Annotated in this window: 103 protein-coding genes, 1 tRNA gene and 2 pseudogenes (2 of these 106 only partly in view); 67 read left to right on the top strand and 39 right to left on the bottom strand. The window is 72.2% G+C overall.

All coding sequences use genetic code 11. The annotated features are described in order from the left end of the window. Both ACIRG6_RS17390 and ACIRG6_RS17385 read right to left on the bottom strand, forming a co-directional pair. Positions 1-893, bottom strand: partial view of an FG-GAP repeat domain-containing protein gene (locus tag ACIRG6_RS17390; RefSeq protein WP_403323393.1) — the 5' portion only. Its footprint begins 427 nt before the window's first position; the window shows 893 of its 1320 coding nt (coding positions 1-893); the start codon lies at positions 891-893; its stop codon lies off the left edge, out of view. A 145-nt stretch (positions 894-1038) separates the two neighbouring features. Beyond that, a complete protein-coding gene (locus tag ACIRG6_RS17385; RefSeq protein ID WP_318213690.1) occupies positions 1039-3321 on the bottom strand; it encodes a (Fe-S)-binding protein in 2283 nt (760 codons plus the stop codon). A 244-nt stretch (positions 3322-3565) separates the two neighbouring features. On the opposite strand from ACIRG6_RS17385, the gene ACIRG6_RS17380 reads away from it, so the two are divergent. The 7 genes from ACIRG6_RS17380 (at position 3566) to ACIRG6_RS17350 (ending at position 11537) form a co-directional block, all read left to right on the top strand. Continuing rightward, positions 3566-4723 (top strand): MraY family glycosyltransferase, encoded by a 1158-nt coding sequence (locus ACIRG6_RS17380; protein WP_403323660.1) that lies wholly within the window; start codon positions 3566-3568, stop codon positions 4721-4723. A gap of 94 nt (positions 4724-4817) precedes the next feature. Beyond that, the gene (gene dnaK / locus ACIRG6_RS17375; protein ID WP_239765116.1) at positions 4818-6674 is read left to right on the top strand and encodes a molecular chaperone DnaK; all 1857 of its coding nucleotides are present in this window, start codon (positions 4818-4820) and stop codon (positions 6672-6674) included. After that, positions 6671-7318 carry a nucleotide exchange factor GrpE gene (gene grpE / locus ACIRG6_RS17370; protein ID WP_189230038.1) on the top strand — a complete coding sequence of 216 codons (648 nt, stop codon included), beginning with the start codon at positions 6671-6673 and terminating at the stop codon, positions 7316-7318. Before dnaK ends, grpE begins: the two co-directional genes overlap by 4 nt. 42 nt (positions 7319-7360) lie before the next feature. Continuing rightward, a complete protein-coding gene (gene dnaJ, locus ACIRG6_RS17365) occupies positions 7361-8551 on the top strand; it encodes a molecular chaperone DnaJ (protein ID WP_239765117.1) in 1191 nt (396 codons plus the stop codon). A 5-nt stretch (positions 8552-8556) separates the two neighbouring features. Continuing rightward, on the top strand, positions 8557-9012 hold the full coding sequence (locus ACIRG6_RS17360; protein WP_239765118.1) for a heat shock protein transcriptional repressor HspR: 456 nt from the start codon (positions 8557-8559) through the stop codon (positions 9010-9012). A gap of 247 nt (positions 9013-9259) precedes the next feature. Continuing rightward, complete coding sequence (locus ACIRG6_RS17355; protein WP_364683310.1) at positions 9260-10375, top strand: sugar ABC transporter substrate-binding protein; 1116 nt, start codon at positions 9260-9262, stop codon at positions 10373-10375. A gap of 139 nt (positions 10376-10514) precedes the next feature. Continuing rightward, on the top strand, positions 10515-11537 hold the full coding sequence (locus ACIRG6_RS17350) for a helix-turn-helix transcriptional regulator (protein WP_364683308.1): 1023 nt from the start codon (positions 10515-10517) through the stop codon (positions 11535-11537). Here the strand turns inward: ACIRG6_RS17350 and ACIRG6_RS17345 are convergent. Next, positions 11500-11739 (bottom strand): annotated as a pseudogene (locus ACIRG6_RS17345) (helix-turn-helix domain-containing protein); the annotation flags it as partial. The gene ACIRG6_RS17350 and the pseudogene ACIRG6_RS17345 overlap by 38 nt on opposite strands. Before the next feature lie 113 nt (positions 11740-11852). Then, the gene (locus ACIRG6_RS17340) at positions 11853-12869 is read right to left on the bottom strand and encodes a helix-turn-helix transcriptional regulator (protein WP_364683306.1); all 1017 of its coding nucleotides are present in this window, start codon (positions 12867-12869) and stop codon (positions 11853-11855) included. 326 nt (positions 12870-13195) lie between these two features. Here ACIRG6_RS17340 and ACIRG6_RS17335 point away from each other — a divergent pair, with 326 nt between their 5' ends. The 3 genes from ACIRG6_RS17335 to ACIRG6_RS17325 all read left to right on the top strand — a co-directional run bounded on the left by ACIRG6_RS17335 (position 13196) and on the right by ACIRG6_RS17325 (position 17219). Then, positions 13196-13531, top strand: a complete 336-nt coding sequence (locus tag ACIRG6_RS17335; RefSeq protein ID WP_364683304.1) for a hypothetical protein — start codon at positions 13196-13198, stop codon at positions 13529-13531. A 238-nt stretch (positions 13532-13769) separates the two neighbouring features. After that, the gene (gene clpB, locus ACIRG6_RS17330; RefSeq protein WP_350721613.1) at positions 13770-16367 is read left to right on the top strand and encodes an ATP-dependent chaperone ClpB; all 2598 of its coding nucleotides are present in this window, start codon (positions 13770-13772) and stop codon (positions 16365-16367) included. 318 nt (positions 16368-16685) lie between these two features. Continuing rightward, complete coding sequence (locus tag ACIRG6_RS17325; RefSeq protein WP_189230029.1) at positions 16686-17219, top strand: YbjN domain-containing protein; 534 nt, start codon at positions 16686-16688, stop codon at positions 17217-17219. A 79-nt stretch (positions 17220-17298) separates the two neighbouring features. Here the strand turns inward: ACIRG6_RS17325 and ACIRG6_RS17320 are convergent, their stop codons facing one another. After that, positions 17299-18489, bottom strand: a complete 1191-nt coding sequence (locus ACIRG6_RS17320) for a pyridoxal phosphate-dependent aminotransferase (protein ID WP_403323384.1) — start codon at positions 18487-18489, stop codon at positions 17299-17301. A 166-nt stretch (positions 18490-18655) separates the two neighbouring features. On the opposite strand from ACIRG6_RS17320, the gene ACIRG6_RS17315 reads away from it, so the two are divergent. The 20 genes from ACIRG6_RS17315 to ACIRG6_RS17220 all read left to right on the top strand — a co-directional run bounded on the left by ACIRG6_RS17315 (position 18656) and on the right by ACIRG6_RS17220 (position 38898). Continuing rightward, on the top strand, positions 18656-18955 hold the full coding sequence (locus ACIRG6_RS17315; protein WP_403323381.1) for a hypothetical protein: 300 nt from the start codon (positions 18656-18658) through the stop codon (positions 18953-18955). Between the two features lie 398 nt (positions 18956-19353). Continuing rightward, positions 19354-19899: a DUF2617 family protein gene (locus ACIRG6_RS17310; protein ID WP_318213698.1), complete on the top strand. Its 546-nt coding sequence runs from the start codon at positions 19354-19356 to the stop codon at positions 19897-19899. A gap of 79 nt (positions 19900-19978) precedes the next feature. Further along, positions 19979-21778 carry a polyamine aminopropyltransferase gene (locus ACIRG6_RS17305; protein ID WP_403323378.1) on the top strand — a complete coding sequence of 600 codons (1800 nt, stop codon included), beginning with the start codon at positions 19979-19981 and terminating at the stop codon, positions 21776-21778. Positions 21779-22068: 290 nt separating this feature from the next. Next, the gene (locus ACIRG6_RS17300) at positions 22069-23241 is read left to right on the top strand and encodes a sensor histidine kinase (protein WP_364683298.1); all 1173 of its coding nucleotides are present in this window, start codon (positions 22069-22071) and stop codon (positions 23239-23241) included. Beyond that, entirely contained in the window at positions 23238-23996 is a 759-nt protein-coding gene (locus ACIRG6_RS17295) for a response regulator (RefSeq protein WP_403323374.1), read from the top strand. Before ACIRG6_RS17300 ends, ACIRG6_RS17295 begins: the two co-directional genes overlap by 4 nt. A gap of 52 nt (positions 23997-24048) precedes the next feature. Continuing rightward, entirely contained in the window at positions 24049-24798 is a 750-nt protein-coding gene (locus ACIRG6_RS17290; protein WP_403323371.1) for an SRPBCC domain-containing protein, read from the top strand. A 77-nt stretch (positions 24799-24875) separates the two neighbouring features. Then, on the top strand, positions 24876-25664 hold the full coding sequence (locus ACIRG6_RS17285; RefSeq protein WP_364683292.1) for an aldose epimerase family protein: 789 nt from the start codon (positions 24876-24878) through the stop codon (positions 25662-25664). Positions 25665-25674: 10 nt separating this feature from the next. Next, positions 25675-26223, top strand: a complete 549-nt coding sequence (gene pyrE, locus ACIRG6_RS17280; protein WP_403323368.1) for an orotate phosphoribosyltransferase — start codon at positions 25675-25677, stop codon at positions 26221-26223. Between the two features lie 120 nt (positions 26224-26343). Beyond that, on the top strand, positions 26344-27375 hold the full coding sequence (gene fbaA / locus ACIRG6_RS17275) for a class II fructose-bisphosphate aldolase (RefSeq protein ID WP_364683288.1): 1032 nt from the start codon (positions 26344-26346) through the stop codon (positions 27373-27375). 85 nt (positions 27376-27460) lie between these two features. Continuing rightward, positions 27461-27874, top strand: coding sequence for a DUF3151 domain-containing protein (locus ACIRG6_RS17270; RefSeq protein WP_225638212.1), 414 nt, complete (start codon positions 27461-27463; stop codon positions 27872-27874). Positions 27875-28013: 139 nt separating this feature from the next. After that, on the top strand, positions 28014-28829 hold the full coding sequence (locus tag ACIRG6_RS17265) for a tryptophan 2,3-dioxygenase (RefSeq protein WP_225638211.1): 816 nt from the start codon (positions 28014-28016) through the stop codon (positions 28827-28829). Continuing rightward, entirely contained in the window at positions 28822-30063 is a 1242-nt protein-coding gene (gene kynU, locus ACIRG6_RS17260) for a kynureninase (RefSeq protein ID WP_364683284.1), read from the top strand. The genes ACIRG6_RS17265 and kynU overlap by 8 nt, the downstream gene beginning before the upstream one ends. 176 nt (positions 30064-30239) lie before the next feature. Beyond that, positions 30240-31127 carry an alpha/beta hydrolase gene (locus ACIRG6_RS17255; RefSeq protein ID WP_364683282.1) on the top strand — a complete coding sequence of 296 codons (888 nt, stop codon included), beginning with the start codon at positions 30240-30242 and terminating at the stop codon, positions 31125-31127. A 164-nt stretch (positions 31128-31291) separates the two neighbouring features. Then, complete coding sequence (locus tag ACIRG6_RS17250) at positions 31292-32281, top strand: alpha/beta hydrolase (protein WP_364683280.1); 990 nt, start codon at positions 31292-31294, stop codon at positions 32279-32281. Next, a complete protein-coding gene (locus tag ACIRG6_RS17245; RefSeq protein ID WP_403323363.1) occupies positions 32274-33488 on the top strand; it encodes an acyltransferase family protein in 1215 nt (404 codons plus the stop codon). The genes ACIRG6_RS17250 and ACIRG6_RS17245 overlap by 8 nt, the downstream gene beginning before the upstream one ends. After that, positions 33481-34857, top strand: coding sequence for a sensor histidine kinase (locus ACIRG6_RS17240; RefSeq protein WP_403323360.1), 1377 nt, complete (start codon positions 33481-33483; stop codon positions 34855-34857). Before ACIRG6_RS17245 ends, ACIRG6_RS17240 begins: the two co-directional genes overlap by 8 nt. Beyond that, the gene (locus ACIRG6_RS17235) at positions 34854-35540 is read left to right on the top strand and encodes a response regulator (RefSeq protein WP_403323357.1); all 687 of its coding nucleotides are present in this window, start codon (positions 34854-34856) and stop codon (positions 35538-35540) included. Before ACIRG6_RS17240 ends, ACIRG6_RS17235 begins: the two co-directional genes overlap by 4 nt. Before the next feature lie 53 nt (positions 35541-35593). Continuing rightward, entirely contained in the window at positions 35594-36976 is a 1383-nt protein-coding gene (locus ACIRG6_RS17230; protein ID WP_403323354.1) for a sensor histidine kinase, read from the top strand. Then, a complete protein-coding gene (locus ACIRG6_RS17225; protein WP_365023201.1) occupies positions 36973-37647 on the top strand; it encodes a response regulator transcription factor in 675 nt (224 codons plus the stop codon). The genes ACIRG6_RS17230 and ACIRG6_RS17225 overlap by 4 nt, the downstream gene beginning before the upstream one ends. A 45-nt stretch (positions 37648-37692) precedes the next feature. Further along, positions 37693-38898 (top strand): cytochrome P450, encoded by a 1206-nt coding sequence (locus ACIRG6_RS17220; RefSeq protein ID WP_364822988.1) that lies wholly within the window; start codon positions 37693-37695, stop codon positions 38896-38898. A 349-nt stretch (positions 38899-39247) separates the two neighbouring features. Here the strand turns inward: ACIRG6_RS17220 and ACIRG6_RS17215 are convergent, their stop codons facing one another. Both ACIRG6_RS17215 and ACIRG6_RS17210 read right to left on the bottom strand, forming a co-directional pair. Next, a complete protein-coding gene (locus ACIRG6_RS17215) occupies positions 39248-40864 on the bottom strand; it encodes an ABC transporter permease (RefSeq protein WP_403323350.1) in 1617 nt (538 codons plus the stop codon). Continuing rightward, a complete protein-coding gene (locus ACIRG6_RS17210; RefSeq protein ID WP_403323347.1) occupies positions 40861-41769 on the bottom strand; it encodes an ABC transporter ATP-binding protein in 909 nt (302 codons plus the stop codon). Before ACIRG6_RS17210 ends, ACIRG6_RS17215 begins: the two co-directional genes overlap by 4 nt. Before the next feature lie 74 nt (positions 41770-41843). On the opposite strand from ACIRG6_RS17210, the gene ACIRG6_RS17205 reads away from it, so the two are divergent. Beyond that, positions 41844-42347, top strand: coding sequence for a GbsR/MarR family transcriptional regulator (locus tag ACIRG6_RS17205; protein ID WP_318213713.1), 504 nt, complete (start codon positions 41844-41846; stop codon positions 42345-42347). Between the two features lie 42 nt (positions 42348-42389). Here ACIRG6_RS17205 and ACIRG6_RS17200 read toward each other — a convergent pair whose 3' ends face one another. Further along, positions 42390-43274: a diacylglycerol kinase family protein gene (locus ACIRG6_RS17200; RefSeq protein ID WP_364683265.1), complete on the bottom strand. Its 885-nt coding sequence runs from the start codon at positions 43272-43274 to the stop codon at positions 42390-42392. A 185-nt stretch (positions 43275-43459) separates the two neighbouring features. Here ACIRG6_RS17200 and ACIRG6_RS17195 point away from each other — a divergent pair, with 185 nt between their 5' ends. Continuing rightward, a complete protein-coding gene (locus tag ACIRG6_RS17195; protein ID WP_161165297.1) occupies positions 43460-44743 on the top strand; it encodes an adenylosuccinate synthase in 1284 nt (427 codons plus the stop codon). A 77-nt stretch (positions 44744-44820) separates the two neighbouring features. Beyond that, a complete protein-coding gene (locus ACIRG6_RS17190) occupies positions 44821-45021 on the top strand; it encodes a hypothetical protein (RefSeq protein WP_239765145.1) in 201 nt (66 codons plus the stop codon). A 148-nt stretch (positions 45022-45169) separates the two neighbouring features. On the opposite strand, the gene ACIRG6_RS17185 is transcribed toward ACIRG6_RS17190, so the two are convergent. The 3 genes from ACIRG6_RS17185 to ACIRG6_RS17175 all read right to left on the bottom strand — a co-directional run bounded on the left by ACIRG6_RS17185 (position 45170) and on the right by ACIRG6_RS17175 (position 48129). Next, entirely contained in the window at positions 45170-45820 is a 651-nt protein-coding gene (locus ACIRG6_RS17185; protein ID WP_403323342.1) for a hypothetical protein, read from the bottom strand. A gap of 142 nt (positions 45821-45962) precedes the next feature. Beyond that, positions 45963-46658: a GntR family transcriptional regulator gene (locus tag ACIRG6_RS17180; protein WP_318216308.1), complete on the bottom strand. Its 696-nt coding sequence runs from the start codon at positions 46656-46658 to the stop codon at positions 45963-45965. A gap of 115 nt (positions 46659-46773) precedes the next feature. Continuing rightward, positions 46774-48129, bottom strand: a complete 1356-nt coding sequence (locus tag ACIRG6_RS17175; RefSeq protein WP_403323339.1) for an aspartate aminotransferase family protein — start codon at positions 48127-48129, stop codon at positions 46774-46776. A 166-nt stretch (positions 48130-48295) separates the two neighbouring features. Between ACIRG6_RS17175 and ACIRG6_RS17170 the strand changes: the two genes are divergently transcribed. The 3 genes from ACIRG6_RS17170 to ACIRG6_RS17160 all read left to right on the top strand — a co-directional run bounded on the left by ACIRG6_RS17170 (position 48296) and on the right by ACIRG6_RS17160 (position 51539). Further along, complete coding sequence (locus ACIRG6_RS17170) at positions 48296-48907, top strand: DJ-1/PfpI family protein (RefSeq protein WP_403323336.1); 612 nt, start codon at positions 48296-48298, stop codon at positions 48905-48907. Further along, positions 48904-49368, top strand: coding sequence for a MarR family winged helix-turn-helix transcriptional regulator (locus ACIRG6_RS17165; RefSeq protein WP_364683256.1), 465 nt, complete (start codon positions 48904-48906; stop codon positions 49366-49368). Before ACIRG6_RS17170 ends, ACIRG6_RS17165 begins: the two co-directional genes overlap by 4 nt. A 77-nt stretch (positions 49369-49445) precedes the next feature. Next, positions 49446-51539, top strand: coding sequence for a serine/threonine-protein kinase (locus tag ACIRG6_RS17160; RefSeq protein WP_403323333.1), 2094 nt, complete (start codon positions 49446-49448; stop codon positions 51537-51539). Between the two features lie 350 nt (positions 51540-51889). Here the strand turns inward: ACIRG6_RS17160 and ACIRG6_RS17155 are convergent, their stop codons facing one another. Further along, the gene (locus ACIRG6_RS17155) at positions 51890-52642 is read right to left on the bottom strand and encodes an SLATT domain-containing protein (RefSeq protein WP_364683252.1); all 753 of its coding nucleotides are present in this window, start codon (positions 52640-52642) and stop codon (positions 51890-51892) included. Positions 52643-52917: 275 nt separating this feature from the next. On the opposite strand from ACIRG6_RS17155, the gene ACIRG6_RS17150 reads away from it, so the two are divergent. The 7 genes from ACIRG6_RS17150 to ACIRG6_RS17120 all read left to right on the top strand — a co-directional run bounded on the left by ACIRG6_RS17150 (position 52918) and on the right by ACIRG6_RS17120 (position 59320). Continuing rightward, positions 52918-53259 carry a YbaB/EbfC family nucleoid-associated protein gene (locus ACIRG6_RS17150; RefSeq protein ID WP_189229995.1) on the top strand — a complete coding sequence of 114 codons (342 nt, stop codon included), beginning with the start codon at positions 52918-52920 and terminating at the stop codon, positions 53257-53259. Between the two features lie 59 nt (positions 53260-53318). Further along, positions 53319-53918: a recombination mediator RecR gene (gene recR / locus ACIRG6_RS17145; RefSeq protein WP_350721591.1), complete on the top strand. Its 600-nt coding sequence runs from the start codon at positions 53319-53321 to the stop codon at positions 53916-53918. Beyond that, on the top strand, positions 53911-54570 hold the full coding sequence (locus ACIRG6_RS17140) for a DUF5063 domain-containing protein (RefSeq protein WP_350721590.1): 660 nt from the start codon (positions 53911-53913) through the stop codon (positions 54568-54570). The genes recR and ACIRG6_RS17140 overlap by 8 nt, the downstream gene beginning before the upstream one ends. Positions 54571-54763: 193 nt before the next feature. Beyond that, the gene (locus ACIRG6_RS17135) at positions 54764-56041 is read left to right on the top strand and encodes an aspartate kinase (RefSeq protein WP_318213724.1); all 1278 of its coding nucleotides are present in this window, start codon (positions 54764-54766) and stop codon (positions 56039-56041) included. Next, the gene (locus ACIRG6_RS17130; protein WP_364822998.1) at positions 56041-57117 is read left to right on the top strand and encodes an aspartate-semialdehyde dehydrogenase; all 1077 of its coding nucleotides are present in this window, start codon (positions 56041-56043) and stop codon (positions 57115-57117) included. The genes ACIRG6_RS17135 and ACIRG6_RS17130 overlap by 1 nt, the downstream gene beginning before the upstream one ends. A gap of 473 nt (positions 57118-57590) precedes the next feature. Beyond that, positions 57591-58166, top strand: coding sequence for a SigE family RNA polymerase sigma factor (locus ACIRG6_RS17125; protein ID WP_318216309.1), 576 nt, complete (start codon positions 57591-57593; stop codon positions 58164-58166). Positions 58167-58264: 98 nt separating this feature from the next. After that, entirely contained in the window at positions 58265-59320 is a 1056-nt protein-coding gene (locus ACIRG6_RS17120; RefSeq protein WP_364683247.1) for a hypothetical protein, read from the top strand. A 52-nt stretch (positions 59321-59372) separates the two neighbouring features. Here ACIRG6_RS17120 and ACIRG6_RS17115 read toward each other — a convergent pair whose 3' ends face one another. Beyond that, positions 59373-60203, bottom strand: coding sequence for an SURF1 family protein (locus ACIRG6_RS17115; RefSeq protein ID WP_403323326.1), 831 nt, complete (start codon positions 60201-60203; stop codon positions 59373-59375). Between the two features lie 120 nt (positions 60204-60323). Between ACIRG6_RS17115 and ACIRG6_RS17110 the strand changes: the two genes are divergently transcribed. Further along, the gene (locus ACIRG6_RS17110) at positions 60324-62183 is read left to right on the top strand and encodes a S9 family peptidase (protein WP_364683243.1); all 1860 of its coding nucleotides are present in this window, start codon (positions 60324-60326) and stop codon (positions 62181-62183) included. Between the two features lie 332 nt (positions 62184-62515). Here ACIRG6_RS17110 and ACIRG6_RS17105 read toward each other — a convergent pair whose 3' ends face one another. The 8 genes from ACIRG6_RS17105 to ACIRG6_RS17070 all read right to left on the bottom strand — a co-directional run bounded on the left by ACIRG6_RS17105 (position 62516) and on the right by ACIRG6_RS17070 (position 70281). Next, on the bottom strand, positions 62516-64420 hold the full coding sequence (locus ACIRG6_RS17105; RefSeq protein ID WP_403323657.1) for an NAD-binding protein: 1905 nt from the start codon (positions 64418-64420) through the stop codon (positions 62516-62518). A 300-nt stretch (positions 64421-64720) separates the two neighbouring features. Then, positions 64721-65782 carry a PucR family transcriptional regulator gene (locus ACIRG6_RS17100; protein WP_364823003.1) on the bottom strand — a complete coding sequence of 354 codons (1062 nt, stop codon included), beginning with the start codon at positions 65780-65782 and terminating at the stop codon, positions 64721-64723. 93 nt (positions 65783-65875) lie between these two features. Then, positions 65876-66166, bottom strand: a complete 291-nt coding sequence (locus ACIRG6_RS17095) for a zinc-ribbon domain-containing protein (protein ID WP_189229986.1) — start codon at positions 66164-66166, stop codon at positions 65876-65878. Between the two features lie 110 nt (positions 66167-66276). Then, on the bottom strand, positions 66277-66543 hold the full coding sequence (locus ACIRG6_RS17090; protein WP_403323322.1) for a helix-turn-helix domain-containing protein: 267 nt from the start codon (positions 66541-66543) through the stop codon (positions 66277-66279). Beyond that, positions 66543-67040: a DUF2975 domain-containing protein gene (locus ACIRG6_RS17085; RefSeq protein WP_403323320.1), complete on the bottom strand. Its 498-nt coding sequence runs from the start codon at positions 67038-67040 to the stop codon at positions 66543-66545. Before ACIRG6_RS17085 ends, ACIRG6_RS17090 begins: the two co-directional genes overlap by 1 nt. 138 nt (positions 67041-67178) lie before the next feature. Beyond that, on the bottom strand, positions 67179-68624 hold the full coding sequence (gene argG, locus ACIRG6_RS17080) for an argininosuccinate synthase (protein ID WP_318213731.1): 1446 nt from the start codon (positions 68622-68624) through the stop codon (positions 67179-67181). 401 nt (positions 68625-69025) lie between these two features. After that, positions 69026-69379: a VOC family protein gene (locus tag ACIRG6_RS17075; RefSeq protein WP_239765162.1), complete on the bottom strand. Its 354-nt coding sequence runs from the start codon at positions 69377-69379 to the stop codon at positions 69026-69028. A 68-nt stretch (positions 69380-69447) separates the two neighbouring features. Continuing rightward, the gene (locus ACIRG6_RS17070; protein ID WP_350721579.1) at positions 69448-70281 is read right to left on the bottom strand and encodes a PIG-L family deacetylase; all 834 of its coding nucleotides are present in this window, start codon (positions 70279-70281) and stop codon (positions 69448-69450) included. A gap of 232 nt (positions 70282-70513) precedes the next feature. Between ACIRG6_RS17070 and ACIRG6_RS17065 the strand changes: the two genes are divergently transcribed. Continuing rightward, positions 70514-71536, top strand: coding sequence for an alcohol dehydrogenase (locus tag ACIRG6_RS17065; RefSeq protein WP_403323656.1), 1023 nt, complete (start codon positions 70514-70516; stop codon positions 71534-71536). Positions 71537-71547: 11 nt separating this feature from the next. On the opposite strand, the gene ACIRG6_RS17060 is transcribed toward ACIRG6_RS17065, so the two are convergent. Beyond that, positions 71548-72354, bottom strand: coding sequence for a hypothetical protein (locus ACIRG6_RS17060; RefSeq protein WP_365023547.1), 807 nt, complete (start codon positions 72352-72354; stop codon positions 71548-71550). 696 nt (positions 72355-73050) lie between these two features. Continuing rightward, positions 73051-73845, bottom strand: a complete 795-nt coding sequence (locus ACIRG6_RS17055) for an SDR family NAD(P)-dependent oxidoreductase (protein ID WP_403323314.1) — start codon at positions 73843-73845, stop codon at positions 73051-73053. Between the two features lie 82 nt (positions 73846-73927). Here ACIRG6_RS17055 and ACIRG6_RS37755 point away from each other — a divergent pair. After that, positions 73928-74342, top strand: a pseudogene (locus ACIRG6_RS37755) (site-specific integrase); the annotation flags it as partial. 65 nt (positions 74343-74407) lie between these two features. Here ACIRG6_RS37755 and ACIRG6_RS17045 read toward each other — a convergent pair. From ACIRG6_RS17045 to ACIRG6_RS17035, 3 genes are all read right to left on the bottom strand, one after another. Then, positions 74408-74481, bottom strand: a tRNA-Pro gene (locus ACIRG6_RS17045). A gap of 67 nt (positions 74482-74548) precedes the next feature. Beyond that, positions 74549-75298: a Pr6Pr family membrane protein gene (locus ACIRG6_RS17040; RefSeq protein ID WP_364680052.1), complete on the bottom strand. Its 750-nt coding sequence runs from the start codon at positions 75296-75298 to the stop codon at positions 74549-74551. A 54-nt stretch (positions 75299-75352) separates the two neighbouring features. Beyond that, on the bottom strand, positions 75353-76288 hold the full coding sequence (locus ACIRG6_RS17035) for a metallophosphoesterase (protein WP_239765165.1): 936 nt from the start codon (positions 76286-76288) through the stop codon (positions 75353-75355). Positions 76289-76397: 109 nt separating this feature from the next. Here ACIRG6_RS17035 and ACIRG6_RS17030 point away from each other — a divergent pair, with 109 nt between their 5' ends. Further along, a complete protein-coding gene (locus ACIRG6_RS17030) occupies positions 76398-76862 on the top strand; it encodes a GatB/YqeY domain-containing protein (protein ID WP_024885779.1) in 465 nt (154 codons plus the stop codon). Between the two features lie 74 nt (positions 76863-76936). On the opposite strand, the gene ACIRG6_RS17025 is transcribed toward ACIRG6_RS17030, so the two are convergent. Next, positions 76937-79168 (bottom strand): transglycosylase domain-containing protein, encoded by a 2232-nt coding sequence (locus tag ACIRG6_RS17025; protein ID WP_403323308.1) that lies wholly within the window; start codon positions 79166-79168, stop codon positions 76937-76939. A 459-nt stretch (positions 79169-79627) separates the two neighbouring features. On the opposite strand from ACIRG6_RS17025, the gene wblA reads away from it, so the two are divergent. Further along, positions 79628-79966, top strand: a complete 339-nt coding sequence (gene wblA / locus ACIRG6_RS17020) for a transcriptional regulator WblA (protein ID WP_188185285.1) — start codon at positions 79628-79630, stop codon at positions 79964-79966. A gap of 88 nt (positions 79967-80054) precedes the next feature. Here the strand turns inward: wblA and ACIRG6_RS17015 are convergent, their stop codons facing one another. Further along, entirely contained in the window at positions 80055-81434 is a 1380-nt protein-coding gene (locus tag ACIRG6_RS17015) for an ArsA family ATPase (protein WP_364820830.1), read from the bottom strand. Beyond that, the gene (locus ACIRG6_RS17010) at positions 81431-82408 is read right to left on the bottom strand and encodes an ArsA family ATPase (protein WP_239765168.1); all 978 of its coding nucleotides are present in this window, start codon (positions 82406-82408) and stop codon (positions 81431-81433) included. Before ACIRG6_RS17010 ends, ACIRG6_RS17015 begins: the two co-directional genes overlap by 4 nt. 106 nt (positions 82409-82514) lie before the next feature. Between ACIRG6_RS17010 and ACIRG6_RS17005 the strand changes: the two genes are divergently transcribed. The 4 genes from ACIRG6_RS17005 to ACIRG6_RS16990 all read left to right on the top strand — a co-directional run bounded on the left by ACIRG6_RS17005 (position 82515) and on the right by ACIRG6_RS16990 (position 85467). Beyond that, entirely contained in the window at positions 82515-82676 is a 162-nt protein-coding gene (locus ACIRG6_RS17005) for a DUF4177 domain-containing protein (RefSeq protein ID WP_003975360.1), read from the top strand. After that, positions 82673-83140 carry a RidA family protein gene (locus ACIRG6_RS17000; protein WP_350725774.1) on the top strand — a complete coding sequence of 156 codons (468 nt, stop codon included), beginning with the start codon at positions 82673-82675 and terminating at the stop codon, positions 83138-83140. Before ACIRG6_RS17005 ends, ACIRG6_RS17000 begins: the two co-directional genes overlap by 4 nt. A 582-nt stretch (positions 83141-83722) precedes the next feature. Continuing rightward, the gene (locus ACIRG6_RS16995) at positions 83723-84628 is read left to right on the top strand and encodes an NUDIX hydrolase (RefSeq protein ID WP_403323304.1); all 906 of its coding nucleotides are present in this window, start codon (positions 83723-83725) and stop codon (positions 84626-84628) included. Then, positions 84625-85467, top strand: coding sequence for an MBL fold metallo-hydrolase (locus ACIRG6_RS16990; protein ID WP_351132598.1), 843 nt, complete (start codon positions 84625-84627; stop codon positions 85465-85467). Before ACIRG6_RS16995 ends, ACIRG6_RS16990 begins: the two co-directional genes overlap by 4 nt. A gap of 6 nt (positions 85468-85473) precedes the next feature. Here ACIRG6_RS16990 and ACIRG6_RS16985 read toward each other — a convergent pair whose 3' ends face one another. Then, entirely contained in the window at positions 85474-86148 is a 675-nt protein-coding gene (locus ACIRG6_RS16985) for a Crp/Fnr family transcriptional regulator (RefSeq protein WP_019329813.1), read from the bottom strand. A 369-nt stretch (positions 86149-86517) separates the two neighbouring features. Between ACIRG6_RS16985 and nth the strand changes: the two genes are divergently transcribed. Genes nth through ACIRG6_RS16970 form a run of 3 tightly spaced genes read left to right on the top strand, consistent with a single transcriptional unit; the run spans position 86518 to position 89619 of the window. Further along, positions 86518-87612 carry an endonuclease III gene (nth, locus tag ACIRG6_RS16980; protein WP_403323300.1) on the top strand — a complete coding sequence of 365 codons (1095 nt, stop codon included), beginning with the start codon at positions 86518-86520 and terminating at the stop codon, positions 87610-87612. Between the two features lie 52 nt (positions 87613-87664). Then, positions 87665-88372 (top strand): NUDIX hydrolase, encoded by a 708-nt coding sequence (locus ACIRG6_RS16975; RefSeq protein ID WP_364680074.1) that lies wholly within the window; start codon positions 87665-87667, stop codon positions 88370-88372. 47 nt (positions 88373-88419) lie between these two features. Beyond that, a complete protein-coding gene (locus ACIRG6_RS16970) occupies positions 88420-89619 on the top strand; it encodes a MarP family serine protease (protein WP_364680077.1) in 1200 nt (399 codons plus the stop codon). A 36-nt stretch (positions 89620-89655) separates the two neighbouring features. Here the strand turns inward: ACIRG6_RS16970 and ACIRG6_RS16965 are convergent, their stop codons facing one another. From ACIRG6_RS16965 to ACIRG6_RS16940, 6 genes are all read right to left on the bottom strand, one after another. Beyond that, positions 89656-89838 carry a hypothetical protein gene (locus ACIRG6_RS16965; RefSeq protein ID WP_225637763.1) on the bottom strand — a complete coding sequence of 61 codons (183 nt, stop codon included), beginning with the start codon at positions 89836-89838 and terminating at the stop codon, positions 89656-89658. A 127-nt stretch (positions 89839-89965) separates the two neighbouring features. Further along, a complete protein-coding gene (locus ACIRG6_RS16960; RefSeq protein ID WP_364680079.1) occupies positions 89966-90916 on the bottom strand; it encodes an alpha/beta fold hydrolase in 951 nt (316 codons plus the stop codon). After that, on the bottom strand, positions 90913-91401 hold the full coding sequence (locus ACIRG6_RS16955; protein WP_189229961.1) for a phage holin family protein: 489 nt from the start codon (positions 91399-91401) through the stop codon (positions 90913-90915). The genes ACIRG6_RS16960 and ACIRG6_RS16955 overlap by 4 nt, the downstream gene beginning before the upstream one ends. 102 nt (positions 91402-91503) lie before the next feature. Then, positions 91504-92928 carry a Na+/H+ antiporter NhaA gene (gene nhaA / locus ACIRG6_RS16950; RefSeq protein WP_403323295.1) on the bottom strand — a complete coding sequence of 475 codons (1425 nt, stop codon included), beginning with the start codon at positions 92926-92928 and terminating at the stop codon, positions 91504-91506. 225 nt (positions 92929-93153) lie between these two features. Beyond that, the gene (gene acs / locus ACIRG6_RS16945; protein ID WP_403323292.1) at positions 93154-95109 is read right to left on the bottom strand and encodes an acetate--CoA ligase; all 1956 of its coding nucleotides are present in this window, start codon (positions 95107-95109) and stop codon (positions 93154-93156) included. 218 nt (positions 95110-95327) lie between these two features. Further along, positions 95328-97778, bottom strand: coding sequence for a bifunctional SulP family inorganic anion transporter/carbonic anhydrase (locus tag ACIRG6_RS16940; RefSeq protein ID WP_403323289.1), 2451 nt, complete (start codon positions 97776-97778; stop codon positions 95328-95330). A gap of 349 nt (positions 97779-98127) precedes the next feature. Between ACIRG6_RS16940 and ACIRG6_RS16935 the strand changes: the two genes are divergently transcribed. Next, positions 98128-99408, top strand: coding sequence for a polysaccharide deacetylase family protein (locus ACIRG6_RS16935; protein ID WP_364680089.1), 1281 nt, complete (start codon positions 98128-98130; stop codon positions 99406-99408). A 3-nt stretch (positions 99409-99411) separates the two neighbouring features. Here ACIRG6_RS16935 and ACIRG6_RS16930 read toward each other — a convergent pair whose 3' ends face one another. After that, entirely contained in the window at positions 99412-100392 is a 981-nt protein-coding gene (locus ACIRG6_RS16930; RefSeq protein ID WP_403323286.1) for an ATP-binding protein, read from the bottom strand. Positions 100393-100503: 111 nt separating this feature from the next. Between ACIRG6_RS16930 and ACIRG6_RS16925 the strand changes: the two genes are divergently transcribed. Beyond that, positions 100504-101328, top strand: coding sequence for a Fic family protein (locus ACIRG6_RS16925; protein ID WP_350725800.1), 825 nt, complete (start codon positions 100504-100506; stop codon positions 101326-101328). A gap of 337 nt (positions 101329-101665) precedes the next feature. On the opposite strand, the gene ACIRG6_RS16920 is transcribed toward ACIRG6_RS16925, so the two are convergent. Continuing rightward, positions 101666-102499, bottom strand: a complete 834-nt coding sequence (locus ACIRG6_RS16920) for an HAD family hydrolase (RefSeq protein WP_350725802.1) — start codon at positions 102497-102499, stop codon at positions 101666-101668. A gap of 577 nt (positions 102500-103076) precedes the next feature. Here ACIRG6_RS16920 and ssd point away from each other — a divergent pair. The 7 genes from ssd (at position 103077) to ACIRG6_RS16885 (ending at position 108648) form a co-directional block, all read left to right on the top strand. Beyond that, positions 103077-104204: a septum site-determining protein Ssd gene (gene ssd, locus ACIRG6_RS16915; RefSeq protein WP_350725804.1), complete on the top strand. Its 1128-nt coding sequence runs from the start codon at positions 103077-103079 to the stop codon at positions 104202-104204. 335 nt (positions 104205-104539) lie between these two features. Continuing rightward, a complete protein-coding gene (locus ACIRG6_RS16910; RefSeq protein ID WP_364680095.1) occupies positions 104540-105748 on the top strand; it encodes a TadA family conjugal transfer-associated ATPase in 1209 nt (402 codons plus the stop codon). After that, positions 105735-106604, top strand: coding sequence for a type II secretion system F family protein (locus tag ACIRG6_RS16905; protein ID WP_403323281.1), 870 nt, complete (start codon positions 105735-105737; stop codon positions 106602-106604). The genes ACIRG6_RS16910 and ACIRG6_RS16905 overlap by 14 nt, the downstream gene beginning before the upstream one ends. Continuing rightward, complete coding sequence (locus ACIRG6_RS16900; RefSeq protein WP_392128943.1) at positions 106601-107398, top strand: type II secretion system F family protein; 798 nt, start codon at positions 106601-106603, stop codon at positions 107396-107398. Before ACIRG6_RS16905 ends, ACIRG6_RS16900 begins: the two co-directional genes overlap by 4 nt. A gap of 89 nt (positions 107399-107487) precedes the next feature. Then, the gene (locus tag ACIRG6_RS16895) at positions 107488-107715 is read left to right on the top strand and encodes a DUF4244 domain-containing protein (protein WP_350721230.1); all 228 of its coding nucleotides are present in this window, start codon (positions 107488-107490) and stop codon (positions 107713-107715) included. Beyond that, a complete protein-coding gene (locus ACIRG6_RS16890; RefSeq protein WP_364680103.1) occupies positions 107702-108220 on the top strand; it encodes a TadE family type IV pilus minor pilin in 519 nt (172 codons plus the stop codon). Before ACIRG6_RS16895 ends, ACIRG6_RS16890 begins: the two co-directional genes overlap by 14 nt. Then, the gene (locus tag ACIRG6_RS16885; protein ID WP_403323276.1) at positions 108217-108648 is read left to right on the top strand and encodes an Rv3654c family TadE-like protein; all 432 of its coding nucleotides are present in this window, start codon (positions 108217-108219) and stop codon (positions 108646-108648) included. The genes ACIRG6_RS16890 and ACIRG6_RS16885 overlap by 4 nt, the downstream gene beginning before the upstream one ends. Positions 108649-108661: 13 nt before the next feature. Here the strand turns inward: ACIRG6_RS16885 and ACIRG6_RS16880 are convergent, their stop codons facing one another. Next, entirely contained in the window at positions 108662-111148 is a 2487-nt protein-coding gene (locus tag ACIRG6_RS16880; RefSeq protein ID WP_403323273.1) for a DEAD/DEAH box helicase, read from the bottom strand. An 82-nt stretch (positions 111149-111230) separates the two neighbouring features. Between ACIRG6_RS16880 and bldG the strand changes: the two genes are divergently transcribed. The 3 genes from bldG to ACIRG6_RS16865 all read left to right on the top strand — a co-directional run. Further along, the gene (gene bldG, locus ACIRG6_RS16875) at positions 111231-111572 is read left to right on the top strand and encodes an anti-sigma factor antagonist BldG (RefSeq protein WP_003975386.1); all 342 of its coding nucleotides are present in this window, start codon (positions 111231-111233) and stop codon (positions 111570-111572) included. A 102-nt stretch (positions 111573-111674) separates the two neighbouring features. Continuing rightward, the gene (locus ACIRG6_RS16870) at positions 111675-112106 is read left to right on the top strand and encodes an ATP-binding protein (protein WP_189229949.1); all 432 of its coding nucleotides are present in this window, start codon (positions 111675-111677) and stop codon (positions 112104-112106) included. 306 nt (positions 112107-112412) lie between these two features. Further along, positions 112413-113762, top strand: partial view of a sodium-translocating pyrophosphatase gene (locus ACIRG6_RS16865; protein WP_318213760.1) — the 5' portion only. The gene runs 1056 nt beyond the window's last position; the window shows 1350 of its 2406 coding nt (coding positions 1-1350); its start codon is at positions 112413-112415; its stop codon lies beyond the right edge, outside the window.

Here is a 113762-nt window from a genome sequence, read left to right as displayed (position 1 = left end):
CCGAGGGCCACGTCGACGCCGGAGGGCAGGGTGGCGCCGGTGCGGGCGGGGCCGGCCGGGCCGCCGAGGACGACGGCGGCGGTGCCGGTACCCGCCGAGGTGCGGACGACCAGGTCGTCGTAGCCGTCGCGGTTCACGTCGGCGGAGGGGCCCGTGGGGGCCTCGCCCGGCGAGGCGAGCGGGGCGCCGGCCGCGTGCGGGGCGCCCTCGCGGGTGAAGGGGCCGCGCAGAAAGCTGAGGTGGCCGGCCGACGCGTGCAGGACCAGGTCCTGGGCGCCGTCGCCGTCGAAGTCGCCGCAGACCGGCCGGTCCGGCCAGTCGTTGCCGAGCCGGGCCCGGCCGGGCACGGTCAGGACCACCGCGCGGCCGGTGAAGCCGTCCGGGGAGCCGAAGAGGAGCTGGAGGGGCACCGGGGGGCGGCCCTGGCCGTCGTAGGGCGGGTCGGTGGTGACGACGAGGTCGGTGAAGCCGTCGCCGTCGAGGTCGCAGCCGGCCTCCGCCTCGAAGACGGCCGGCAACTGGCCCTGCACACGGGCCGCGTGCGTGGCCGGGGAGAGCAGTTGCCGGGCGCCCGGCACGAGTCCGTGCGACGAGCCGTAGACGATGCCGATGCCGGCGTCGTCGGCGTGGCTCTCGGCCTTGACGAGGTCGTTCAGGACGAGGTCGCGGTGGCCGTCGCCGTTGAAGTCGTCGGCGGTCCTGCTGCCCTTGCCGTGCGGGACGGGCAGCACGGCCGGGGCCTGGGCCGCGCGGACGGGGGCGTGCCCGGTGGCCGTGGCTCCGTCGGCGCCCGGGGTGTGCGACGGGCCGTGGCCGCAGGCGACGAGCAGCAGCAGGGAGCCGAGGGCCACCGCACCTGTGGTCGCCCGCCGCGCGCTTCTTCGCACGTGCACCGTTCACCTCGTCCGCATCACCCATCACCGAACAACACCCCGGTCATGATGCACGTGTTCGACCAACGGCGACAGCCCGGGAACGGCGACGCCCCCGGGTCCTGGTGGACCCGGGGGCGTCGGCCGGTCTGTCGTGGCCGTGGGGCTACTTCACCGGCTCGGGCGTCGGCTCGGTCTCCTGCTCGGCCTCGCCGGCCGGGTCGGCCGGGGTCCTGACGGAGTCCAGCAGAAGCTGGGCGACGTCGACGACCTGGATCGACTCCTTGGCCTTGCCGTCGTTCTTCTTGCCGTTGACCGAGTCGGTCAGCATGACGAGGCAGAACGGGCAGGCGGTGGAGACGATGTCCGGGTTGACGGAGAGGGCCTCGTCGACGCGCTCGTTGTTGATGCGCTTGCCGATCCGCTCCTCCATCCACATCCGCGCGCCGCCGGCGCCGCAGCAGAAGCCGCGCTCCTTGTGGCGGTGCATCTCCTCGTTGCGGACGCCCGGGACGGCGGCGATGATCTCGCGCGGAGGGGTGTAGATCTTGTTGTGCCGGCCCAGGTAGCACGGGTCGTGGTAGGTGATGATGCCCTCGACCGGGGTCACCGGGACCAGCTTGCCCTCGTCCACCAGGTGCTGGAGCAGCTGGGTGTGGTGGATGACCTCGTAGTCGCCGCCGAGCTGCGGGTACTCGTTGCCGAGGGTGTTGAGGCAGTGCGGGCAGGTCGCGACGATCTTCTTGGCCGACTTGGGCTTCGCCGACTCGGGCACGACCTTGCCGTCCTCGTCCATCTCCTCGCCGAAGGCGGCGTTGAGGGACATGACGTTCTCCATGCCGAGCTCCTGGAACAGGGGCTCGTTGCCGAGGCGGCGGGCGGAGTCACCGGTGCACTTCTCGTCGCCACCCATGATCGCGAACTTCACGCCCGCCATGTGCAGCAGCTCCGCGAAGGCCTTGGTGGTCTTCTTGGCGCGGTCCTCGAGGGCGCCGGCGCAGCCGACCCAGTACAGGTACTCGACCTCGGTGAGGTCCTCGATGTCCTTGCCGACGACCGGGACCTCGAAGTCGACCTCCTTGGTCCACTCCAGGCGCTGCTTCTTGGCCAGGCCCCAGGGGTTGCCCTTCTTCTCCAGGTTCTTGAGCATCGTGCCCGCCTCGGACGGGAACGCGGACTCGATCATCACCTGGTAGCGGCGCATGTCGACGATGTGGTCGACGTGCTCGATGTCGACCGGGCACTGCTCGACGCAGGCGCCGCAGGTGGTGCAGGACCACAGGACGTCCGGGTCGATGACGCCGTTCTCCTCGGCCGTGCCGATCAGCGGGCGCTCGGCCTCGGCCAGCGCCGCCGCGGGGACGTCCTTGAGCTGCTCCTCGGAGGCCTTCTCCTCGCCCTCCATCGTCTTGCCGCCGCCGGCCAGCAGATAGGGGGCCTTGGCGTGCGCGTGGTCGCGCAGGGACATGATCAGGAGCTTGGGGGAGAGCGGCTTGCCGGTGTTCCAGGCGGGGCACTGCGACTGGCAGCGGCCGCACTCGGTGCAGGTGGAGAAGTCCAGCAGGCCCTTCCACGAGAACTGCTCGACCTGGGAGACGCCGAAGACGTCGTCGTCGCCCGGGTCGGTGAAGTCGATCGGCTTGCCGCCCGAGGTCATCGGCAGCAGCGGGCCGAGGGCGGTGCCGCCCTTGGCGTCGCGCTTGAACCAGATGTTCGGGAAGGCGAGGAAGCGGTGCCAGGCCACACCCATGTCGGTCTTCAGGGCGACCGTGATCATCCAGATGAAGGAGGTCGCGATCTTCAGGCCCGCGAAGAAGTAGGTGAGGTTCTGGAGCGTGGAGACGTCCAGGCCCTCCAGCCACGACACCACCGGGTACGAGATGAAGAACGAGGCCTCGTAGCCGTCCACGTGGTGCTGGGCGCCTTCGAGCGCGTGCAGCATGAAGATGCAGACGCCGACGATGAGGATGACGGCCTCGACGAAGTACGCCTGGCCGAAGTTGGACCCCGCGAAGCGGGACTTGCGGCCCGGCTTCCTCGGGTGGCTCAGTTGCCGGATGACGATCAGGGCCAGGATGCCGAGCACCGTCATCGTGCCGATGAACTCGACGAAGACGTTGTACGGCGCCCATTCACCGATCACCGGCAGGAGCCAGTCGGCCTGGAACAGCTGCCCGATGGCGTTGACGATCGTCAGCAGCAGCGAGAAGAAGCCCACCGCCACGAACCAGTGCGCGACGCCGACGACGCCCCAGCGGTTCATCCGGGTGTGGCCGAGGAACTCCCTGACCACGGTGAGGGTGCGCTGTCCGGGTGCGTCGGTGCGCGTGCCCGCGGGCACGCTCTGGCCGAGCCGCATGTAGTTGACGATCTGCAGAACGGCGCGGGCGAACAGGGCCACGCCGACCACAATCAGAACCAGCGACACGACGATCGCGGCGAGTTGCATTTGGGGGCTCCTCGGGCCTGCGAGGGGGTGGGGCGGGGTTCTTCACCTACCCCGACATTACTAAGCGGTAACTTATGCAGTCCGTCTGAGACTACCCGCATCTCCAGCCGCACTGTAGTCAGCACCGCGGTGATCTGCGTCGCTGAGGCAACCCTGACCGCTCGGGAGCCGTCGCCCGTCCCCGCCACGCCGGACTGGACAGGACATTCGTCGCACATCGTGATATTCGGCTTAGTTTATGTCCGTGCTCTACGGGATCACTGCCGCCACCGCGTCTTTTCTCCTCGCCGCCCTGCTCACCGCGCTGCTGAGGGTCCCAGCCCTGCGTCTGGCCCTGGTCGACCGGCGCCGTGCGCGACCGGTGCCCCTGCTCGGCGGCGTGGCCGTCGTCCTCGTCACCGGCCTGGTCGCGGGCGCCTCTCAATGGGCGGGCGTCGTGCCGCTCGGCACGGGCGTGGTGCGCCTGCTCGTCGCCGGCTGCGCCGTCGGGGCGCTGGGCCTCGCCGCCGACCTCTGGCGGCTGCGGCGACGGTGGCTGCTGGCCGGCACGGCCGTCGCGGCGGCGTGCGTGGTGCCCTACGACGGGACCGGGCCGCTGGCCGGGGCGCTGGCGGTGGCCTGGATCGCGCTGGTCGCCATGGCCTTCCGGGGGCTGGACCACGCCGACGGACTGGCCGGTGCGGTGGGGGTCGTGACCGCCTTCGGCATCGGCGTCTGTGCGGCGGCGGAGCTGATGGACGGGCTCGCGGTGCTGCTGAGCGCGCTGGCCGCCGCGCTGGCCGGGTTCCTGCTGCACAACTGGCATCCCGCCCGGATCGCGTTCGGGGCCTCCGGGTCGCTCTTCGCCGGCTTCCTGCTCGCCGGATCGGCGGTGTTCACCCGGGCGGGCCAGGCGCCCGGTGCGGGTGCGGGGGTGCTGTTCGCGCTGACCGCGCTGGTGAGCGCCGACGCCGTCCTCGTCCTGCTGTCGCGCCTGCTGGCCGGGCGGCCCCCCTTGCGCGGTGGGCCCGACCACCTCGCCCACCGGCTGCGACGGCTGGGGGCCACGCCCCAGGGCGTGGCCGTGCTGCTCGGTGTGGGCGCCTTCTGCGGGGTGGTCGTGGGAGTGCTCGTGCACATCGGCCGGGTGGGGGAGACGGCCGTGCTGTGGGTGGCGGGCGCCTCGGTCACCGTGGTGCTGGGGCTGCTGCGCGTGCGGGTGTACGAGCCGCGGCGGACGGGCCCGGACACCGCCGTCCGAGGGAGCCGCCGGGTGCCGCCCTCGCGTCCCGCGACCGGGGTGCGCACCTCCCCCGGACCGTCCCCCCGGTCATCCCCTCGGCGAGCGAGTTTTCCGGTTCGTCAGGCCGCCGGTCCTGAAGAATCGCAGTTCAGCTGGCCATTGCGTGTAAGGAACGGATAAGAGTTGAGTCTGCCCGACTCACGTCTGTTGACCCAGCGGTGGGCGTCATGCACACTTGAGCCTGTTCCACTCAAGTCAGCTGGAGGAAATCACCATGGCACGTGCGGTCGGCATCGACCTGGGCACGACTAACTCCGTCGTCAGCGTTCTGGAGGGCGGCGAGCCCACCGTCATCACCAACGCCGAGGGCGCCAGGACCACGCCGTCCGTCGTCGCCTTCGCCAAGAACGGTGAGGTGCTGGTCGGCGAGGTGGCCAAGCGTCAGGCGGTCACGAACGTCGACAGGACCATCCGGTCGGTCAAGCGCCACATGGGCACCGACTGGAAGATCAACCTGGACGGCAAGGACTTCAACCCGCAGCAGATCAGCGCCTTCGTGCTGCAGAAGCTGAAGCGGGACGCCGAGTCCTACCTGGGCGAGAAGGTGACCGACGCGGTCATCACCGTCCCGGCGTACTTCAACGACGCCGAGCGCCAGGCCACCAAGGAGGCCGGCGAGATCGCGGGTCTGAACGTCCTGCGCATCGTCAACGAGCCGACGGCCGCCGCGCTGGCGTACGGCCTCGACAAGGACGAGCAGATCATCCTCGTCTTCGACCTCGGTGGCGGTACCTTCGACGTCTCGCTGCTGGAGATCGGCGACGGCGTCGTCGAGGTGAAGGCCACCAACGGTGACAACCACCTCGGTGGTGACGACTGGGACCAGCGCGTCGTCGACTACCTGGTCAAGCAGTTCCAGTCCGGCCACGGCGTGGACCTGTCCAAGGACAAGATGGCCCTCCAGCGCCTCCGCGAGGCCGCCGAGAAGGCCAAGATCGAGCTGTCCTCGTCCACCGAGACCTCGATCAACCTGCCCTACATCACGGCCTCCGCCGAGGGCCCGCTGCACCTGGACGAGAAGCTCACCCGCGCCCAGTTCCAGCAGCTGACCGCCGACCTGCTGGAGCGCTGCAAGACGCCGTTCCACAACGTCATCAAGGACGCCGGCATCCAGCTGTCCGAGATCGACCACGTCGTCCTCGTCGGTGGCTCCACCCGTATGCCCGCCGTCGCCGAGCTCGTCAAGGAGCTGACCGGCGGCAAGGACGCCAACAAGGGCGTCAACCCGGACGAGGTCGTCGCCATCGGCGCCGCCCTGCAGGCCGGTGTCCTCAAGGGCGAGGTCAAGGACGTCCTGCTCCTCGACGTCACCCCGCTGTCCCTCGGCATCGAGACCAAGGGCGGCATCATGACCAAGCTCATCGAGCGGAACACGACGATCCCGACGAAGCGCTCGGAGATCTTCACCACCGCCGAGGACAACCAGCCCTCCGTGCAGATCCAGGTCTACCAGGGCGAGCGCGAGATCGCGGCGTACAACAAGAAGCTCGGGATGTTCGAGCTGACCGGTCTGCCGCCGGCGCCCCGCGGCGTCCCGCAGATCGAGGTCGCCTTCGACATCGACGCCAACGGCATCATGCACGTGACCGCGAAGGACCTGGGCACGGGCAAGGAGCAGAAGATGACCGTCACCGGCGGCTCCTCGCTGCCGAAGGACGAGGTCGACCGCATGCGCCAGGAGGCCGAGCAGTACGCGGAGGAGGACCACCGCCGCCGCGAGGCCGCCGAGTCCCGCAACCAGGGCGAGCAGCTCGTCTACCAGACCGAGAAGTTCCTCAAGGACAACGAGGACAAGGTCCCGGGCGAGATCAAGACGGAGGTCGAGGAGGCCGTCGCCGAGCTGAAGGAGAAGCTCAAGGGCGAGGACTCCGCCGAGATCCGCACCGCCACGGAGAAGGTCGCCGCCGTCTCGCAGAAGCTGGGCCAGGCCATGTACGCCGACGCCCAGGGTGCGCAGGCCGCCGGCGGCGAGGCCCCGGGCGCCGGTGCCGGTGCCGGTGACAAGGCCGCCGACGACGACGTCGTCGACGCCGAGATCGTGGACGACGAGCGCAAGGACGGTGCGGCGTGACCGAGGAGACCCCGGGCTTCGACGAGAAGCCCGACGTCCCCTCTGGCGCCACGCCTGACGCCGCCGAACCGAAGGCCGCCTCCGAGGAGGAGGCGGCCCCGGCCGGGGACGCGAGTGAGAACGCGGGCCTGGTGGCCCAGCTGGACCAGGCACGCACGGCGCTCGGCGAGCGCACGGCGGACCTCCAGCGCCTCCAGGCCGAGTACCAGAACTACCGCCGTCGGGTGGAGCGGGACCGCGTCGCGGTCAAGGAGGTCGCCATCGCGAACCTCCTGTCCGAGCTGCTCCCCGTGCTCGACGACGTGGGCCGCGCCCGGGAACACGGCGAACTCGTCGGCGGATTCAAGTCCGTCGCGGAGTCGCTGGAGACCACCGTGGCCAAGATGGGCCTCCAGCAGTTCGGCAAGGAGGGCGAGCCCTTCGACCCGACGATCCACGAGGCCCTGATGCACTCGTACGCGCCGGACGTCACCGAGACGACCTGCGTGGCGATTCTGCAGCCGGGGTACCGGATCGGCGAGCGCACCATCCGCCCCGCGCGGGTGGCGGTGGCCGAGCCGCAGCCGGGGGCGCAGACCGTCAAGGCCGAGGAGCCGGCCGAGGCGGCCGACGACAAGGAGAACGGTGGCCCGGAGGAGGGCTGACGTCACGACGTACGCGTACGCAGGAGAGGAGGGACGTCGGGGATGAGCACCAAGGACTTCATCGAGAAGGACTACTACAAGGTCCTCGGCGTCCCCAAGGACGCCACCGAGGCCGAGATCAAGAAGGCGTACCGGAAGCTCGCCCGCGAGTTCCACCCGGACGCCAACAAGGGCAACGCCCGGGCCGAGGAGCGCTTCAAGGAGATCTCCGAGGCGAACGACGTCCTCGGTGACGCCAAGAAGCGCAAGGAGTACGACGACGCCCGCGCGCTCTTCGGCAACGGCGGCTTCCGCCCGGGGCCGGGCGCGGGCGGCGGCGGCACCTTCAACTTCGACCTGGGCGACCTCTTCGGAGGCGGCGCCCAGGGCGGCGGGGCCGGCGGCTTCGGCGGCGGTCTCGGCGACGTCTTCGGGGGCCTGTTCAACCGCACCGGCGCCGGCGGTCCCGGCACCGGCACGCGGACCCAGCCGCGGCGCGGCCAGGACATCGAGTCCGAGGTCACCCTCAGCTTCACGGAGGCCATCGAGGGCGCGACGGTCCCGCTGCGCATGTCCAGCCAGCAGCCCTGCAAGGCCTGTTCGGGCACCGGCGACAAGAACGGCACGCCGCGCGTGTGCCCGACCTGCGTCGGCACCGGGCAGGTCGCCCGGGGCTCCGGCGGCGGCTTCTCGCTGACCGACCCGTGCCCGGACTGCAAGGGCCGCGGCCTGATCGCGGAGAACCCCTGCGAGGTCTGCAAGGGCTCCGGACGCGCCAAGTCCTCGCGGACGATGCAGGTCCGCATCCCGGCCGGGGTGTCGGACGGGCAGCGCATCCGGCTGCGCGGCAAGGGCGCACCGGGCGAGCGGGGCGGCCCGGCGGGCGACCTGTACGTGGTGGTGCACGTCAAGGACCACCCCGTCTTCGGCCGCAAGGGCGACAACCTCACCGTCACCGTCCCGGTCACCTACGCCGAGGCGGCCCTCGGCGGCGAGGTCCGCGTCCCGACCCTGGGCGGACCCCCCGTCACGCTGAAGCTGCCGGCGGGCACACCCAACGGCCGCACCATGCGCGCCCGCGGCAAGGGCGCGGTACGCAAGGACGGCACCCGCGGCGACCTCCTGGTCACCGTCGAGGTGAGTGTCCCGAAGGACCTGACGGGGAAGGCTCGTGACGCGCTCGAGGCGTATCGCGAGGCGACCGCGGACGAGGATCCGCGGGCGGAGCTGTTCCAGGCCGCGAAGGGAGCTTGATGGGGATGGACGGTCGTCGGCGCAATCCGTATGAACTGACCGAGGACACCCCGGTCTACGTCATCTCGGTGGCGGCCCAGCTCTCCGGTCTGCACCCGCAGACCCTGCGCCAGTACGACCGCCTCGGCCTGGTCTCCCCGGACCGTACGGCCGGGCGCGGCCGGCGCTACTCGGCCCGTGACATCGAACTGCTCCGCCAGGTGCAGCAGTTGTCGCAGGACGAGGGCATCAATCTGGCCGGAATCAAGCGCATCATCGAACTGGAGAACCAGGTCGCCGCGCTCCAGTCCCGCATAGCGGAGCTGTCGGACGCGCTGGAGGGCGCGGCCACGGCGATGCGTCAGCGGGAGGCGGCGGTGCACGCCTCGTACCGCCGTGACCTGGTGCCGTACCAGGAGGTCCAGCAGACCAGCGCGCTGGTGGTGTGGCGGCCCAAGCGGCAGCAGCAGGCGCCCGACTGACGGCGCGTGAAGGTTCCCGCGAAGGGGCCCGGAGGCTCGGGTGAGCCTCCGGGCCCCTTCGTGTGTCCCTCGTGTGGGAGGCATGTGCAGGGACCCGGGAGACGATTCCGCTCCGTCTCCACGTCGGCTGCGGAGCGTGGTGTTGTCATCTCGTTAAGTGGTTCCGCTTGACGGTGGGGGCGCCGACGCGTTGGCTTTTCAGTCACCTGGGTTGCAATGCGGCCCCCGCGTCCGGAAGGCACCAGAAGTGAGCTCCTGCATCCGTCGTATCGCCATATCCGTGGCCGCGTCCACGATGACCGTTTCGCTGGCCGGCTGCGGGGTGCTGGGCGCTTCGGAGAGCAGCGACGACGCGAGCCCGTCCAAGGGCAACGACATCACGGTGGGCCTGCTGCTTCCTGAGACGGAGAACACGCGCTACGAGCAGTTCGACCACCCGTACTTCGTGAAGAAGATCGCCTCCCTGACCCGCAACGAGGGCAAGGTCGAGTACGCCAACGCCGGGGCGGACGAGGCCAAGCAGGCCGAGCAGATGCAGAAGATGATCGACGACAAGGTCGACGCGATCGTCCTGGACGCCGTGAACGCGCAGTCCATCGCGTCGAGCGTGCAGAAGGCCAAGGACGCCGGTATCCCGGTCATCGCCTACGACCGGCTGGCCGAGGGGCCGATCGCCGCCTACATCTCCTTCGACAACGAGCTGGTCGGCGAGGTCCAGGGACGCTCCCTCATCGAGGCGCTCGGTGACCGTGACAACCCGGCCAAGGTCGTCATGATGAACGGCTCGCCCACCGACCCGAACGCCAAGCAGTTCAAGGCCGGTGCGATGTCCGAGCTGAACGGCAAGGTGACGATCGCCCAGTCCTTCGACACCAAGGACTGGAAGCCGGTGAACGCCGAGGCGAACATGGCCGAGGCGATCCAGTCGATCGGCAAGGACAACATCGCCGGCGTCTACTCCGCCAACGACGGCATGGCGGGCGGCATCATCAAGGCCCTGGAGGCCGCAGGTGTCACCGACCTGCCGCCGATCACCGGCCAGGACGCGGAGCTGCCGGCGGTCCAGCGGATCGTCTCCGGCGAGCAGTACATGAGCGTCTACAAGTCCTACCCGCAGGAGGCCGAGAACGCCGCGGAGATGGTCGTGGCGCACATCCAGGGCCGGGACATCCAGTTCGACGCGCTCACCCGTGACAAGGTCGACAGCCCCAGCCACCAGGGCATTCCGGCGCAGCTGGTGCCGGTCGTCGCCCTGACGAAGGCCAACATCAAGGACACCGTCGTGGCGGACGGCTTCTACAAGGTGTCCGACATCTGCACGGCGAAGTTCGCGGCGGACTGCGCGGAGATCGGGCTGAAGTAGCCGTCGGCCGCCGCCCGGGCATTCCCGTGCGAACCGGTGTCTTCCGGCCGCCGCCCGGGGCGGAGCCGTGTTGCGGACCCGGTCCCGGCCGCGCATAGTTGCGCTGCGGAAAGAGCCGGAACCGGGGGTGGGATGGGCGATGGCCGGGCACGGGGCTCAGGAGCATCCGCACGGTGCCGACCGGCTGTGCGCGGTCGGGGACCGCGTGTACTCCCGGGCCGTACGGCGCGGCCGGGTGCCGCGCCGGGACGCGGAGCCGGTGCCCTGCCTGCTGGAGCTGGCCCTGCTGCACCCGGACCCCGACGACATGGACTGGCTCGTGCCGACCTCCCCGCAGGAGGTCATGACCCGGCTGCTGCGCGGGGTGTACGACGAGGTGAGGGCCAGCCAGCGGCGGGTGGGCTCGGCGGTGGAGGCCTTCGAGCGGTACGCGGGCCTCGGCCGGCGCATCGAGGCGTCGGCGGCCACGGAGGGCACGGCGATCCGGGTGCTGGACGGGCTGGCCCGCATCCAGGCCGCGATGGACGAGGCGACGGAGGCGTGCACGACGGAGGTGCTCACCGTCCAGCCGGGCGGCATCCGGCGCGAGCACGAGCTGTCGGAGGGGCTGCACCGGGCGCTGGCGCTGCGCGGGCGCGGGGTGCGGATGCGGGACCTGTACACGCACGTGGCCCGGCACGGGCAGGGGCTGCTCAACTACCTGGAGCTGATGGGTGACGCGGTGGAGGCCCGCACCCTCGACGAGGTCGTCGACCGCCTCATCCTGTTCGACCGCACGGTGGCGTTCATCCCCGCCAACACCGACCGCACGATGGCCCTGGAGCTGCGCCACCCCGCGCTGGTGGCCTACCTGGTGACGGTCTTCGAGCGGCTGTGGCGGCTGGCGATCCCCCTGACGGCGCCGCTTCCCGACACCGGTTTCGAGGGCGTCTCGCACCGCGAGCAGTCCATCGCGGCGCTGCTGGCGGAGGGCCACCAGGACGCGGTGATCGCGGAGCGGCTGGGCATCAGCGTGCGGACGTGCCGGGCGCACATCGCGCGCCTGTCGGAGACCCTGGGCGCGGCCAGCCGGACCCAGCTGGGGGTGCGCATCGCCCAGGCCGGCCTGGACGGCTCGCCCTCCGTCAGCGTTCCTGGTCGAGAATCCCCGACTGTCCGATGAGATGACCGAGCTGAGCCCGGCTCTCGCTGCCGAGGGTGGCGGCGAGCCTGGCGATGCGGACGCGGGCGGTACGGACGTTCATACCGAGGCGGTCGGCGATCGAGGCGTCCGTGTGCCCTTCGACGAGGAGGGCGGCGATGGCGCGTTGGCGGGGGGTGATCCCGTTGACGGTGGGCTGCTGGACCGCTTGGGGGTGGCGAGGTGCCAGAGGCGGTGCGGTCCAGGCCACCGCCCCCACTCACTCCCTCAGCGTGCTGGAGGGTTCGAGACCCGCCTCGCACAGGCCCTCGTCCCGGTGCCGGTGCGGCCTGAGGGTCACGTGCGGGTTTCTCCGCCCAGGCCGGGGGACCCGTGCTCCAGGACCCCCGACTGGGCTATGAGATAGCCGAGTTGGGCACGGCTGCCGCTGCCGAGCACCGTCGCCAGTTTCGCGATGTGGGCACGGCAGGTGCGCACGTTCATGCCGAGACGGCGGGCTATCGCCTCGTCCACGTGGCCCTCCACCAGGAGCTTGGCGATCGAGTGCTGGATGTCGGTGATGCCGTCGGGGGCCGTTTCGTACGGGGCGCCGGCGGTCAGCGGGACCGCCCGGCTCCAGATGAACTCGAACACCTTGATCAGGTAGCGGACAAGGCCTGGGTGACGGATCTCCAGGGCGACCTGACGGTCCTCACGGATGGGGATGAAGGCGACCGTCTCGTCACAGATGATGAGGCGCTCGACGAGTTCGTCGATGGTCCGGTACTCGACCTTGCCGTTCACGAACTGGTCCACGTAGGCGAGGCGTTCGGGGTTGTACCGCGCGGTGTGCTGGTAGAGGGTCCGGATGCGCACCCCCCGCTCGATCAGCGGCTTGTCGCGCTCCAGCGCCTCCAGGAGGCGGTTCTCGGCGCTGCGGGCGCTGCTGCTCGGCTGGACGGTGAGCATCTCGGTCCGGCACTGGGCCGTGGCCAGGTCGAGAGCCGCGTTGATGCGGTCCAGGCCCTCCAGCACACTGATGGAGTGGGTGGGGGCGGTGGCCTGGACGCCGAGGGCCATGAACGGCTCGAAGACTTCGGAGAGCGCGATCGACAGCCGTCGGTGCTCGGTGATCTCCCGCTCGATGGGGTTGAGCCGCTGGGCCAGGGCGATCGCCGGAGGCACGGGGCGCAGCCATTTTGCGTCGTCAGGATCGGGATGAAGCAGGGCGAACTCCATCAGGCACGGAGCGGACTCGGCATCCGTCCGCAGGACGCGTCCTGTTCGCAGCGCATCCGCGTAGAGGCGCCTTCCGTCCTCACAGAGCTCGGTGACCGTGTGGGGATGTGTCGTGTTGGTCCCATTTGCTATCAAATCTCCACCCCCCAGGGTCCTGAACGTGCAGGAACATGATGCACCGATTGTGTGGCCATGACGTGCCTGAATGAGCCATCGTCTTATCCGACGGGGGACAGAGGGGATCTTCAAGTGAGGACGAAGCCGACTATGCGTAAGAAAATGCTTCGCTCGGTGCTTGTTGTCGCCGTCTCCGCCGTTGTGGCCTCTGGAGCTCTGGCTGGCCTCTCCGGTGCGAAGAGCGACGCGCACGGTGCGGTTGTGGGAGCCGAGACTGCGCTCGCCGTCACGGTCGGCGGCGAGGCGGTCAGTCTCCCGGCGGACAGCAAGTGGGACTGATCGACATGACCACTCCACCCGACGACCGCTCCTTCCGCCGTGAGATGGCCACCGCCTACCGCTCCGGCTGGCACTTCATCGATCTGGTCACCGCGATCCCCCACGCCGGTGACTCGCTGATGGTGACCGTCTTCGGTGAGCCGGTCGTCGTCACGCTGGACGACGACGGCGACGTGCGGGCGTACCGGTGTCTGCGACGGCCCCGGGGGGCGCCGCAGCCCGTGCGGTGCGCCGTCCGATACGGAATGATCTTTGTGAACCTGGACCAGAGGGACCACCGGCTCGCGCAGCCGGAGGTCCCCGAAGTGAGGACCATCTCGGCCACCCCCCGCAGTGCCTGACGCGATTCCCCCGTCGTAACAAATCGCTCAGGTGCTTCCCCCCGGCAGCGGCGTCACCGTGACCTGAACACGGTGACGCCGCTGTCGTATGCGGGGACATTTCCAGGTATCGCCAGGTTCTCCGCCTGACCGGAAAGACGCTCGCGGTGCAGGTCCCCCGCCGTTTCCTCCTTGAGTGGAATAGACTCAACTTTGTGCACGTTGACCGAGTCAGCACCGCTAGGAGGGAAGCCAGAACGTGGACGCCGAGCTGACCAACCGGAGCCGGGACGCGATCAACGCGGCCAGCAACCGGGCCGTGACCGAGGGGCACCCCGACCTCACCCCCGCCCACCTGCTCCTCGCTCTGCTCCAGGGGCAGGACAACGAGAACATCACCGACCTGCTCGCCGCCGTAGAGGCCGACCTCGCCGCCGTGCGCTCCGGCGCCGAGCGCATCCTCGCCGGGCTGCCCAGCGTCACCGGATCCACGGTCGCGCCGCCGCAGCCGAACCGTGAGATGCTCGCCGTGGTCGCCGACGCCCAGGCCCGCGCCAAGGAACTCGGGGACGAGTACCTCTCCACCGAGCACCTGCTCCTCGGCATCGCCGCGAAGGGCGGCGCGGCCGGTGAGGTACTGGAGGGGCAGGGCGCGAGTGCGAAGAAACTGCAGGAGGCCTTCCGCAAGGCGAGGGGAGGGCGCCGCGTGACCACCGCCGACCCCGAGGGCCAGTACAAGGCGCTGGAGAAGTTCGGCACCGACCTGACCGCCGCCGCCCGCGAGGGCAGGCTCGACCCGGTCATCGGGCGGGACCAGGAGATCCGGCGGGTCGTGCAGGTGCTGTCCCGCCGCACCAAGAACAACCCCGTCCTCATCGGTGAGCCCGGTGTCGGCAAGACCGCCGTCGTCGAGGGCCTCGCCCAGCGGATCGTCAAGGGGGACGTGCCCGAGTCGCTGAAGGGCAAGCGGCTGGTCTCGCTCGACCTGGGCGCGATGGTCGCCGGAGCCAAGTACCGCGGCGAGTTCGAGGAGCGGCTCAAGACCGTCCTCGCCGAGATCAGGGACTCCGAGGGCCAGATCATCACCTTCATCGACGAGCTGCACACCGTCGTGGGGACCGGCGCCGGCGGCGACTCCGCCATGGACGCCGGGAACATGCTCAAGCCGATGCTCGCGCGCGGTGAGCTGCGCATGGTCGGCGCGACCACGCTGGACGAGTACCGGGAGCGGATCGAGAAGGACGCCGCCCTGGAGCGGCGTTTCCAGCAGGTGCTGGTCGCCGAGCCCACCGTCGAGGACTCCATCGCGATCCTGCGCGGGCTCAAGGGCCGCTACGAGGCCCACCACAAGGTGCAGATCGCCGACAGCGCGCTGGTGGCGGCCGCCGCCCTCTCCGACCGGTACATCACCTCCCGCTTCCTGCCCGACAAGGCCATCGACCTCGTCGACGAGGCCGCGTCCCGGCTGCGCATGGAGATCGACTCGTCCCCCGTCGAGATCGACGAACTCCAGCGTGCCGTCGACCGGCTGAAGATGGAGGAGCTGGCGATCGGCAAGGAGACCGACGCCGCCTCCCTGGAGCGTCTGGAGCGGCTGCGCCGCGACCTCGCCGACAAGGAGGAGGAGCTGCGCGGCCTCACCGCCCGCTGGGAGAAGGAGAAGCAGTCCCTCAACCGGGTCGGCGAGCTGAAGGAGAAGCTCGACGAACTGCGCGGGCAGGCCGAACGCGCCCAGCGCGACGGCGACTTCGACACCGCCTCCAAGCTCCTGTACGGCGAGATCCCGACCCTGGAGCGCGACCTGGAGGCCGCCTCCGAGGCCGAGGAGGAGGTTGCCAGGGACACCATGGTCAAGGAGGAGGTCGGCGCCGACGACATCGCCGACGTCGTCGCCTCCTGGACCGGCATCCCCGCCGGCCGCCTGCTGGAGGGCGAGACGCAGAAGCTGCTGCGCATGGAGGACGAGCTCGGCAAGCGGCTGATCGGGCAGACCGAGGCCGTGCGGGCCGTGTCCGACGCCGTACGGCGCAGCAGGGCCGGGATCTCCGACCCGGACCGCCCGACCGGCTCGTTCCTCTTCCTCGGCCCGACCGGTGTCGGCAAGACCGAGCTGGCCAAGGCGCTCGCCGACTTCCTCTTCGACGACGAGCGGGCCATGGTCCGCATCGACATGTCGGAGTACAGCGAGAAGCACAGCGTCGCCCGGCTGGTCGGTGCCCCGCCCGGATACGTCGGGTACGAGGAGGGCGGCCAGCTCACCGAGGCCGTGCGGCGGCGGCCGTACACCGTCGTGCTGCTGGACGAGGTGGAGAAGGCGCACCCCGAGGTCTTCGACATCCTGCTCCAGGTGCTGGACGACGGTCGTCTCACCGACGGGCAGGGCCGCACCGTCGACTTCCGCAACACCATCCTGGTGCTGACCTCCAACCTGGGCAGCCAGTACCTGGTCGACCCGCTGACCGGGGAGGAGGAGAAGAAGGAGCAGGTCCTGGAGGTGGTCCGGACGTCGTTCAAGCCGGAGTTCCTCAACCGGCTCGACGACCTCGTGGTCTTCTCGGCCCTGAGCAAGGACGAGCTGAGCCGGATCGCGCGGCTCCAGATCGACGCGCTCGCCCGGCGGCTCGCCGAGCGCCGCCTCACCCTGGAGGTCACCGACGACGCCCTGGCCTGGCTCGCCGACGAGGGTATGGACCCGGCCTACGGCGCCCGCCCGCTGCGCCGCCTCGTCCAGACCGCGATCGGCGACCGGCTCGCCCGGGAGATCCTCGCCGGCGAGATCAAGGACGGCGACACGGTCCGCGTGGACCGTTTCGGCGACGACCTGATCGTGGGCCCGGCGAGCGGCAAGACGCTGTAGCCCCGGCGGTCCCGGCGCGGCCCGTCACCCCCCGTGGGGTGGCGGGCCGCCGTACGTCGCACGGTGAACGCGCAGCACCGCGCCGGCGCCGGGCAGGTGTGCGCGAGCCGCCCGTGGACACCCGGACGGAGGAGCGGAGGGACGCGCCGCGGCGGATGTCCGGCAGACTCACGCCCGTACGCGCCCCCACCGCCGTCCGCCGGGGCCGTCCGACCGGCCGGATCGTGTCAGCCCAGGGCTGACAGGGCCACGGCGGGCTTGCCACGCCCCTCCCCGCATGGGGGAGGATGGTGTGATCCGTACGAAGGGAAAAACACGGTGAGCATCGACCCGTCCTCGATTCCGAACTTCGGGGGCCAGCCCGAGCCGCAGCCCCAAGGGCCGGCGGGCCCCGTCGTCCCGGATCAGGACCTCGTGAAGCAGCTCCTCGAACAGATGGAGCTCAAGTATGTCGTCGACGACGAGGGTGACCTCGCGGCGCCGTGGGAGCAGTTCCGTACGTACTTCATGTTCCGTGGCGAGGGCGACCAGCAGATCTTCTCGGTGCGGACGTTCTACGACCGTCCCCACCAGATCGACGTCAAGCCGCAGCTGCTGGAGTCGCTCGACGACTGGAACCGGCGCACCCTGTGGCCCAAGGTGTACTCCCACACCCACGACGACGGCACCGTCCGCCTGATCGGCGAGGCGCAGATGCTGATCGGCATGGGCGTCAGCCTGGAGCACTTCGTCTCCTCGACGGTCAGCTGGGTGCGCGCCGCCATCGAGTTCGACCGCTGGCTGGTGGAGCAGCTCGGCCTGGAGCAGGAGGTCAACGAGGCGGAGAAGCCCGAGGACGAGGGCGGCGAGTAGTCCGCCCCCCGCGTACCGGGGAGCCCGGCCGGGCACCGACACCACCTGGGGTCGTGTGCCGGGGCCGGGCTCTCGCCGTTCAGCGTCCCAGCGACTTCAGCCGCCGTACGGCCTCCTCCAGCACCGATGTCCGCTTGCAGAACGCGAACCGGACGAAGGGGGCGCCCGCCTCCCGGTGGTCGTAGAAGACGGCGTTGGGGATGGCGACGACACCCGCGCGTTCCGGCAGGTCGCGGCAGAAGGCGAAGCCGTCGCTCTCGCCGAGGGGCCGGATGTCGGTGGTGACGAAGTACGTCCCGGCGGGGCGGTAGACGCCGAAGCCCGCCTCCGCGAGGCCGGCCGCGAGGACGTCCCGCTTGGCCTGCATGTCCGCGCGGAAGGCGGCGAAGTGGGAGTCGGGCAGCGCGAGGGCCTCGGCGACGGCGTACTGGAAGGGGCCGGACGCCACATAGGTCAGATACTGCTTGGCCGAGCGGACCGCGGTGACCAGGGCGGGCGGGGCGGTGATCCAGCCGACCTTCCAGCCGGTGAACGAGAACGTCTTGCCGGCCGAACCGATGGTCACCGTGCGCTCGCGCATCCCGGGGAAGGACGCCATCGGGATGTGCTCGGCGGTGTCGAAGACCAGGTGCTCGTAGACCTCGTCCGTCACCACCAGCAGGTCCCGCTCCACGGCCAGCTCGGCGACCGCCGCGAGTTCCGCGCGGGTCAGGACGGTGCCCGTCGGGTTGTGCGGGGTGTTGAGCAGCAGCAGGCGGGTGCGGTCGGTGACCGCGGTGCGCAGCTCGTCCAGGTCGAGGCGGAACGTGCCCTCGTCCGGGCGCAGGGTCACCGGCACCCGCGTGCCGCCCGCCATGGCGATGCAGGCCGCGTACGAGTCGTAGTACGGCTCCAGCGCGATCACCTCGTCGCCGGGCTCCAGCAGGGCCAGCAGTGAGGCGGCGATGGCCTCGGTGGCGCCGGCGGTGACCAGGACCTCGGTGTCCGGGTCGTAGGACAGGCCGTACCGCCGCTGCTGGTGGGCGGCGACGGCGGTACGCAGCTCGGGGACGCCCGGGCCCGGCGGGTACTGGTTGCCGCGCCCGTCGCGCAGGGCCCGTACGGCCGCCTCCCGGATCTCCTCGGGGCCGTCGGTGTCCGGGAAGCCCTGTCCCAGGTTGATCGCCCCGGTCTTCACCGCCAGGGCGGACATCTCGGCGAAGACCGTGGTCCCGAACTCGGCGAGCCGGCGGTTGAGGAAGGGGCGTGCGCTGGAGGTCATGGCGGTCATCCTGCGCCGAAGCTCTGGAGTTCCTCAACTCTGCTTTGGGGCGTGGCGGGTGAGGGCATCCCCCGTTCACGCAACGAGCTTCACGGAAAGCGGGGCGCCCGACGGGGGGTTGCTTCGGGGGAACTTCCGGGCGGGAGCCCGGGGGAATCGGAAGGAGGGTGACGCCATGGTCTTCGGCCTCATCCTGATCGTGATCGTCGCTCTGATCGTCGCCGGGATCGTCTCCGGCGTGCGCGGCCGCTCCACCGCCGGGCGGGTGCGCGGCCGGGGCTCGCGGTCGTCGGGCGGCAGCTACAGCAGCAGCAACAGCTGGTGGGCCGGTGGGGGAGACGGCGGCTCGTCCTCGGGCGGGCACCACCACGGAGGCCACTCCTGCGGGAGCAGTTCGTCCTGCGGCGGCGGCTCGTCCTGCGGAGGCGGGTCGTCCTGCGGGGGAGGGGGCGGCGGATGCGGTGGAGGCAGCTGACACGGGGCAGCTGAGCTCCTGCCAGGGGGAACCGCATCCGCTTCGAGGGGGCCCGCACCTGGGTCCGGGCCCCCTGCCCCCACCGAGAGCGCCCGCCGGGAAACACACCCGGCGGGCGCTCGCACACACCGGCGCACGCCGGGCGGGCCGGGCGCGCGCCATGGTTGAACAGTTGAGCTGTGGACCCCCCGGGGGATGGAAACGCCACGAAGTTGGGTAAAAACGCTGTGGTGCCGCCACAGTTCATGATTGCCTCTCCCTCGTCAACGCAGCCCCCCGGACGACCTGTTGACCCCCCTCCTGACCGGCCGACTGGGCTGCCCGGGCCGCCTCCCCGACAGTGACCGGGGTGCGCAGGCCCACACCTTCCTCTCCTTGTGTGCTTGCGGAGCCGATCCATGCTCACGACCCTGAACACCGCCTACACCGACACCCGCGCCGCCGACCTGGCCTGGGCCCTGGGGCGCGAACCGCTGCCCGCGCTGGCCAGCCTCGACATCGAGCTGACGGGGGCCAAGCTGCAGTTGAGGCTCCTCGGTGCCTCCCACCAAGTCCTGCTGGAGGAGGAGCGGGGCAGTTGCTCGGAGACGGTCGCGTGCATCCCGGGCAGCAGCACGCCGCTTCCGCTGGGCGTGGCCAAGCGGGTGGGCGACTGGGAGTACGAGTTCGCCGCCCGCGTGGAACTGCTCACGCCGGGCTCCTTCGCGGGCCGGGCCCAGGAACTGCTGGCCCTGGTCGCCGACCATCCGCACGGGCTGGCAGGCGTCTTCCCCGGCAGCCCGCACGCCTTCACCGCGCTGCTCGCGCACCGGCACGAGGGCCAGGTGCACTGGCGCACCTGGCACGCCTATCCGCAGGACGGCCAGCTGGTGGCGACCCGGACCCGGGTCGGCGTCCGGGTGCCGGCGCGGCAGCTCAGCCCGTCCGGGGCGGGACGCGGATAAACCCGCGGGGGCCCAGAGGGCGGAAGTTTCACACGTGTGGGTGACGAGGTGCAGCCGGGGAGTGACGTAACGTCACTGCGTGATCGAACCGCACGCTCCCGCTCCGCCCGGCTCACCGCCGTCCTGGGACGGCGCGGACGGGCGCGGTGGCCCCGGCGGGCCGGACAGCCGTCCTGGCCTCCGCGGGCCGGGCGGCCGCAGCGCCCCGAAGCGAACCGGCCCGAACGGCCCCGGACCGACGGAACCCGGGCCGCCCAAACCCGGCCCGAACGGTCCCGGTGCGCCGGGGCCCGGGCCGACCGTCCGGCTGCCCGTCCGGCCCGGCACCGGGCGGTTCCTGGTCCTCGCGGGCGTCTTCGTCTGTGCGGCCTGCGGACTCGTGTACGAACTCGAACTGGTCGCCCTCGCCTCGTATCTGATCGGCGACTCGGTCACCCAGGCGTCCGTCGTCCTGTCCGTCATGGTCTTCGCCATGGGCATCGGCTCGCTCGCCGCCAAGCGGCTGCGCCGGTTCGCGGCGGCCGCTTTCGGCGCGGTCGAGGCCGTCCTCGCCCTCGTCGGCGGCTCCAGCGCCATGGCGCTGTACTCCGTCTTCGCCTGGACCGGCGGCTGGGGCGGCCTGTGGTCCGACGGCCCGCGCTTCCTCCTGGTCGCCTTCTCGCTCACCATCGGCCTGCTGATCGGCGCCGAGGTGCCGCTGCTGATGGAGCTGATCCAGCGCATCCGCCGCCAGGACGCGGGCGGCGCCGTCGCCGACCTGTTCGCGGCGGACTACGTCGGCGCCCTCGTCGGCGGCCTCGCCTTCCCCTTCGTCCTGCTGCCCTTCCTCGGCCAGCTGACCGGCGCGCTGCTCACCGGCACGGTCAACGCGGCCGTCGGCGCCGCGCTGGTCCTCGGCCTGTTCCGGCGTGACCTGACCCGCCGGGCCCGCTGGCTGCTGGTGACCGCCAACGTCGTCGTGCTCGCCGTCCTCGCCTCGGCGACCGTCCTCGCCGACGACTTCGAACGAGCCGCCCGGCACGCGGTCTACGGCCAGGACGTCCGCGTGGCCGTACAGACCGGCGTGCAGGAGGTGGTCCTCACCGGCGGCACCGACGGCCGGACCCTCCGCCTCTTCCTGGACGGCCGGCTGCGCGTCAGCGGCAGCGACGAACGCCGGTACCACGAGGCCCTGGTGCAGCCGGCCATGACCGGGCGGCACGCGCGCGTGCTGATCCTCGGCGGCGGTGACGGCCTCGCCGCGCGGGAGGTGCTGCGCCATCCGGACGTCCGCCGCGTCGACGTCGTGGAACTCGATCCGGGCCTCGCCCGGCTGGCCCGGCACGACCCCGGCCTGTCCGCGCTGAACGAGCACGCCTACGGCGACCCGCGCGTACACGTCACCGCCGCGGACGCCTTCCGCAGGCTGCGCTCGACGCCCACCGAGACGTACGACGTGGTGATCTCCGACCTGCCCGACCCGGGCATCACGGCCAGCACCAAGCTGTACTCGCTGGAGTTCTACGGCCTGCTGCGGCGGGTGCTCGCGCCGGGCGGGCGGCTGGTCGTGCACGCCGGGCCGGTCTCCGCGCGGCCCCGGGCGTTCTGGACCGTCGACGCGACGCTGCGCGCGGCCGGCCTGCGGACCGTGGCCTACCGCGTCGGCGGTCGCGACACCGGCTTCACCGCGGGCCCCGACCGGGCGGCCGGCACCGCCCGCGCCCCGCGGGACCGGGGCTTCGTCCTCGCCGCCCGCACGCCCCCCGGCCTGCGCCTCGACCCGGCGGCCCCCCGCCCGCTCACCCTCACCCGGCAGTCCCTCACCGCGGCCACCCGGTCGGCGGCCCGCACGCGCGTGTCCGGCCTGCCGCCGTCCACGCTGGTGCATCCGCGGTACTGAGCCCGCCGGAGCGTCCCCACCCCCCGGAGCGTCCCCACGCCCCCCGGCGCGGGCCGCCCTGGACGATCCCCGCGCTGCGGCCCGTCCCTTCCCCCGGGCTCGGGACGGGCCGCCGCGCCCCCCTGTGGATCGTTCGCACCGAGAACCTACGGCCGCCCCGCCCGCCCCGGAATCCCGCAGCGGGTGGATACCGGAGCCCACCCGGCGCGGTAGACGCGCGGTTCCTGCAACTTCCGCGGTACGGCGGAAGGATGACGCCGCCGCCGGGCGGGCGGACTTACCCTGCGGCAATGCGCCTGCACCCCCTGGCGGCCGACGGCCTGATCGCCGCGGCGCTGACGACCGTGGCCGTCCTGCTCGGCACCGAGGCCGTCGCCCAGGGATGGCCCGCGCTCGGCCCGCTCGCCTGGACGCTCGTCGCCCTGGTGAACCTGCCGCTCGCCCTGCGCACCCGGGCCCCCGTCACCGTCTGCCTCGTCTCGCACGGCTGGTGGGCGGTCTCCATCGCCCTCGGCGAGTGGCCCGTGGTCGGCTCCTTCGGCCCCATGCTCGCCGTCTACACCGTGGCCTCCCTGCGCTCCACCCGCGTCGCCGCCGCCTCGGCCGCCCTGCTCGCCGGTGTCTGGATCTGTGCGGGGATCGTCAGCGACGCCGACGCCATGGCGTCCGTCGTCGGCCAGGCCGTGGGCTTCCCGCTCGTCCTGTGGCGGTTCGGGTACGTCGCCCGCCGGACGGCCGAACTCACCCGGGAACTCCGCGCCGAGCAGGCCGCCCGGGCCCGGCGCGAGGTGGCCGAGGAGCGGGTGCGGATCGCCCGCGAGCTGCACGACGTGGTCGCCCACCACATCGCCGTCATCAACGTCCAGGCCGGTCTGGCCCGCTTCGTCTTCCACTCCGACGCCCCCACCGCCCGCGGCGCCCTCGACACCATCGAGGGCGCGAGCGGCGAGGCCCTCGCCGAACTGCGGCGCATGCTCGGCCTGTTGCGTGCCGACGGGGTGCAAGGCGCGGACGGTGCCCCGGCGCCGGGGCTCGACCAGCTCGGCGAGATGGTCACCCGGGTGCGCACCGGCGGCGTCGGCGTCGACCTGCGCGTCACGGGCGAACCGCGCGCCCTGCCGCCCGGCGTCCAGCTGTGCGTGTACCGGGTGGTCCAGGAGGCCCTGACCAACGTCCTCAAGCACGCGCCCGGCGCGCACGCCGCGGTCGAACTCGCCTACCGCGCGGGCGAGGTGACGGTGTCGGTGACCGACGACGGCCCCGGGGACGCCCGGCGGGAGGGGGCGGATTCGGACACAATCCCCGATCGCGGCGGCCACGGCTTGATCGGTATGCGCGAGCGGGCCAAGCTCTACGGCGGGACGATCGCCGTCGGCCCGCGCAGCGAGGGGGGCTTCGGCGTGCGCCTGACCCTGCCGACGCCGGTACAGACCGCACGCCGGGGAGACACCGTCCCGGAATGACCGACGCAGACCGTCCGACCCACCATCCGACCGACCGTGCGACGGACCGTCCGGACGACCGCGCGACGGGCCGTCCGATCAGGCTGCTCGTCGTCGACGACCAGTTCCTCGTCCGCAGCGGGCTGGCCGCGCTGCTGCGGGCCGCCCCCGGCATGGAGGTCGTCGGCGAGGCGTCCGACGGTGCGGAGGCGGTGGCGCTGGCCGCGGCGACCCGGCCGGACGTCGTCCTGATGGACATCCGCATGCCCGGCATGACCGGCATCCAGGCCACCGAGCGGATCCTCGCCGACGCGGTGGACCCCGCGCCGAGCGTCCTCGTCCTCACCACCTTCGACCTCGACGAATACGTGTACGGCGCCCTGCGCGCCGGAGCCTCGGGGTTCCTGCTCAAGGACGCCGGCCCCGAACGGCTGCTGGCCGCGGTCACCGCGGTGCACGGCGGTGACGCGCTGTTCGCCCCCGCGGTCACCCGGCGCCTGGTGGAGGCGTTCACGCGGATGTCGGAGCCCGCGGACGCCGGACAGCCGCCCGAGCTGACGGCGCTGACCACCCGGGAGGCCGAGGTCCTGAAACTGGTCGCCCGCGGTCTGAGCAACGCCGAGGCCGCCGACCGCCTGTTCATCAGCGAGGCCACGGTGAAGACCCACCTCAACCGCACGATGTCCAAGCTGGGCCTGACCAGCCGGGCCCAGGCGGTGGTGGTGGCGTACGAGACGGGACTCGTGACGCCCGGGGGTGCCGCGGGCGGCGGGTGAGTTTGTGCCGACGGGGGGTGCGCCGGGCGCCCGCTGGGTAGGCTGCGCTGACATGGAGCATGAGGTGTTCGTTCCGGTTCCGGCCGAGCGGCTCAGGGACGTGCTGGCCGACCCCGTGAGGGTCGCCCGGGCGATTCCGGGGCTCCAGCAGGACGCCGGCGCCGAGCCCGTCGCGGGACGGCTCAAGGTGCGCATCGGCAGCCACTCCATCACCTACCGGGGCTCGCTGCGGCTGTCCGCGCGCGACGACGGGGCGTACGTCGTCGAGGGCGACGCCACGGAGTCGCGCGGCACCGGCGCGGTCACGCTGGCGCTCGTCCTGCACGTGCGGGACGCCGACGGCGGCACCACCCTCGCGTTCGCCGGGACGGCCACCGCGGACGGGCGGGTCACGGAGCTGCCCGAGGAGTCGGTGACGTCGGCCACCACCCGCCTGATGACCCGGTTCGCGGAGAACCTGGGCGCGGCGGCCGCCGAGACGGAGCCGCGGCACACGTCGGTCTTCGACACCGAGGTCCCCCCGTCCTCCCTCGACGCCGAGGAGACCCCGGCCGTCCCGCGGCTCCCCGTCACCCCCGAAGCCGCCGAACCCCCCGCCGAGGCCGCGCACGCGCGCCGCACGATGATCGGCCGCAGCGCCGAGGAGGTGGACCACGCCCCGCCGCGCGGTCGCTACGCCCCCGTCCCGGCACCCCAGGCGAACGCGTCCGGCACCCCCCTGCGCTGGGCCGCCCCGGCGGCGGCCCTGGCCGTGGCCTCGGCGATCGTGGTCGGCAGGGCGCTGCGCAACAGGCGCCACTGACCCGCAGCCACGCACCGGGCCGCGGCGCGTGCCCCGGCCCGGTGGGGGCCCCTTGATCGCCCCAGTAGGGTCGTGGCGTGAGTAACGAACCCATCACGCTGACCGCGGGTGACGCGGAGGCGACCGTGCTGCCGGGCAACGGCGGCCGGATCGGCGGGCTCCGTGTCGGCGGCACCGAGCTGCTGCGCCAGGGCGACCGCTACGGCTGCTTCCCGATGGTCCCCTGGTGCGGCCGGATCCGCGAGGGCCGCTTCCGGGACGGTGCCGCCGTCCACCAGATGCCGCTGAACTCCCCGCCGCACGCCATCCACGGCACCGCCCGCGACGGCGCCTGGCGCACCGCCCGCGTCACCGGGAACGAGGCCGTCATCACGTACGACCTCGTCGACCCCTGGCCCTACTCGGGCCGCGTCACGCAGGTGATCGCGCTCTCCGAGGACGCCCTGACGCTGACGATGTCCGTGGAGACGTACGCGTCGTCCTTCCCGGCGCAGATCGGCTGGCACCCGTGGTTCAACCGCACGCTCGACGGGGCGGACGTGGCGATCGCCTTCGACCCCGCCTGGCAGGAGGAGCGCGGCGACGACCACCTGCCCACCGGCAACCGGACCGACCCGAAGCCGGGCCCGTGGGACGACTGCTTCGGCATGCCGGACGGCGTCGACGTGACGCTGACCTGGCCGGGCCGGCTGGAACTGAAGGTGACCAGCCCGGAGCAGTGGGCCGTGGTCTACGACGAGCAGGAGGCCGCCGTCTGCGTGGAGCCGCAGACCGGGCCGCCCGACGGCCTGAACACCCTCCCGCGCCTGGTCACGCCGCTGGAGCCGCTGGAGGCCACGACGACCTGGAGCTGGACCCGGCTCTAAGCTGGTGCGCATGACGGATGTACGCGCGGCGCTGCTGCAGCAGATCAAGGACAAGGCCGTGGTGCACGGCAAGGTGACCCTCTCCTCGGGGCTGGAGGCCGACTACTACGTCGACCTGCGCCGCATCACCCTGGACGGCGAGGCCGCGCCGCTGGTCGGGCAGGTGCTGCTGGACCTGACCGACGACCTGGAGTTCGACGCGGTCGGCGGGCTGACCATGGGCGCCGACCCGGTCGCCGCGAGCATGCTGCACGCCGCCGCCGCGCGCGGCAAGCGCCTGGACGCGTTCGTCGTCCGCAAGGCCGCCAAGGCGCACGGGCTGCAGCGCCGCGTCGAGGGCCCGGACATCAAGGGCCGCCGCGTCCTCGTCGTCGAGGACACCTCCACCACCGGCGGCTCCCCGCTCACCGCCGTCGAGGCCGTGCGCGAGGCCGGCGCCGAGGTCGTGGCCGTGGCGACGATCGTCGACCGGGCGACGGGCGCCGCCGAGAAGATCGAGGAGGGCGCCGGGGTGCCGTACCGGTACGCCTACTCCAAGGACGAGCTGGGCCTCGACTGAGGTCCACTCGGAGTATCCCGCCCCGTCTGGAAAGATGGGGCCGACGATGACGTCGCCCCCAAGGTCTAGGTCAGGGCCGTAAGCACGCAGCACGCCCACCCGCACATACAAGGAGCGGACATGCCCATCGCAACTCCCGAGGTCTACAACGAGATGCTGGACCGGGCGAAGGCAGGAAAGTTCGCCTACCCGGCCATCAACGTGACCTCTTCCCAGACGCTGCACGCGGCCCTGCGCGGTTTCGCGGAGGCGGAGAGCGACGGCATCGTCCAGATCTCCACCGGCGGTGCCGAGTTCCTGGGCGGCCAGCACAACAAGGACATGGTGACCGGCGCCGTAGCCCTCGCCGAGTTCGCGCACATCGTCGCCGAGAAGTACGACGTCACCGTCGCGCTGCACACGGACCACTGCCCGAAGGACAAGCTGGACGCGTACGTGCGTCCGCTGCTCGCCGTGTCCGAGGAGCGCGTCAAGGCCGGCCGCAACCCGCTGTTCCAGTCGCACATGTGGGACGGCTCGGCCGAGACCCTGGCCGACAACCTCTCCATCGCCACCGAGCTGCTGGAGCGCGCCCGCGCCGCGAAGATCATCCTCGAGGTCGAGATCACCCCGACCGGCGGCGAGGAGGACGGCGTCTCCCACGAGATCAACGACTCCCTCTACACCACGGTCGACGACGCGGTCCGCACCGTCGAGGCCCTCGGTCTCGGCGAGAAGGGCCGCTACCTGCTCGCCGCGTCCTTCGGCAACGTGCACGGCGTGTACAAGCCGGGCAACGTGGTGCTCCGTCCCGAGCTGCTGAAGGAGCTGAACGAGGGCATCGCCGCCAAGTACGGCCAGCCCGCCGGCAGCAAGCCGTTCGACTTCGTCTTCCACGGCGGCTCCGGCTCCTCCGAGCAGGAGATCGCGACCGCGCTGGAGAACGGCGTGGTCAAGATGAACATCGACACGGACACCCAGTACGCCTTCACGCGTCCGGTCGCCGACCACATGTTCCGCAACTACGACGGCGTCCTGAAGGTCGACGGCGAGGTCGGCAACAAGAAGACCTACGACCCGCGCACCTGGGGCAAGCTGGCCGAGGCCGGCATGGCCGCGCGCGTCGTGGAGGCCTGTGGCCACCTGCGCTCGGCGGGCCAGAAGATCAAGTAACGGCCGCAGACGCACGACGGGCCCGGCACCCCTGGGGTGCCGGGCCCTCGCACGTCCGCCCCCGGCATGGCGCAGACTTGTCCCCATGGCCATTCACGAGAACCTCCTCGGGGGACCGCCCCCGACCCACCTCCCCGACGACCCCGGGCCGCGCGAGCTGCTGGCCGGCGGCACCTCCGCCGCCGACGTCGCCGCGAAGTACCCGACGTCCTCGCTGGCCTGGGCCCGCCTGGCCGACGAGGCGTACGAGCGGGGCAGCGTCGTGGAGTCGTACGCCTACGCCCGTACGGGCTACCACCGCGGTCTGGACGCCCTGCGCCGCAGCGGCTGGAAGGGCCACGGCCCGGTGCCCTGGGAGCACGAGCCCAACCGCGGCTTCCTGCGCGCCCTGCACGCCCTCGCCCGCGCCGCCCAGGCGATCGGCGAGAAGGAGGAGTACGAGCGCTGCAGCCAGTTCCTGAAGGACTCCTCGCCGACGGCGGCCGAGGTGCTGGGCTGACGTACCGGCTCCGCAAGGCCCGCGACAGGCGGGCCTTGCGGTTTCCTGGGAGCATTGCGGAGGATGCCGTTGGGGACCGGGGCCCCGTGCCGGTAACGGCAGGGCGGACCGCTACCCGTAGTGCCATCAGGAGACAGAAATGTCCCACGACGCCCCGAATCTGGACTTCGAGGGCAGCACGCCGTACGAGGACTACGTCAAGGCGGACGTGCTCACCCATCTCCAGCACACCCTCTCCGACGATCCCGGAGAGATGGTCTTCCTGGTCACGACCCAGGTCATGGAGCTGTGGTTCACCGTCATCGTCCACGAGTGGGAGACCGCGGCCCGCGCCCTGCGCGAGGACCGGCTCCAGCCGGCGACCGACGCGCTCAAGCGCTCGGTGCGGGAGCTGGAGGCGCTGAACGCCTCCTGGACGCCGCTGGCGGGTCTCACGCCCGCCCAGTTCAACTCCTACCGCAGCGCCCTCGGCGAGGGCTCCGGCTTCCAGTCGGCGATGTACCGCCGCCTGGAGTTCCTGCTCGGTGACAAGTCCGCGTCCATGCTCGTCCCGCACCGCGGCGCGCCGCGCGTCCACGCCGAGCTGGAGAAGGCGCTGCACGAGCCGAGCCTGTACGACGAGGTCGTCCGGCTGCTCGCCCGGCGCGGCTACGACATCCCGGACGCCGTGCTCCAGCGGGACGTCACCCGGAAGTACGAGGCGGCGCCCGAGGTGGAGGCCGCCTGGACCGCCGTCTACTCCGGCGACCAGAACGGCGACCTGGCCCGCCTCGGCGAGGCCCTCACCGACGTCGCCGAGCTGGTGTGGCGATGGCGCAACGACCACCTGGTCGCCACCCGCCGCGCCATGGGCTCCAAGACCGGCACCGGCGGCTCCGCCGGGGTGGCCTGGCTGGAGAAGCGCGCCCGGGGCAATGTGTTCCCCGAGCTGTGGACGGCGCGGTCCTATGTCTGAGCTGATGAGCGAGGCGGAGCGGCTGGACGCCGCCGACGGGCTGGCCGCGGTGCGCGAGCGGTTCGTCCTGGACGACGTGACCTACCTGGACGGCAACTCGCTGGGCGCCCTGCCCGCGCACGTCCCCGACCGCGTGGCGGACGTCGTACGGCGTCAGTGGGGCGAGCTGCGCATCCGGTCCTGGGACGAGAGCGGCTGGTGGACCGCCCCCGAGCGGATCGGCGACCGGATCGCCCCGCTGGTCGGTGCGGCGCCCGGGCAGATCGTGGTGGGCGACTCCACGAGCGTCAACGTCTTCAAGGCGGTCGTCGCGGCCGTACGGATGGCGGGCCGGGGACGGGACGAGATCCTCGTCGACGCCACCACCTTCCCCACGGACGGGTACGTCGCCGAGTCCGCGGCCCGGATGACCGGCTGCACGCTGCGGCCCGTCGTCCCGGCCGAGGTGCCCTCGGCGCTGGGCGACCGCACCGCCGCGGTCCTGCTCAACCACGTCGACTACCGCACGGGCCGGCTGCACGACCTGCCCGGGCTCACGGCCGCGGTGCACGCGGCGGGGGCGTACGCCGTCTGGGACCTGTGCCACAGCGCGGGCGCCCTGCCGGTCGGGCTGGACGAGCACGGCGTCGACCTGGCGGTCGGCTGCACCTACAAGTACCTCAACGGCGGCCCCGGTTCGCCCGCCTACCTGTACGTGCGCCACGACCTCCAGGACCGCTTCGACTCCCCGCTGCCCGGCTGGAACTCGCACGCCGAACCCTTCGGCATGCGGCCCGGGTACGCCCCGGCCTCCGGTGCGCTGCGCGGCCGGGTCGGCACGCCGGACATCCTGTCCATGCTCGCCCTGGAGGCGTCCCTCGACGTGTGGGACGGGGTGTCCGTCGAGGCGGTGCGCGCCAAGTCCCTCGCCCTGACGGACTTCTTCCTGCGCTGCGTCGGGGAGTACGTCCCCGAGGGCCGGGCCGAGTCCGTGACGCCGGCCGCGCACGCCGAGCGGGGCAGCCAGGTGGCGCTGCGCTGCTCCCCCACTCTCGAATTCGCTCGAGCGGGAGGGGCCCCCAACGCCGGCGACGTCATGCGGCGGCTGATCGAGCGCGGGGTGGTCGGGGACTTCCGCGCCCCCGACGTGCTGCGCTTCGGTTTCACCCCGCTGTACGTCGGGTTCGCGGACGCGGAGCGGGCGGCGCGGGTGCTCGCCGAGGTCCTGGCGGAGGGCTCGGCACCGGAGGACTGAGGAACGGGCCGCCGGTGAGGTGCGGCGCCCGGGACGGCCGGACCGGCCCGGGCACCGCACTCACCCAGCGTGACATCCCCGTGTCCGCGCACGTCACCGGCCTGATAACGTCCCGCCGACGGCCGATTCCCTTTCCCCGGTCCGCCAACACCGTTTCGTCGCTGAGAGGTTGGAGCATGCCGGACGCCGCCGCAGAACCGGGCACCGCTGCCGCGCGGAACGCCGCGGAGGAGAAGTCGGCCTTCTCGCACCCTGCGGTCGACCCCGACAGCACCGCAGCGTACGGCGACCACCCCGACCAGGTGATCGACTTCTACGTCCCGCGCGGCGCGGGCGGCGGCCCCGGTATGCCCGCGCCCGTCGTGGCCGTCCTGCACGGGGGCGCGTGGCGGGCTCCGTACGACCGGCGCCATGTCAGCCCGTTCGCCGGGTTCCTGGCCGGCCGGGGCTTCGCCGTGGCCAGCGTGGAGTACCGGCGGGGCGGCGCGGGCGACCACTCGGTCGCGGGGCGCTGGCCCGACACCTTCGACGACGTGGCCGCCGCGCTGGACGCCCTGCCCGCGCTGGCCGGACAGCACCTGCCGGGGGCCGACGCGCGCCGCACGGTGCTCACCGGCCACTCGGCGGGCGGCCACCTCGCCCTGTGGGCGGCGGCCCGGCACCTGCTGCCCGCCGACGCGCCCTGGCGCCTCGACCGCCCGCCGTCCCTGCGCGGTGTGGTCGCCCTCGCGCCGATCGCCGACTTCGAGGTCGCCGGGAAGCTGGACGTGTGCGGGGGAGCGGCCCGGCAGCTCCTGGGCGGCGAGGAGCACTACGCCGAGCGCCGGCCGTACGCCGACCCGGCCCTGCTGCTGCCCACCGGCATCGCGACCACCGTCGTCCAGGGCCGCGCCGACGTGGACGTCCCGCAGGCGGTCGCCGAGGCGTACGCCGACGCGGCGGCGAGGGCCGGTGAGATGGTGGGTGTGACGCTGCTGGAGGACGTCGGCCACTTCCCGCTGATCGACCCGGCGGCGGACGCCTGCGCGGTGGTGGCGGAGGAGATCGCCCAGCTCGCCTGGTGAGCGGTTTGGCCCGCTCCGGTCTCCGGCGGGCGGCACGTCACTCCCGTCATACCTGAGAGCTACGCCGCGGATGAGCTCTCCGGCGGGACGCGGGTTACCCGCTCCGCTCCATAACGTCCCTTCCGGACACGCCCGATGAGCGGGCGCGCGGGAGGGGAGCGGCCATGGGGCCCGGTACGGCGGTACGTCGGCGTCGGCGCGCGGGGAGAGCACGCAGGGCCGTACTGGCGGCACTCGTCGCCGGTGCCGTGGCGTTCCCTCTCTCCGCCGCCGCGCGGCCCGAGATCCCCGCCCCGCCTCCCGCGGTGCTCGCCGCCCCGACGGCGGACACCCTGGCGGACACGTACGCCGCCAACCGGGCCAACGCGGCCGAGGCGGCCCGGATGGCCGACGCCCACGGCGACCGTCACCGCGCGGCGGCGGACCGCTCGCTGGCCGGCCCGTCCCGGCACCTGCTCGCCTTCGACGGGCGGGGCGCCGGCCTGGCCACGGAGGTCTTCGGCGACCTGGCCCACGCCGACCGCGTCGCCGTCCTGGTCCCCGGCTCCGACACCGGCCTCGACACCTACGGCCGGTTCCGCGCCGCCGCCCTCGCCCTGCACCGGCAGCTCCTCGCGCGGGCACCGGACGGCACCCGCACGGCGGTCGTGGCCTGGCTCGGCTACCGGACACCCGGCACCGTCAGCACCACGGTCGCCACCACCGGCCGCGCCGACGAAGCCGCCCCGAAGCTGCGCGGCCTGGTCGACGACCTGCGCGGCGTCACCGGCCCGCACGCCCGGGTGGCCCTCCTCTGCCACTCCTACGGCTCGGTCGTCTGCGCCCGTGCTGCCGCCGGCCTGGACGTCGCCGACATCGCCCTGGTCGGCAGCCCCGGCACCGGCGCCGACTCCGCCGCGGGCCTGCGCACGAGCGCCCGGGTCTGGGCGGCGAGGGGCACCGGCGACTGGGTGGAGCACGTCCCGCACCTCAGCGCCGGACTGTTCGGCACGACCCTCGGCTTCGGCACCGACCCGGTCTCCCCGGCCTTCGGCGCCCGGGTCTTCGACGCCGGAGACGGCGGCCACAGCGACTACTTCGACGCCGGCTCCCGCTCCCTGACGAACCTGGCCCGGATCGCCCTGGGCGAGACCACGGAGGTGACCCATGACTGACGTGAGGCGACCGGCCGGGGGCGGTGCCCTGAACGCCCTGCGGCGCACCGCCGCCCGGATCGACGCGGCGACGCCCGCCTCCAGGGACCGCGCGGTCGACGCGCTGCGCGCCTTCGCCGTCCTCGGCGTCGTCCTCGGCCACTGGCTGGTGACGGCCCTGGTCTCCGACGGCGGCGGCCTGCACACCGCCAGCCCCCTGCAGCACATGCCCGGGCTGGCCCCGGTCTCCTGGACCTTCCAGACCCTCGCGGTGTTCTTCCTGGTCGGCGGGCACGTGGCCACCCGTGGCTGGGCCACGGCCCGCGACCGGGGCACACCGTACCGGCGGTGGCTGGCCGCCCGGCTGGGCCGGCTGTTCCGGCCGGTCGTGGCCGTCCTCGCCCTGTGGACGGTGACCGCGGTCCTGCTGTTCCTGACCGGCGCCGACCACGGGACCGTCCGCACCCTGGTCAAACTGGCCCTGTCCCCGCTGTGGTTCCTGCTGGTCTTCGCCGCGCTGACCGCGGCAACGCCCCTGCTGGCCCGGCTGCACCCGCTGTGGCCGCTGGTCGTCGTCCTCCACGTCGACCTGCTGCGCTTCGGGCTCGGCGGGCCCTCCTGGCTCGGCTGGATCAACCTCGCCGCGGGCTGGACGGTCCCCTACACCCTCGGCGCCGCCTGGAGCCGCGGGGAGCTGGAGCACCGGAGGGCGGGCCGGGTCCTGCTCATCGGCGGTACGGCGGCGACCGCGGCGCTCGTCGCCTGGGCGGGCTACCCGGCGTCCATGGTCGGCGTCCCCGGCGCCGCCGTCTCGAACCTCAACCCGCCGACGCTGGCCGCGGTGACCTTCGGCCTGGCCCAGTGCGGCCTCGCCCTGCTGCTGCGCGAGCGGCTGCGCCGTGCGCTGCGGCGGCCGGTGGCCTGGGCGGCGGTGGCGCTGGTCAACCTCTTCGCGATGACGATCTTCCTGTGGCACCAGACGGCCATGATGGCGACCACCGCCACCGGGCTCCTCGCGGGCCGCCTGCCCGGCCTGCACACGCTCCCCGACGGACCGGCCTGGGTCGCGGCCCGGCTCGTCTGGCTGCCGGTGTTCGCCCTGGTCCTGGGCCTGTGCTGGGCGGCGTTCCACACCTTCGAACGCGGCGACGGCCGGCGCCGCTCACGGGTCGTCCGCACCCACCGCCCGCGGACCCGGGCGACGACGAAGGGCGTGCGGCATGTCTAGGCTGGGCGGCGTGATGCCAGGGGGGAGCAGGCGTGCGATCGGCACGCGTTGGCTGGGGGTGCTGCGCGACGACCTGTGGACCGCGCGGGTGGATCCGCTGCCGCCCTCGGTGTGGCTGCGCTGGTTCCCGCACGGGATCGTCTGTCTGGCCGCGTTCGGGGTCCTGCTCGGCGACGCGGCGCAGCTCGGTGACAACGGCGGACTCGGCGGAGGGCTTGCCTTCCTGATCGCCCTCGGCCAGAGCGGCGCGATGGTCCTCGCCCTGTGGCGGCCGGTCCCGGCGTGGTGGCTGTCCATGGCCGCCATGCTGGTGGGGGCCTTCGCGGTGCGGGCCGAGATGATCGCGAACGGTGCCGAGTTCACCTGGCCCTGGCCGGCCGCCGGGATCATCGGGCACATGCTCGTCCTGCTGCTGCTCGCCCTGCGGGCCCGCACCAGGGTCTCCTTCGAGGCGCTGGCCCTGAGCGTGCTGGCCACCTACGTCGTGCAAGGCGTGGTGGGCGCGCCGAACTACCAGCCGACCGGCCAGCTCGCCGTCATCCTGTTCGCGGTCGTCGCGGTGCTCGGCATCGCCCTGCGCGGCCGCCGCGAGGCCCGCACGCAACTCGCGGAGCAGACCACGCTCACCGCCGAGGAACGCGCCCGGCGCACCCTCCTGGAGGAGCGCAGCCGCATCGCGCGCGAGCTCCACGACGTCGTCGCCCACCACATGTCCGTCATCTCCATCCAGGCCCAGGTCGCCCCCCACCTCGTCGAGAACCCGCCGGACGAGCTGAAGGAGAACCTCGCGGGCATCCGCGAGAACGCGCTGGAGGCGCTGACCGAACTGCGCCGCGTCCTCGGCGTCCTGCGCTCCGAGGACCCCGACGTCCCGGAGGCGGCGCCCGACCGGAGCGGCACCGCCCCGCACGCCCCGCAGCCCACGCTCGACCGGCTCGACGCGCTGGTGGAGAACACCCGGGCCGCCGGGCTCACCGTGACCGTCGAGCAGGACGGCCGGCGCCGGCCGCTGCCGCCCGGCGTGGAGCTGTCGGCGTACCGGATCGTGCAGGAGGCGCTCAGCAACGTCCTGCGGCACGCGCCCGGCGCGAGGGCCCGGGTCCACCTCACGCATCTGGCGGCCGGGCTGCGCGTCGACGTCTCCAACACCCGGCCCACGCGGGCCCCGGCGCCGTCGCAGGGGGCGGGGCACGGGCTGCTCGGCATGCGGGAGCGGGTGGCGATGCTCGACGGCACCCTGAAGGCCGAGCGGCTGCCGGACGGCGGCTACCAGGTGGCCGCGTTCCTGCCGGCCGACGGCCCCGACCACGCGACCGGCCCTTCCGCCCGCCACTCCACCGCCCACTCCACCGAGGACGACACCCCATGACGACCGGCAGCGACGGCCGCGTGATCCGCGTACTGATCGCCGACGACCAGCAGATGGTCCGGCAGGGCTTCACCGTGCTGCTCAACACCCAGCCCGACATCGAGGTGGTCGGGCAGGCCGTCGACGGCCTGGACGCCGTGGCCAAGGTCGCCGAGCTCGTCCCGGACGTCGTCCTGATGGACATCCGCATGCCCGAGCTGGGCGGCATCGAGGCCACCCGGCGGATCACCGGGGCGACCCCGCAGATCAGGGTGCTCGTGCTGACCACCTTCGACCTGGACGAGTACGTGTACGAGGCGCTGCGGGCCGGCGCCTCCGGGTTCCTGCTGAAGGACGCGTCGGCCGACCAGCTCGCCGAGGCGGTCCGGGTGGTGGCGGCCGGGGACGCGCTGCTCGCGCCCGGCATCACCCGGCGGCTGCTCACCGAGTTCTCCCGGCTGCGCGAGGGGCCCCGGGCCCCGCTGAAGGAACGGGTCGGCGGCCTGACCGAGCGGGAGACGGAGGTGCTGGCCCTGATCGCGCAGGGACTGTCGAACGCGGAGATCGCCACCCGGCTGGTCGTCGCCGAGCAGACGGTGAAGACGCACGTGGGCCGGATCCTGGTGAAGCTGGGGCTCAGGGACCGGACGCAGGCGGCCGTGTTCGCGTACGAGTCGGGGCTGGTGCGGCCCTCCGGGTACTGAGCGGGGCGGGTCCCGTAGTACTTGAGACGGACACCGCAGGACCCCTCTCACTGGTGACGACCGCGCCCCCGGCCGCGCCTACCGTTGCCAGGGTGACCGAGACGACTCAGACGCGGACCGCCCCCTCCGGGAGCGGCGGCGCGCGCAGCCCGGAGTACCGGCTGGCCATGGACGCCCTGGGCGGACTGCGCCAGGACCTGTTCCACGACGCGTTCGCCTGCCGTCCGCTGCCGCTCATGGCGACGGACGGCCCGCTGACCCGCCGGCTCTCCGGGAAACCGCAGTGGTACGCCGCCCGCCTGCCGCACGCGGTGGTGATGGCCCTCGCCGTGATCGCCCTGTTCGGCGGTTCCGTCGCCGCGGGCACCATGGACGGGCCGGTGGCCCTGGTGAGCGGGCTGGTGTGCGCGGTACCGGTGCTGGCCACGCTGGTCCGGCCGGTCGGCGCCTTCTGGATGTCCATGGCGGCGACACCGGTGGTCGCGGTGCTGGACGGCAACCTGGGCGAATGGCCGTGGCAGCCCGGCGCCTTCATCTGCCATCTGACGGTGCTGGTGATCGTGGCGATACGCACCCGGCCCCGCACCGCCGCCTGGATGTGGGCCCTCACCGCCGCCTACGCCTTCCTCGTGGAGACCCTGATCGGCGACGGCGAGTTCAACACGTCGGCGCCCATGCTGGTCCTGTCCGCCCTGGCCCTGCTGATGGTCGCGGTCCGGCACGTCCGCCGCGAGGCCCGGCAGGAGGTGACCGCGCAGCGCACGGTCACCGCGCACGAGCGGTCCCGGCGCACCCTGCTGGAGGAGCGCACCACGATCGCCCGCGAGCTGCACGACGTGGTCGCCCACCACATGTCGGTGGTCGCCATCCAGGCCGAGGCCGCGCCCTACCGGGTGGAGAATCCGCCCGAGGAGCTGGAGCGGGCCTTCGCCACCATCCGGGAGAACGCGGTGGCGGCGCTGACCGAGCTGCGCCGGGTCCTCGGTGTCGTCCGCGCCGAGGACTACGAGGCGCCGGACGCCCCGCAGCCCACGCTCGCCGACCTGGACGCGCTGCTCGCCAATGTGCGCGACGCGGGCCTCACCGTGGACAAGGCGGTGACCGGCGCGGTGCGCGAACTGCCGCCCGGCGTGGAGCTGTCGGCGTACCGGATCGTGCAGGAGGCGCTCAGCAACACCCTGCGGCACGCGCCCGGCGCCACCGCGCGCGTCGAGGTCTCCTACGTCCTGGGCGGCCTGGGCCTCAGGATCGTCAACGGCCCGATGCCCGAACCGTCCCTGGTCAAGCCCTCGCCCGGTGCCGGGCACGGCATCACCGGCATGGGGGAACGCGTGTCGATGCTGAACGGCGAGATGACGGCCGGCCAGGCCGACGACGGTGGGTACGAAGTGGCGGTGTTCCTGCCGGTCACCGCCGTGAGCGAAGGGGACGCATGACCGACCGCACGATCCGGGTCCTGATCGCCGACGACCAGATGATGGTGCGCGAGGGCTTCTCGGTGCTGCTGAACGCGATGCCGGACATCGAGGTCGCCGGCGAGGCGGTCAACGGCCGGGACGCGGTCGAGAAGGTCCGCGAACTCGCCCCGGACGTCGTCCTGATGGACATCCGCATGCCCGAGCTGAACGGCATCGAGGCGACCCGGCGGATCATCGCCGCGGACGGCGCGGCGAAGGTGCTAGTGCTGACCACCTTCGACCTGGACGAGTACGTGTACCAGGCGCTGCGCGCGGGCGCCTCCGGCTTCCTCCTCAAGGACGCCTCCGCCCGTCAACTCGCCGACGGGGTACGGGTGGTGGCCGCCGGTGAGGCACTCCTCGCCCCTTCGATCACCAAGCGCCTGATCACCGAGTTCTCCAAGCTGTCCGACGGCCCCCGCCCCATGCCGTCGGCGCACGCGGCGTACGGCGATCTGACCGAGCGGGAGACGGAGGTGCTGGTGCTGATCGCGCAGGGCCTGTCGAACGCGGAGATCGCCGAGAACCTGGTGGTCGCCGAGTCGACGATCAAGACCCACGTCAGCCGGATCCTGGTGAAACTGGGCCTCAGGGACCGCACCCAGGCGGCGGTCTTCGCCTACGAGGCCCGCCTGGTGACGCCGGGCTGACCGGCGGGCCTGGTCAGGGCGGTCCGGCCGCGCTAGCGTCCGGCCATGGCAGCCTTCGACCCGTGGGACGCGGACTTCGTCGCCGACCCCTACCCCGCCTTCGCCGAACTGCGGGCCCGGGGACGCGTGCACTACTACGAGCCCACCGACCAGTGGCTGGTCCCGCACCACGCGGACGTCTCGGCGCTGCTGCGCGACCGCCGGCTGGGCCGCACCTACCTGCACCGCTTCAGCCACGAGGACTTCGGCCGCACCCCGCCCCCGCCGGAACACGAGCCCTTCCACACGCTCAACGACCACGGCATGCTCGACCTGGAGCCGCCGGACCACACCCGTATCCGGCGTCTGGTGTCCAAGGCGTTCACCCCGCGCACGGTGGAGCGGCTGCGGCCCTACGTGCACGGGCTGGCCGACGACCTGGTGGCCCGGCTGGTGGCGGCGGGCGGCGGCGACCTGCTGACGGACGTGGCCGAACCGCTGCCGGTCGCGGTGATCGCCGAGATGCTGGGCATCCCCGAGTCCGACCGCGCGCCCCTGCGCCCCTGGTCGGCGGACATCTGCGGCATGTACGAGCTGAACCCGTCCGAGGAGACGGCGGCGAAGGCGGTCCGCGCGTCGCTCGACTTCTCCGACTACCTGCGCGGACTGATCGCCGCCCGCCGCAAGGAGCCGGGCGACGACCTGATCTCGGGGCTGATCGCGGCGCACGACGAGGACGACGACCGCCTCACCGAGCAGGAGATGATCTCGACCTGCGTCCTGCTCCTGAACGCGGGCCACGAGGCCACGGTCAACGCGACGGCCAACGGCTGGCTGGCCCTGTTCCGCAACCCGGACCAACTGGCGGCCCTGCGCGCGGACCATGCGCTGATCCCCTCCGCCGTGGAGGAGCTGATGCGCTACGACACCCCGCTCCAGCTCTTCGAACGCTGGGTGCTGGACGACATCGAGATCGACGGGACGACGATCCCGCGCGGCGCGGAGATCGCGATGCTGTTCGGCTCCGCCAACCACGACCCGGCCGTCTTCACCGCCCCGGACCGCCTGGACCTGACCCGCCGCGACAACCCCCACATCTCCTTCAGCGCGGGCATCCACTACTGCATCGGCGCCCCCTTGGCCCGCATCGAACTGGCGGCCTCGATGAACGCCCTGCTGAAGCAGGCCCCGACCCTCACCCTGACCGAGGAACCGAAGCGCAGGCCCAACTTCGTCATGCGCGGCTTGGAAACCCTGCACGTAACCGCGTAACCGCGTAACCGCGTAACCCACCCGGCCGCCCCGGTCGCCCAGCCGCCCCAGCCGTCCTGGCGCGCCTGCCACCCCGGCCGTCCCGGCGCCCGTGCCGCCCGGCACCCCGGCGCCCCTGCCGTCGAGCGCCCGGGTCGCCCAGCCGCCCGGTCGCCCCAGCCGTCCTGGCGCGCCTGCCACCCCGGCCGTCCCGGCGCCCCGGCGCCCCTGCCGTCGAGTCGCCCGGGTCGCCCAGTCGCACCGGTCGCCCCAGGCGCGGGCAATCGTGCCGCAGGGCGGCACGGGTGGGCGCGGCGGCACCCGGTGAGCGCCGGCCCGCGCACGCACCCCGCCCAGCCCCGACGGACGGTCACCCCACGACATCCCGGCGCCGCAGCCCCGCGAGCCCCACCCCCACCAGCACACCCGCGATCAGCACCAGCACCAGCACCGGCGGCCAGCTCATCGCCCCACCCGGCACCTTCGGCAGATGCCCGAACGGCGACACATCGAGCACCCCCCGCGGCACATCCAGCGCGGGCCCGACCCACCCGAGCAGCAGCACCGCCCCGGCGACCCCCCACGCCGCGACCGCCCCCCGCGGCAGCACCCCGTGCAGCAGCACCGCCGCCCCGCCGATCACCCACACCGCGGGCACCTGCACGAGACACGCGCCCAGGATCGCCCCGGCGTCCTTGCCGTACCCCGCGGCGAAACCCAGCCCCGCGAGCAGCATGATGAGAACCGCGCCGCCGAAGGCGATCACCAGGTGCCCGGCGGCCCACCGCAGCCGGCCCACGGCCCCCGCGAGCACCGGCTCCGCCCTCCCGGACGTCTCCTCACCGCTGAGGCGCAGCACCGACGCCACCACGTACAGCGCGGCGATCAGCCCGAGCATCCCGACCATCGCCGACACGAACGCGTCCGTCAGCCCGGCCTGCCCGCCCATCCGCTCGATGACCGCGCGGGCCTGCTCGTTGTCGCCGACCAGATCGGCCGCGCCCTCCGTCATCCCGCCGTAGACGGCCCCGGCCAGGAGGAAGCCGACGCTCCAGCCGAGCAGACTGCCCCGCTGCAACCGCCAGGCCAGCGCGCCGGCCGTGCCCAGCCGGCCGTGCGCCGGGCCCGGCCGGGTCGGCAGGAAGCTCATGCCGAGGTCCCGGCGCCCGGCCAGCCCGTAGGCCACCACGCCCTGCACCACGGCCGCGCCGGCGAGCAGCACCAGCACCCACCACCGCTCGGCGGCGAAGGCCCGCAGGTTCGTCTGCCAGCCCAGCGGCGACAGCCACGTCAGCACCGACGAGCCGTCGTTGTTCGCCGAGTCGCCCGCCGCGCGCAGGACGAACGCGGCCCCGAGGACCCCCGCCGTCAGGCCGCGCGCCAGCCGCGCGCTCTCCGTCAGCTGGGCGACGACGGCCGCCGTCGTGGCGAAGACCATCCCGACGCCCGCGACGCCGAGCCCGAGGGCCACCGCTCCGGCCACCCCCTGTCCGGCCAGCCCGGCGGCCACCAGCACCGCCAGGGCACCGTTCGCGACCGCCGCCGTCAGCAGGGCCGCGGTCAGCGGGGCGCGGCGGCCGACCATCCCGGACGCGACCAGTTCCTGCCGGCCGCTCTCCTCCTCGTCGCGGGTGTGGCGGATGACGACCAGGAGGCTCATGACGGCCGCGAGGGCGGCGGCGTAGACGCCGACGCGCCAGGCCGTGAGCGCGCCGAGCGAGTCGCCGAAGACGGGGCCGACCATCGCGCGCAGGGAGGAGCCGGTCTGCATCTGCCGCACCAGATCGGCGCGTTCGGCCGCGGTGCCGTACAAGCCGTTGAGGGTGCCCGGCATGGACAGCACCATGAGCGCGTTCACCGCGACCCAGACGGGGATCAGCACCCGGTCGCGGCGCAGGGCGAAGCGCAGCAGCGTGCCGGTGCCGGCCAGGTGGCGGGAGCCGCCGGTCCGGGCCGCGAAGGCCGTCGTGGTGGCCGTGGCGGTCATCGCGACGCCACCTCCTCGGCGGCCCCGGCCTGGTAGTGCCGCAGGAACAGTTCCTCCAGCGTCGGCGGCGTCGACGTCAGGGACCGCACACCGGACTCGCTCAGGGACCGGAGCACCGCGTCCAGCTTGTCGGTGTCGACCTGGAGCCGCACCCGGCGGCCCCGGACGTCGAGGTCGTGCACGCCCGGCAGACGGGCCAGCCCGTTCGGGGCGGCGGCGAGCTCGGCGGTCACGCTGGTCCGGGTCAGATGGCGCAGGTCGGCGAGCGAGCCGCTCTCCACGGTCCGCCCCTTGCGGATGATGCTGACCCGGTCGCACAGCTCCTCGACCTCGCTGAGGATGTGGGAGGAGAGCAGGACCGTCCGGCCGCGCTCCCGTTCCTCGGCCACGCAGCGCTGGAAGACCTCCTCCATCAGCGGGTCGAGACCGCTGGTCGGCTCGTCGAGGATCAGCAGGTCCACGTCCGAGGCGAAGGCGGCGACCAGCGCGACCTTCTGCCGGTTGCCCTTGGAGTACGTCCGGCCCTTCTTGGTCGGGTCCAGCTCGAAGCGCTCGACCAGTTCCGCCCGGCGCCGGGTGTCCAGGCCGCCGCGCAGCCGTCCGTAGAGGTCGATGACCTCGCCGCCGGAGAGGTTGCGCCACAGCGTCACGTCTCCGGGCACGTAGGCGATCCGGCGGTGCGCCTCCACGGCGTCGGCCCACGGATCGCGGCCGAGCACCTGGGCGGCGCCCGAGTCGGCGCGCAGCAGGCCGAGCAGGACGCGGATGGTGGTGGACTTGCCGGATCCGTTCGGGCCGAGGAAGCCGTGGACCTCGCCGGCCTCGACGTCCAGGTCGAGGCCGTCCAGCGCGTGCGTCCGGCCGAACGACTTGTGGAGTCCGGAGACGCTGATTGCCTTCGTCATGGTTCGGAACGTACGCTGCATTCAGAAATTTGTGAAGTTAAGAAACCGTCAGGGTGGTGAGAGATGATCGAACGATGACGGAAGAAGCGGATGCCAGGGGGCCCGGGCGTGATCCCGAGGCGGTGTCGAGGTTCGTGGAGGGTTTCGCCGCGCAGCTCGTCGAGGCCGGGATGCAGCGCATGCCGGCCCGGGTGTTCGCCGCGCTGCTCGCCTCCGACTCCGGTTCCCTGACCTCCGCCGAACTCGGCGAACAGCTCCGGGTCAGCCCGGCCGCCGTCTCCGGGGCCGTCCGGTACCTCGCCCAGCAGCACATGGTGTCGCGGGAGCGGGAACCCGGCTCCCGGCGGGAGCGGTACCGGGTGCACAGCAACCAGTGGTACGAGGCGCTGACCAGCCGCGAGGCCGTGATCAAGCGATGGGAAGGCGCGCTGCGGGAGGGCGTCACCAGCCTCGGCGCCGGGACCCCGGCGGGCCGCCGGATGGCCGAGACGCTGGCGTTCTTCGAGTTCATCGACGGCGAGATCGCGGCCATGATGGACCGCTGGCGCGACCACCGGGGGAAACTCTTCGGAAGCTAGCCGGGTGCCGTCCGGATCAGCTCGCAGGAGCGGACCCGGCCCTCACCCCGGCAGCGTCAGCCCCCACGCCCCCTTCCGGGCCACCCACGTCCGCGTCCGTACCGGCCCCGACACCACCGCGTCCGCCCGGTACCGGTAGTGCGCCCCCGACACCGTCACCGTCCGCCCCGTCGCCGTCAGCGGCGACGCCTCCGCGCCCACCGACACCGGACGCACCTCCACCTCGGCCAGCCCACCGGCGCCCGGCAGGACCGACACCGCGTCGACCGGCTGGTCCAGGTCCACCAGCGTCACCCCGTCGACCTCCACCCGCAGCCGGGCCGGACCGGACGTGCCGGGGCCGGCGGTGATCCGGGCCGGCCGCGCGGGGGCCAGCGTCCGGACCAGGGACTGGCAGGTCCGCAGCCAGGGCCGGCCCGCCGCATGCGCCCCGCCCTCGGCGTCCGCGTCCGTGTCCTCGCGCACCGTGGCCGGCGGTATGCCCACCTCGCCGAGCACCACCCCGTCGCTGTCGTCGACGAGCAGGTCCAGCCGCCGTACCGCCCCGTCCAGCACCGCCCGCGCCGCCGCCACCGCGCCCGTCGGCAGCCCGAGCGACCGGGTGAGGCCGAGCACCGGCCCCACCGGCACCACCGACAGCGCGCATTCGGCCAGCTCCCGCTGCCGGTGCAGCACCGCGACGGCCCGCAGCAGCGCACGGTCGTCGCCGATCACGACGGGGCGCCGCGACCCCCGCCGCCGCAGGGCCCGCGCGAACTCCTCGGGGTCCTCCGGCAGGCACACCTTCGTGTGCGCCGCACCCGCGCCGAGCACGTCCTTCGCGATCCGGACGGACTCGCCGTCCGCCCGCCGGGCGACCGGATCGACGACCACCAGAAGCTGATCGGGCGTCGCGGATGATCTCGCGGAAGTCGCCACCTCGGCCATGCCTCGCTTCCTCGGGTAGCATCTTTGTGCAAGAGCCCCTTGCGCTATTGCGCCAGGGGCTTCGTCTATTCCGGGGCATCCGGTCCGACGGTTGGCGGCCAACGACGGCCGCGGTGCACGCGGTGGATCCCCTCCGCGTACGCCCTCGACCATGGACATGCCCCGCCCGGAAGGGGTGTACGCGCGTGCCCGCACTTGTGCTGCTCGGTGCTCAGTGGGGTGACGAAGGCAAGGGAAAGGCGACGGACCTGCTCGGTGGTTCCGTCGACTATGTGGTGCGCTACCAGGGCGGCAATAACGCCGGCCACACGGTAGTCGTGGGTGACCAGAAGTACGCCCTTCACCTGCTCCCTTCCGGAATCCTGTCTCCCGGCTGCACGCCGGTCATCGGCAACGGCGTCGTCGTCGACCCGTCGGTCCTGTTCTCCGAGCTGAGCGGGCTGAACGAGCGAGGCGTCGACACGTCCAAGCTCCTGATCAGCGGTAACGCGCACATCATCACGCCGTACAACGTGACCGTCGACAAGGTGACGGAACGCTTCCTCGGCAAGCGCAAGATCGGCACCACCGGGCGCGGCATCGGCCCGACCTACGCCGACAAGATCAACCGCGTCGGTATCCGCGTCCAGGACCTGTACGACGAGTCGATCCTCACCCAGAAGGTCGAGGCGGCGCTCGACGTCAAGAACCAGATGCTCACCAAGCTCTACAACCGGCGCGCGATCGCCGTCGACCAGGTGGTCGGGGAGCTGCTGGGCTACGCGGAGAAGCTCCGCCCGTACGTCGCCGACACGGTCCTGGTCCTCAACCAGGCCCTGGAGCAGGACAAGGTGGTCCTCTTCGAGGGCGGCCAGGGCACGCTGCTCGACATCGACCACGGCACCTATCCCTTCGTGACCTCGTCGAACCCGACCGCGGGCGGCGCTTGCACCGGCGCCGGCGTGGGCCCGACGAAGATCAGCCGCGTCATCGGCATCCTCAAGGCGTACACGACCCGTGTCGGCGCCGGCCCGTTCCCGACCGAGCTGTTCGACGAGGACGGCGAGGCCCTGCGCCGCATCGGCGGGGAGCGTGGTGTCACCACCGGCCGTGACCGCCGCTGCGGCTGGTTCGACGCGGTCATCGCCCGCTACGCCACCCGCGTGAACGGCCTGACCGACTTCTTCCTCACCAAGCTCGACGTCCTCACCGGCTGGGAGCAGATCCCGGTCTGCGTGGCGTACGAGATCGACGGCAAGCGCGTCGAGGAGCTGCCGTACTCGCAGTCCGACTTCCACCACGCGAAGCCGGTCTACGAGATGCTGCCGGGCTGGAGCGAGGACATCAGCAAGGCGAAGACCTTCGCCGAGCTGCCGAAGAACGCCCAGGCGTACGTCAAGGCGCTCGAGGAGATGTCCGGCGCGCCGATCTCCGCGATCGGCGTGGGCCCGGGCCGGGACGAGACGATCGAGATCAACTCGTTCCTGTAGGCCCGCCGGGTTCTCTCGGCTGCCGTTCGGCCCTCCCGGCCGGGCGGCAGCCCACGGCACGGTGTGGGATCGGAGACATGACCGACCGCGACCGTGCCGCTTCCTGCCAGGGCCCGTACGGAGCCGAGGGTGCCCCCGGGGACTGCGGCGACCCGGCCCGCTTCGAGGTCGCCCGGTACCGCCGGACGCCGCTGACGGTGTGCCCCGTGCATCTGGGGCCGGCGCTGCTGCTGGCCGAAGGGGTGCTCTGGCCGCCGGAGATCCGCCTGATCCGCTGACCCCGGCCCCCGTCACCGCCGACGCCGGACACGGAGAAGTCGAACGAGGCCATCGGAGCTGAACGCCGAGACCGAGGTGTCCCCGGTCGTGAACGTGGAGGACCTGCGGAAGGGGCTCTCCCAGCTCGGCTGACCGGGCGGGCACCGGTCAGCTGAAGACGATCATCGACCCCTGGGCCAGGCTCCGCGTGGCCGCCGCGTGCAGCCCCAGCCACACATGGCGCTCCCGCGCGAAGGGGCTGGGATCGTACGGCGCCGCCACGGCCAGTTCCTCCAGCTCCGTCGGGGCGAGCGGCGGCTGCGGCGGCGCCGGCGGATTGGCCGGGTCGATGCCGAGGGCCGGGGCGACGGCCTCCAGCTCCCGCAGCAGCGTGTGCGAGGAGCCCAAGGGCCCGCCGTTCGCCAGGAGTTCGTCGCTGGACAGCGGATGCGGGAAGTCGACCGGGACGTAGGCGCCCGCGTGGTCGTAGTGCCAGACCAGATGCGACTGCTGGGCCGTCGCCTCGAACATCTCCAGCAACTGCTCGTAGTCCCCGCCGAGTTCGTCCACCGGCGTCACCGGCAGCCCGCACACCTGGAGCAGGTACGCCCGGCGCAGGAAGTGCAGCGCGTCGTAGTCGAAACCGGCGACCGGGGCCACCTCGCCGGACAGGCCCGGCATGTACTGGTACACCGGCACCGGCGGCAGCCCGGCCTCGGCGAGCACCTTGTCGTATTGCGCGAGTTCCTCGGCGAACGGGTTGTCCGGCGTGTGGCACAGGATGTCGACGAGCGGGACCAGCCACAGGTCACAGGCCAAAAGAGGGCTCCTCACACAGCACGGTGGTCAAGAAAGCGTAGTCGGTGCGTGGTGCGTGCAGGTCCCATACCCATCTGGGACCGGGCCACGACACGTCGGGCGTTGGTCATCGGCCCGTTCTCGTCCGTCGCCCGTCCGCCGCTCATCCCCCGGTGAGCCGCTCGACGAGGGCGAGGGAGTGGGCGTTGTACGCGTCGACGAGCGCCCGGGCGGCCGGGGCGTCGCGCCGGGCGAGGGCGTCGACCAGTTCGGTGTGCCCGGACCACAGGGCGCCGCGCAGGTCGCTGAGCCGGCGCAGATGCTGCACCGTGCACACCCAGCTCTGCACGCGCAGCCGGTGCAGGAAGTCGGAGAGATAGGGGTTGCCGAACAGGGCGGCCAGCTCCCGCCAGTACCGCAGGTCGTAGCCGATGAGGACGGTGAGGTCACCGGCCACGGCGGCGCGCTGGGCCTCCTCGCCGCGCCGGCGCACCCCCGAGAGGGCGGCGACGAGCCGCTGGCCGTCGGGGAACCGTTGCCCCCGGGGGTCGTCGGCGAGGGCGACGAACATCCCGTCGGTGACGAGGCTGCGGGCCTCGACCATGCCGCGGAAATCGGCGACGGAGTACTCGTGCACGCGGAATCCGCGGTGGTGGTCGGTGTCGAGGAGCCCCTGCGCGGACAGGTCGACCAGGGCCTCGCGCACGGGCGTCGCGGACACCCCGTACTGCTCGGCGATCTCCTTGACGGTGAACTCCTGCCCGGGCCGGAGCCGTCCGGCCAGCACCTCGTCGCGGAGCGCGTCGGCGATCTGGCGCCGCAGGGTGCTGCGCGTCACGGCGCCGCTGGGGCCGGGCATGGTCGGGCGTTCTCCTCGTCGGGTGCGGGCGGCGTGCTCGTACACCTGGTCGGCGTGTACGAGCACGTCACCTTACGCGCCCGGGGCGCCCCGGGGGCCGGTCGGCCGACGGGGTCTACTCCGTGTACTCGTCCGCCACGGACAGTGCCGTGTCCAGCGCCGCCAGGCCCTCCTTGAGCTCCGCCTCGCTGACGTTGCACGGCGGCACCACGTGGGTCCGGTTCATGTTCACGAACGGCCACACGCCGTGGGCCTTGGCGGAGGCGGCGAACGCGGCCATCGGGGTGTTGTCCTGCCCGGTCGCGTTGTACGGCACCAGCGGCTCCCGGGTCTCCCGGTTCTTCACCAGCTCCAGCGCCCAGAACATGCCGGTGCCGCGCACGTCGCCGACGCTCGGGTGGCGCTCGGCCAGCTCCCGCAGCGCGGGCTCGACGACCTCGGCACCGAGCCGGGCCGCGTGCTCGACGATGCCCTCCTCGGCCATCACGTCGAGCGTGGCGACGGCGGCGGCGCAGGCCAGCGGGTGCCCGGAGTACGTCAGCCCGCCCGGGTAGGGCCGCTCGGCGAACGTCGCGGCGATATTCGCGGAGATCGCGACACCGCCCAGCGGGACATAGCCCGAGTTCACGCCCTTGGCGAAGGTCAGCAGGTCCGGCACGACGTCGTACAGGTCCGCGGCGAACCACGAGCCGGTGCGCCCGAAGCCGGCCATGACCTCGTCCAGGACGAAGACGATCCCGTACTTGTCGCAGATCTCGCGGACCCCGGCCAGGTAACCGGCCGGCGGCATCATGATCCCCGCCGTGCCCGGGATCGTCTCCAGGATGATCGCGGCGACGGTCCCCGGCCCCTCGAAGACGATCGTCGACTCCAGGTGCTCCAGCGCCCGCGCGCACTCCTGCTCCTCGGTCTCGGCGTAGAAGCGCGAGCGGTACAGGAAGGGCGCCCAGAAGTGCACGACCCCGGCCGTGCCGCTGTCCGAGGCCCAGCGGCGCGGGTCGCCGGTGATGTTGATCGCCTGCTGGGTGCCGCCGTGGTACGAGCGGTACGCCGACAGCACCTTCGGCCGCCCGGTGTGCAGCCGCGCCATGCGCACGGCGTGCTCGACGGCGTCGGCGCCGCCGTTGGTGAAGAAGATCTTGTCCAGGTCGCCGGGCGTGCGCTCGGCGATCAGCCGTGCCGCCTCCGAGCGCGCCTCGACGGCGAACGCGGGCGCGAACGTCGTCATCTTCGCGGCCTGCTCCTGGATCGCGGCGACGACCTTGGGGTGCTGGTAGCCGATGTTGGTGTAGACGAGTCCGCTGGCGAGGTCGAGGTAGCGCTTCCCGTCGTAGTCCCAGAAGTACGACCCTTCGGCGCCCGCGACGGCGAGCGGGTCGATGAGCTCCTGTGCTGACCAGGAGTGGAAGACGTGCGCACGGTCCGCGGCCTTCACGGCGGCGCCGGCCTGGGGATTGGGCTGAGGGGTCATGCGGCCGAGGGTAGATGTCCGCGATGCGGAAACGGAATCGGCGTCCTGTATGTGGTCGGGGGCTTTCCACGACAGGTTGTCGACACGGCGGGGCCCGGGAATCAATTGACAGTATACTGTCGAAATGACAGCCTTCTGTCATAAGCCTCTGCTCCGAGGAGGAGTCATGAACGGCACCGGCAAGCCCGTCCACCTCGCCGTGTACGACACCCTCGCCGACTGGGAGACCGGCCACGCCACGGCGTACCTGGCCCGCGGCGGGTACGAGGTCCGCACCGTCGGCCCGACCACCGCCCCCGTCACGAGCATCGGCGGCCTGCGTGTCCAGCCCGGTCTCGCCCTGGCCCACCTGCGCCCCGAGGACAGCTCCCTGCTGATCCTCCCGGGCGCCGACCTGTGGGACACGACGGACGACCTCGCCCCGTTCGCCCGCGCCGCCCGCGCCTTCCTGGACGCCGGCGTGCCCGTCGCCGCCATCTGCGGCGCCACCGCCGGACTCGCCCGCGAGGGCCTGCTCGACGACCGCGCCCACACCAGCGCCGTCTCCTTCTATCTGGCGGCCACCGGCTACGCGGGCGGCGCGCGGTACGTCGAGGCCGACGCGGTCACCGACGGCGGCCTGATCACCGCCGGTCCCACCGAGCCGGTCGCCTTCGCCCGCGAGATCCTCGGCCTGCTCGGCGTGTACGAGGGCGAGGTGCTCGACGCCTGGTACCGGCTGTTCCACGACTCCGACCCGACCGCGTACGCCGTGCTGGAGAGGGCGGGCGCCGCGTGAGCCGCCGGCGGCAGGACCTGCTCAGCCGCAGCGCCCTCGGCGTCTTCCGGCTCAACGGACAGTTCCTCGCCGCCGCCGAGGAACTGTCCCGCCCCGCCGGACTCACCGCCGCCCGGTGGCAGGTGCTCGGCGCGGTGCTGCGCGAGCCGCTGCCCGTCTCCGGTGTCGCGCGCGTCATGGGCATCACGCGGCAGAGCGTGCAGCGCGTCGCCGACCTGCTGGTGGAGCGCGGCCTCGCCGAGTACCGGCCCAACCCGGCCCACCGCCGCGCCAAACTCCTCGCGCCGACCGACGCGGGCCGCGCGGCCGTCTCCCGGATGGACCCGGGACACGCGGCCCTCGCGGACCGGCTGGCCGAGGCGTACGGGGGAGAGGCGGAACTGGCGACGGCGGTCGAGGTCCTCGAACGCCTGTCGAAGGCACTGGACGCGATCGAGGGCCCGCCTGTTACGGAAACGTAGACAAGGCCGCCTCTCCCCGGGCCCACCCCGCACTATCCTCGGGATGTTGCTCACGTGCGGGGGGAAGGCGGCGCAACATGCACAAGCTCGGGGGCGGGGACCCGCAGCGCATCGGGTCCTACCGGCTGCTGGGGCGGCTCGGCGCCGGCGGCATGGGGACGGTCTACCTCGCCCGGTCGGACCGGGGACGCACCGTCGCCGTCAAGCTGGTGCGCGAGGAACTGGCCGCGCTGGAGGAGTTCCGCCAGCGGTTCCGCCAGGAGGTCGAGTCCGCGCGCCGGGTCGGCGGGTACTGGACGGCGCCCGTGCTGGACGCCGACACCGAGGCCGCCGTGCCGTGGGTCGCCACCGGGTACGTCGCCGGGCCCAGCCTCCAGCAGGTCGTCGGGCACGACCACGGTGCCCTCCCGGAACGCTCGGTACGGACCCTGGCGGCCGGGCTCGCGCACGCCCTCCAGGACATCCACGCCGCCGGGATCGTGCACCGCGACCTCAAGCCGTCCAACGTGCTCGTCACCATCGACGGCCCCCGCGTCATCGACTTCGGCATCGCGCGGGCCCTTGAGACGGTGACCGACGGCGGACTCACCCGCACCGGCGCGCTCGTCGGATCGCCCGGCTTCATGGCGCCCGAGCAGGTGCGCGGCGACCGGATCACGCCCGCCTGCGACGTCTTCTGCCTCGGCTCGGTCCTCGCCTACGCCGCCACCGGCGACCTGCCCTTCGGCACCGCCAACAGCGGGGTGCACGCGCTGATGTTCCGCATCGCGCAGGAGGAACCCGACCTGGAGGCCGTGCCCGAGGGCATTGCCGACCTGGTCCGCGACTGCCTGAAGAAGGACCCGGCGGCGCGTCCCTCCCTCGCCGCGGTGCTGGAGCGCACGGGCGCGCAGGACACCGTCACGGAGGGCCGCTCCAGAGACCCCTGGCTCCCCAGCGCACTGGTGGCCCAGCTCGGCCGGCACGCGGTACGGCTGCTGGACACGGAGAACCCGGAGGACGCGGGGGGATCGGTGCCCTCCGCATCGGTTCCGCCGGCCCCGGTCCCACCGGCGTTGGGGTCGCCGCCGCCGTTCCCCCCGGCACCGGGGCTGCCGGCGGCCGGGGAGCCTGCCGCCGCGGCCTCCGCCGCCGCAGGCTCCGCAGCGGCGGGATCCGCTGCCGCCGAGCCCGACTCCGGCCGCCCGGGGCAGACGCCCTCACCGGACCCCGGCGACGCGGCTCCGGACCGGAACCCCGGCGACGCGGCTCCGGGGGCCGCCGGGAATCCGGGGCCCCCGCCACCGCGGCAGCCGGGCAGCGGTGCGCCGGCGAACCACCTCCCCACGCTGGTCGCGGGCGGCCCGGGCGCCCCTGCGCCCCCGCCCACGAGCCCCGCCCCCGCACACGGCCACCCGCAACAGCACCCCTCTCACCCGCCCGCGCACGGCTACGCCCCGGCACCGGCCTGGATCCAGCCGCCGGGAGCGCAGGGGGCGCCGCCACCGCAGTACCACCCGTACGGCGGCCTCGGCTCGACGCCGCCCTACGGGCCGCCGCCGGGTGGCACCCCGCCGTACGGGCCCCCGCCCTACGGGCCGGTCCAGGAACCGTCCCGAAGAGGCCGTTCCACCGCGCTGCTGGTCGTCGTCGCCCTGGTCGTCGCGCTCGGCGCCGGCGGCTCGGTCTACGCGCTGATGAGCGGGGGCAAGGAGGACGACGGGGCGGGCGGCGACCCGACGACCACGTCGGCCGCCCCCGAGACCCCGGGCACCGACACGTCGGGACCGGCCCCGACGAACGGCACGTCGAGCGCGCCGGAGACCCCGGCCTCCCCGGACGGCACGATCCCCGCCGCGTACCTGGGCACGTGGGCCACGACCATCGACAACGCCTCCGGCGTGCACAGCCGTCGGCTGACCATCCAGCAGGGCGAGGTCGGCGACACGGTCATGTCCCTCGTCGCCGACGGCCCCGCCGGCAACAGCACCTACCACTGCGTCTTCGAGGCCGACCTGACCACCGACCCGGGCACGGACGGCCCCCTGCGCCTGGGCCCCTCCACGGTGACGACGGGCCCGGCCTCCTCCTGCACCCCGGGAGAACCCACCGAGGTCACGCTCCTGCCCAACGGCACCCTCACCCGCACGAACACGACCACAGGAGAAACCCTGAACTACACCCGCCAGTAAGCCGCCGCAGCCGCGGGCCCCGCCCTCGTCGCTGCCGTAGCTGCGGGCAATCGTGCCGCTGGGGCGCCACGGGTGGGCGCAGCGGCACCCGCCAGCGCCGGGCCACGCGACCCACCCCCGGCCCCGCCTCAGTGCCGGGCACTCCGCTGGCGCGGGGCCACGCGACGCACCCCCGCCCCCCGCCTCAGCGCCGGGCAGCCCGCCAGCGCGGGGCCACGAGATGCACCCCCGCCCCCGCCTCAGCGCCGGGCACCCCGCCAGCGCCGGGCCACGCGACGCACCCCCCGGCCCCGCCTCACCGCCGGGCACAGCCCGACGCCGGCCACGCAACCACCCTCACCCCCGCCGGCTCACCTCGGCTCCGGCGGCCGCTGCCGAGGCATGTTCGGCCGAGCCCCGTTCGACGCCACGGAAAACCTCCCCGGGACCCCCGCCCCCACGTCCGACCGCCCCCCGCCGCCCCCCAGCGACTGAAGCCCCAACGGCGCCGACCCGGCCCGGAAATCCACCATCCAGTCCGCCGTCTCCGCCCGCACCAGCTCCGTCACGTCCTCGGAGAACCTCCGCAGCACCCCCAGACACCGCTCGGCCGCCTCACTCGCCGTCCCGTCGGCGGGCCCCAGCACCTCCCGGACACTCTCCGACGCCCAGTCGAACTGCAGCGCCTGCAGCCGCCGCTGCACCGCCTGCGCCGTCGCCATGTCCCGCATCCACCCGGCGGTCACCCCGAAGTACCGGTCCCCGGCCACGCACGCCACCCCGAGCAGCAGCGCGAGATACCCCCAGGGCCCGGCCCCGCCCGCTACCCCCGTCATGTCCAGCAACGGCAGCACCGCCCCGGCCAGCGCCCCCACCGCGGCCCCGCCCCGCAGCAGCCGTGCCCCCCGCCGCTTCCACACCCGGTCCGCGAGATACCAGGCCGCCGTCTCCAGCGCGCCCCGCTCCACCCACCGGTACAGCTCGTCCAGCCGCTCGGCGGGCAGCGCCCAGTCGCCGAGCGGAAGCGCCCGTCCGGTCAGGTCGCCCGGACACGGCCCGGCCGCCCCCTCGCCGCGCGGTCCGTCCTGTGGCGGCCCCTCGGGCTGCATCTCCGGCTGACCCACCCGGCACTCCCTACTGCTCACCGTCCGTGAAGACCTCGCGGCGCTCGTGTGACACGCGAGGCTGACGCGCCGGACCCTTCCTACCGCCCAATGGGTGGCGAAGACCCGGCTTTGGCCTCTTGTCCGCCCGGAAGAGGTCCTTGATCAGGTATAGGGCGCCCGCTCGAATCACTCGAAAGAGTGCTGGGGCGAGGGCCGCTCGGACCACGTAGGCTCGTGCCGAACGGGAAAAACCCGCCGCGACAGCGCGGCGACAGCGGTGACAGGAGCTGAACGTGATCCCCGGTGGTGGCCAGCCCAACATGCAGCAGCTGCTCCAGCAGGCGCAGAAGATGCAGCAGGACCTCGCGAGGGCGCAGGAGGAACTGGCGCAGACGGAGGTCGACGGACAGGCGGGCGGTGGCCTGGTGAGGGCCACCGTCACGGGCTCCGGCGAACTGCGCGGCCTCAGGATCGACCCGAAGGCGGTGGACCCGGAGGACACCGAGACCCTCGCCGACCTGATCGTGGCCGCCGTGCAGGCGGCCAACGAGAACGCGAAGAGCCTCCAGGAGCAGAAGCTGGGCCCGCTCGCCCAGGGTCTGGGCGGCAGCGGCATCCCCGGCCTGCCTTTCTAAGACGGGCCGGGGCCCTCTACCGTACGTAGTGAAGGAACCTCAGGAAGGACGGCAGTCCGTTGTACGAAGGCGTGGTCCAGGACCTCATCGACGAACTGGGGCGGCTGCCCGGCGTCGGTCCCAAGAGCGCGCAGCGGATCGCCTTCCACATCCTCCAGGCGGAACCGACCGACGTACGGCGCCTCGCCCAGGCCCTCATGGAAGTGAAGGCCAAGGTCCGCTTCTGCGCGACCTGCGGCAACGTCGCGCAGGAGGAGCGGTGCAACATCTGCCGCGACCCGCGCCGCGATCCTTCCGTCATCTGCGTGGTGGAGGAACCGAAGGACGTCGTCGCCATCGAGCGCACCCGCGAGTTCCGCGGCCGGTACCACGTGCTCGGCGGCGCGATCAGCCCGATCGACGGGGTGGGGCCCGACGACCTGCGCATCCGTGAACTGCTCGCCCGCCTGGCGGACGGCACGGTCACGGAACTGATCCTGGCCACGGACCCGAATCTGGAGGGCGAGGCCACGGCCACGTATCTCGCCCGCATGATCAAGCCCATGGGCCTCAAGGTCACCCGCCTGGCCAGCGGCCTCCCGGTGGGCGGCGACCTGGAATACGCGGACGAGGTGACCCTCGGCCGCGCCTTCGAGGGGAGACGACTCCTAGATGTCTGACGCCACGCTGCACGCGACCAACCAGAACCCCGACGACTTCGCGGTCCAGATCGCCGACCAGATCGAGAGCTTCCTGGTCGCGGTCACGGAGGTGGCCAAGGGCGACGAACCGGACTCGGCCGTCCCCTTCCTCCTCCTCGAGGTCTCCCAGCTCATGCTGGCCGGCGGACGCCTGGGCGCCCACGAGGACATCGTCCCCGACGAGCGGTACGAGCCCGACCCGGGCCCGGAGCTGGACGTGGACGACCTCCGCGAGAACCTGGCCCGCCTCCTGGAGCCGATCGACGTCTACTCCGAGGTCTTCGACCCCTACGAGCCGCGCAGGGCCCCGGTCCCGGCCCGTATCTCGGACGACCTCACCGACGTCATCACCGACCTCCGCCACGGCATGGCCCACTACAAGTCGGGCCGCACCACGGAGGCGCTGTGGTGGTGGCAGTTCTCCTACTTCTCCAACTGGGGTTCCACGGCGTCGGCGACCCTGCGCGCCCTCCAGTCGGTCGTCGCCCACGTCCGGCTGAACCAGCCGCTCGAGGAGCTGGACGGCCTGGACACCGACCAGGACCTCGGTGACGACGCTTTGGAACGGGAGGCCGGCCGCGTGATGGTGCAGGAGATCGCGGGCCCGCTGGGCCTGCGCCCGGTCACGTAGCCCCCGCTTGTGAACGTGTGACTCACCGCACTTTTCCGAGTGACCCGCCTCCTCCTGGGCATGAGCCTGCCTGGACGGACGGAGGTCTCACCATGCGATACCGCAGGGGGGAATTTCGGACGCTCGATAGAATGAACCGACCGCAGTACATGTACGTACGTGCGGAAAGAGACGGATTGAGCGAGGAGCGCACGTGGGCCTTGTCGTGCAGAAGTACGGAGGCTCCTCCGTAGCCGATGCCGAGGGCATCAAGCGCGTCGCCAAGCGGATCGTGGAAGCGAAGAAGAACGGCAACCAGGTGGTCGCCGTCGTTTCCGCGATGGGCGACACGACGGACGAGCTGATCGATCTCGCCGAGCAGGTGTCCCCGATCCCTGCCGGGCGGGAACTCGACATGCTGCTGACCGCCGGAGAGCGCATCTCCATGGCGCTGCTGGCCATGGCGATCAAAAACCTGGGTCACGAGGCCCAGTCGTTCACCGGCAGCCAGGCCGGAGTCATCACCGACTCGGTCCACAACAAGGCCCGGATCATCGACGTGACGCCGGGTCGCATCCGCACCTCGGTGGACGAGGGCAACGTCGCCATCGTGGCCGGCTTCCAGGGTGTCAGCCAGGACAGCAAGGACATCACCACGCTGGGCCGCGGCGGTTCCGACACCACGGCCGTCGCTCTCGCCGCCGCGCTCGACGCGGACGTCTGTGAGATCTACACCGACGTCGACGGCGTGTTCACCGCCGACCCGCGCGTGGTGAAGAAGGCGAAGAAGATCGACTGGATCTCCTTCGAGGACATGCTGGAGCTCGCCGCCTCCGGTTCCAAGGTGCTCCTCCACCGCTGCGTGGAGTACGCCCGCCGGTACAACATCCCGATCCACGTGCGGTCCAGCTTCAGCGGACTGCAGGGCACGTGGGTCAGCAGCGAGCCGATCAAGCAAGGGGAAAAGCAGGTGGAGCAGGCCCTCATCTCCGGAGTCGCGCACGACACGTCGGAGGCCAAGATCACGGTCGTCGGTGTGCCGGACAAGCCGGGCGAGGCGGCCGCGATCTTCCGGGCGATCGCCGACGCCCAGGTCAACATCGACATGGTCGTGCAGAACGTGTCCGCCGCCTCCACGGGCCTGACGGACATCTCCTTCACCCTGCCGAAGTCCGAGGGCCGCAAGGCCATCGACGCGCTGGAGAAGAGCCGGGCCGGCATCGGCTTCGACTCGCTGCGCTACGACGACCAGATCGGCAAGATCTCGCTGGTCGGCGCCGGGATGAAGAGCAACCCGGGCGTCACCGCCGACTTCTTCACCGCACTGTCCGACGCGGGCGTGAACATCGAGCTCATCTCGACCTCCGAGATCCGCATCTCGGTCGTCACCCGCAAGGACGACGTGAACGAGGCCGTGCGCGCCGTGCACACCGCCTTCGGGCTGGACTCCGACAGCGACGAGGCCGTCGTCTACGGGGGCACCGGGCGCTGATGTCCGACATCCAAGGCGCCGGGCGCACCGGACGGCCGACCCTGGCCGTCGTCGGAGCGACCGGCGCCGTCGGTTCGGTGATGCTCCAGATCCTGTCCCAGCACGCGGACATCTGGGGTGACATCCGTCTGATCGCCTCGCCCCGCTCGGCCGGCCGCAAGCTGGCCGTGCGCGGTGAGGAGGTCGAGGTCGTGGCGCTCACCGAGGAGGCCTTCGACGGGGTCGACGTCGCCATGTTCGACGTACCCGACGAGGTGGCCGCCCAGTGGGCGCCGGTCGCCGCCGCCAAGGGCGTGGTGGTGGTCGACAACTCGGGCGCGTTCCGGATGGACCCGGACGTGCCCCTCGTCGTGCCCGAGGTCAACCCGCACGCCCTGCGGATGCGGCCGCGCGGCATCGTCGCCAGCCCCAACTGCACGACGCTGTCCATGATCGTGGCGCTGGGCGCGCTGCACGCCGAGTTCGGGCTGCGCGAGCTGGTCGTCTCCTCGTACCAGGCGGTGAGCGGGGCCGGGCGGGACGGGGTGGACACGCTGCGACGGCAGCTGTCGCTGGTGGCCGGGACGGAGCTGGGGACCCACCCCGGCGACGTGCGGCGGGCCGTCGGCGACGACACCGGGCCGTTCCCGGAGCCGGTCGCGCTGAACGTCGTACCGTGGGCCGGTTCGCTGCGCGAGGACGGCTGGTCGTCGGAGGAGATGAAGGTGCGGGACGAGTCCCGCAAGGTCCTCGGACTGCCGCAGCTGCCGGTGGCGGTGACGTGCGTACGGGTCCCCGTGGTCACCACGCACTCCCTGACCGTCCACGCCCGCTTCGAGGGCGAGGTCACCGTCGACAAGGCGCGGGAGATCCTGGCCACCGCGCCCGGCGTCGTCCTCTTCGACAACCCGGCCGCCGGTGAGTTCCCCACCCCCGCCGACGTGGTCGGCACCGACCCGACCTGGGTCGGCCGGGTACGGCGGGCCCTGGACGACCCGACGGCCCTCGAACTCTTCGTGTGCGGGGACAACCTGCGCAAGGGCGCCGCGCTGAACACCGCGCAGATCGCGGAGCTGGTGGCGGCCGAGTTCGGCTGAACGGGCCGGCGGAGCAAAAGGCCCTGGCCGCCATGGGGTTCGTTTGTAGGATCCATGAACAAGATGTGATCCGGAAGTAGGTCCGGACTACTTGTAACCGGCACCTGTGGCATCAGAGGATTTCCTCCCCGCCCTCCGCAACCGTGCGGAGGGCGGGGAGCGTCTTTGCGGTCACCCCTTCAGGGTGCGGGGCGCGTGGATCGGCGCGGGGACGCCGAGGGCGGGCGTGGGGACGCCCGTTCACATGGGACATAGGGGAAGAGCGGGACGATGAGGGCCTATGACGCACCGTCTGCCGGGTGGCCGCCCGGCAGACGCGGGAACGTGACGCCCGGCACGTACAACCCTCAGGGGGTCGGACGTGTCCAACTGGCGTGGCAGAGGTACTCGAATTCACCGCGACACCGCGTGGCCCCGCAGTGCGGGCTCCCGTCCGGCCCGTCCGTCCCCGTGTGGCCGGCGCGGCCGGTGGCATGCCGGTGATCGCGCCGATGCCCGCAGCGCGGCCGGCCCGCATATCGAATCAGCGTGACGGCGCCGATGACGTCGTGGCGGCGGGCACCACCGTCGACCACCTCACCGAGACCTACCGCGCCCACTACCGGTCGCTGCTCGGTCTCGCCGCCCTCCTCCTCGACGACACCGCCTCCTGCGAGGACGTCGTCCAGGAGGCCTTCATCCGCGTCCACTCGGCGCGCAAACGCGTGCGCGACCCGGAGAAGACGCTGGCCTACCTGCGGCAGACCGTCGTCAACCTCTCGCGCTCGGCACTGCGCCGCCGCATCCTCGGCCTCAAGCTCCTCTCGAAGCCCATGCCGGACATGGCGAGCGCGGAGGAGGGCGCCTACGACCAGCTGGAGCGCGACTCCCTGATCAAGGCGATGAAGGGACTGCAGCGCCGCCAGCGTGAGGTCCTGGTCCTGCGCTACTTCGCCGACATGACGGAGTCTCAGGTCGCCGAGACGCTCGGCATATCGCTGGGCTCGGTGAAGGCGTACGGATCGCGTGGCATCGCGGCGCTCAGGGTGGCCATGGAGGCGCCGGCATGAGCGACGGCAACGAGGCACGGCGTGACCCCCACGAGGGTCAGGAGCCGGCCGAGCCGACCGGGCAAGAGCCGAAGCACACGCACGCTGGGAACGGAACTGTGAACCACGGCCCCGCCGACCAGGGCCCCGACACTCAGGGGCCCGCCGGGCTCGCCCCGGACGAGCTGGCGCTGCGCAGGATGCTGCACAGCGCCGTGCGGGAGATGGAGCCGAGCGACGGCACCCTGGACCACCTCCGCCGGGCGGTACCGGCCCGGCGGGCCCGCAAACGCCAGGCCGCCGTCGGCATGGCGGCCGCCGCCCTGTTCATCGGCACGGCGGTCCCCGCCCTCGTCCACGTGTCCAACTCCACCGGCCCCGGCGCCGACCCGTCCGTGGCGGGCAACGCCTCGCAGGCGCAGGGCGGCACCAGCCAGGGCAAGGACCCGGCCGGCGGCGAGAGCGCCATCACCGGCTCCTCCGGGCAGCCCGAGGACAAGGAGAAGTCCGGCCCGAAGGAGAAGCCGACGGACGCGGCGACCGGCTCCGCCACCGGTTCGGCCACCGGCGTCGGACCCTCCGCCAGCAGCCCCGCCGACCTCCCGCTGTGCATGTCGCAGCAGCTCGGCCCGGCCGTCGCGAGCAGCGCCGCCCCCGACTCGGCGGGCGCCGTCTACGGCTCCTTCCGCGTCACCAACGTCTCCTCGGACAGCTGCACCGTCGCCGGCCCCGGCAGCGTGGCCGCCACCCCGCAGGGTGCGGCGGACCCGGCAAAGATCGGCACGGCACGGCACGCCGCCGGCGACGCCGCGGCCGCGCTGCCCGACCCGTCGCTGGAGTCGGCCTCGCTGACGCTGGCGTCCGGCGCCTCCTACGAGGTGCAGTTCGCCTGGGTGCCCTCGCAGACCTGTCCGACCACCGGCGGTACCACGGGAGGCGGCACGGGCGATCCCACGTCCGACCCGTCGCCCACCGAGGAGCCGACCGCCACCGCCGGGACGTCCACGGGCGGTGACACCGGCACCACGACGCAGCTGGTCACCGAGGAGGGCCCGGCCGACGGGAGCGTGACGGTCTCGTACACCCCGGAAGGGGGCTCGGGGCCGGCCGCGGTCACCGTGTCCAACGCGTGCGCGGGAACCGTGTACTGGACGGGAGTGCTGGCCGCCACGTGACCGGGAGGCCGGCCGGCGGCAGGCGCTCGGGCGGCGCCGGGCGCCTGCGTGCTCAGACGCCGGTCGGGCTGGGGCGGGGTTCCTGCCCGGCCTCGGCTTCGGTGACGTCCTCGCTCTCGTCCCCCTCCGGGACCAGGCCCAGCTCCGCGTCCCGGGCGAGCTCCGCCTCCCGGCGCAGCAGCCGGAACCACATGAAGACGACGAAGCCGACGAAGGCGAACCACTCGGCGGTGTAGCCGAGGTTCTGGAACGCCTTCAGGTCCAGGCCGGTGTTCTGCGGCGCGCTCACCGGCACGGCCCGCATCCCGGAGTCGCCCGTGTTGAGCGTGACCCACGCGTCGTACACCTCGTACGGCACGAGGTTCACCAGCGACGCCGCGCTGATCGCGCCGGTCTGGCCCTCCGGCCATCCGGAGCGGGAGCTGACGCCGTTGTCGCCGGGCGTCTCGGACGCCTGGAGCGCGCCGGTGACGGTGACCTCGCCGGCGGGCGGGGCCGGGACCTTCGCCGGGTCGGGGTCGCCGGGCAGCCAGCCCCGCACGACGGGCAGCGCCCGGCCGGCGTCGGTGCGCAGCAGCGTGAGGACGTAGTAGCCCTGCCGGTCGTCCAGCTTCCGCTCCGGCACGAGCAGCTGCTCGCCGTAGCGGCCGCTCACGGTGGTCTGCTTGCCGACCGTCGCCTTGTCGACGGGCAGCAGCTCGGCCAGCGGGCGGGCCGACTCGTGCCGGGCCGACTCCGCCTGGGTGGTGGCGCTGTTGTGGTCCTGCACCCGGTCCTCGAACCGGCCCAGCTGCCACGACCCCATGAAGATGCAGAAGGGGATGGCGAGCACGACGAAGACGTTGATTCCCCACCATCGGGGGGTCAGCAGAAACCGGTACACGCCCTCCACGGTACGGGGCGCGTGCCGGTGACCCGCCCGCGGGGCTGTGGATGAGCGAGGTTGTCCACAGGCTGGGGATCGGATCTGCGCGTTGTCGGCGCGGCGAGGCACTATGGGGCCATGACTGAGAGCAACGGGTCCGCCTCACCGGATCAGCAGGGCACGCGGGGCGTACGGGACGGCGTGCGGGGACAGGGCGAGGGCATGCCGGACTGGGAGAAGCGGTTCCGCGCGCCGCGGGTCTCGCTGCCCGACTGGGCCGAGGACGCGCCGGACCGCTCCCTGTTCGTGTCGAACGCGACGGGGACGTACGAGCTGTACGCCTGGGACCGCGCGACCGGCGAGCAGCGGCAGGTCACGAACCGGCCCAACGGCACGACGGACGGCGTGCTCTCCCCGGACGGCGCGTCGATCTGGTGGTTCGACGACAAGGACGGCGACGAGTTCGGCGTGTGGCGCCGCCAGCCCTTCGTGGGCGGTGAGGACGAGCTCGCGGTGCCGGGCCTCGACCCCTCCTACCCGGCAGGCCTCGCCCTCGGCCGGGACGGGCGGACGGCGGTGATCGGCCGCTCGACCGACGAGGACGGCACGACGATCCACCTCGCGTACGAGGGCAAGGCCCCGGTGGAGATCTACCGCCACCGCGAGTCGGCGGGCGTCGGCGACCTCTCCCACGACGGCACGCTGATCGCGATCGAGCACACCGAGCACGGCGACGCCATGCACTCCGCGCTGCGCGTCCTGCGCCACGACGGCACGACGGTCGCCGAGCTCGACGACACCGACGGCGGCGAGAAGGAGCTGGGCCTGGAGGTGCTGGGCTTCGCGCCCGTCGACGGCGACACCCGCCTGCTCATCGGGCACCAGCGCCGGGGCCGCTGGGAGCCCCTGGTGTGGGACGTGGCGACGGGCGAGCAGACGGACCTCGCGCTGGAGCTGCCCGGCGACGTGAGCGCCGAGTGGTATCCGGACGGCAGCGGCCTGCTGATCGTGCACGGCTTCGAGGCCCGCAGCGAACTGTTCCGCTACGACTTCGACGCGCGCGAGCTGGTGGAGATCGAGACCCCCGCGGGCACCGTCTCCGGGGCGACGGCCCGCCCCGACGGCAGCGTGGAGTACCTGTGGTCGTCGGCGGCCGAGCCGTCGGCGGTGCGCTCCACCACCGGCCGGGTGGTGCTCGACCCGCCCGGCATGAAGTCGCCCGGCTCGGTGCCGGTGGAGGACGTGTGGGTGGAGGGCCCCGGCGGCCGGGTCCACGCCCTGGTGCAGAAGCCGGCGGGCGCGACCGGGCCGCTCCCGACGGTCTTCGACATCCACGGCGGGCCGACCTGGCACGACAGCGACTCGTTCGCCGCGGGCCCGGCCGCCTGGGTCGACCACGGGTACGCGGTGGTCCGCGTCAACTACCGCGGCTCCACGGGATACGGCCGGGCCTGGACCGACGCCCTCAAGCACCGGGTCGGTCTCATCGAGCTGGAGGACATCGCGGCGGTGCGCGAGTGGGCGGTCACCTCCGGGCTCGCCGACCCCGCCCGCCTGATCCTCACCGGCGGCTCCTGGGGCGGCTACCTCACCCTCCTCGGCCTCGGCACCCAGCCCGAGGCGTGGACCCTGGGCATCGCCGCCGTCCCGGTCGCCGACTACGTCACCGCGTACCACGACGAGATGGAGGGCCTGAAGGCCCTGGACCGCACCCTGCTCGGCGGCACCCCCGAGGAGGTCCCCGACCGCTTCGAGGCGTCCTCGCCCCTGACCTACGTCGACCGGGTCAAGGCCCCGGTGTACATCTCCGCGGGGGTCAACGACCCGCGCTGCCCGATCCGCCAGATCGAGAACTACGTCGAGCGCCTGGAGGCGAGGGGCGCGGTCCACGAGGTCTACCGCTACGACGCGGGCCACGGCTCCCTGGTGGTCGACGAACGCATCAAGCAGGTAGCCCTGGAACTGGACTTCGCGGCACGGTACTTGCCGCAGGGCTAATTCCCCGGCCCCTTGCCCCACCCGGCCCGGCCGGGGCGTGGCTTCTTGGCCGGGCCGGTCCGGCCTGAGGCGTGGCTTCTTGGCCGCCCGGGCCGGCCTGAGGCGTGGCTTCTTGGCCGCCCGGTCCGGCCTGAGGCGTGGCTTCTTGGCCGCCCGGTCCGGCCCAGGGCGTGGCTTCCTGGCCTACCGAGCCGGCCCGAGGGCGTGGCTTCCTGGCCTACCGAGCCGGCCCGAGGGCGTGGCTTCCTGGCCGACCGAGTCGGGTGGTGGGTGGGCGTAGGCCGGGGGTCCAGGGGGCGGAGCCCCCTGGCGGGGTTGTAGGGGCGGCGCCCCTACAACCCGGCCTGCTGCCGCGCCCGCCGCCCGAGCAACTCGGCCAACCCCCGCCGCGTCGCCGCCAGCACCACCCGATCCTCACCCCGCAGGACATACGTGTCGGGCATCTCCCACACCAACCGCGACTCCCGACCCCCCTCCGCACCGGCACCGGCACCGGCCCCGGCACCCACCCCGTCCCGCCCCCCGACGGAGACCTCCCGCGCCAGCACCCGCCACGCCCCCGCCCGGAACGCCTCCCCGACCGTCTTCCCCTCCAGTTGCGGATGCCCCGCCACCCGCACCGCCGCGAACAGCAGCACCCGCCGCTCCACGGGGATCGCCCCCAGGATCTGGCGCCCCATCATCGCCCCGGCGAACGCCGGCGCCGCCAGGTGGGTCACACTGCGGCTGCGGGTCAGCGCCCCGGGATGCGCACCCCGCAGGGTGCGGTACACCGCGGTCGCGAAGTCGTCGTCGTACAGGCGCAGCACCACCCGCAGGTCGGGCCGCACGGACCGCCCGTACAGCACCGCCTCCAGGTTCGTCGTGTCGACACTGGTCAGCGCGAGCAGCGAGTGCGCCCGGTGGATCTTGGCCGCCTCCAGGACGCCCTCCTGCGTGACGTCCCCGAGCACCACCGGCACCCGCAGCCGCCGTGCGGTCGCCATGCCGCGTGCCTCGGGGTCGCCCTCGACGCACACCACGGGGATGTCCATCTCCCGCAGCCGGGTCAGCACCCGTGTGCCGATCTTGCCGAGACCGAGCAGGACGACGTGCCCGCCGAGCCCGCGCGGCGGCTTGCGCAGCGTGGAGGCGCTGCGGAAGGTCCCCAGGGCCTCCAGCACGGCCGCCAGCAGCACCGGCAGCAGCAGTAACCCGACGAAGCCGGAGAGCAGTTGGAGGACCTGTTCCCCGGAGTCCTTGTTGTGCGCGGGCTCGTTGATGGCGAACAGGTCGAGCAGCGTCACGTACGTCGCGTGCAGGGGATGGTCGCCGGTGACCACCATGAGCGCCACGGCGAGCGCGACCACGCAGGCGGCCAGTCCGGCCAGCGACCACCGCAGCCGCCGCGAGAACAGCGAGGCGAACGGCGGCACACCGGCCCGCCCGGCCGGCAGCGACGGCCCCGAGTACGACACCTGCTCCAGGACGACGGTGCCGCGGCCGGTGGCCGCCTCCACCGCCGCCGCGTCGGGCAGCAGCTGCGGTCCCTGCTCGCCGCTGCCCTCCGAACCGTCCGCGCCGGCCGGGTCGTTGCTCGTCGCGGACAGCAGGGCCAGCGTGCACAGCCCGGGGTCGGCGACCTCACCGGGGCGGGGCGGCTGCCGTTCCACCGCGCGCAGCAGCAGCCCGTCCGTCTGGACGACCTTGCTGGTGCCGACGAGCGCGGTCGCCGCGAGGGCGGGCGCCGCCGTGTCGGCGTCGGAGAGCACGGTAGTGGAGGCCTCGACGCCGTCCGGCCCGCCGGGGCGCCCGTCGCCGGCCGCGAGCGCGGCACTCTGGTCGAGGAGCGCCTCGATGTGCTGCCCGAGCCGCCGGTTGTACAGGCGCAGCACGAGGCGCAGCCGTGGGTTGAGCCGGCGGGCCGTGAGAGCGGCGCGGATGTTGGTCTCGTCGTCGTCGTAGACGAGGGCGAGTGCGGCGGCCCGGTCCACACCGGCCTCCGCGAGGACGTCCTCGGTCGGCTCGGCGGCCTCCAGCTCCCGCCCGGTGCCGCCCGCGTCGCCGTTGCCCGCCCGGTTGACGGCCGCGTTGAAGCGGTCCAGCAGCGCCGCCGAGGCCGCGCGGGCCCGGCCCACCACGGGCTGGCGCACCCGGCGCCCGGAGGGCGGGACGACGAGCGTGACCTGCTCGCCGTAGACCCCGCGCAGTTCGGCCGCAAGCCGGTGCGCCAGCCCGTCGTCGCCGCACACCACCATGTGCGCGGACGCGTCGCCGGGCGCACCGCCCGGCGGAACCTGGTTCGGAACGCTCACCACACCGGAGGAGACTGCCCGAGCGGCCCCACCGGTTCCAGAGCACGAGGACGGCATGGAAGACGCGCGAAGATTGCCGGAGCCCGGCAGTGACGGGTCGTCCCCGTCCGTGTCACGATGCGTCTCACCGAAGCTCAGCGACGGGCGGGAGGGGGACGGCACGCAGCGCCCGGTCTCTCGGACCGGGTGTCACGGGGGTCGTGCTGCCCGCCCTGTCGCTGGTCTTCGGGCTGTCGCTGCCGGTCAGATCTCCTCGGCGGGCCAGCCCAGCAGCCGGGCCCCGATGACCGCGGTCTGCAGGGTGTAGCGGTGCACGGGGTCGGCGGGGTTGGCCCCGGTCAGCTGGTGGATGCGGTCCAGCCGGTAGGTCAGCGCCCGCACGCTGAGCGCGAGGCGCCGCGCGGCCTCGGCCGCGGTGCACCCGGCGTCGAAGTACACCTCCAGGGTCCGCAGCAGCGGCTCGGCACCGCCCCGGGCGTCGCGCAGCGGGCCCAGCACGCTCAGCACGAGGTCGGCCATGGCCTGCCGGTCGCGGGTGAGCACCGGGTAGACCAGCAGGTCGGCGGCGCGCAGCACGGGCTCGTCGAGTTCCAGGCGTGCGGCGAGTTCGAGGGTGCTCAGCGCCTCCTCGTAGCTGTGCACCACGCCGCCCGCGCCGGTCCGGGGCCGGCCGATGGCCACCTGGCTGCCTTCCGTCGCGGCGTAGGCCTGCTTGGCGAAGAAGGCGAGGACGTCGTCCTGGTCGCCGGGCGCGATGCAGATGAGCTGGCCGTTCTTGGTGGCGATCAGGATCCGCCGGTCGCCGAAGCGGGAGATGAGCGCGGTCTCCACGAGCCGGGTGACGGGGGCGGTGTCGTCGTACGCCTCGGGCCCCTGCGCCACCGCCACGGCGTGGGCCCGGGACAGCACCAGACCGAAACGCTCCGCCCGCTCCGCGAGCCGCCCCAGGTCGCTGCGCCCGTAGAGCAGGTCGTCGATGAACTCCCGTCGCGCGGCCTCCTCCTGCCGTACGGCGAGGCGCTGGGCGCGTTCGTACCCCTCGGCGAAGGCGTCCACGGCCTGGCCGACGGCGCCGAGCACGCTGTCGGTCGTGCCCGCGCTCCCCGCCTCGCCGGGCCAGCGGGCGCGCGTGGCCTCCAGATGTCCCCGGACGAGGGTGCGCAGGCTGTGGCCCTGTTCCGCGGCCTGTTCGCCGAGCCGCCGCCGCTCCTCCAGCTCGTCGCGGTTCAGCCGGCGTCCCGTGCCGGCGACCTGCGCGAGGATCTCGGCGTACCCGGTCAGGTACGCCTCCTGCTGTTCCCCCACTCCGCGCCTCCCCTGCCGGTCACGCCCGGTGCGCGGTGCCCGGCAACGAGAGGGTAGTCAGGGCTGCCGGAAACCGGCAACGCGGACGGGCACCTAGGACTGGTACGGCTGCTGCTGCGGCTGTCCGTACGCGGGTCCGCCCTGGCCGCCCGAGGCCTGGGCCAGGAGCTGCTCGGCCTGTTCCCTGGTCACCTGCTGCTCGGCGCCGCAGAAGGTGCACTGGAGCGCGTACTTCGTGGAGAAGGGGAACAGCGGAATGAAGAACAGGGTGAACTTGACGACGCGCTTCCTGAGCGTGTGCGCGGAGGGGGTGTTGCAGGAGCGGCAGACCAGCGTCAGTATCGCGAGCTGGTAGAGGTATCCCTTGGTGCCGAAGATGATCACGGGGCGGTCCTTCCCGGGTGGGTGCCTGTGGGCAAGGAGATCCTCTCCCAGAGTGCGCCCGGGCGGCTCCCCAGGGCCACTTGGGGCTGCGCCCGCCCACGTGTACGGCGTCACTCGCCCACGGAACTCCCGACGCTTGCGGCGCTCCCGGCGTCCCCCGCGCTCTCGCCGTCCCCGGCCTCCCAGCGCAGCAGGTCCCCGGGCTGGCACTCGAGCGCCTCGCAGAGCGCGGCGAGCGTCGCGAAGCGTACGGCCTTGGCGCGGCCGTTCTTGAGGACCGCCAGGTTGGCGGGGGTGATGCCGACGCGTTCCGCGAGCTCGCCCACGGACATCTTGCGCTTGGCCAGCATCACGTCGATGTCCACCACGATCGGCATCAGATCACCTCGGCCAGCTCGGCCCGCATCCGCGACGCCTCGACGTCGCGGGCGACGGCCTGGGCGAGGAGCATCCGCAGCACGAGCACGATCAGCGCGACGCCCAGGACCGCGACGGCGACCCCGCCCAGCAGCAGGACGATGCCCGGGGCGACGGCCTCGCCCGGTGCCAGGACGACCCCGAGCGCGAACACCAGGAGCGCGGCCGCCACGAAGGCACCGGTCACGATGTGCACATAGCGGAAGGCGCCGGGGGAGAACACCGTCCCGCGCCGCACCATCGTCACCAGCCGCCATACGCAGACCAGGACGATCTGTGCCGTCACGACACCCAGGACGACGATCACGAGCACCGGGGTCCGTGCGGCCACCAGGTCCGGGTCCGCCCCCCGGAAATCCTTGGCCAGCAGCGGCACCATGACCGCCTGGACGAACACCGAACCGGCGAGCAGCACCCCGATCACGGCTCGCAGCGCGAGCACGGTCAGCTTTCCCATCACGCCCTCCCTTGATCGAGTAACGATTGAAATCTATCGAAATTCGATAGGTGAGGCAAGGTGGCGGGCAACGACGAGGGGCCGGTCCGACGCCTCGGCGTCGAACCGGCCCCTCGGTCGCGGGTCGGTGGGTCCGTGTCAGTCCGTGCCCGACTCCATCGCGGCGCGGTCCAGCAGCGCGTCCTCGCCGGAGACCTGGCCACGGGAGGCGATGGCCTCGGCGCCGCCCTCGGGCATGGCGCCGATCAGTCCGGTCGCCGCCGCCTGCGCGGCACCGATGGCCGGGTTGGCGGTGCCGATCAGGCCGAGGCCGGCGTACTGCTCCAGCTTGGCGCGCGAGTCGGCGATGTCGAGGTTGCGCATGGTGAGCTGGCCGATCCGGTCCACCGGACCGAACGCGGAGTCCTCGGTGCGCTCCATCGACAGCTTGTCCGGGTGGTAGCTGAACGCCGGGCCCGTGGTGTCGAGGATCGAGTAGTCCTCACCGCGCCGCAGCCGCAGCGTGACCTCGCCGGTGACGGCCGAGCCGACCCAGCGCTGCAGCGACTCGCGGATCATCAGCGACTGCGGGTCCAGCCAGCGGCCCTCGTACATCAGCCGGCCGAGCCGCCGGCCCTCGGTGTGGTACTGGGCGAGGGTGTCCTCGTTGTGGATCGCGTTGACGAGACGCTCGTACGCCGCGTGCAGCAGGGCCATGCCGGGCGCCTCGTAGATGCCGCGGCTCTTGGCCTCGATGATCCGGTTCTCGATCTGGTCGGACATGCCCATGCCGTGGCGGCCGCCGATGGCATTGGCCTCCATCACCAGGTCGACGGGGGAGGCGAACTCCTTGCCGTTGATCGTCACCGGGCGGCCCTGGTCGAAACCGATGGTCACGTCCTCGGCGGCGATCTCGACCGACGGGTCCCAGAACCGCACGCCCATGATGGGCTCCACGGTCTCCACACCGGTGTCGAGGTGCTCCAGCGTCTTGGCCTCGTGGGTGGCGCCCCAGATGTTGGCGTCGGTGGAGTACGCCTTCTCCGTGCTGTCCCGGTAGGGCAGGTCGTGGGCGAGCAGCCACTCCGACATTTCCTTGCGGCCGCCCAGCTCGGTCACGAAGTCCGCGTCCAGCCAGGGCTTGTAGATCCGCAGGTGCGGGTTGGCGAGCAGGCCGTAGCGGTAGAACCGCTCGATGTCGTTGCCCTTGAACGTCGAGCCGTCGCCCCAGATCTGGACGTCGTCCTCGAGCATGGCCCGCACCAGCAGCGTGCCGGTGACGGCGCGGCCGAGCGGCGTGGTGTTGAAGTACGCCCGCCCGCCCGAGCGGATGTGGAACGCCCCGCAGGTCAGCGCGGCCAGTCCCTCCTCGACCAGTGCCGCACGGCAGTCGACCAGGCGCGCGATCTCGGCGCCGTAGGTCTTCGCACGGCCGGGCACCGAGGCGATGTCGGGCTCGTCGTACTGACCGATGTCAGCGGTGTAGGTGCACGGTACGGCGCCCTTGTCGCGCATCCACGCGACCGCGACGGAGGTGTCGAGGCCGCCGGAGAAGGCGATACCGACGCGCTCACCGGTGGGCAGGGAGGTGAGGACTTTGGACATGGAAAAAGTATGCATGACATCGCATGGTCATGCAAGCCCTGCATCCCCCGAGTGCGGGGCGAGGCCCGCCGCCACCGGCCGACGGCACTTCGGCCACTGCCACCCCGCGGCCGGCCGGCCCCAACGCCGCGACCGACGCTGCCGCGACCAGCAGCCCGAAGGTTGACGGGAACCGACGGAGGACCTGTCCGCCGATGATGAGATGTCAGGAACGGCGCGAGGCCGAGCCGGCCACTGTCCGCAGGCGGGGCCCCGCCCACGTGGTGGACCTTCAGTGGCGGCGCACTGCGCGACGAGGCCCAGGAAGTAGAGGCTTCCCGCCCCGGCTTCCTGGGCCTGCTGGACGCGACGGCAGCCGAAGCAGGACTGCGCCGTCCCGTTCGTGAGCCGGCCGGAGTCGCCTACGGCCGGCGCCGGCCGAGGATGCAGAACTCGTTGCCTTCGGGATCGGCGAGGACGACCCACGACTGGTCCCCCTGGCCGATGTCGACGCGCTGTGCGCCAAGAGCCACGAGACGGGCCACCTCCGCGTCCTGGTCGTCCGGCACGAAGTCGAGATGCAGCCGGCTCTTGGCCTTCTTGGGCTCGTCGAGCAGGACGAACTCCAGCCCCGGCGCGCGATCCGGCTCCGGACGGATCGCGAACTCCACATCGGAGGTGTGCACCACGACCCACCCAAGGGCCTCGGCCCACCACTGCCCCAGACCCGCCGGATCCGCCGCGTGCACGATCACGTTCTGCCATCTCAAGGTCATGACCCGACCCTAGGTTGCTGACTTGATCATGGCCTGGCCTTTTCGAAGCTCCGCTCCGGGCGAGCGGATCAGCGCAGTCCGGCGAAGAGATCGTTCTCGGGTACGGCCTCGCCGGTGGCGTCCTGGACCCGCAGGAAGGTCTCCACGCCCATCAGCTCGCCGAACCTCTCCTTGCCCATCCTGAGGAAGAAGATGTTCTCGCCCTGACTGGCGTGCGCGGCCAGCGCGTCGAACTTCTGGCCGCTGAACGCGGTGGTGTCCACCCACGTGGTGATCTCGTCGTCGGGGAGGCCGATCTCGGCCATTGCGGCGGCCTCGGCAGGATCCGGCTCCGGCATGTCCGGATGAAACTCGCGCATGATCTCCCCGAACCGCTGCATGCCCGAGCGGGGCATCGTGGTCCAGTACACCTTCGGTGTCAGCGCGGTCATCTCCAGCGCCGCCATCGTGATGCGGTGGGCCTGGATGTGGTCGGGGTGGCCGTAGAAGCCGTTCTCGTCGTAGGTGACGACCACGTCAGGCCGGTAGTGCCGCATGAGTTCCGCGAGTCGGGCCGCGCCTTCCTCCACGGGGGTCTGCCAGAAGGAGCCCGGGGCGTCGTTGCTCGGCCAGCCCATCATCCCGGAGTCGGCATAGTCCAGCATCTCCAGGTCGCTGACCTTCAGGACGTCACAGCTCGCCTTGAGTTCTTGACGGCGCATCAGTGCGACGGCCGCCGGATCGTGCCCGGGATCGCCCGGCTTGACGCCCCCCGGTCCGTCACCGCAACCGCCGTCGGTACATGTCACCAGAACCGTGCGGATGCCTTCCGCCGCGTACCGCGCGAGGACCCCGCCGGTTCCGGTGGCCTCGTCGTCGGGGTGGGCGTGCACTGCCATGAGCGTCAAGGGCCGGTCGGTCATCAAGCAGTCCTCCTGCAGAAATACGTCGTGGTCCGGTCTCCGAGTCCCGCCCGTGCGTCGCCGGTCCTCGGTCGATGCAACGATGCCGGCCGGACCCCCTGTTCCCGGCGCGGCCGCACATCGCGGTACGCGGGGAGAAACTCTCCGTTATCGCTCCAGCGTGCGTGATGGGCTCAGAGCTGGTCTGCTGGACGTAGGGGTGCCCGTACACGCCTACCACGGAGAGATCCAGATGAGTGCCCATCGAGTGGCGCAGGCCGCAGCGGCCGGCGGCCCGTTGGAGATCGTCGAGCGTGAGGTCCCGCAGCCAGGCCCCGGACACGTCAGGATCGCTGTGGAGGCGTGCGGTATCTGCCACAGCGACGCCGCATTCGTGAACGCCCTCCTGCCTGGCGTCCGGTTCCCCCTGGTCCCCGGGCACGAGATCGCCGGGCGTATCGAAGAGGTCGGCGAGGGAACATACAGCGGCTGGCGGGTGGGCGACCGTGTGGCCGTGGGCTGGTTCGGTGGCAGCTGCCGGCACTGCACACCGTGCAGACAAGGCGACTTCATCGTGTGCGAGAACCTGAAGGTACCCGGATGGGCATACGGCGGGGGGTTCGCCGACACGATGATCGCACCTGCCGACGCCCTGGCACGGATCCCCGACGCCCTGGCGGCGACCGATGCGGCGCCCCTGGCCTGTGCCGGGGTGACCATGTACAACGGACTGCGCCGCAGCTCCGCACGGCCTGGCGATCTGGTCGCCGTACTCGGCATCGGAGGCCTTGGCCACCTGGGAACGAAGTATGCGGCCGCGATGGGGTTCGAGACCGTCGCCATCGCCCGCGGACCGGACAAGGCCGACTTCGCCAAGCAGCTCGGCGCCCACCATTACGTCGACAGCACGGCGGACACCACGGTCGCGGACGCGCTGCAGTCACTCGGTGGCGCCCGAGTGGTTCTCGCCACTGCAGCCAACTCCGCCGCTATCACGGCGACTGTGGAAGGGCTCCGCCCCCGCGGCGAGCTCGTGGTCATCGGCGCCGATGCCGAGCCGCTGGGAATCAGCCCGAACCAGCTCATCATGAGCGGCAAAATCATCCGCGGCCACCCGTCCGGCACCGCCCAGGACGTGCAGGACACCATGGCGTTCAGCGCCCTGCACGGGATCCGCCCGATGATCGAGACGGTGCCGCTGGACCAAGCGGACGAGGCGTACAAGAGGATGATGTCCGGCGCCGCCCGCTTCCGGATGGTGCTCACCACCGGCTGACAAAGGCGAAGTCAGGGAGTGCGCAAGGGTTCCTCCGCGTCGGGCCCCTCCCAGAATTCGGGGCCGAGAGTGTCCTTCAGCAGGGCGTACATGCTCTTACGGAACTGGGCGGTCACAAGCCACGGCCGGGTGAAGATTCGGATCCCGCCGACCTCGCCCGCATCGTTGAGCGTGAAGATCTCGACCAGTTGCTGAACGTGACCGCCGTCCACGTATTCGTCGATCACCACCGCGAATCCCGACTGGCCCTCAATGTCGAGAACCGCACGTACCTTGAGGTCACTGAAACTGTGCGCCGCCGCTTCGAGGACGGGCCCGACGACAGCTTTCCCTGTCGGCTCTTCGCGCAGGATCGGGGAGTACAGGGTGACGTCCTGCGCCAGCGGCGGGACGGCTGGATGGTCCACCCAAACCGGTGTCGGCCCTTCCGGGGCATACGGTCCGGATCCCAGGCTCGGGTCTGCGAGAGCGGGGTCTGTCTTCGCGATCACTTCGCGCAGAACGGCCATGAACGGCCACGGCCGACCGTAGACGTCGATCGTGTCGATCAGACCCGCGGTGTCGCGCCGGGCCAGCGCGACGAGCTCTGTCTCTCGTCCACCGGGGCTTGCGCTGTGGACGACCCCCTCCACATCGTCTCCCTCGAGCCGGACAGTAACTTCGGGCGCGGCGAGCGCCTGCTGGTACGTACCGAGGGCTGCCGAAGCGGCGTCACGACCGGCGATGCGGGGCGCAGCCAGGGGAGTCGCGAGAGAGACGTCTTCGGCAAGCGCTGTGGGGGCCCGTCCCGAAAGTGCGGCGTTCAACTGATCCGACATCACACGCCCTCCGCGTAGTCACGATCAAGGCGAGCCCGGGCTTCGGGGAATACTCGGGCGCGAGGGCGTGCCGGCGCGCTCGGCGCCGGCGCCCTGAGGCCACCAAGAACCTTCCGATGTGCCGCGGCCGTACCCAGGCGGTGCCACGGATGTGCGCCGCAGCCGGGTTCGTCGCTCCCTTTCCAGCATGCGCCTGGAGCATGGCGCGGCGCATGCCGAAGGGCATGGCCGCTCCTTTGCCCGGAATCGTGGCCTGGAGGCTCGGGTGATTCGCAGCCGCCACGGACGCCGCGACCTGTGCAGCCGGCGCACTGGCGGCCGGCCGCGCGACGGTTCGCCACTCACAGATGGCCGGGCACGCGCAAGCCGCCCTCCGCGTCACCTGGCTCGGTGTTGCAGCCCGTGCGCGTCGCAGCAACTCAGCTCGGTTCTCCGGGCGCAGGCATAACACGACCGCGGGCGCTGACTGTCAGCGTTGGTCGGCCTTGGACGGCCCAGGGACGGCCCAGCATCGGCACGGCTCACTCAAGTGGCTGTGCCCGCGCCCGTAGCGGTTCGTTGGCAGACCCCGGCTGCTAGGGCAGGCAGCGACCGGTTGCGCCACGTCAGCGCTCGTTCAGGACCAGTTCGCGGCGCCATCTTTCGATCCCTACCGCCCGGCGCTCAGCAACCGGGTGTGCAGGCAGGGGCAGGAGATCACAAGGTCTTGACCTGGCCGCCATCGATGGTGAACTCGGCTCCGGTGATGTTGCCGGCGAGCGGGGAGGTGAGGAAGAGAGCCAGATCGGCGACTTCGTGAGCTTCGGTGACTCGTCCTGTGGAGATGCCCATGCTCTGCGGCACGACCGCATCGATGGCTTCCTGCGCGGTGGTGCCGGCCTGGGCTGCCGTGGCATCGGCGAAGCCGCCCGGCGCGGTCCAGAAGGGAGTGCGAACCGGCCCCGGGGCGATCGCGTTGACCCGGACGCCTCGCGGTGCGAACTCCTCGGACAGCGACTTGGTCAGGCTGCTCAGCCCGGCCTTGGCCGCGGAGTAGTCCACGACCATGGGGAAGGGCAGGCGCGCGTTGATGGAGCTGATGTTGATGATGGAACCCCCGTCCACGGCCAGCAGGTGAGGAAGCGCAGCGCGGCTGGCCCGTACCGCGCTGAACAGGGTCATGTCGAAGATCCGTTGCCACTCGACGTCGTCGATGTCCAGGAAACTCGAACGAGGCGTCGCGGTACCCAAACTGTTGACCAGGACGTCGACCCTGCCGTACTGGTCCACCGCGTGTCGGACGAGTGCGCCCGGTCCGTCTGCGGTGGACAAGTCGACCGGGACTGCGGTGACGCCGTACTTCTCGTGGAGCTCTTTGAGCTCGGGAGTAATGCTCCGGCTGCCGACGGTGACGTGTGCGCCTTCACGGGCGAACGCATCGGCGATGGCGAGGCCGATGCCTTTGCTCGCTCCGGTGACGACGGCGACCTTGTCCTTGAGCTGGAGGTCCATGGCGGTCCTTTTCCGGGTTGGTGACCCCCTGTACCGAGGGTAGGCAGAACCGGCACCGCCGGCTCAGGCAGGCAGTTGGGCCCCGCCTCGTGTCAAGCTGTGGAGATCAGTCACCGGCTCGCGAAGCACGAGGTTGGAAGATCGCGTAACCGTCGGTCGGCTGAGCTGGCAAAGCGGTGACCTGCGAGTTTGCCAGACCGGTCGAGGCCGTGATCAGGCTCGCTACAGCCGTGATCAACGCTGCCGCCAGGTGGCCCCGTGTGGCTGGCTCGCTCACGACATCGGCCGTGGGCAAGCCGCTCGACGCCACGAACGTCCGGCGCGCTTTCCGTCAGGCGCTCAAGGACGCCGAGGGCATCAACGCCGACGAGTGGACCCCCGGCACGGCCGTGACCGAGGAGGTCTACCGGAAGCAGATCCGGCCTGTGATCCAGACCGGCGCCGTGGTCATGGACGGCATCTCCAAGCGCGCTCCAGAACGGTGGTCACGCAGATAGACACGCACATGAAACAAGTCCCCCGCCTACTCACACGAGTAGGCGGGGGACCTGGTGTTTCACTGTCGGGGTGGCGGGATTTGAACCCACGACCTCTTCGTCCCGAACGAAGCGCGCTACCAAGCTGCGCCACACCCCGATTGTCGCTGCTCGTCGCGGCGACGTCGTTTACTTTAGCCCACCGGCGCCCGGACACGAAATCCGGTTTACCAGCGGCGGCGCAGCGGGTCCGGGCGGATGTGGTCCAGGGCGACGAGGAGGACGGCCAGGGCGTAGACGGCGAGTCCCAGGAGGAGCGCGTTGCCCAGGACGCCCTTGTAGCCGTGCTGGTCGACGTCGAGGAAGGGGTAGAGGTAGCGGCCCTCGGTGCCGGGGAGGAGGAGTTCGCCGCGGGCCAGGGAGAAGCCCAGGTAGGCCAGGGGGTAGAGGAGCCATGCGGCGGCCTGGCGCAGGTGCAGGCGGTCGGGGCCGGTGAGCAGGAGCCAGTCCAGGGCCGCGGCGGCCGGCGTGACCGTGCACGTGAGCTGGACGGCGACGGCGTGCCACCCCGTGCCGCCGGCGTCGGCCACGGCGAACGGGCTCCCCGTGTTGGCCAGGAGCAGGTGGTGCACCAGGCCGGCGACGGCGGCGTAGAGCAGCGCCGCGCCCGTCAGGGCGCCGGACAGGGGGCGCCCGGCGGACCAGGCGCGGCGGGCCGAGGCGAGCATGACCAGTGTCAGCAGGATGCTGCTCTGGACCGTGAAGTAGCTCAGGGCCCGGAGGGCCGGCCCGCCGAGGGTCAGCTCGAGCGCCGTGCCGGTCAGTGCCAGCAGCGCGGTGAGCAGGCGGAAGCCGGCGGCCAGCGGGCGTCGGGCCGGGGTCAGGACCGCGCTCGCCGGGACCGGTGAGGGCAGGATCCTGGGCGGGCGCGGGACTGCGGGCAGGTCCGGGATGTCCCTGGGTATCGGAGCTGTCATGGCCTCACGTTAGAGAGGCCGGACATATCGGACCATACGGGTGGGCCGAGTGGGTTACCTCCGCTGCTCGCGCCCCACCAGTGTCAGCAGCGTCGCCTCCGGCGGGCAGGCGAAGCGGACGGGGGTGTAGCGGTTGGTGCCGCAGCCCGCCGACACGTGGAGGTAGGCCGTACGGCCCTGGGCCGTGTGCGTGGACAGGCCCTTCACCCGGTCCGTGTCCAGGTCGCAGTTGGTGACCAGCGCGCCGTAGAAGGGGATGCACAGCTGGCCGCCGTGGGTGTGGCCGGCGAGGATCAGGGGGTAGTCGTCCGCCGTGAAGGAGTCGAGGACGCGCAGGTAGGGCGCGTGGACCACGCCCATCGAGAAGTCCGCCGCGCCCGACGGGCCGCCCGCCACCTCCGCGTACCGGTCCCGCTTGATGTGCGGGTCGTCGAGGCCGGTCAGCTCGACCGACACCCCCTCGACCTTCAGCGTGCCGCGCGTGTTCGTCAGGTTCTGCCAGCCCGCTGCGTCGAAACCGTCCCGCAGGTCCTCCCACGGGTTGTGGACGGCGCCGACGGCGGGCGCGTTGCCGTTGAGGCCGTGGCGGCCCTGGGCCTTCTCCAGCAGGTACCGGGCGGGGTTGCGGAGCTTGGGGCCGTAGTAGTCGTTGGAGCCGAAGACGTACGCGCCCGGGAACTCCATCAGGGGGCCCAGCGCGTCCAGCGTCTCCGGGACGCCCTCCGGGTCGGACAGGTTGTCGCCGGTGTTGATCACGAAGTCGGGGCGCAGCCCGGCCAGCGAGCGCAGCCAGCGCTGCTTCTTGCGCTGGCCGCCGACCATGTGGATGTCGGAGACCTGGAGCACGCGCAGCGGGCGCATCCCGGAGGGCAGGACGGGGATCGTCACCCGTCGGAGGCGGAAGGACCGGGCCTCGAAGCCCGCCGCGTAGACCAGACCGGCGGCGCCAACCGCCGTGATTCCCAGGGGTACTCCGTATCGCGCGCGCATACCTCCATCGTGTCAGAAGCGGTGGCCGGAGCCGACCGCACGGGGACTCGTCGCGGGGCCTCGTAAATCAGCGGGCGTCCTTCCCGCCGCACCTGCGACAATCGCACCCATGACCACGCTCAAGTCGAAGCTGCACGACGACCTCAACGCCGCGATCAAGGAGCGTGACGAGCTCCGCTCCTCGACGCTCCGGCTGACGCTCGCCGCGATCACCAAGGAGGAGGTCGCGGGGAAGGAGAAGCGGGAGCTCTCCGACGACGAGGTGCAGAAGGTGATCACCCGCGAGGCGAAGAAGCGCCGCGAGGCCGCCGACGCCTTCGCCCAGGGCGGCCGCCCCGAGCAGGCCGAGCGGGAGAAGGCGGAGGGCGAGGTGCTCGCCGCGTACCTGCCCAAGCAGCTGTCCGACGACGAGCTGAACGCGATCGTCGCCCAGGCCGTCGAGGAGGCCAGGGCGGCCGGTGCCGAGGGGCCGCGGGCCATGGGCGCCGTCATGAAGATCGTGAATCCGAAGGTGGCCGGGCAGGCCGAGGGCGGCCGGGTCGCCGCCGCGGTCAAGAAGCTGCTGGCCGGCTGAGCCGAGTCCACTCGTACCGACGGCCCCCTTCCCGGTGAGGAAGGGGGCCGTCGGTACGAGCGGGGTGCGGGGTCTCAGTCGCGTCGGCCGCCGGGGCCGTTCCCGCCGTTGCCTTGGCCCTGGAAGAGGCCGCCCCAGGCGCCTCCCGGGAAGCCACCGCCGCCGCCGTTGCCGTTGCCCTTGTCGGTCCGGCCGCCGCCGTCACCCTTGCCCTTGTCCTTGTCCTTGCCCTTGTCGGCGTCGGGGATGTCGACGAGGGTGAAGTCGGGAGCGGGCTTGCCCTCCAGCGCGCCGGACATCATGTCCCGCCAGATCGGGCCGGGGACCGCGCCGCCGAAGACCTTGTCGTACGGGACGCCGCCGATGGTGATGTCGACCATCTTCCGCTCGTGCTTCGGGTCACCGACCCACACGGCGCCGGCGAGGTTGGGCGTGTAGCCCACGAACCAGGCCGCGAACCGCTCGTCGGTCGTACCGGTCTTGCCCGCGCTCGCACGGCTGCCGAGGCCGGCCTGCGTACCCGTACCGTCCTCGACGACGCCCTTGAGGAGCGTGTTGACGGTGTCGGCCGTGGTCTCGGACATGGCCCGCGAGCACGTGGACTTCGGCACCTCCAGCGACTTGCTCTTGTTCCCGATCCGCTGGCTGATCGACTCGATGGCGACCGGCGTGCAGTACATCCCGCGCGAGGCGAAGGTCGCGTACGCGCTCGCCATGGTCAGCGGGGACACCTCGGTGACGCCGAGCGCGATGGACGGGGTCTGCTCGAGCTTCTTGCCGTTGGCGCGCGCGACGCCCATCTTCTCGGCCATCTGCGTGACCGGGCAGATGCCGATGTCGCTGATCATCTGTACGTAGTAGGTGTTGACCGACTTGGCGGTCGCTTCCTTCATGTCGTACGGGCCGACCTCGGTCTCGTTCTCGTTGGTCAGCTCGACGTTCTTGTCGCCCCACGTCTTGCCGTCGCAGGCCGCGACCGGGGTCGGGTAGTCCATCTTGTACGGCGAGGAGTACGTCTTCGTCGCCGGCATGCCGCCCTCGAGGGCCGCCGCGGCCACGATCGGCTTGAACGTCGAGCCCGGCTGGAAGCCCGCGCCGCCGCCCATGGCCTGGTTCACCGACAGGTTGAGCGTCGTCTCGTGCTGCTTGACGTCGACGCCGTACGGACGGGACTGACCCATCGCGACGATCTTGCCGGTGCCGGGCTGGACGATGGTCGCGGCGGTCGCCACGTCGTCGCCCGAGTTGACGTGGTCCTTGATCGACTGTCGTACCGACTTCTGGGCCTGCGGGTCGAGGGTCGTGCGGATGGTCAGACCGCCCTGGTTCCAGACCTTGGCCCGGTCCTCCTTGGTCTTGCCGAAGACCGGGTCGCTCAGGAAGACGGAGCGCACGTAGTCGCAGAAGAAGCTCGCGCCCTTCACGGCCGTGATGCAGCCGTTCTTGGGACGGCTGACCTTCAGCTCCAGCGGCGCCTTCTGCGCCTTCTCCGCTTCCGCCCGCGAGATGTCGCCGACCTCGGCCATGCGCGCCAGCACCACGTTGCGCCGCTTGACGGCCTCGGCCTCGTCGTTGACCGGGTCGTAGCGGGTGGGCGACTGGACGATGCCGGCCAGGAGGGCGGACTCCTGGAGGTTGAGGTCCTTGGCGCTCTTGGAGAAGTACCGCTTGGCGGCCGCCTCGACGCCGTAGGCCTGCTGGCCGAAGAAGGTGATGTTGAGGTAGTTCTCGAGGATCCTCTTCTTGCCCAGCTCCTCCTCGACCTGGATCGCGAACTTCAGCTCGCGGATCTTGCGGCCGATGGTCTGCTGGGTGGCCTGGGCGACCTTCGTCGGGTCGTCACCGGCCTCCTCGACGAAGACGTTCTTGACGTACTGCTGCGTGAGCGTGGACGCGCCCTCGGAGACCCCGCCGCTGCGGGCGTTCTTGTTGAGCGCGCGCAGCACGCCCTTCAGGTCGACCGCGCCGTGCTGGTAGAAGCGCGAGTCCTCGATGGCGACGATCGCCTTCTGCATGTACGGCGAGATGTCCTTCAGGCCGACTACCGTGCGGTCGCGCGAGTAGACGGAGGCGATGGTGCCGCCCTCGGAGTCGAGGATGGTGGTGCGCTGGCTCAGCGGGGGAGTCTTCAGGTTGGCCGGGAGTTCGTCGAAACTCTCCACCGAACCCTTGGCCGCCAGCCCCAGCGCGCCCACGGCCGGCAGCGCGATGCCGGCCAGGACGGCTCCCGCGAGCACACTGACACCGAGGAACTTGGCGGCCTGCTGCGTTGGCGACAGACCACCGCCCGAGCGCTTCTTTGGCATGGAGGCAGCCTACGTTCTCATTCGCCGGACACGCGTATATGCCTTGGCCTAAGCTGCACTCAACTGTCACAGCAGTGAGGCCACGTATCAATACGTCCGGCGACCCCGAATCGTTCCGGACCCGCTCGACTTTCTTCCGAGAGGCCCCGCTGGGGGCGCGTTGGTGTGTACGAGCGCGTGCCACGGCGTGGGGGATGCGTGTCCGTATCCACCTTGTGTGTCACTTGGTGTCCGTTGTGGCGCAACAGAGATGACTCGAATGCCGGGATCATCACGCATGTCGCCAGCTCACTCCCCCGGGTGATCTGCCGCTTACGCATAGTCCGTTCGGGCCATTCAAGATTGGGCCCGAAGGGGGTGTTGCGCTGTGCCCACCTTCCGTAACGTCCTCAACTGGCGGCGGTGAATATGCCGCTGCCGCCGTGGGGGAGCCTCGATTCGGGAGAGGACGGCGCCGGTATGGGCTGGGTAACCGACTGGAGTGCGCAGGCCGCCTGCCGCACTACCGATCCGGACGAACTGTTCGTTCAGGGAGCAGCGCAGAACAGGGCCAAGGCGGTGTGCACCGGATGCCCGGTGCGGACCGAGTGCCTGGCCGACGCGCTCGACAACCGCGTCGAGTTCGGCGTGTGGGGAGGCATGACGGAGCGGGAGCGCCGCGCACTGCTGCGCCGGCGACCCACCGTGACCTCCTGGCGCCGACTGCTGGAGACGGCGCGGACGGAGTACGAGCGAGGGGCGGGCATCGTGCCCCTCGACGACGACGAGGTCTACGAGAACTACGCGGCCGTGGGCTGAGGCGGCCGGGGGCGCTCCTCGGAAGCGGACGCCCCGGTCGGGTCGGAGGACGGATCAGCCGGGGTCGGCGGTCAGGCCGGCGGTCGGATCAGGCTCCGGGCTCGGGCAGCTCGGGCCGGCCCGTCGCGAGCCGGACCCCGATGTCCCTTAGCCCCGCGAGGTCGTGCACGTCACCGGGCAGCGCGGCCACTTCGGTGACCGCCACCTCGGGGTGACGGGCCGTGAAGCGGTCACGCGTGCGCTGCTCGCGGGCCAGCAGGTGCATGCGCTCCGCGTGCAGCCTCAGCAGGCCCGCGGTGAGCTGGTCGACGGACCGCTCCGGCGTGTCCGGAGCCTCGGGGGAGGGATCGGCGTGGGCGTCGGTCTCGCTTCCGGCGTGGGCCCTGGCGTGGGTCCCGGCAGCGGCTTCCGTGTCGGGCGCATCTGAACTGCCATACATGTCGGGAGAGTTACGAACTCCAGCTTTCCCGTCGTCCTGATCCACAATGCCGGGATCCTCAAGATTTTCCGCCGCGGCGACCGCCCGCTCGGCCGACAGCCCGTCGGCCCCGCTGCCGTGGACACGGTTGAGCACCAGACCGGCGAGCGGCATGTCCTCGGCCGCCAGCCGCTCCACGAAGTACGCGGCCTCGCGCAGTGCGTCCCGCTCCGGGGCCGCGACCACCAGGAACGCCGTCCCCGGTGCCTGGAGCAGCTTGTACGTGGCGTCCGCGCGGGTACGGAACCCGCCGAACATGGAGTCCATCGCGGCCACGAACGTCTGGACGTCCTTCAGGAACTGCCCGCCGAGCACCTTCCCGAGGACACCGGTCATCATCGACATGCCGACGTTCAGGAACTTCATGCCGGCCCGGCCGCCGACCTTCGCGGGGGCCAGCAGGAGGCGGATCAGCTTGCCGTCCAGGAAGGACCCGAGGCGCTTGGGGGCGTCCAGGAAGTCCAGCGCCGAGCGGGACGGCGGCGTGTCGACGACGATGAGGTCCCATTCGTCCCGCGCCCGCAGCTGCCCCAGCTTCTCCATCGCCATGTACTCCTGCGTGCCCGCGAAGCCCGCCGAGAGCGACTGGTAGAAGGGGTTGCGCAGGATCGCGGCCGCCCGCTCGGGGTCCGCGTGCGCCTCGACGATCTCGTCGAAGGTGCGCTTCATGTCGAGCATCATGGCGTGCAGCTCACCGCCCGCCGAGTCGTCGACGCCCTTCACCCGGCGCGGGGTGTTGTCGAGCGAGTCGATGCCCATGGACTGGGCGAGCCGCCGGGCCGGGTCGATGGTGAGGACGACCACCTTGCGGCCCCGCTCGGCCGCGCGCAGGCCGAGGGCCGCCGCGGTGGTCGTCTTGCCGACGCCGCCCGAGCCGCAGCACACCACGATGCGTGTCTTCGGGTCCTCCAGCAGCGGATCGACGTCCAGCACACGCGCGGCGGAGAGACGGCGGCCGCTCTCCTTGCGCCGGTCCGGTTCCGGACTCATGCGATCCCCTGCTTCCGCAGCTCGGTGGCCAGTTCGTACAGGCCCGCCAGGTCCATTCCCTCGGCGAGCAGCGGCAGTTCGTGCAGCGGCAGGTCCAGCGCGCCCAGGACCGCCCGCTGCTCCTGCTCCAGCGCGTACCGCTCCGCGTACTCGTCGGCCTGCGCCAGCAGCGGGTCCACCAGCCGCTCGGCGTGCCCGCCCCGCCGCGCCCCGCCGAGCCCGGCCCCGGACAGGGACCGCGCGAGTGCCGCGCGCGGCGTGCTCCGTACGAGTTCCAGATCGGTCGCGTCCAGCAGCGCGGGCCGGACCATGTTGACGATGACCCGTCCCACCGGCAGCCGGGCCGCGCGCAGCTCGGCGATGCCGTCCGCGGTCTCCTGGACCGGCATCTCCTCGAGGAGCGTCACCAGGTGCACGGCCGTCTCCCGCGACTTCAGCACCCGCATCACGGCCTGCGCCTGATTGTGTATCGGGCCGACCTTGGCGAGCCCGGCGACCTCGTCGTTCACGTTGAGGAAGCGCGTGATGCGGCCGGTGGGCGGCGCGTCCATGACGACGTAGTCGTACGCGAACCGGCCGCTCTTGTCCTTGCGCCGCACCGCCTCGCAGGCCTTGCCGGTCAGCAGGACGTCTCTGACCCCGGGCGCGACGGTGGTCGCGAAGTCGATCGCGCCGAGCTTCTTCAGGGCCCGTCCGGCGCTGCCCAGTTTGTAGAACATCTGGAGGTAGTCCAGAAGGGCCAGTTCGGGGTCGATGGCCAGGGCGTACACCTCCCCGCCCCCGGGAGCGACGGCGATCTTCCGCTCCTCATAAGGCAGCGCTTCTGTTTCGAAGAGCTGCGCGATGCCCTGGCGACCCTCGACCTCGACGAGAAGCGCGCGCTTCCCCTCGGTGGCCAGGGCCAGCGCGAGGGCCGCGGCCACCGTGGTCTTGCCGGTTCCGCCCTTGCCGCTGACGACCTGGAGCCTGCTCACGTATTCGAGCGTAACCAGTCCGCCCGCGGAGTACTCCGGTGGCTGTGGAGAACGTGGCCGCGGTCGGCCGTCTGCCGGGCCCCGGGCAGCGGCTAGAGTCGGCCGCATGACCAAGTGGGAATACGCAACCGTGCCGCTGCTCGTCCATGCCACGAAGCAGATTCTGGACACCTGGGGCGAGGACGGCTGGGAGCTCGTCCAGGTCGTGCCCGGGCCGAACAACCCCGAGCAGCTCGTGGCCTACCTGAAGCGGGAGAAGCAGGCATGAGCGCCGTCGAGGAGAAGCTGGCCGAGCTCGGCCTGACGCTGCCCGAGGTCGTCCCGCCGCTGGCCGCCTACCAGCCGGCCGTGCAGTCCGGCCGGTACGTCTACACCTCCGGCCAGCTGCCGATGGTGGACGGCAAGCTTCCGGTCAGCGGCAAGGTGGGCGGCGAGGTCACGCCGGAGGAGGCCAAGGACCTGGCCCGCACGTGCGCGCTGAACGCCCTGGCCGCGGTGAAGTCCGTCGCCGGTGACCTCGACCGCGTCGCGCGCGTGGTCAAGGTCGTCGGTTTCGTCGCCTCCGCGACCGACTTCACCGGCCAGCCGGGCGTGGTCAACGGCGCCAGCGAACTGCTCGGCGCGGTCCTGGGCGACAAGGGCGTGCACGCCCGCAGCGCGGTCGGCGTGGCGGTACTGCCGCTGGACGCGCCGGTGGAGGTCGAGATCCAGGTGGAGCTCACCGAGGCGTGATCCGCCCTGCAGCCCGCCCGCCTCGTTGCTGGGGCCGGCCCGTCGCCGGGCCGGCGTGGGTGACGGCCCCCCTGCTGCCGACCCTCGTCAGGCCGGTCGGTGGACCGGCCCTGGCACCGCGTAGCCAGGATGCCTAGGGCACCGTGATGCGGGCCCTCGCACAGCGCCCCCTTGCCTTGGCGGCCCTGTGTCACCGACGGGGCCGGGCCCCGCACCCGCCTTGGAGGCCCGGGTCACCGGGCCGGGCCGGGCCTGTGTCGCGCCCCGGGCCCGCCTCGGTGGCCTCGCTCACCGGCTTGGTCCCGGCCCCGCCTCGCGCCCCCGCACCCGCCTCGGTGGCCTCGCCCACCGGCTTGGTCCCGGCCCCGCCTCGCGCCCCCGCACCCGCCTCGGTGGGCCTGTGCCATCCGTGCGTGCCCGGCTCCCAGTGCGTACCCCCCCCCGCTTTCCCCCTCGGCGGCTGGGGCCACTGGCTCCGGCAGGAGCCCCGAGGAGGCCGACCGGCCGGCACCTCCCAGGCTGACGCCCGTCCGGTCCCGGGGGCCACTCGAACATCCGCCCGTCACCGGATAGCCTCCGGCCATGGCGAATGGTCAGTGGTACCCCCCGGAGTGGCCGGACCGCATCCGCGCGCTGGCGGACGGCACCCTCACCCCGGTCACCCCGAGACGCGCGGCCACCGTCATGCTCCTCAAGGACACCGGCACCGGCACCGCCGTCCACATGCTGCGCCGCCGCGCCTCGATGGCCTTCGCCGGGGGCGCGTACGCGTACCCGGGCGGCGGCGTCGACCCGCGCGACGACGACCGTGACATCGGCTGGGCGGGCCCCACGCGCGCGTGGTGGGCGGCCCGGCTCGGCGTCGACGAGGCGGGCGCCCAGGCGATCGTCTGCGCGGCCGTGCGGGAGACGTACGAGGAGGCGGGCGTCCTGCTCGCCGGCCCCACCCCCGACTCGGTGGTCGGCGACACCACGGGCGCGGACTGGGAGGCCGACCGCGCGGCCCTGGTCGCCCGGGACCTGTCGTTCGCGGAGTTCCTGGACCGCAGGGGCCTCGTCCTGCGCTCCGACCTGCTGGGTGCCTGGGCCCGCTGGATCACCCCGGAGTTCGAGTCCCGGCGCTACGACACGTGGTTCTTCGTGGCCGTCCTCCCCGAGGGCCAGCGCACGCGCAACGCCTCCACGGAGGCCGACCGGACCGTGTGGATCACCCCGGCCGACGCGGCGGAGGGGTACGACAAGGGCGAGCTGCTGATGATGCCGCCGACCGTCGCGACCCTGCGCGCGCTCGCGGGGTGCGGTACGGCGGCCGAGGCGCTCGCGTCGGCGCCGGACCGTGACATGACGCCCGTACTGGCCCGGGCACGGCTGGTCGAGGGCGAGATCGAGCTCTCCTGGCCGGGGCACGACGAGTTCACCAAGCACGTCCCGACCATCACGCCGACGCCGGCCACACCTTCCGACCCGACCGGGGGAGCCCCCGCATGACGGACGCAGCAGCACTGCCCGGCCAGCCGCGCGGCGGGGCCCTCTCGGGGCCCGCCACCGCGCGCGCCGTGAACGTCCTCGCGCCCAACGCCTCCGCGATGACACTGGACGGCACGAACACCTGGATCCTCGCCGAGCCCGACTCCGACCTGGCCGTCGTGGTCGACCCGGGCCCGCTGGACGACACCCACCTGCGGAACGTCGTCGACACCGCCGAGCGGGCGGGCAAGCGCGTCGCCCTCACCCTGCTGACGCACGGTCACCCGGACCACGCGGAGGGCGCCGCGCGCTTCGCCGAGCTGACGCGCACGAACGTACGGGCACTGGACCCGGCGCTGCGCCTGGGCGACGAGGGGCTGGCCGCGGGCGACGTGGTCACGGTCGGCGGCCTGGAGCTGAGGGTCGTACCGACCCCCGGGCACACCGCGGACTCCCTGTGCTTCCATCTCCCGGCCGACCGGGCGGTCCTGACGGGTGACACCGTCCTGGGCCGCGGCACGACGGTGGTGGCCCACCCCGACGGCCGTCTCGGCGACTACCTGGACTCCCTGCGCAGGCTCAGGTCGCTCACGGCCGACGACGGCGTGCACACGGTGCTGCCCGGCCACGGACCGGTCCTGGACGACGCCCAGGGCGCCGTCGAGTTCTACCTCGCCCACCGCGCCCACCGCCTCGCCCAGGTCGAGACGGCGGTGGAGGACGGCTACCGGACGCCGGGCGAGGTCGTCGCCCACGTGTACGCGGACGTCGACCGCTCACTGTGGCCGGCGGCGGAGCTGTCGGTGCGGGCGCAGCTGGAGTACCTGGGCGAGCACGGGCTCATCCAGCTGCCCGACTGAGGTCCGTCAGCGGGAGCGCTTGGCGAGCCGCTCCACGTCCAGCAGGATCACCGCGCGGGCCTCCAGCCGGAGCCAGCCGCGCTGGGCGAAGTCCGCCAGGGCCTTGTTGACCGTCTCGCGGGACGCGCCGACCAGCTGGGCCAGCTCCTCCTGCGTCAGGTCGTGCACGACGTGGATGCCCTCCTCGGACTGCACGCCGAAGCGGCGGGAGAGGTCCAGCAGGGCCCGGGCGACGCGGCCGGGGACGTCCGAGAAGACCAGGTCCGACATGGCGTCGTTGGTCTTGCGCAGCCGGCGCGCGACGGCGCGCAGCAGCGCGGTGGCGACCTCCGGGCGGACGTTCAGCCAGGGCTGGAGGTCGCCGTGGCCGAGGGCGAGCAGCTTGACCTCGGTCAGCGCGGTGGCGGTCGCCGTGCGCGGGCCCGGGTCGAAGAGCGACAGCTCGCCGATGAGCTCGCTCGGCCCGACGACGGCCAGCATGTTCTCGCGGCCGTCGGGGGACGTGCGGTGGAGCTTGACCTTGCCCTCCGTGACCACGTAGAGGCGGTCTCCGGGGTCGCCTTCGTGGAACAGCGAGTCGCCGCGGGCGAGGGTCACCTCACTCATGGAGGCGCGGAGCTCCGCGGATTGCTCGTCGTCGAGCGCCGCGAAGAGCGGGTTGCGCCGCAGAACGTCGTCCACGAGTTCTCTCCTTGTCGACCGGCTCAGAGGATCTTGTTCCCCCGGTGTACCAGGGGTCCGTGGTGCCCATTTTGCCGGACAGTCCAAACAGTGTGATCTGTCACAAGGATGCCGCACACATGTCCTGGGGTACGCGGCAGGGGTCCAATTGGACGCCGATCTTCAGGGGCCGGGGCGGATGTCGGTGCCGGGTCGTAGGCTGGCCGGGTGTCCAAATCGCCGGTGAGAGCACAGGCCTAGGGGGCTGCGCGGGTGGTTGTACGTGGCGATTCCGCTGTGGGCGAACAGGGTCCCGATGGCGGTAGGAAAACGGCGAAAACGGCAAAGAAGGCGGCGCCTGCCAAGCGAGTGACCGCGGAGAAGGGTGCCTTGAAGAAGAACGTCGAGAAGACGCCGGCCGCGCCCGAGGAGCAGGCGCCCGCGAAGAAGACGGCATCTGCGAAGAAGGCTGCGTCGGCCAAGAAGGCGGCCCCCGCCAAGAAGGCTGCGTCGGCCAAGAAGCAGGCGGCCGCCGAGAAGTCGGCCGCCAAGAAGCAGGCGCCGCCCGCCAAGAAGCAGGCAGCCGCCAAGAAGCAGGCGCCGCTCAAGAGGCAGGCGCCCGCCAAGAAGCCCGCCGTCGTCCCGGCGAAGGCCGCCGCCGCGGTCAAGGGCGTGGCCCCGGCGAAGACCATCGCCCCGCACTCCCCGCGCGACGAGTCGCGCACCGCCCTGGTCCGCCGCGCCCGCCGCATCGACCGCGAGCTCGCCGAGGTGTATCCGTACGCCCACCCGGAACTGGACTTCGAGAACCCCTTCCAGCTCCTGGTGGCCACGGTGCTCTCCGCCCAGACCACCGACCTGCGCGTCAACCAGACGACGCCCGCCCTCTTCGCCAGGTACCCCACCCCCGAGGACCTGGCCGCCGCCAACCCCGAGGAGGTCGAGGAGATCCTGCGCCCGACCGGCTTCTTCCGGGCCAAGACCAAGTCGGTCATAGGGCTGTCCAAGGCCCTCGCGGAGGACTTCGGCGGCGAGGTTCCCGGACGCCTGGAGGACCTCGTCAAGCTGCCCGGTGTCGGCCGCAAGACCGCCTTCGTCGTGCTGGGCAACGCCTTCGGCCGTCCCGGCATCACCGTGGACACGCACTTCCAGCGCCTGGTGCGCCGCTGGCAGTGGACCGAGGAGACCGACCCGGACAAGATCGAGGCCGCCGTCGGCGCGCTGTTCCCCAGGAGCGACTGGACGGACCTGTCCCACCACGTGATCTGGCACGGCCGCCGCATCTGCCACGCCCGCAAGCCCGCCTGCGGGGCCTGCCCCATCGCCCCTCTCTGCCCGGCGTACGGCGAGGGCGAGACGGACCCCGAGAAGGCGAAGAAGCTGCTGAAGTACGAGAAGGGCGGCCTCCCCGGCCAGCGGCTCAAGCCCCCGCAGGCCTACCTGGACGCGGGCGGCACCCCGGCGCCGCCACTGGGGGCCGGATGACGGAACGATCTCGGAGGCGTCGGGCGTTGGACACGGCAGAACGGGGGTGGCGATGACGCGGGCGGGCAACACACAGGGCGTGGCGCTCAGCGAGGTGGGCCTGCCCGGCTGGCTGGAGCCGGTGGCACGGGCCGTCCGGACGGTCCAGCCGGGACAGCTGAGCCGCTTCCTCCCCCCGGCCGACGGCGCCGGGCGGCAGTCCGCCGTACTGATCCTGTTCGGCGAGGGCAGAGCCGAGAGCGAGGGCGGCCGCGGTCCCGAGCTGCTGCTCATGGAGCGGGCCGGCTCCCTGCGCTCGCACGCGGGCCAGCCCTCCTTCCCCGGCGGCGCCCTCGACCCGGAGGACGGTGATCCGCAGGGGGACGGGCCGCTGCGGGCCGCCCTGCGCGAGGCCGAGGAGGAGACCGGCCTCGACCCGGCCGGTGTGCAGCTCTTCGGAGCCCTGCCCAAGCTGTACATCCCGGTCAGCAGCTTCGTCGTCACACCGGTGCTCGGCTGGTGGCGCGAGCCCAGCCCGGTCGGTGTCGTCGATCCGAACGAGACGGCGCGGGTCTTCACGGTCCCCGTGGCCGATCTCACGGACCCGGCCAACCGCGTCACCGCCGTCCACCCCCGCGGCCACCGTGGACCGGCATTCCTGGTCGAATCGACCCTGGTGTGGGGCTTCACCGCCGGGATCATCGACCGGTTGCTGCACTTCGCGGGCTGGGAGCGGCCCTGGGACAGGAACAAGCAGGTCCCGCTGGACTGGCGGTCATGACAGGGTGACCGGTGTGAGCGTAGGACGACGAGGCGAGGCCTGAATCAGTGAACGTGCTGGACATCCTGCTGCTGCTGGCCGCCGTCTGGTTCGCGATCGTCGGCTACCGCCAGGGTTTCGTGGTCGGCATCCTGTCCGTGATCGGCTTCCTCGGCGGCGGTCTCGTCGCCGTCTATCTGCTCCCGGTCGTCTGGGACGCCCTGACGGACAACGCGGAGGTGAGCACGACCGCCGCCGTCGTCGCGGTCGTCGTCGTCATCATCTGCGCCTCCATCGGCCAGGCCCTGACCACGCACCTGGGCAACAAGCTGCGCCGGTACATCACTTGGTCCCCGGCCCGTGCCCTGGACGCCACCGGCGGCGCCCTGGTCAACGTCGTCGCCATGCTCCTCGTCGCCTGGCTCATCGGCTCCGCCCTCGCCGGCACCACGCTGCCGACGCTCGGCAAGGAGGTCCGCAGTTCCAAGGTGCTGCTGGGCGTCTCCCGGGCACTGCCCGCGCAGGCCGACACCTGGTTCGCGGACTTCTCCTCCGTCCTCGCGCAGAACGGCTTCCCGCAGGTCTTCAGCCCGTTCTCCAACGAGCCGATCACCGACGTCCAGCCGCCCGACCCGGCCCTCGTCAACAGCCCCGTCGCGACCCGCGCCAAGCGTTCCATCGTCAAGGTGATGGGCACGGCCACCGGTTGCGGCAAGGTGCTGGAGGGCACCGGATTCGTCTTCGCCGAGCGCCGCGTGATGACCAACGCCCATGTGGTGGGCGGCGTCGACGAGCCCACCGTGCAGATAGGCGGTGAGGGCCGCAAGTACGACGCGACGGTCGTCCTCTACGACTGGCAGCGCGACATCGCCGTACTCGACGTGCCGGAACTGCGGGCTCCCGCGCTGCGGTTCACGGACGACGACGCGAACAGGGACGACGACGCGATCGTCGCGGGCTTCCCGGAGAACGGGGCGTACGACGTGCGTGCCGCGCGCGTGCGTGGGCGCATCACGGCCAGCGGCCCGGACATCTACCACCGCGACACGGTCCGCCGCGACGTCTACTCGCTGTTCGCGACCGTCCGTCAGGGCAACTCCGGCGGCCCGCTGCTGACGCCCGAGGGCGAGGTGTACGGCGTGGTCTTCGCCAAGTCCCTCGACGACCCGGACACCGGCTACGCGCTCACCGCGGACGAGATCCGCGAGGACATCACCGAGGGCCGCGCCGCCAACCAGCAGGTGGACAGCGACAGCTGTGCGCTCTAGGAGAGTCCGGCCCCGCGGGCGTCAACCGCGTGGCGCTCAGGTGCGCGGATGACGCAGGCGTACGGAGACCCAGCGGGCCCGGCGGCGCAGAATGCGCGGAATGCCCACCCGTAGATCGGTCCCCGCCAGTTGCGGGGTTCCGCCGCGTCGGTGGGTGCTCGCGCCGCTCGTGGAGCGGCCGTCGCGTGCTACGTCACTGTAGTCGTGCGTCCAGCCCATACCGGGACGTGTGCCCCCGCCCCAAGGTCGATAACCGCTCCCGGGGCCCTCAATTGGCCTATGCGCCGGGCAAGTGGCCGTTCATAGGACAAGCGTTCCGGTGCGGATACCGGGCGCGTCCGTTCGGTCACCGATCGGGTTCGGGATCCTTCAGCCAGTTGATCAGTTCCGTGGAGAAAGTGACCGGATCCTCCTCGTGCGGGAAGTGTCCGAGTCCGTCGAACAACCGCCAGCGGTACGGCGCTTCGACGTACTGACCGGATCCCGCGGCGCTCCGCGTCCGCATCACGGGGTCCAGCGAACCGTGCAGGTGCAGCGTCGGCACGCGCACCGGTCGCTTCATGCGGCGGTAGAACTGGACGCCGTCGGGGCGGGCCAGCGAGCGGACCAGCCACCGGTACGGCTCGACGGAGCAGTGCGCCGTGGACGGGATGCACATGGCCCGGCGGTAGACCTCCACCGCCTTCTCGTCCGGCAGCCGCGGCCCCGACCAGTCACGGATCAGCCGGCCGACCAGCGCGCCGTCGTCCGCGGTCAGCTGCCGCTCCGGGATCCAGGGACGCTGGAAGCCCCAGATGTACGAGCCCGCCCGGGTCTGCCGGACGTCCCCGAGCATCGCCGAGCGCCAGCGCCGGGGGTGCGGCATCGACGACACCGCGAGCCGCCGCACGAGCTTGGGGCGCATCGCCGCGGCCGTCCAGGCCAGGTAGCCGCCCAGGTCGTGGCCGACCAGCGCGGCGTCCGGCTCGCCGAGCGAGCGGATCACGCCGGTGATGTCCAGGGCGAGGCCCGCGGGGTCGTAGCCCCGCGGCGTGCGGTCGCTGCCGCCGACGCCGCGCAGGTCCATGGCGACCGCGCGGAAACCGGCGTCGGCCAGCGCCGTCAGCTGGTGCCGCCAGGTCCACCAGAACTGCGGAAAGCCGTGCAGCAGCAGCACCAGCGGTCCGTCACCGAGCTCGGCGATGTGGAAGCGGGCGCCGTTGGCGGCGACGTCCCGGTGGGTCACTGCGCGCCCGCCGGGGATGTCGGGTCGTACGACCGAGGTGGGTTGCGCCGATGGAGTGGCCGGGTCCGTCATGAGGACGAGCGTGCCACAGCCTCGATGGCCTCGGGGGACCGGTCGGCCGGCAGCTCCGGGCGCGGGTGCGGCTTGGCGTTCTGCAGGACGCCCGCCGACTGCTTCACGGAGGCGGCGACCTTCTGCGGACCGCGGCCCTTCTTGGCCTTCTTGGCGAAGGTGATGCCGATCAGCGCGAGGAGACCGGCGATCAGGACGTTCGCCGCGAACGACAGCAGGAAGCAGACCGCCAGGTTCCAGCCGCTCCAGGTCCGGATCCCGTAGGCCAGGGCGAAGTTCAGCATCGGCAGCGAGAACACCAGGAGCAGGCCCGCCAGCGAGAAGGCGCCCCCGCTGGTCGCCCCGCGCTTGACGTCCTGCCTCAGCTGCGCCTTGGCCAGCGCGATCTCGTCGTGCACCAGCGCCGACAATTCGGTGGTCGCCGAGGCGAACAGCTGGCCGATGCTGCGTTCGGTGCCGACCGGGCTGCCGTCGGGTGCGCTCATCGCGGTCTCCCTCTTCTGCTGGCTTGCTGCGTACGGTTCCGTGGCGGTCGTCGTCTTCCGTCCGACCGCGTACGGTCCCGTCTTTTGTACCGTCAGGTCAGATCATGCCGGACCGTCGCCCTCATCGCCTGCCCCGCCCGGCACTTCGGCAAGCCGCGCCGCCTCCTTCTCCTCGGCGATCCGCCGGTGTTCGGCGGCCTTCCGCTCGTGGATGGCCGCCATCCGCCAGTGGTACGCCGGGTCGTCCTCCTCGTAGATGTCCGGTACACCGCTGAGGTCGTCGTCGCGCTCCTCGTGCTCGATCATGCGGCGGTACTTGGCGTTCCGGATCTTCAGCAGCACGGTCGCTAGGGTCGCCGCGACGACCGATCCGGCCAGGACGGCGGCCTTGACCTCGTCGGTCATCGTCGCCTCGCCCTCGAAGGCCAGCTCGCCGATGAGCAGGGAGACGGTGAACCCGATGCCGGCCAGGGTCGCCACCGCGAACACGTCGGCCCAGGCGAGGTCGTCGCTGAGCGAGGCCCGGGTGAAGCGCGCGGTGAGCCAGGTGCCGCCGAAGATGCCGAGCGTCTTGCCGATGACGAGCCCGAGCACGACGCCGAGCGTCTCCGGTTTGGTGAACACGTCGCCCAGCGCGCCGCCCGAGAGGGCCACGCCCGCGCTGAACAGCGCGAACAGCGGGACCGCCAGGCCGGCCGACAGCGGGCGCACAAGGTGCTCGATGCGCTCACCGGGGGAGTGTTCCTCGCCCTCGCGGGTGTGGCAGCGCAGCATCAGGCCCATCGCGACGCCCGCGATGGTGGCGTGGACGCCGCTGTTGTACATCAGGCCCCAGATGACGAGTCCGAGCGGGACGTACACGTACCAGCCGCGCACGCCCTTGCGGAGCAGCAGCCAGAAGACGGCGAGGCCGACGACCGCACCGCCGAGCGCGGCGAAGTTCAGGCGCTCCGTGAAGAAGACCGCGATGATCAGGATCGCGAAGAGGTCGTCGACGACGGCGAGCGTCAGCAGGAAGGCCCGCAGGGCGCTGGGCAGGGACGTGCCGATGACGGCGAGCACGGCGAGCGCGAACGCGATGTCGGTCGCGGTGGGCACGGCCCAGCCGGCCAGTGATCCGCCGCCCGTGGTGTTGGTGAGCGTATAGACGACCGCCGGGACGGCCATGCCGCACAGGGCCGCCACCACGGGCAGCGCGGCGGCCTTCGGGTCCTTGAGGTCGCCGGCGACCAGCTCGCGCTTGAGCTCGATCCCGGCGACGAAGAAGAAGACGGCCAGCAGTCCGTCCGCCGCCCAGTGCTCGACGGACAGGTTCAGGCCGAGTGCCGCGGGTCCGAAGTGGAAGTGACTGACGCTCTCGTAGCTGTCGTGGAGCGCCGGGACGTTCGCCCAGATCAGCGCGGCGACCGCGGCGACGAGCAGCAGGACCCCGCCGACGGTCTCGGTGCGCAACGCGTCCGTGAGGTAGGTCCGCTCCGGCAGGGACAGCCGGCCGAAGGCCTTGCGGGGGGTGCGGGGCGACGTCACGGGGGACCTCCGGTCGATGGGCAGCACGGAACACGTGCCGACCAGACTTCCCGGCGCACCATGAGGATCTTGTTGTGACTCTTACGCGTTCCTTAGCTTACCTAACGGGTCACTCCGGCGCGAACGGGCTGGACGATGCTCGCGCCGTGGGACGCCCCCGTGCGAAGGGGCACCCGGCGGGTCTCTCGCCGGGTGCCCCTCGGTCCGCTGCTTCAGTCCTGCGGATCAGTCCTCGCTGGGCGCCGCCGGGAGCTTGTCCTGGATCAGCTGCATCACGCTGCTGTCGGTCAGGGTGGTGACATCGCCCAGGGCGCGGTTCTCGGCCACGTCGCGCAGCAGGCGGCGCATGATCTTGCCGGAGCGGGTCTTGGGCAGCTCGGCCACCGGCAGGATCCGCTTGGGCTTGGCGATCGGGCCGAGGGCGGCGCCGACGTGGCCCCGCAGCTCGGCGACCAGGCCGTCGGTCTCCGAGGCCGTGCCGCGCAGGATCACGAAGGCCACGATGGCCTGGCCGGTCGTCTCGTCCGCCGCGCCGACCACGGCCGCCTCGGCGACCGACGGGTGGGAGACGAGGGCGGACTCGACCTCGGTGGTGGAGATGTTGTGCCCGGACACGAGCATCACGTCGTCCACGCGGCCGAGCAGCCAGATGTCGCCGTCGTCGTCCTTCTTGGCGCCGTCACCGGCGAAGTACTTGCCCTCGAACCGCGACCAGTACGTGTCGATGAACCGCTGGTCGTCGCCCCAGATGGTGCGCAGCATCGACGGCCACGGCTCGGTGAGGACCAGGTAGCCGCCCCCGCCGTTGGGTACCTCGTTCGCCTCGTCGTCGACGACGGTGGCGGAGATGCCGGGCAGCGGGCGCTGGGCGGAGCCGGGCTTGGCCTCGGTGACGCCGGGCAGCGGCGAGATCATCATCGCGCCGGTCTCGGTCTGCCACCAGGTGTCGACGACGGGGGTGGCGTCGGCGCCGATGGTCCTGCGGTACCAGATCCACGCCTCGGGGTTGATCGGCTCGCCCACCGAGCCGAGCACGCGCAGGGAGGACAGGTCGAACTTCGCGGGGATGTCGTCACCCCACTTCATGAACGTCCGGATCGCGGTGGGCGCGGTGTAGAGGATCGTCACGCCGTACTTCTGCACGATCTCCCAGAAGCGGCCCTGGTGCGGGGTGTCCGGGGTGCCCTCGTACATGACCTGGGTCGCGCCGTTGGCGAGCGGGCCGTAGACGATGTACGAGTGCCCGGTGACCCAGCCGACGTCGGCGGTGCACCAGTAGACGTCGGTCTCCGGCTTGAGGTCGAAGACCGCCCAGTGCGTGTACGCCGTCTGCGTGAGGTAGCCGCCGGAGGTGTGCAGGATGCCCTTGGGCTTGCCCGTCGTGCCGGACGTGTACAGGATGAACAGCGGGTTCTCGGCGTCGAACGCCTCCGGCGTGTGCTCCGGGGACTGCCGGTCGACGATCTCGTGCCACCACGTGTCGCGGGAGTCGTCCCACGCGACGTCCTGGCCGGTGCGGCGGACGACGAGAACGTGCTCGACGGTGCCGGCGCGCTCGGCCGCCTCGTCGACGGCGGGCTTGAGCGCGGAGGGCTTGCCGCGCCGGTAGCCGCCGTCGGAGGTGATGACGACGCGGGCGTCGGCGTCCTGGATGCGGGTCGCGAGCGCGTCGGAGGAGAAGCCGCCGAAGACGACCGAGTGGGCGGCGCCGATCCGGGCGCAGGCCAGCATCGCGATCGCCGTCTCCGGGATCATCGGCATGTAGACGGCGACCCGGTCGCCCTTGCGCACACCGAGCTCCAGCAGGGCGTTGGCGGCCTTGGAGACCTCGTCCTTGAGCTGGGCGTAGGTGATGGCGCGGCTGTCGCCGGGCTCGCCCTCGAAGTGGATGGCGACACGGTCGCCGTGTCCGGCCTCCACATGGCGGTCGACGCAGTTGTAGGCGACGTTGAGCTTGCCGTCCTTGAACCACTTGGCGAACGGCGGGTTCGACCAGTCCAGGGTCTCGGTCGGCTCCTGCGCCCAGGTCAGTCGGCGGGCCTGCTCGGCCCAGAAGCCGAGCCTGTCAGCCTTGGCCTGTTCGTACGCCTCTGCCGTGACGTTGGCGTTCGCGGCCAGGTCGGCGGGGGGTGCGAACCTGCGTTCTTCCTTGAGCAGGTTGGCCAAGGAATCGTTGCTCACGACATCTCCCTTTCTCAGGGTTGTCCGTTGTGTCCCAGGCCACACCTCATCAGACCCGAGGGGCCGATGACAAGGGCCGACGGGCAATTGGTTTAGACCTGTCAGGGTTGTCCGCCGTCTCCGTGGCCAGTGGTCATCCGTACCCACGGGCGCCGACGGCGCGGGGTTCAGCGTGTGTAACGCCTCTCACACTCCGCGTCCGTCGGCTCCCGTATCGCTCAGGCGGTCAGGTCGGTCTCCCGCACCAGCTCGAACCGCCCGGCCCCGTCCCCCTCGGTGAGCAGGTACGCCTGGGCCTCGCCCACGTGGAAGTACATGCCGTGCAGCTCCAGCTCCCCGTTGCCCAGTGCCCGGGACACCGATCCGTGGGCGCGCAGGTGCTCCAGTTGCTGGACCACGTTGGCCAGGCAGAGCTGCTCGGCGGCGTCGACGGGCCGCCGTCCCGCCAGCCGGGTCCAGGAGTCCTCGTCCTCGGTCAGACGCCGCAGGCTCGGCGCCCCGTGCCGCAGCCACCGCTTCAGCGGCGTCTGTGTGCCCCCGGGCTCGGTGCTGAGCAACGCCTGCATGGCACCGCACCCCGAGTGGCCGCACACCGTGATGGACCGCACCTTCAGCACGTCCACCGCGTACTCGATCGCGGCGGCGACCGAGTCGTCCCCGCTCTCCTCGCCGGGCAGCGGCACGAGGTTGCCCACGTTGCGCACGACGAAGAGGTCGCCGGGGCCGCTGGAGGTGATCATCGACGTGACCAGCCGGGAGTCGGCGCAGGTGAGGAACAGCTGGGAGGGCTGCTGCCCTTCGCGCGCCAGCCGGGCCAGCTCGCCGCGCACCAGCGGGGCGGTGTTGCGGTGGAAGGCGCTGATGCCGCGCGCCAGTTCGCGTCCGCTGGACCCACTGGGGCCGCCGAGGCCGCCGGACCCCTCGGTGCTGCGGTGTCTGCCGGGGTCCGCGGCCTCGCCGGTCCCGCCGGTGTCGCCGGTCCCGGTCCCACTGGCCCCGTCGGCATCGGACTGCCGGCCGGCGCCGGGCGGGCGCGCGGATGCCGTCTGCGGGCGTTCGCACTGGTGGTTGCGCCAGGGTGTCCAGGGGCGGCAGCGGCAGCCGTCCGTGTCGGCCGGCTCGGAGATGCGCAGGCCGGGGCGACGCCCGGTGATCTCGACGGAGCCGCCCTGCGCGGTGTGCGTCTTCTGCCAGTCCTGCAGCGTCTCGTACGCCGCGTGGTCCATGAACGACCCGTCCAACTCCACGACGGCGTCGCCACCGTGAGGCACCTGGTGCAGCACTCTGCTGAGCCGTGGCACCGCCAGGAACGTCAACTGGCCCCGGACGTGTACGTGGTGGACTCCTTCCGTGTCGACGTGCGTGATGCGGGTGCGGGTCAGCCGGTGCAGGGCGACCGCGACGGCCACGGCGATGCCCAGGGCGACGCCCTCCAGGACGCCGAGGAACACCACGCCGCAGGTGGTGACGGCGTAGACCAGGACCTCACGGTGGCGGGTCACCGTGCGGATGTGGTTCAGGGACACCATCTTGAGGCCGACGGCCATGACCAGGGCGGCGAGCGAGGCGAGCGGGATGAGCTCCAGGGCCGGGACCATCAGCAGCGCGGCGATCACTACGAGAACGCCGTGCAACATCGTGGAGTTCCGGCTGACGGCGCCCGCTTGCACATTCGCGGAACTGCGCACGGCCACACCGGCGATGGGCAGACCGCCGAGCGTGCCGGAGACGACGTTGGCCGCGCCCTGGCCGAGCAGTTCGCGGTCCAGGTCGGAGCGTTTGACGCGGCCGGTCAGGCCCGGCCGGGCGGCGACGAGCTTGTCCACGGCCACCGCGCCGAGCAGGGACTGCACGCTGCACACGAGTGTGGTGGTGAGGACGGCGGCGACGAGTCCGAGCACCGGACCGTCGGGCAGCGTGGCCAGGGCGTGGCTGCTCCAGGAGGGCAGGTCGACCTTGGGCAGCCGGAGTCCGGCGAGGGCGGCGACCGCGGTGGCACCGGCGACGGCGACCAGGGCGGCGGGCACCTTGCCCAGGAGCTGCCCGGCCCGGCCGGGGACGCGGGGCCAGAGCAGCAGCAGGGTCAGGGTCAGCACGCTCACCGCCAGGTCGGCGGGCTGCACGTTCGCCAACTGGGCGGGCAGTGCGCGCAGGTTGTCGGGGACCGCGCTCTGCGGGGTGCCGCCGAGGACGATGTGCAGCTGGGCGACGGCGATGGTGACGCCGATGCCGGCGAGCATGCCGTGCACGATGGCGGGGCTGACGGCGAGGGCGGTGCGTGCCACGCGCAGACAGCCCAGGCCCAGCTGGGCGAGCCCGGCGAACACGGTGATGGCGCAGGTCGTACGCCAGCCGTAGCGGTGGATGAGGTCGGCGGTGACCACGGTGAGTCCGGCCGCGGGTCCGCTGACCTGGAGCGGGCAGCCGCCGAGACGGCCGACGACGATGCCGCCCACCGCGGCGGCGACGAGGCCGGCCTGGAGAGGCGCGCCGGTGGCGAGGGCGATGCCCAGGGACAGGGGGAGGGCGATCAGGAAGACCGCGATCGAGGCCGAGACGTCGGCGCCCGCGATGCGGAATCGCCGGGGGCGCTCGGGCGGTGGGCTGTGGGGTGGATGGACGTGCTCGGTCCGGGCCGAATCGGCGCGGGCGGGGACGCAGGCTGACATGTTTCCCGTCTCCTCCGGGGCTGCGCGGTCGCGGTCAGGGGTGGTCCCCCGCTCGGCGGGGGTGGTGTCGCGGCCGTGGATCACGGCGTACAGCGGCGGGATGCTTGAGCGCTCATCGAATGCGCTCAGTAAACGGATCGTAATTCAGAGTAAAGATGAGGCATAGACTTTTCGCGCATATGGAGTAATGAGCCGCTCTGGCGGGTGAATCGGTCTTTTCATCGGCTTGTCGTATTAATTCCTTCTCGGTCTCGTGCCACCTTGACGGCGCTGACGGCACGTCCCGGTACAGCACCCGACATCGCCCTCGTCGGCGTTGGCCCGAGAGAAGGAAGAAGGTGGGCGGAACATGGCCACCACCCACAGGATCGCCACGCGCGTCGTGATCGCCGCGATCTGCGCCGCGTCGTTCGCCGGCTGCGCGATCGGCACCAGCGACAACCATTCCGAGGGAATGCACGGCCCGCAGAAGGAGAAGGGAAACGGGGCCCCGGCGCCCGAGAACGCGGTACGGCTGATCGGTGACGGTTCGACGGCGTACACCGGCGCACAGCCGCATCTGCCCCGGCCCGAGCGTCTCAAGCCCGGTCAGAAGCCCCCGCAGTTCGTGGTGTTCTCGTGGGACGGGGCGGGCGAGGACAGCCAGCGGCTGTTCTCCCACTTCCGTGAGGTGGCCAAGGAGAACAACGCCACCATGACGTACTTCCTGAGCGGCGTGTACATGCTGCCGGAGGAGAAGGCGGACCTGTACCAGCCGCCGCAGCACTCCCCGGGCCGCTCCGACATCGGCTTCAACGACGAAAAGGGCATCACCGACACCGTCACACAGCTGCGTCAGGCGTGGCTGGAGGGCAACGAGGTCGGTACCCACTTCAACGGTCACTTCTGCGGTGCCGGCGGCGGCGTCGGCGAGTGGTCGGTCGACGAGTGGAAGAGCGAGATCAGCCAGGCCAAGCGGTTCGTGAAGACCTGGAAGACCAACACCGGGCTGCGGAACGCCTCACCGCTGCCCTTCGACTACGACAAGGAGCTGATCGGCGCCCGCACCCCGTGCCTGGAGGGCCAGGAGAACTTCATGCGGGCCGCGAGCCAGATGGGCTTCCGGTACGACAGCAGCGGCGTGAACAACCAGGTCTGGCCGAAGAAGAAGTACGGACTGTGGGACGTGTCGATGCAGCTCGTCCCGTTCCTCGGGCACTCCTACGAGCAGCTCACCATGGACTACAACTTCATGGTCAACCAGTCCGGCACCGCCACCCAGGGCGACCCCGCCAAGCGCGAGTTCTGGGGCGACCAGATGCGCGACAGCCTGCTGCAGGGCTTCCAGCGCGCCTACGACGGCAACCGCGCGCCGCTGATCATCGGCAACCACTTCGAGTCGTGGAACGGCGGCACCTACATGCGGGCCGTCGAGGAGGTCGTCGAGAAGGTGTGCACCAAGGAGGAGGTGCGCTGCGTCTCCTTCCGGCAGCTCGTGGACTGGCTGGACGCCCAGGACCCGAAGACCCTGAAGAAGCTGCGCACCCTGGACGTCGGTGAGGCACCCAGCAAGGGCTGGGCGTCCTTCCTGTCGGCCGCCCCCGCGCCGGCGCCGAAGGGCGTGCCCGGAGCGCCGGCGACCAAGCAATAGGCATCACACCGGGGCGACGACCTCCTCGCCGAGCACGAACCCGGGGTCGACCTGCGCGGCGAGGTCGGTCCCGGTCCGCTCGTTGCCCCAGCTCCGGGCGTTCTTCAGGTGGAAGTGCACCATCTGCCGTGTGTAACGCTCCCAGTCCCGCAGCTCGTACGCCGCGTCCGCGGTCGTGTGCAACGTTCGCAGCGCCCGGCGGTTGGCGTCCTCCAGGAGGTCGAACCGGGGCGGGCGGCCCTTCTCCATGGCGCGCACCCAGTCCGAGTGCCCGACGGTCGTCAGCAGGTCGTCCCCGACCTCGTCGCGCAGGAAGTCGAGGTCGTCCTGCCCCTGCACCTTGTTGCCGACGACCTTCACGGCGACGCCGAAGTCGCGGGCGTACTCCTTGTACTGGCGGTAGACGGAGACCCCCTTCCGGGTCGGCTCGGCGACCAGGAACGTGACGTCGAAGCGGGTGAACATGCCGGAGGCGAACGAGTCCGAGCCGGCCGTCATGTCGACCACGACGTATTCGTCACGGCCGTCGACCAGGTGGTTCAGACACAGCTCCACCGCTCCCGTCTTGGAGTGGTAGCAGGCGACTCCCAGATCGGCCTCGGTGAAGGGCCCGGTGACCATCAAACGGACGCTGTCGCCGTCGAGTTCCACCCGCCGGGCACAGGCCTCGTAGACCGGGTTGTCCTCGCGCACCCGCAGCAGCCGCGAGCCCTCGCCGGGCGGCGTCGTCTTGATCATCTTGTCGGCGGAGGCGATGCGCGGGTTGCTGCCGCGCAGATGGTCCTTGATCAGCGGGAGGTGGTCGCCCATCGCGGGCAGCGCGGCCGCGTCCGCCTCGTCGAGGCCCAGCGCGGCCCCCAGGTGCTGGTTGATGTCGGCGTCGATCGCGACGACGGGCGCGCCGGTGGCGGCGACATGGCGGATGAACAGGGAGGACAGGGTCGTCTTGCCGCTGCCGCCCTTCCCGACGAAAGCAATTTTCATGTTCACCAAGCGTAGTCGGCCGATTGCTGAACGTGGCACGAGAGCCGGGAGATGCGTGAAGAAGACCACTCATTCGTGGGGTGCGGCGTCGGGGTGCGTAGGGTCGTACTCATGAGTACGTCAGGCGCGACCGCCGATCCGCTCGCGGCCCTGGGCTCGCTGCCCGGTGTGGCCGAGACCGTGGAGTCCGTACGCAAGGCCGTGGACCGGGTCTACGGTCACCGGATCATGCGGCGACGCAGCAACGAGATCACGTCCGAGGCGGCACTGCGCGGCGCCCGGGGTTCGGCGGCGCTGTCCGGCGCGGACTGGGCGCTGGAGGAGGTGCGCCGGCGGACGGACTTCAGCGGCGACGACGAGGCGCGCACGGTGGGTGCGGCATTGCGGCTGACCGCCGAGGCGGGACAGCTGCTGTCCATCTGGCGCCAGTCCCCGCTGCGGGTGCTGGCCCGGCTGCATCTGGTGGCGGCCGCGGACAAGGCCGATCAGGTGGGACGGCCGCGCCAGGAGGGCGAGCCGGTGGACGAACCGCTCGTCGAGCTGCCGCTGCCGGGTGCCGCGGAGGCCCACGGCCGACTCGACGGCCTGGCGGAGCTGGTCATCGCGGGGGGTTCCGCCCCGGCGCTGGTGACCGCCGCCGTCGTGCACGGCGAACTCCTGGCCCTGCGTCCCTTCACCTCGCACAACGGCCTGGTCGCGCGTGCGGCCGAGCGGATCGTCCTGGTCGGCAGCGGCCTGGACCCCAAGTCGGTCTGCGCCGCCGAGGTCGGACACGCCGAGCTGGGGCGCGCGGCCTACCTGGCGGCCCTCGACGGCTACGTCTCCGGCACTCCCGAGGGCATGGCCGCCTGGATCGCGCACTGCGGCAGGGCTGTGGAGCTGGGCGCGCGCGAGTCGACGGCGGTGTGCGAAGCGCTCCAGCGCGGAGCGGCGTAAGCCGGCGCCGGCGCGGCGCAACGTAATGCGGCGGTACGAGAATTCGTACCGCCGCTGGCATGCTCACCGCGTTACCAAGCGTCCTCGATATATGCCCATCAGGTCGGGACTTTGCCCGTCACCTGGTGCGGCTGGCCCGTAATCGACGGGTCGACGTCGCGTGGGTGCCCGGTGTTCATGCTCGGTCCGTGGGGCCAAATGCGTTCTTAAGGCGATCCTTTCGGATGTCCTTGGTCTCGCGGGCCGTTGAGTCCTTTGTACTCCTGCCCGGGAACAAGCGGAAGCCTTCGCCGCACTTCTTTACTTCCGCGGTCAAACACGGGTGAAAGGGTTCGGATCAGGCCGCTGCCGTCCGGCGTCGGCTCGCGTACCAGACGAGGCCCGCGGTGGCCGCCGCGGCACCTATCGCGGCGGCGGCGACAAGGGCCGGACGCGGCGGCACCGCGAAGCCGGGGATCCGCTGCTTGAGCCGTACGGGCCGGTGGAAATCGAGAATCGGCCATTCACGCGCGAGCGCCTCACGCCGCAGGGCGCGGTCCGGGTTGACGGCGTGCGGATGGCCGACGGCCTCCAGCATCGGCAGATCGGTCGCGGAGTCGCTGTACGCGTAGCAGCGGGCGAGGTCGTACCCCTCGGACGCGGCCAGTTCGCGGATCGCCTCGGCCTTGGTCGGGCCGTAGGCGTAGTACTCCACCTCCCCGGTGAAGCAGCCGTCGTCGCCCACGATCATGCGGGTGGCCACCACCCGGTCCGCCCCCAGCAGCTCGCCGATCGGTTCGACGACCTCGGCGCCCGACGTGGAGACGATGACGACGTCACGGCCGGCGGTGTGATGCTCCTCGATCAGGGACGCGGCCTCGTCGTAGATGATCGGGTCGATCAGGTCGTGCAGTGTCTCGGCGACGATCTCCTTGACCAACTGGACGTTCCAGCCGCGGCAGAGCGCGGACAGGTACTCGCGCATCCGCTCCATCTGGTCGTGGTCGGCGCCGCCCGCGAGGAAGACGAACTGGGTATAGGCGGTACGCAGGGCGGCCCTGCGGTTGATCAGCCCGCCCTGGTAGAACGACTTGCTGAAGGTGAGTGTGCTCGACTTCGCAATGACCGTCTTGTCCAGGTCGAAGAAGGCCGCGGTACGGGGCGAGGAGTGGTTTTCCACGACCCCGAGCATAGGCGCAGCCCATTCGGCGTAAGGTGTGGCGTGTGGGTTTGCCTGAGAAGGCTCTCGGGTACACCATGGAAGTCACGGATCGTTCGCGACCGTGCTAACCCGGTCCGACTCCTCCCCCCCCGAGTCGGCCGTGGAGACGACCCCCGCTCTCCCCCCCGGCGGGGGTCGTCGCATGTCCGGGTGGGTTTTTCCCTCTTGCCGGTGGCGCGGTCGGCGCGCCGGGTCTACGCGAGGCCCGTCAATTGTCATGTGCATGATTATTGACTGTGTGTAGTCGACGGGCTGCTCTGCGGGACTCGCACGCAGGGTGGAGCGGGGTGACTCCGGACTCACCGGTATGGGTGACGGCGATATTCACAGCCTCCGCGTTGTCCACAGTTATCGACCAAGATCCACACGATTTCGCGGACCGCCGCACCGTGATTCCACGCGTTCGGGCCGCGCCGCTCATGACCGGTTCGCTTTGCCGGGCGCATATGGCCGGTTTTCCGGCGAAGCGACGCGCAGGACGCCAACGAAGCAGAACGCGACGAAGCGGAACACAACGAAGCAGTACGCGACGAAGGGGGACGCAGGCATGACCGGGACCGTCACACACGATCCGCCACCCGCCGCCGGTGGGCGGCAGAGCGGGCCACTGATCGTCACCGAGGACACCGAGCTCCTGGACGACCTGCTGCGCCTGTGCGCGGCGGCCGGCGCCACACCCGAGGTGCACCACTCGGTGCCCGGGAAGCCGTCGGAGTCCGGGCAGCGCGGCAGCTGGGAGTCGGCGCCGCTCGTCCTGGTGGGCGACGACGCCGCACGGCGCGTACGCGGGGCAGCGCGCAGACGAGGCGTGGTGCTGGTCGGCCGCGACCAGGACGACTCCGGGGTCTGGCAGAGGGCCGTCGAGATCGGCGCCGACCACGTCCTGATGCTGCCCGACGGTGAGCAGTGGCTGGTCGACCGCATCGCCGACGTCGCGGAGGGCGTCGGCCGTCCCGCCCTCACCGTGGGTGTCATCGGCGGCCGCGGAGGTGCCGGAGCGTCCACCCTCGCCTGCGCGCTCGCCGTCACCTCGGCACGCCAGGGACTGCGCAGCCTGCTGGTGGACGCCGACCCACTGGGCGGCGGACTCGACGTCCTGCTCGGCGGTGAGACGGCCGAGGGGCTCAGGTGGCCCGCGTTCGCGGCCTCACGCGGGCGGGTCGGCGGCGGCGCCCTGGAGGAGTCGCTGCCCGAGCTGCACTCGCTGCGGGTGCTCAGCTGGGACCGGGGGGACTGCGTCGCCGTGCCGGCCCCGGCCGTACGGGCGGTCCTCGCCGCGGCGCGGCGCAGGGGCGGCACGGTCGTCGTCGACCTGCCGCGCCGGATCGACGACGGGGTCGCCGAGGTCCTCGCCCAGATCGACGTCGGGCTCCTCGTCGTCCCGGCCGAGCTGCGCGCCGTCGCGGCGGCCGGGCGGGTGGCCTCCGCGGTCGGCATGGTCCTGCGCGACCTGCGGGTCGCGGTACGGGGTCCGTACGCGCCGGGGCTCGACGACCGCGAGGTGGCCAGGCTGCTCGGGCTGCCGCTGGTCGGTGACGTGCCCGTCGAGTCCGGCCTGCTGCGGGCGGCCGAGGGCAAGCGACCTCCGGGCGCCGCCGGACGGGGGCCACTGGCGCGCTTCTGCCGGGAGTTCTGGGAGCGGGCGCTGGCGGCGGAGACGGGCGGTGCGGGATGAGGACGCCGGTGGGTGCCGAAGACGCGGTGGGCGAGGGTGCGGGCAGGGGAGTGGGTTCCGGGCGGTCTGCCGAGGTGCGGCGCGAGGAGGTGTCCAGGCGGCCCGCGTGGGCGGGTCCGCGGGAGTCCGCGGGGGCGGCCGTCGGGTCGTGCGCGAAGGGGCCGGCAGGGGCCGTCCCAGGTGTTCCGTCGGAGCCGCCTGCGGGGGCGGCCTCCCGAGTGACCACCGCGCTTGCTCCAGGAGAGGGCCCCGAGGCCCCGAGGACGCTTCCGGTCCTGGCTTCCGCCCTCATGCCGGGGCGGGCCCCCGCGGTGGCCCCTGGGGGCGGTTCCGGGATGGCCGCAGGGCCCGTCTCCGGGCTGCTCGACGGTGTGCGGCGGTGGCTCGCCGAGAGCGGGGCGGAGCCGACTCCCGCGCGCGTGGCACAGGCGCTGCGGGAGCAGGGGCGGGTGCTGGGGGACGCGGAGGTCCTCGGCGCCGCCGAGCAGTTGCGGTCGGAGCTCGTCGGCAGCGGACCGTTGGAACCGCTGCTCGCCGATCCGTCGGTGACCGACGTGCTGGTGTCCGCCCCGGACCGGGTCTGGGTGGACCGGGGCGGCGGCCTGGAGCTCACGTCGGTCGCCTTCGCGGACGCCGGAGCGGTGCGGCGGCTCGCTCAGCGCCTCGCCGCTGTCGCCGGGCGCCGGCTCGACGACGCCCGGCCGTGGGTGGACGCCCGGCTGCCCGACGGCACCCGGTTGCACGCCGTGCTGCCTCCGGTCGCCGTCGGCTGCACGTGTCTGTCGCTGCGGGTGGTACGACCGCGCGCGTTCACGCTCGACGAGTTGGCCGCGGCGGGCACCGTGCCGCCCGGCGGGGACCGGGTGCTGCGGGCGCTCCTGCGGGCCCGGCTGTCCTTCCTCGTCAGCGGCGGCACCGGCAGCGGCAAGACGACGCTGCTGAGCGCGCTGCTCGGGCTCGTCGGACCCGGTGAACGGATCGTGCTCGCCGAGGACTCGGCGGAACTGCGGCCGGACCACCCCCACGTCGTCCGCCTGGAGACCAGACCCGCCAACCAGGAGGGCGCGGGCCTGGTCAGCCTGGAGGACCTCGTGCGGCAGGCCCTGCGGATGCGGCCGGACCGGCTGGTCGTCGGCGAGGTGCGCGGCCCCGAAGTGGTGCATCTGCTCGCCGCGTTGAACACCGGCCACGAAGGCGGCTGCGGGACCGTGCACGCCAACGCCGCCGCCGACGTACCCGCCCGGCTGGAGGCGCTCGGCACCGCCGCGGGGCTCGACCGGGCGGCACTGCACAGCCAACTGGCGGCGGCTCTGTCGGTCGTCCTGCACCTGGCGCGGGACCGGGCGGGACGGCGGCGGATCGCCGAGGTGCACGTACTGGAACGGGACCCGTCGGGCCTGGTGCGGACGGTTCCGGCGCTGCGGTGGGGCGCGGAGGCGTTCGTGGCGGAGCGCGGATGGCAGCGGCTGCGGGAGCTGCTGCGCGGCGAAGGACTCGGAGCGCGGCCCGGGGAAGGGAGGCGAACAGGTGATGGGGACGAGTGAACTGACGACGGCCGCTGCCCTGGCGTGTCTGGGAACGGGGACGTGGCTGACGGCCGGGTGGCATGCGGGGGCACGGCGCGCGCGGGTGTTGCTCGCGGGGAGCGGGGCGGTCGGGACCGGGCCGCCGATGGCACGCCGGGTGACGGACGGGCTGCGGCAGGTTCGCGGTCGGCTGCGGGCGGAGTGGTGGTCCTTGGCGGCCGGGCTGGTGCTGGCGGTCCTGGGCGCCTCGGTGCTCCCGGTCGTGGCGGGGGCGGCCGGAGTGCCGGTGCTGCGGCGGGTGCGGCTGGCCGGTCGGGAACGGCGGGACCGGGAGCACCGGCAGGACGCGGTGATCGCGCTGTGCGGGGCGCTCGCGGGCGAGGTCCGCGCGGGGCGCCAGCCGGGCGAGGCACTGCTGTGCGCCGCCCACGACTCCGGAGGACTCGGTGACGCGCAGGCGGCGGTACTGGCGGCAGCCAGGTTCGGCGGGGACGTCCCGGCCGCGCTGGCGGCGGCGGCACGCCGACCGGGCGCCGACGGGCTGCGGGGCCTCGCGGCCTGCTGGCGGGTGGCCGTCGACCAGGGCGCCGGGCTCGCGGCGGGGCTCGAGCGGCTGGAGGGCGCGCTGCGCGCCGAGCGGGACCAGCGGGCCGACCTGCGCGCCCAGTTGGCGGGCGCCCGCGCCACGGCGGTGATGCTCGCCGGTCTGCCGGTGCTGGGCCTCCTGCTCGGTGTCGCCCTCGGCTCCGACCCGCTGCATGTGCTGCTGCACACCGGAGGAGGACTCGGCTGTCTGCTGGCCGGCGCGGTACTGGAGGGCCTCGGAGTGTGGTGGGTGACCCGGATCGTGCGGGGCGCGGAGGCGGCGGCGTGAACGGGGACGTTGTCCACAGGCTGGGGGCAGTGCTGGGGACGGCGCTGGTCCTCGGGTGGCTGGTGAGCCGGGCCGCGGCCGAGCGGCGGAAGCGGACGGTGCGCAAGCGGCTCGCGGCGCTCCTGATGCCGGCACCGGTCCGGGCCGGTCCACGGCGCGGTGAGGTGCTGGACACCGCGCGCGGATGGCTGCCCCTGGTGGGCACGGTGGGCGCCGGGTGGGCCCTGGTGGGCGGCGTCGTCGGCGCCGTGGTGGGGCTGGCCGCGGCGGCGGTGCTGTGGCGGTGGCACGCGAAGCGGTCGGCCGCCGGGTCGGCCGCGGAGGAGACCATCGCCGTGGAGGCCGCCCGTCAACTGCCCTTGGCCGCGGATCTGCTGGCGGCCTGCGTCGCGGCGGGCGCCGGTCCGGTGATCGCGGCCCAGGCCGTGGGCGACGCCCTCGGCGGGCCCGTCGGGGACGCGCTGGTGCGCGGCGCCGCCGAAGTCAGGCTCGGCGGCGAACCGGGTGGCGCCTGGCGCGGGCTGGCCGCGCTGCCGGACGCCGGACCCCTGGCGCGCCTGCTGGAACGCGCCGACGTGTCCGGCATGCCCGCCGCCGGACCGGTCGCCCGGCTCGCCGCCCAGGCCCGCGCCGACCGGGCGCGTGCCACGACGGTCCGTGCCCGCCGGGCGGCCGTCATGGTCACCGCGCCGGTGGGGCTGTGCTTCCTGCCCGCGTTCGTCGCGGTGGGCGTTCTGCCGGTGGTGATCGGCCTCGCGGGAGGGGTGCTGGGCGGCGGAGGAGGTGGTGGGTGACGGAGCGGAGCGGAACGGCGTGAAGCCGGCGAGCGAGTGACCGACGGACGAGCGAGTGAATGACGGAACCGAACCTCACGGGGGTTGAGATGAGTCGATTGGTACGGGCACGGCTGCGTGCCCTGGTGTGCGGGGCACGTGCGGCGTGGCGGCGGGCTGCGGCGCGGCGGGACGCGGGAATGGTCACGTCCGAGTACGCGATGGGCATCGTGGCGGCGGTGGCGTTCGCCGTGGTGCTCTACAAGGTGGTGACGAGCGGGGCGGTCAGCGCGGAGCTCCAGGGCATCGTCAAGAAGGCCCTCGATGCGCGGATGTGAGCGGTCGGCGGGACGGGATGTCCATAGGAGAGAAGTCCGTGGGAGAGCCGACGGGGGGTTCGTGACGGCGGAGACCGCCGTGGTGCTGCCGGTGCTGGTGGTGTTCGCGATGGCGCTGGTGTGGGCGCTGCTGGTCGTGGCCGCCCAGATCCAGTGCGTGGACGCGGCCCGCACGGGCGCCCGCGCGGCGGCCCGTCAGGACTCTGCCGACGCGGTCGTCCAGGTCGCCCGGGAAGCGGCGCCCAACGGCGCGCGGGTCACCGTGGCCCGGGAGGCGGACCGTGTCCGCGTGGTGGTCGTGGCCGCATCGCCGATACTGCACGGCCTGCCCTTCGAGGTACGGGAGGAGGCCGTGGCCTCGGTCGAGCAGGCGGTGAGCCCGGTCGTGGATCGAGCGGGGGATCCGGCAGTGGATCCGGTCCCGGACCGGACGGCCGACGTGCCGGTGGACGAACCGGCGGTGGACGAATCGCCGGTGGACGAACCGGCGGGGGCGGGGCCATGAGGGGCGGCTCCTCGTTCCGCCGGGCGACCGGCCGGGACGCCCCCGGGGGTGGCGACCGGGGGTCCGCCACCGTCTGGAGTGTCGGTGCGATCGCCGTCCTGTGCCTGGTGTTCGGCATCGTGCTGGCATTGGGGCAGGCCGTCGTGGCCCGGCATCGCGCGGCCGGCGGGGCCGACCTCGCGGCGCTGGCGGCGGCCGACCACTGGTCGCTCGGCGGTACGGCGGCCTGTGCCCACGCGGACCGGATCGCGCGGGCCCAGGGCACGCGGCTGGTGCGGTGCGTCCTCACCGGTCAGGTCTCGGACGTGACGGCGGCGTCGGGCCGGGGGCCGTTCAGGGCGGAGATCCGGGCCCGAGCCGGCCCGGCGGAGGCGGCCCCGGCGGATGGGTCGAGTGCGGCCCCGGCGGGGAAGCCGGCAACGCCGTGACGAGGCGCCGCGCCTATCGCCCCTCCGTCCCGGTCTCCGTCCCCGCCCCTGCCTCCGCCGCGCCCCGCAGCAGCACCGTGAGCAGTCGTACGGCCCCCCGTTTGTGGAGCGGTTCGTTGCCGTTGCCGCACTTGGGGGACTGGATGCAGGACGGGCAGCCGGCGTCGCACTCGCAGGACGCGATGGCCTTCCGGGTGGCCGTGAGCCAGGCCCGGGCCGTGTGGAAGGCGCGCTCGGCGAAGCCCGCACCACCCGGATGGCCGTCGTACACGAAGACCGTCGGCAGCAGCGTGTCCGGGTGCAGCGGCACCGACACGCCGCCGATGTCCCAGCGGTCGCACGTGGCGAACAGGGGCAGCATGCCGATCGACGCGTGCTCGGCGGCGTGCAGGGCGCCGCCGAGGATCTCCGGGTTGATCCGGGCCTCGTCCAGCTGGTCCTCGGTGACCGTCCACCACACCGCCCGCGTGCGCAGGGTCCGAGGCGGGAGGTCGAGCTTCGTCTCGCCGAGGACTTCGCCGGTGATCAGACGCCGGCGCAGGAAGGAGACCACTTGGTTGGTGACCTCGACGGAGCCGAGGCACAGGCGTCCGTCGCCCCACGGGACCTCCATGTCGGTCTCGAGGACGGAGATCGACGTCGTGTCGCGGGCCACCGTCGAGTACGACGGCGTGGCCTGCTCGACCAGGGCGACGGAGTCCTCCAGGTCCAGGGACCGCACGAGGTACGTGCGGCCCTGGTGGAGGTGGACGGCGCCCTCGTGGACGGTCGTGTGGGCGGCACCGGCGTCGACCGTGCCCAGCAGCCGGCCCGTCCCGGCCTCGACGACCTGGACCGGGCGTCCGCCCTCCCCGCGGATGTCGGTCAGGTCGGCGGCCCGCTCACGGCGCGTCCAGTGCCAGGCCCGGGTCCGCCGGCGCAGCAGCTTCGCCGCCTCCAGCTGGGGGAGCAGCTCCTCGCAGGCGGGGCCGAAGAGCTTCAGGTCGTCCTCCGTCAGGGGCAGCTCGGCCGCGGCGGCGCACAGGTGGGGGGCGAGGACGTACGGGTTGTCGGGGTCGAGGACCGTGGACTCCACCGGCTGGTCGAACAGGGCCTCCGGATGGTGGACGAGGAAGGTGTCCAGCGGGTCGTCCCGGGCGACCAGCACCGCCAGCGCCCCCTGCCCGGACCGGCCCGCCCGCCCGGCCTGCTGCCACAGCGACGCCCGGGTGCCCGGATAGCCGGCGATGACCACGGCGTCCAGGCCGGAGATGTCGACGCCGAGTTCGAGGGCGTTCGTCGCCGCGAGGCCGAGGAGTTCGCCCGAGTGCAGGGCGCGTTCCAGGGCCCGGCGCTCCTCGGGGAGGTAGCCGCCGCGGTAGGCCGCCACCCGCCGGGTCAGTGACCGGTCGACCTCGGCCAGGCGCTCCTGGGCGATCACCGAGATCAGCTCGGCGCCGCGCCGGGAGCGTACGAAGGTGATCGAGCGCATGCCCTGCACGGTGAGGTCGGTGAGCAGGTCGGCGGCCTCGGCGGTGGCGGTGCGGCGGACCGGTGCGCCCTTCTCGCCCTCCAGTTCGGTCAGCGGCGGCTCCCAGAGCGCGAACACCAGTTCACCGCGTGGTGAGGCGTCGTCGGCGACCTCGGCCACCGGCAGCCCGGTGAGCCGGCGGGCCGCCACGGAAGGCTCGGCCGCTGTGGCGGAGGCCAGCAGGAACACGGGCGACGCGCCGTAGCGGGCACACAGCCGGCGCAATCTGCGCAGCACCTGGGCGACGTGCGAGCCGAAGACGCCGCGGTAGGTGTGGCACTCGTCGATGACGACGTACTTCAGCGACTTCAGGAAGGAGGACCAGCGGGAGTGGGACGGCAGGATCCCGCGGTGCAGCATGTCCGGATTGGTGAGGACGTAGGTGGCGTACTGGCGGATCCACTCGCGTTCCTCGACGGGCGTGTCGCCGTCGTACACGGCGGTCCGCACGGATGTGCCAAGCGGCCGCGCGAGTTCCTTCACGGACCGGCACTGGTCGGCGGCCAGCGCCTTGGTGGGAGCGAGGTACAGGGCGGTGGCGCCACGCCCGTTCGGGGCCTCGGAGCCGTCCAGGAGCGTCGACAGGACCGGCACCAGATAGGCCAGGGACTTGCCGGAGGCGGTGCCGGTGGCGACGACCACCGACTCGCCGTCCAGGGCGTGTTCCGCCGCTCGTGCCTGGTGGGCCCAGGGGTGTTCGATGCCCGCGGCCTGCAGCGCCGCGACGACCTCCGGGCGAATCCGGTCCGGCCAGACGGCATGACGGCCCGCACGCGGGGGCAAGTGCTCCGTATGAGTGATGCGCGCAGCCCGGCTCGGTCCCGCGGCGAGCCGGCCCAGGACCGTGCCCGGATCCGGCCGGGAGCCGTGCCCCGCCGGGGGTCGATCGGATCGGTGATTCATGGCCATCGGCACCGAGTCTGTCACTGGCGTGACGGACAATGGGACCAAGGCGTCGTGCACGCCTGCCGGTAAGTGATTGAATGCCATCGCGGCTGGCGAACCGTCCTGGGGGCTTCAAGCCGAGGTGTCCCGAGGGACGACCGCTCGATAGCAAGGTGCTGGAGGATCCGTGGACCTGTCCCTGTCGACCCGTACCGTCGGCGATCGTACGGTCGTCGAGGTCGGTGGCGAAATTGACGTATACACCGCGCCCAAGCTGCGCGAGCAGCTGGTCGAGCTGGTGAACGACGGGAGTTTCCACCTCGTCGTCGATATGGAGGGCGTGGACTTCCTCGACTCCACCGGGCTCGGCGTGCTGGTCGGCGGACTGAAGCGGGTGCGCGCCCATGAGGGCTCGCTGCGCCTGGTCTGCAACCAGGAGCGCATTCTCAAGATCTTCCGTATCACCGGCCTCACCAAGGTGTTCCCCATTCACACCTCGGTCGAGGAAGCGGTGGCGGCCACCGACTGACGACCGGTCCCGGGCCGTGGGCCCGGGACTACCGAACCAAGGAGGGGCCGGGCTGTCGGCGGCCCGGCCCCTCGAAGCACGCCCGCAGTCCGAGGGGGATGCATGGCCACCGTCGAACTCCGTTTCAGCGCGCTGCCCGAGCATGTCCGCACCGCCCGTCTCGTGGCGGCCGCGGTGGCACGCAGGGCCGGAGTGGACGAGGCCGTCCTCGACGAGGTCAGGCTCGCCGTCGGCGAGGCCTGCACCCGGGCCGTGGGCCTGCATCAGCACGGCGGCATCACGGCGCCGGTCAACGTGTCGCTGATCGAGGAGGAGAAGCAGTTCTCCATCGAGGTCGGCGACAAGGCGCCGCACGCGGTCTCCGGGGCCGGAGCGCCGGACGCCGCCGTCGACGACGCGGAGGCCGAGGAGGACGAGATGGGCCTCGCGGTCATCAGCGGTCTGGTCGACGACGTGGAGGTCTCGGCCGGCAAGGACGGCGGGCTGATCCGCATGACCTGGCCGACCGCGACCGCGGTACTGCCGCCGGCCTGACATCCCAGCATCACCCGAAGGGCCCTACCTCGTAGGGCCCTTTGTCGTGTGCGGAAGATGCCGGCCACGCCTACAGTGGTCCCGTGCGGGCGACAAGTGAATTCATTCACGATCAGTCGCGCGGAAACGGATCAGGTAAACGGACCAGGTAAAGGATCACGGCATTAATGCCGGAGGGGCATTACTACTTCCGGGGCCCTTCCGGTTGACAGGTCAATTCCATTTGTCGTGCACTGTTTTGATCAGGTTCCGGTACCTACAATCCCGTCCACATCTTGAGCTCAGCCCAAGCGTCAAGGAGGACGAATGGCGGAGCTTTCCACCCCTCATCAGTTGGGCGATGCCTCGACCGTCGCCGCCGCCGTACTGACCGACGGAAACCGCGCCCTGGTCGCGGTCATCGCGGTCGTCGCGCTGGCCGCGCTGGTGCTCGCGGGAGTCCTGGTGCGCCAGGTGCTCGCGGCGGGCGAGGGCACCGACAGCATGAAGAAGATCGCGGCTGCCGTCCAGGAAGGCGCGAACGCCTATCTGGCCCGGCAGCTGCGCACGCTCGGCGTATTCGCCGTCGTCGTGTTCTTCCTGCTCATGCTGCTGCCCGCGGACGACTGGAATCAGCGTGCCGGACGATCGGTGTTCTTCCTGATCGGCGCGGCGTTCTCGGCGGCCACCGGCTATATCGGCATGTGGCTCGCCGTACGCAGCAATGTGCGCGTCGCCGCGGCGGCGCGGGAAGCGACACCGGCCCCGGGCGAACCGGAAAAGGATCTCACCCTCGTCTCGCACAAAGCGATGAAGATCGCCTTTCGCACGGGCGGCGTCGTCGGCATGTTCACGGTGGGACTCGGCCTCCTGGGCGCCTCCTGCGTGGTGCTGGTGTACGCGGCCGACGCGCCGAAGGTGCTGGAGGGCTTCGGCCTCGGCGCCGCACTGATCGCGATGTTCATGCGGGTCGGCGGCGGCATCTTCACCAAGGCCGCCGACGTCGGCGCCGACCTGGTCGGCAAGGTCGAGCAGGGCATTCCGGAGGATGATCCGCGCAATGCCGCGACCATCGCCGACAACGTGGGCGACAACGTCGGCGACTGCGCGGGCATGGCGGCCGACCTCTTCGAGTCCTACGCCGTGACGCTGGTCGCGGCGCTGATCCTCGGCAAGGTGGCCTTCGGCGACTCGGGACTGGCGTTCCCGCTGCTCGTGCCGGCGATCGGCGTGATCACCGCCATGATCGGCATCTTCGCGGTGGCGCCACGCCGGGCCGACCGCAGCGGCATGAGCGCGATCAACCGGGGCTTCTTCATCTCTGCGGTGATCTCGCTGGTGCTGGTGGCGGTGGCCGTCTTCGTCTACCTCCCCGGCACGTACGCCGACCTCGACGGGGTCACCGACGCGGGCATCGCCGCGAAGGACGGCGACCCGCGGATCCTCGCGCTCGTCGCCGTGGCGATCGGCATCGTCCTGGCCGCCCTGATCCAGCAGCTCACCGGCTACTTCACCGAGACCACCCGGCGGCCCGTCAGGGACATCGGCAAGACCTCGCTCACCGGTCCCGCCACCGTCGTCCTCGCCGGTATCTCCATCGGCCTGGAATCCGCCGTCTACACCGCCCTGCTGATCGGCCTCGGCGTCTACGGGGCCTTCCTGCTCGGCGGCACGTCG

Source organism: Streptomyces flaveolus (genome assembly GCF_044765825.1).
Lineage (GTDB): Bacteria > Actinomycetota > Actinomycetes > Streptomycetales > Streptomycetaceae > Streptomyces > Streptomyces flaveolus.
The sequence above is the reverse complement of the archived record's forward strand: the minus strand, read 5'-3'. Positions and strand labels throughout refer to the sequence as shown.

Coding starts and splice junctions, on each gene's coding strand:
- ACIRG6_RS16990 (WP_351132598.1), top strand. CDS start 84,625: ATGACGGACGCAGCAGCACTGCCCGGCCAGCCGCGCGGCGGGGCCCTC.
- ACIRG6_RS16885 (WP_403323276.1), top strand. CDS start 108,217: ATGAGGGGCGGCTCCTCGTTCCGCCGGGCGACCGGCCGGGACGCCCCC.
- dnaK (WP_239765116.1), top strand. CDS start 4,818: ATGGCACGTGCGGTCGGCATCGACCTGGGCACGACTAACTCCGTCGTC.
- ACIRG6_RS17000 (WP_350725774.1), top strand. CDS start 82,673: ATGAGCGCCGTCGAGGAGAAGCTGGCCGAGCTCGGCCTGACGCTGCCC.
- ACIRG6_RS17245 (WP_403323363.1), top strand. CDS start 32,274: ATGACTGACGTGAGGCGACCGGCCGGGGGCGGTGCCCTGAACGCCCTG.
- ACIRG6_RS17300 (WP_364683298.1), top strand. CDS start 22,069: ATGCGCCTGCACCCCCTGGCGGCCGACGGCCTGATCGCCGCGGCGCTG.
- ACIRG6_RS17310 (WP_318213698.1), top strand. CDS start 19,354: ATGCTCACGACCCTGAACACCGCCTACACCGACACCCGCGCCGCCGAC.
- ACIRG6_RS17200 (WP_364683265.1), bottom strand. CDS start 43,274: ATGGCCGAGGTGGCGACTTCCGCGAGATCATCCGCGACGCCCGATCAG.
- ACIRG6_RS17070 (WP_350721579.1), bottom strand. CDS start 70,281: ATGACCGACCGGCCCTTGACGCTCATGGCAGTGCACGCCCACCCCGAC.
- ACIRG6_RS17335 (WP_364683304.1), top strand. CDS start 13,196: ATGACCACTCCACCCGACGACCGCTCCTTCCGCCGTGAGATGGCCACC.
- ACIRG6_RS17055 (WP_403323314.1), bottom strand. CDS start 73,845: ATGGACCTCCAGCTCAAGGACAAGGTCGCCGTCGTCACCGGAGCGAGC.
- ACIRG6_RS17005 (WP_003975360.1), top strand. CDS start 82,515: ATGACCAAGTGGGAATACGCAACCGTGCCGCTGCTCGTCCATGCCACG.
- ACIRG6_RS16960 (WP_364680079.1), bottom strand. CDS start 90,916: ATGACGGACCCGGCCACTCCATCGGCGCAACCCACCTCGGTCGTACGA.
- ACIRG6_RS16975 (WP_364680074.1), top strand. CDS start 87,665: ATGACGCGGGCGGGCAACACACAGGGCGTGGCGCTCAGCGAGGTGGGC.
- ACIRG6_RS17130 (WP_364822998.1), top strand. CDS start 56,041: ATGTCCGACATCCAAGGCGCCGGGCGCACCGGACGGCCGACCCTGGCC.
- ACIRG6_RS17290 (WP_403323371.1), top strand. CDS start 24,049: ATGGAGCATGAGGTGTTCGTTCCGGTTCCGGCCGAGCGGCTCAGGGAC.
- ACIRG6_RS17125 (WP_318216309.1), top strand. CDS start 57,591: ATGCCGGTGATCGCGCCGATGCCCGCAGCGCGGCCGGCCCGCATATCG.
- ACIRG6_RS17160 (WP_403323333.1), top strand. CDS start 49,446: ATGCACAAGCTCGGGGGCGGGGACCCGCAGCGCATCGGGTCCTACCGG.
- ACIRG6_RS17350 (WP_364683308.1), top strand. CDS start 10,515: ATGGCCGGGCACGGGGCTCAGGAGCATCCGCACGGTGCCGACCGGCTG.
- ACIRG6_RS16890 (WP_364680103.1), top strand. CDS start 107,702: ATGCGCGGATGTGAGCGGTCGGCGGGACGGGATGTCCATAGGAGAGAA.
- fbaA (WP_364683288.1), top strand. CDS start 26,344: ATGCCCATCGCAACTCCCGAGGTCTACAACGAGATGCTGGACCGGGCG.
- ACIRG6_RS16910 (WP_364680095.1), top strand. CDS start 104,540: ATGGCCGCAGGGCCCGTCTCCGGGCTGCTCGACGGTGTGCGGCGGTGG.
- ACIRG6_RS17225 (WP_365023201.1), top strand. CDS start 36,973: ATGACCGACCGCACGATCCGGGTCCTGATCGCCGACGACCAGATGATG.
- wblA (WP_188185285.1), top strand. CDS start 79,628: ATGGGCTGGGTAACCGACTGGAGTGCGCAGGCCGCCTGCCGCACTACC.
- ACIRG6_RS17180 (WP_318216308.1), bottom strand. CDS start 46,658: ATGCCCGGCCCCAGCGGCGCCGTGACGCGCAGCACCCTGCGGCGCCAG.
- ACIRG6_RS17035 (WP_239765165.1), bottom strand. CDS start 76,288: ATGCGCGCGCGATACGGAGTACCCCTGGGAATCACGGCGGTTGGCGCC.
- ACIRG6_RS16880 (WP_403323273.1), bottom strand. CDS start 111,148: ATGGCATTCAATCACTTACCGGCAGGCGTGCACGACGCCTTGGTCCCA.
- ACIRG6_RS17255 (WP_364683282.1), top strand. CDS start 30,240: ATGCCGGACGCCGCCGCAGAACCGGGCACCGCTGCCGCGCGGAACGCC.
- ACIRG6_RS17015 (WP_364820830.1), bottom strand. CDS start 81,434: ATGAGTCCGGAACCGGACCGGCGCAAGGAGAGCGGCCGCCGTCTCTCC.
- ACIRG6_RS17175 (WP_403323339.1), bottom strand. CDS start 48,129: ATGACCCCTCAGCCCAATCCCCAGGCCGGCGCCGCCGTGAAGGCCGCG.
- ACIRG6_RS17060 (WP_365023547.1), bottom strand. CDS start 72,354: ATGTCGGATCAGTTGAACGCCGCACTTTCGGGACGGGCCCCCACAGCG.
- ACIRG6_RS17065 (WP_403323656.1), top strand. CDS start 70,514: ATGAGTGCCCATCGAGTGGCGCAGGCCGCAGCGGCCGGCGGCCCGTTG.
- pyrE (WP_403323368.1), top strand. CDS start 25,675: ATGACGGATGTACGCGCGGCGCTGCTGCAGCAGATCAAGGACAAGGCC.
- ACIRG6_RS17025 (WP_403323308.1), bottom strand. CDS start 79,168: ATGCCAAAGAAGCGCTCGGGCGGTGGTCTGTCGCCAACGCAGCAGGCC.
- dnaJ (WP_239765117.1), top strand. CDS start 7,361: ATGAGCACCAAGGACTTCATCGAGAAGGACTACTACAAGGTCCTCGGC.
- ACIRG6_RS17320 (WP_403323384.1), bottom strand. CDS start 18,489: ATGACCGCCATGACCTCCAGCGCACGCCCCTTCCTCAACCGCCGGCTC.
- ACIRG6_RS16955 (WP_189229961.1), bottom strand. CDS start 91,401: ATGAGCGCACCCGACGGCAGCCCGGTCGGCACCGAACGCAGCATCGGC.
- ACIRG6_RS17360 (WP_239765118.1), top strand. CDS start 8,557: ATGGACGGTCGTCGGCGCAATCCGTATGAACTGACCGAGGACACCCCG.
- ACIRG6_RS17385 (WP_318213690.1), bottom strand. CDS start 3,321: ATGCAACTCGCCGCGATCGTCGTGTCGCTGGTTCTGATTGTGGTCGGC.
- ACIRG6_RS16925 (WP_350725800.1), top strand. CDS start 100,504: ATGAGTACGTCAGGCGCGACCGCCGATCCGCTCGCGGCCCTGGGCTCG.
- ACIRG6_RS17140 (WP_350721590.1), top strand. CDS start 53,911: ATGTCTGACGCCACGCTGCACGCGACCAACCAGAACCCCGACGACTTC.
- ACIRG6_RS16940 (WP_403323289.1), bottom strand. CDS start 97,778: ATGTCAGCCTGCGTCCCCGCCCGCGCCGATTCGGCCCGGACCGAGCAC.
- ACIRG6_RS17075 (WP_239765162.1), bottom strand. CDS start 69,379: ATGACCTTGAGATGGCAGAACGTGATCGTGCACGCGGCGGATCCGGCG.
- ACIRG6_RS17235 (WP_403323357.1), top strand. CDS start 34,854: ATGACGACCGGCAGCGACGGCCGCGTGATCCGCGTACTGATCGCCGAC.
- ACIRG6_RS16895 (WP_350721230.1), top strand. CDS start 107,488: ATGAGTCGATTGGTACGGGCACGGCTGCGTGCCCTGGTGTGCGGGGCA.
- ACIRG6_RS17240 (WP_403323360.1), top strand. CDS start 33,481: ATGTCTAGGCTGGGCGGCGTGATGCCAGGGGGGAGCAGGCGTGCGATC.
- ACIRG6_RS17170 (WP_403323336.1), top strand. CDS start 48,296: ATGAACGGCACCGGCAAGCCCGTCCACCTCGCCGTGTACGACACCCTC.
- ACIRG6_RS17250 (WP_364683280.1), top strand. CDS start 31,292: ATGGGGCCCGGTACGGCGGTACGTCGGCGTCGGCGCGCGGGGAGAGCA.
- ACIRG6_RS16920 (WP_350725802.1), bottom strand. CDS start 102,499: ATGCTCGGGGTCGTGGAAAACCACTCCTCGCCCCGTACCGCGGCCTTC.
- ACIRG6_RS17295 (WP_403323374.1), top strand. CDS start 23,238: ATGACCGACGCAGACCGTCCGACCCACCATCCGACCGACCGTGCGACG.
- ssd (WP_350725804.1), top strand. CDS start 103,077: ATGACCGGGACCGTCACACACGATCCGCCACCCGCCGCCGGTGGGCGG.
- ACIRG6_RS17190 (WP_239765145.1), top strand. CDS start 44,821: ATGACCGACCGCGACCGTGCCGCTTCCTGCCAGGGCCCGTACGGAGCC.
- ACIRG6_RS17315 (WP_403323381.1), top strand. CDS start 18,656: ATGGTCTTCGGCCTCATCCTGATCGTGATCGTCGCTCTGATCGTCGCC.
- ACIRG6_RS17265 (WP_225638211.1), top strand. CDS start 28,014: ATGTCCCACGACGCCCCGAATCTGGACTTCGAGGGCAGCACGCCGTAC.
- ACIRG6_RS16935 (WP_364680089.1), top strand. CDS start 98,128: ATGGCCACCACCCACAGGATCGCCACGCGCGTCGTGATCGCCGCGATC.
- ACIRG6_RS17085 (WP_403323320.1), bottom strand. CDS start 67,040: ATGGGAAAGCTGACCGTGCTCGCGCTGCGAGCCGTGATCGGGGTGCTG.
- ACIRG6_RS17110 (WP_364683243.1), top strand. CDS start 60,324: ATGACTGAGAGCAACGGGTCCGCCTCACCGGATCAGCAGGGCACGCGG.
- ACIRG6_RS17030 (WP_024885779.1), top strand. CDS start 76,398: ATGACCACGCTCAAGTCGAAGCTGCACGACGACCTCAACGCCGCGATC.
- ACIRG6_RS17040 (WP_364680052.1), bottom strand. CDS start 75,298: ATGACAGCTCCGATACCCAGGGACATCCCGGACCTGCCCGCAGTCCCG.
- kynU (WP_364683284.1), top strand. CDS start 28,822: ATGTCTGAGCTGATGAGCGAGGCGGAGCGGCTGGACGCCGCCGACGGG.
- ACIRG6_RS16930 (WP_403323286.1), bottom strand. CDS start 100,392: ATGAAAATTGCTTTCGTCGGGAAGGGCGGCAGCGGCAAGACGACCCTG.
- argG (WP_318213731.1), bottom strand. CDS start 68,624: ATGTCCAAAGTCCTCACCTCCCTGCCCACCGGTGAGCGCGTCGGTATC.
- ACIRG6_RS16905 (WP_403323281.1), top strand. CDS start 105,735: ATGGGGACGAGTGAACTGACGACGGCCGCTGCCCTGGCGTGTCTGGGA.
- ACIRG6_RS17215 (WP_403323350.1), bottom strand. CDS start 40,864: ATGACCGCCACGGCCACCACGACGGCCTTCGCGGCCCGGACCGGCGGC.
- ACIRG6_RS17210 (WP_403323347.1), bottom strand. CDS start 41,769: ATGACGAAGGCAATCAGCGTCTCCGGACTCCACAAGTCGTTCGGCCGG.
- ACIRG6_RS17270 (WP_225638212.1), top strand. CDS start 27,461: ATGGCCATTCACGAGAACCTCCTCGGGGGACCGCCCCCGACCCACCTC.
- ACIRG6_RS16965 (WP_225637763.1), bottom strand. CDS start 89,838: ATGGGCTGGACGCACGACTACAGTGACGTAGCACGCGACGGCCGCTCC.
- ACIRG6_RS16995 (WP_403323304.1), top strand. CDS start 83,723: ATGGCGAATGGTCAGTGGTACCCCCCGGAGTGGCCGGACCGCATCCGC.
- ACIRG6_RS17220 (WP_364822988.1), top strand. CDS start 37,693: ATGGCAGCCTTCGACCCGTGGGACGCGGACTTCGTCGCCGACCCCTAC.
- ACIRG6_RS17205 (WP_318213713.1), top strand. CDS start 41,844: ATGACGGAAGAAGCGGATGCCAGGGGGCCCGGGCGTGATCCCGAGGCG.
- ACIRG6_RS16870 (WP_189229949.1), top strand. CDS start 111,675: ATGGCCACCGTCGAACTCCGTTTCAGCGCGCTGCCCGAGCATGTCCGC.
- ACIRG6_RS17105 (WP_403323657.1), bottom strand. CDS start 64,420: ATGGTGGTGTGCGGCGACGACGGGCTGGCGCACCGGCTTGCGGCCGAA.
- ACIRG6_RS17090 (WP_403323322.1), bottom strand. CDS start 66,543: ATGCCGATCGTGGTGGACATCGACGTGATGCTGGCCAAGCGCAAGATG.